Raw genomic sequence first — 115,343 nt, 5'->3', positions numbered from 1 at the left:
TAATTTGGCTATTGAAGATATGAGTCCAAAAGATTTGACAGCTTACAAAATTGTAGAAGGGGAAACAATTTGCTTAGAATTTGAAGGGAATATTATTGTAAAAGGTGAAATTATTACTGGTTCTCGTAATTTACACGGCGAAATAATTTTGATTAGTTTTAAAAACTGTTCGGTTACACAAGGAGAAACACTTTTATTTGAACCCACTTGGGGAACCTACGATATGGCAGTCGGTAAAAAAGTTATTTCGGCTTTTTCTGGACCTGCGGACACTGAAAGTTTCGACATGATTTCTCACGTTCCTTCCAGTAAAACGATAAAAGCTAAAGAATCGGACACTCGCAATGATTTAGAAACCTTATACGGAAGCGTTCGCACGATACGCGAAAATAATGATACGCAATCTTCATTGAAAAGTATTTTTAATAAAGTAAAAGAAAACCATGCTAGCGATTGGCTTTTACCATTAGAGATAGCCGAATTAGCGTATTTAAGAAATGACATTTCTTTTGCCATAGAAATTGAAGAATACCTGGAAACGATTAAATTAAGACGACCAGTTGTAGCACATTTAATTGTTGGAGGTTTAGAATTAATTTTTAATAATTTGTAGAATATATATTAGTTTCTGATTTTTTAGCCACGAATTAAATTTTTCTTATCAATTTAATTTGTGGCTATTTTTATTCTTTAATCTATTGCAGCTTTCTAGATCTTTAGTACAGTTTGATTGTATTGACTCGACTTTCTAAAAATGAGTCTCGTCTCTATATTTATAGAATCATATTGTAACATCTCCTGTTTCTATTCCCTCTTTTTTCAGTTTTAATTTTTTATCTTAAGTGAAATCACCACTATTTGTTTTTATTCCAAAACATTGAAATTATACAACCACTTCGTAAATATTCATAAAATTAGACATGTACCTCGCTATTACTTTTGTACTCGAAGTTAGACCCTCTAAATTTACTATTATGATTATTAGAATAAACGAATTACCTACAAATATGATTGGCTTTAAAGCTGTTGGAGACTTATTAAAAGCAGACTTCGACGTTATTATTGAAGAATTAAAACACTATATAAACACAAATAAAAACGCCAATTATTTATTGGTTTTTGAAAAAGCACCAACGGATTTTACTTTAGGAGCTTGGTTGCACGAAGGATTGCTTCGTATGAGAAATACGGTAGATTGGTCGCGTGGAGCTTTAGTTACAGACTCAGAACGAATGATGAGTTATGCTTCGGAGTTTAATAAAACAATTTCGGGTGAATTTAAAACCTTTATCAAAGCAGACTATTTAACCGCTGTAGATTGGACAGCCGAGCGCATCAATTAAAATCAAAACTTAATTTTCAACTTGAATAGGTTGCAAGAATTTTTAGAAAGCATTGACTTGTATTTGTAAATTTTCACAATCTATTCAAGATGATTTTTTATATAAAAATACCCCCAAAAGACAAATGCTTTTGGGGGTTTTTCAATGGTAATGGTTTGGTTTGGGTTATTTATTTTTAGTAATAGGTAAAACGTCTTACTTTGGCAATATATTTAGCTAAACGAACTACTTGATGGCTGTAGCCAAATTCATTATCATACCAAATATACAACACGATATTTTTACCATCTTTGGAAACAATGGTAGCATTGCTGTCGTAAATCGCTGGGGCAGAAGTTCCTACAATATCCGAAGAAACCAATTCGTTGTTTAGCGAATATTTAATTTGTTCCACCAATTCGCCTTCCAAAGCGTATTTTTTCATTATTTTATTAAGACCTGCAACGGACGTGGTTTTATTAACTTCAAGACTTAACACTACCAATGAACCGTTTGGTACAGGAACACGAATCGCATTCGACGTTAGTTTTCCTTCCAATGAAGGTAATGCTTTAGCAACAGCACTTCCGGCTCCAGTTTCTGTAATAACCATGTTGAGAGCAGCAGCTCTACCACGGCGGTATTTCTTATGCATATTGTCGACCAAATTTTGATCGTTGGTATAAGCATGAATTGTTTCTAAGTGTCCTTTTACAACACCCAAAGTATCTTCAACTGCTTTTAAAATGGGCGTAATAGCATTGGTAGTGCACGAAGCTGCAGAGAAAATATCAATTTCATCTGGATTGTATTCGTTATGATTTACACCATGAACAATATTTGGAACGCCTTTTCCGGGTGCAGTTAATAAAACTTTGGACGCCCCTTTGGATACTAAATGACGTTTTAGCGCTTCTTCTGTAGTAAAGGCACCTGTATTATCAATAATTAATGCATCGTTGATTCCGTAAGTCGTATAATCAATTTCTTCGGGACTTTGGGCGGTTATGATATGAACGGTTGTTCCGTTAATGATTAAAGCATTATTTTTTGCATCTGCAACTACAGATCCAGGAAAGTCACCATGAATGGAATCATAGCGCAATAAAGAGGCTCTTTTTTCTAAAGTTACCACGTCGTTTTTATCACGAGTTACAATGGCTCTTAAACGCAATTGGTTTCCTTTTCCTGTTTTTGACATTAACTCGCGAGCTAACAATCGACCAATTCGTCCAAAACCGTACAAAACCACATCTTTGGGCTGAATTTCTTCAGATGATTTTGCGTGTTTTAATTTATCTAAAACAAAATAACGGGCATCTGGATATTTCTCTTCTTCTAAACTAAATTCATACGCTAGTTTTCCAATGTCTAGTTTGGAAGGAGGTAAGTCTAAAGAAAGAATAACTTTTGCAATTTCGACCGAATTAAAAACAGTAATTGGCTTGCCTACAAATTCACCAGCATATTGATGTAAATTTATAATATCACTTACATTTTTGTCTAGTAACTGATTTTTGAATAGCACCATTTCGATTGATTTGTCGTACCATAAATCGCTAATGATTTTAATAAGTTCAACTCCTGCTTTTCGTCTGTCGACTTGCAATGAAACTTCTTTTTGATACAAAGGTATTTTGCCCATAGTTGTAAAAATTGAAAAAAAAATAAGTAGTTGTGTTTTTTAAATTTGCGGCAAAAATACGATTTCAATCGATTTCGTAAGCTATTTTATCATTTTTTTTAACAAAAAAAAGCTGCCTAGTGAAATACAGAGCAGCTAAAAATTTAATGTTAAAATAGATTTAGATAATAATTCGCAGTACTTCTCCATTTTTATTTATCATTTCAATACGAATACTTTGATTTTCATCCTTATTATTTAAAAGTTTAGAAACCGTTTCTACATCCGTGGCTTTAGCGTTGTCTACGCTCAGAATGATGTTTCCGATCAATTCCTCTGCATATTGTGCCAAATTATCGTTTGTAATTGACTTAATTTTCACGCCGTAATTTAAACGAAACTTCTTTTTATCAGAATCGGTAATATTTTCTAATTGAATTCCTTTAAATTCTGCCGAATAAAATTCATTTTTACTCAAAGTTACCGCCGACAATTTAGTTTTTCCATCACGCAAATAAGTTACTTGAACCACATCATCTGGACGCTTTGTATTAATGTAACCCGACAAATCTGCAAAAGTATTCACTTTCTGTTCGTCCAGTTTGATAATAATATCTCCTTTTTTCAAGCCTGCTCTTTCCGCTCCAGATTTAGCAGATACCGAATTGATATAAAACCCTTCCGTTTGATTGATTCCCAATTCTTTTGAAGCATTCGAGTTCAATTCCCCACCTTGAACACCTAGAATTCCGCGTTGTACATTACCGTATTCCATAATGTCCTCAATAATTTTTCTAGCATTATTGGAAGGTACTGCAAACGAATAGCCAGTATAACTTCCGGTTGGAGACGAGATCATAGTGTTAATTCCAATTAATTCTCCTCTGGTATTTACCAAAGCACCGCCACTATTTCCAGGATTTACAGCAGCATCAGTTTGAATAAAAGATTGAATTCCGTTACCGCCGATACTTCTGGCCTTTGCAGAAACAATTCCAGCTGTAACAGTCGAAGTTAAATTGTACGGATTTCCAACAGCCAAAACCCATTCGCCTACTTTTACATTATCAGAATTAGCAAACGTGGTGTAAGGCAACTTGTCTTTTGCATCAATTTTTAAAAGTGCGATATCCATTTTAGAATCCGTACCAATTAATTTTGCTTTGTATGATTTGTTATTGTTCAACGTAATTTCAATTTCAGAGGCATCTTTAATCACATGATTGTTAGTGACAATATAACCATCTTCAGAAATTATAACACCAGAACCAGTTCCTACTTGTTCCTGTTGCTGCTGCCCGCCGTACCCGTAAAAATATTCCAACATAGGGTTAGACACTGTTCTTCTCGTAACATTTTTTACGTGGACTACAGTATGAATCGTTTCGTTGGCTGCTTCTGTAAAATCAACCGCTTCGGCTGCCAGACCAACTGTTTTTGTAAAAGAATCGGATGCGACCGTTACTCCAGACTTTTTATCGCTAAAGAAAGAATCACTGTTTTCAAATAATAACTTGTAAGCACCGAGCGTCATAGTTCCACTTAAAAGCGACACTAAGAATAAGGTAGAAAATCGTTTCATAGTTTGTTCATGTTTAAGTTATTTCATAGTAAAATTAAAGCAAAATTTTATTTCATAATTATGCTTTAACGCACTTTAACTATGATTAACATATCATTAATAGTTTGTACTTTTGTGAGTTCAACTCGATAAAAAAAATGCAGATAGATTTTTATAAATACCAAGGAACCGGAAATGATTTTGTAATGATCGATAACCGTGCCGATTTTTTTCCAAAAGACAATGTAAAAGTTATTGAACGTTTGTGTGACAGACGTTTCGGTATTGGCGCAGACGGCTTAATTTTACTGGAAAAGGATGCGAATACCGATTTTAAAATGGTGTACTATAACGCCGATGGAAATGAAAGTTCGATGTGTGGTAATGGCGGTCGTTGTTTGGTAGCTTTTGCCAAAAAGTTGGGTATTATTGCCAGTAAAACTATTTTTATTGCAACCGATGGCTTGCACCATGCGTCTGTAGGTGATGATAATCTAGTTGCTTTGCAAATGATCGATGTAGAAACGATTACTGCTTTTGATACGCATACATTTTTAAACACTGGTTCTCCACACCATGTTGAGCTAGTTGATGATTTAGAAACCTATAAGGTAAAAGAAAATGGGGCTCGATTGCGATATAGCGAATTGTATGGTGAAAAAGGAAGTAACATTAATTTTGTAAAGAAGATTGACGATACTACCTTCTCTTTGCGAACATATGAACGTGGAGTAGAAGATGAAACCTTGGCTTGCGGAACAGGAGCAACGGCTGTTGCTATAGCTATGAACGCTACTGGGCAAACAAACGAAACCAACTTAAATTTGAACGTAGAAGGAGGGAAGCTGCAAGTAAATTTTGAAAAAAGAGATCATTTATATACTAATATTTTCTTGAAAGGTCCGGCGGAGTTTGTTTTTAAAGGAACTATAGTAATTTAGAGCTTTTAGTATTTAAATCAGAATCTTATATTTTTGAATCAAAGATGAAAACATTAAAAGGAGATACTATTTATATTCGCGCATTAGAACCTAATGATTTGGAGTTTATTTATGCTATAGAAAATGATATGAGTATTTGGGAAGTGAGCAATACCCAAACTCCTTACAGTCGTTTTTTAATCAAACAGTATCTGGAGAATGCACATCAAGATATTTACGAAGCCAAACAATTGCGCTTAGCAATTTGCCAAGATCAAGATTATCCAGCAGTAGGATTAATAGATTTGTTTGATTTTGATCCTAAAAATAATCGAGCAGGAATTGGTATCGTTATTCATAAAGAAGCAAATAGAAATCAAAACATTGGTACAGAGGCCTTAGAGTTGTTAATTGCTTATGGGTTTAATCAATTAAATTTGCATCAATTATATGCAAATATTGGCACACATAATAAAGCAAGTATCGCACTTTTTACTAAATTTGGATTCGAAAATATAGGTATAAAAAAAGATTGGATCTTAGTAAACGGCACCTATCACGACGAAGCTATTTTTCAATTAATCAATAAAAAATAAAATTAGATCATTTTGACTATAAAGAAAATAATTTCCATCGCTTCTATTGTTGTTATCTCAGGTTTACTGATTTATGGCTTTATCTTAATACAGCAAATTTTTAGCAGCAATACGCAATTCGAAAAAAATGAGACTTATGTTTATGTACCGACGGGTTCTAATTATGATGATATTAAAGTCATTTTAAAACCTTACGTGAAAAACATGGATCGTTTTGAGATGGTAGCCAATAAGCGTGATTATCCACAAAATGTGAAAGCAGGTCGTTTTCTACTTAAAAAAGGAATGAACAACATCGACTTAGTTCGTGCAATGCGATCTAATAATGCAGTAAAATTAGCATTCAACAACCAAGAACGGTTGGAAAGTTTTGCAGGCAGAATTGGTTCTGAAATAGAGGCCGACAGTACAGCTTTAATGGCAGCGATAACTGATTCTGTTTTTATGAAAGAAAACGGATTCACTAAAGAAAACGTCTTTGCCATGTTTATTCCGAACACTTATGAAATTTATTGGAATACCTCTGCAGATAAGTTTCGAGATAAAATGATCAAAGAGTATCGTGTTTTTTGGACAGACGAACGTGTAGCTAAAGCAAAGGCACAAGGTATGACGCCAGTTGAAGCTACTATTTTAGCCTCAATCGTACACAAAGAGTCTGTTAAAAAAGACGAAAGACCTAGAATTGCTGGAGTTTACTTAAACCGAATTCGTTTGGGAATGCCACTTCAAGCTGACCCTACAGTAATCTATGCGATCAAGAAAAAATCAGATGATTTTGAGCAAGTTATTAAACGAGTTTTTTATAAGGACTTAACGATGTCGTCTCCCTATAATACATACGTCAATATTGGTTTGCCTCCAGGTCCCATTGCAATGCCCGATATTACTGCTTTAGATGCTGTTTTAAATCCAGAAAAAAATGATTTCATCTATTTCTGTGCGAGTATAGATCGCTTTGGTTATCATGAATTTGCTTCCACTTACGAAGAACATACTGTAAATGCTAGGAAATATTCAGAATGGATCAATGCGCAAGGAGTAAATAGATAGGTTTGCTACTACGGAAGATTTCTATTTTTACTTTTATACTGCTAAGCCAATTATCTTTTGCGCAAAGTAAATTTGATCGTTTCCTAACGCCATCAGATACTTTAAATCTAAAAAGAAAAAATACGGTCTATAGTACTGAAGCTGCCTTAGCTTCGGTCACTTTAATTGGTTTAAATCAACTTTGGTACGCTGACTACCCGAAAACTAATTTTCACTTTATAAATGATAACAGTGATTGGTTGCAAATGGATAAAGTAGGCCATTTATATTCCGCCTATCACTTAGGACGTGTTGGAGCAGAAATGCTACAATGGACTGGAGGAAGTGAGAGGTCACAATTGATCTATGGAGCGACGCTCGGTTTTGCATTTTTAACCGCTGTTGAAGTTTTAGATGGATTTTCATCTGAATGGGGAGCTTCATCAGGAGATTTGATTGCTAATGCTTCTGGAACGGCTTTATTCGTTTCACAAGAACTTCTGTGGAAAGAACAACGTATTACACCTAAATTTTCTTTTCACACGACTCATTACGCAGCACTAAGACCAAATGTTTTAGGAACTAATTTTCAAAAACAATTATTGAAGGACTATAATGGACAGACCTATTGGTTGTCTGCGAATTTATATTCTTTTGCAAAAACAACAACTATTCCAAAATGGATTAATGTTGCGTTAGGATATGGAGCTGAAGAAATGATTGCTGGTTCTTCCAAAAACAGTGCAAATTTATCACATGGAAATGCGAAAAGACATCGTCAATTTTACCTTAGTGTAGACGTTGACTTGACAAAAATTGAAACAAAATCGCATTTTTTGAAAACAATTTTCTCCGTTTTCAACACCATAAAAATTCCAGCTCCCACTCTCGAATATTCTCCTAACGAGGGAGTTACCGGTCACTTTTTTTACTTTTAGATAAGTTTAACAGCTTGATTTTCAGTTTTATAATTTTAATTGTATCTTTGCTGGCAGAAATTTTTGAAAGTGACAGTTTCAAAAGAAAACCAATTTATGATAAAGAAATGGCATTTTTATTCGAGTTTGACAGTTATTGTCGCGTTTTTAAGCGTAGGTTTTAAACCCTTTACATTAGAAATAAGTCCATGGTTTTTAACGGACAAAAACACAGAGGAAGTTTATTTATTTCCATCAGAAAAACAAGAAGATTACGTCAGTTTAAACATTCCTTTTACAGGAAAAAGATTAAACGGCTTCAAAGAAGCACTCGCTTTAAAAGAATCTCAAGGACACTATCGAAAAGTAAATTCGTTAGGTTATATGGGAAAATACCAGTTCGGTTCTGAAACCTTAAGAACTGTAGGAGTTAAAAATGATTCCAAATTTTTACAAAATCCGGCATTACAAGAAAAAGCATTTATTGCACTACTGTCACAAAACAAATGGTTGCTTCGTAAAGAAATAGCAAAGTACGAGGGCAAAATGATTGGTGATGTTATGGTAACAGAATCTGGTATTTTAGCAGCAGCACATTTAGGCGGTCCCGGATCAGTAAAGCGTTTTTTTAGAAACGGAGGAAAGAGAAATTTTAGAGATGCTTATGGAACTTCAATAAGCAGCTACATGCGAAAATTTGGAGGATATGACATTTCATTTATCGAAGCGGATAGTAAGGCTACGGTAAGTAAAATATAAAAAAAAATAGCTGCTCAATTGAGTAGCTATTTTTTTTTACTTTTATTAAATTCTTATTAGAAAAGTAGCTTAAAACAAAGTTTTTCTATTTTAAAGTTACTTGTATATTTGAAAGTTTTGCATGTAATTTTCTGCAAAGCTAATCGATCAAAATTTCTAAAATGGTAATAGCAGCTTCACTAATTTTTGTTCCAGGTCCGAAAATAGCAACGGCACCGGCATCAAATAAAAACTGATAATCTTGTTTAGGAATTACGCCACCAACAATGACCATAATATCTTCTCGTCCGTGTTTTTTTAATTCTTCAATTACTTGTGGCACCAGTGTTTTATGACCCGCAGCCAAAGAAGAAATGCCTAAAATATGTACGTCATTTTCAACCGCTTGTTTAGCTGCTTCTGCTGGAGTTTGAAAAAGCGGACCAATATCTACATCAAAACCTACATCGGCATAGCCAGTTGCCACTACTTTTGCACCTCGATCGTGTCCGTCTTGTCCCATTTTTGCAATCATAATTCTCGGACGTCGTCCCTCTTGTTTGGCAAAAATATCAGCTAATTGCTTGGCTTTTTCAAAACTTTCGTCATTTTTAATTGCTTTACTATACACTCCGCTAAAAGATTTTATTTGTGCTTTAAATCGGCCAAATACGGTTTCTAAGGCATCACTAATTTCACCAAGAGTTGCTCTATTTCTAGCCGCTTCTATAGCAATTTCTAATAAATTTCCTTTTCCTGATTTAGCACATTCTATTAATTGATTTAAGTTTTCTTGTACTTTTTGAGCATCACGACTCGACTTAATTTGCTCCAAACGTTCAATTTGTTGTTTGCGCACCAATTGATTGTCGATGTCTAGAATTTGCAAAGGATCTTCTTTGTCTAGTCGGTACTTATTCACCCCGACAATAATATCTTGTCCACTGTCAATACGCGCTTGTTTTCTAGCAGCTGCTTCTTCGATTCTCAATTTTGGAATACCAGCTTCAATCGCTTTGGTCATTCCGCCAAGTTCTTCAACTTCTTGTATTAATTTCCAAGCATTTTCAGCCAGTTCATTAGTTAAGCTTTCGACATAATAACTGCCTGCCCAAGGATCCACCGTTTTAGTGATCTTCGTTTCTTGCTGTAAATAGAGTTGTGTATTTCTAGCGATTCGAGCTGAAAAATCGGTAGGTAGAGCAATGGCTTCATCTAAAGCGTTGGTGTGTAGGGATTGTGTTCCTCCAAAAGCTGCTGCTGCTGCTTCAATTGTTGTTCGAGCTACATTGTTAAACGGATCTTGCTCGGTTAAGCTCCAACCGCTAGTTTGACAATGTGTTCGTAAGGCCAACGATTTGTCACTTTTTGGGTTAAACTGCTGAATGAGCTTGGCCCAAATCATTCTGCCTGCTCTCATTTTGGCAACTTCCATAAAATGATTCATTCCGATTGCCCAGAAAAAAGACAGACGCGGCGCAAAATCATCAATATTCATTCCGGTAGATAAACCGGTGCGTATGTATTCTAAGCCGTCAGCCAACGTGTAAGCCAGCTCAATATCTGCGGTAGCTCCCGCTTCTTGCATGTGATAACCAGAGATAGAGATAGAATTGAATTTAGGCATTTTCTTACTCGTAAATTTAAAGATATCAGCAATGATTTTCATCGAAGGTGTCGGTGGGTAAATATAGGTGTTGCGGACCATGAATTCTTTGAGAATATCATTTTGAATGGTTCCTGAAAGTTTTTCGGTCGCTACTCCTTGTTCTTCGGCGGCCACAATATAAAAAGCCATAATGGGTAAAACAGCTCCGTTCATGGTCATAGAAACCGACATCTCGTCTAATGGAATCTGATCAAACAACACTTTCATGTCTTCAACAGAATCAATGGCAACTCCTGCTTTACCTACGTCTCCAACCACGCGCTCGTGATCTGAATCGTATCCTCTATGTGTTGGTAAATCGAATGCGATCGATAAACCTTTTTGACCTGCAGCTAAATTGCGACGGTAAAAAGCATTACTTTCTTCAGCAGTAGAAAACCCTGCATATTGGCGAACTGTCCACGGTTTTCGTACGTACATCGAGGCATAGGGACCTCTTAAATAAGGGGCAAAACCAGCACCAAAATCGAGATGATGCAAGTCTTTAATATCTGCTGACGAATAGTTTGGTTTGATCAAAATATCTTCAGCAGTAAGAAAATTATTTTCAATAGCTTCAGCACTAGTATTTTTAACTGTTGAAGAATCTAAAGAGATATGTTGGAGGTTTTTTCTTGTCATTGCTACTTTTTTGGGTAGTGAATTAAGTACATCTACAAACTAAACTTCGGTTGCTAAACGTTCTTGTTCTACTTTTTCGGCCAATCTTTTTTCGATAATTGGCGTAATTAATGTCTTTCGTGGCTTGATTTTTACAAATGGAAACAATTCTAAATCGTGTTTCATTCGGTCAGTCTCATTTGTATACTTATTGGTTCCTACCAAAACGGCACTTTTACGATCAAACAATTCTTGCTCTTTATCGGCACTTTCTTGAATTTTTCTTTTGATAAGTCCGTCGTTAAGTTGCTTTAAGAACCCACCGTTGGATTCAATGTCTTTAAAAAGAGTTAGTGCTTTTTCTGCCAATTGCATCGTCAAACTTTCAATATAATAACTTCCATCTGCAGGATTATCTACTTTGTCAAAATAGCTTTCTTCTTTTAAAATAAGCAGTTGGTTGCGTGCAATACGATCGCCAAACTCATTGTCTTTATGGTACAAAGCATCGTATGGTAAGTTGGCAATGGCGTCTGCACCACCAATAATAGCCGACATGCACTCGGTGGTGGTGCGTAACATATTGACGTTGTAATCGTAGATTGTTTTATTGCGTTTGGATGGCGTTACTAACAGATGAAACTTTAAATCGGCATGATATTCTATGGCAATACGATCAAATACGATTCGTAAAGCTCGAAGTTTCGCAATTTCAAAAAAGTAATTTCCTCCAACCGCCATTTCAAAGACGATAGTGTTACGATACGAGGGTACTCGGTTTAAATATTCGTTAGCTTGTGCTAAACTGTAGGCAATTTGCTGAACCATGTTGGCACCAGCATTTTGGTACAAGTTCCCATTTACCGCTAGTAAATTAGAATTTCTATGTTGTTTTGAAAGATTTTCGAGTGTTTCAAAATTATTTTTATCAGTGGTCGCAAACCAATTTCCGTCTTTTGCGAGTTGTCCGATCGGGTCATTAAGAATATAAAAAACAGCTTTTTTATCGCTCGCAATTTCTTCTAATTTAGAAACGAAATCGATTGAGATAAAATTCAAATTAAAGTATACGATTTTATTTTCTAAAGGAATTGGACTAAGTAATTTTTGGAGGTCGCAGTCGCTGTTTTCAATTGTAAAACGAAGACTTTGTGCGCCACGATTTAAAGATTCAATAGCTCTTAATGTTGATTTTTCAATATCATAAACGAAAATATTTTGACAAATTTTAAAATCAGAAGCTTTCGTAGCAATCGGTAATGGATTTTTAAAATCGTCGCTGTGGTAAAAAGGTTTTACCTGAATGTCTTCGGGTGAATTCCATATTACAGTTTCGTTGTAGTCGGCACCGTTCAACTCAAATTGAATTTTTTGTTTCCATTGTTTGGACGAAACCGGATTAAAAGTATCAAAAAGAGATGCAGCCATATTGTTTTCTTTTAAGGTTTAATTATCGGTTTTAGTGGAATCACTTTCAAATTCGATAATGTAAATATCTTCGTTGTCTTTTTTCATGAAATATTTTTCACGAGCGTATTTTTCTATTTGCTCCGGATTTTGCAAATCTTTAATCTGTTTTTGATCTTTTTTTATTTCTTCTTGATAATACGCCTTATTGTCTTCTAGTTCTTCAATTTGGTCGTCTAGGAACCGATGATCAAAATAGGAATAATTGTCTAAAAAGCCCATCCAAACCAGAAAAAACAATAGTACCCAAACATATTTGTTGCTTAGGAATTTAAACCAAGGTTTTTCTCTGTACGGGTTTTTCATTGTGGTTTTTTTAGCCCCGGTAGCAGCGGCATCCTTTTGTTGGCTTCTTTAGCCAGCAAAAGATACAGCGGATGACGGGAAATAGCTCCTTAAATTATGGTCCTAAATTACAATAAATTTATAAGATACGTTGATTAATAACGGCGCGAACTACATCAATTGCTACGGTATTGTAACGGTCGTTTGGAATAATGATATCGGCAAATGCTTTGGATGGCTCGATAAATTGGTCATGCATTGGTTTTAGCGTATTTTGGTACCGCGTTAAAACTTCGTCTAAGTCACGACCACGCTCGGCTATGTCTCTTTTTAAACGACGAATTAAACGCTCGTCTGAGTCGGCATGAACGTAAATTTTGATGTCGAATAAGTCACGAAGTTCAGGATTGGTTAAGATTAAAATACCTTCAACGATCATTACTTTTCGTGGATGTGTACTTACCGTATCTTCGGTTCTGTTGTGTTTTATGAAGGAGTATACCGGTTGTTCGATCGTTTTTCCTTCTTTAAGTTCTTTAAGATGAGCTACTAATAATTCGAAATCAATCGCTCGTGGATGATCAAAATTTATTAATGCGCGTTCATCGTAAGAGAGCGTGTCATTTCTTTTATAGTATGCATCTTGAGATATAATTCCCACTTCGGTCTCGGGTAACTCATTAAGTATTTGATTAACCACGGTCGTTTTTCCGCATCCTGTTCCACCTGCAAGTCCGATGATAAGCATAAGTATGTTTGTTTATTTGATGTTGCAAAAATAAGAATTTAAACTAGTTTTTGTTGGATTTTTTTTGCTAAACTTTTCGCGTAAAGTGATGTTTAAGAAACAAAAAAAAGGTCTCAATTACAATGTAATTAAGACCTTTGTGCATTCAGAATTTTGAATAACTGAATTTAGTAAGCACTTATTTTATTTGTTTTTCTTTGCTTTAATCATCATTTCAAGCTGATCCCATAATTCTTCTGGAATGGCCTCTAATAAGTTGAATTGTCCAGCACCTTTTAACCATTCTCCACCATCAATAGTAATTACATCACCGTTTATGTATGCAGAGAAATCAGAAACCAAATAAGCAGCCAAATTGGCTAGCTCTTGGTGATCACCCACACGTTTTAATGGTACTTTTTTAGCCATGTCAAATTTTTCGGCTAAATCACCTGGTAACAATCGATCCCATGCGCCTTTAGTAGGAAATGGACCTGGAGCAATCGCATTACTGCGAATACCATATTTTGCCCATTCTACAGCCAAACTTCTGGTCATGGCTAAAACTCCCGCTTTTGCAGTAGCACTTGGTACTACGTAAGCAGAACCTGTCCAAGCGTAAGTCGTTACGATATTTAAAATGGTAGATGTTTTTTGTTTGCTGTCAATCCAGTGCTTACCAAAAGCCAACGTACAGTTTTTTGATCCTTTTAAAACGATATCAATTACAGTATCAAATGCATTAGCTGAAAGTCTTTCGGTTGGCGAAATAAAATTTCCTGCCGCGTTATTTAAAAGAACGTCAACTTGACCAAATTCTTTTAAAACTGCTTGTAACATATTTTCAACTTCTTCATAATGACGAACATCGCATTGTACAGGTAAACAAGTTCCACCTGTTGCTGTTTCTAGTTCTGAAGCTGTATTTTTTAATTTGTCTAAATCTCTAGAAGTTATAGCCACTTTCGCGCCTAATTCCATGAAATATTTGGTCATTGCTTTTCCAAGTCCACTTCCGCCACCAGTAACTACAATTACTTTTCCTTTTAAGGCGTCGTCTCTTAACATTTTATCGGTATAACTCATATGATTCGTTTTAAAAGAGTAAAAATACACATATTTTATTATGCATGCATAATAAATTGTGTTAATTTTTAACAAATTGAGTCACCAATCAGAGTTTTACCACAAATGAAATGGATCACAAAGAAGGGCAAGGTGATGTTTAAATTTTGAGAAGATGTATTTTAATATTGGAGATATAAGATGAAGTTACATTTTATGGATAATAAAAATGGTTGGGCGGTTGTGTAAGTCGACTTTCAGTTTTTTCCATTCTGAAGCACGCAAGGTTTTGATGAATTCAGACGACAAAGTAATGTCGGTTGCAATGCACAAATGAGTGGAAGGTTGGATTGCTTGCAAAATGTCTTCTAACATTTTATTGTTGCGATAAGGCGTTTCAATAAAAAGCTGTGACTGATTTTTGTCGTGTGACAATTTTTCTAAGTTCTTTAAAGCCGTTTTCTTGTCGTCTTTATCGATTGGTAAATACCCGTTAAATGTAAAACTTTGTCCGTTCATTCCAGACGCCATCATGGCTAATAAGATAGACGAAGGACCAACCAAAGGAATCACTTGAATGCCTTTTTCGTGCGCTAATTTTACGATTACAGCTCCAGGATCTGCTACACCAGGACATCCAGCTTCGCTTAATAATCCCATGTTTTGGCCTTCAAGCAAGGGCTTTATAAATTCTAAATGTTCGTGAACTTCGGTGTGTTTGTTCAATACAAAAAGTTTGAGCTCCGACTGTTTTTTTTCGGGACTAACCGCTTTAATAGAACGACGTCCTGTTTTGTCGTTTTCTACAACATAATAATCAATACAATCAATGGCTCTCTTTATAGTTTGTGGCAAAACATCCATAGGGTCACAGTCGCCCATAGTAGTTGGAATTAAATATAATTTGCCTAAAAGTGGAGTTGATTGAATCATATTGAAATTTTATTAGTGCGCCTCTTGCTTGTTATTGTCTACCTAAAGCAAACCATAAGATAAGAAGGCGAAGTAGTATTTTTTAATTCGTTTCAAAAAACGACGGTACTAAATAAATACTTTTTATACTTAGTTATTTGTATTTTTCGATAAGTTTTGCGGCAATGTTTGCTGTAGCGTCGTCAAGCATTTCGTATACGGTTTCGAAACCATTTGCTAACCCGTAAAAAGGATCGGGTACATCAACGTTTTCTCCAGGAAAAATTTCGTCTAAAATTAATTGTACTTTGCTTTTTTGATTTTCATTAGTAGCCAAGGCAATGACATTGTCGTAATTGGAACTGTCCATTACATAAATATAATCGAAAGTGTCAAAATCGATAGCCGTAAACTGTCTTCCTTTTTGATTGGAAATATTTAGACCATTTTTTTTAGCAATTGCAATAGAACGTTTGTCAGGCCCGTGACCAACGTGCCAATCACCTGTTCCTGCTGAATCTACTGTAAATTTTTCTTTGGGTAGTTTGGCTGCTAGAATTCCTTCTGCCAATGGTGATCGGCAAATATTTCCTAAACAAACCATTAAAATTTTTACGGACATGCTGCGTTTATAGCGTTAGTTTTTTATTAATGTCTTCGACAAATTTTTTGAATTGTTTGTCTGTAGAAACTAAGTTGTCTACTGTTTTACAAGCGTGTAGTACAGTAGCATGATCGCGATCTCCAATTTGAGAACCAATATTTGCCAACGAAGCTTTAGTGAATTTTTTCGCAAAAAACATAGCCAGCTGTCTCGCTTGTACCACGTGCCTCTTTCTCGTTTTTGATTGCAAAGTTTCAATATCTAACTGGAAATAATCGGACACTATTTTTTGAATATAATCGATCGAAATTTCTCGTTTAACATTTTTTACAAATTTTTCAACGACACTTTTAGCGAGGTCAATAGTAACTTCTTTTTTATTGAAAGAAGATTGTGCGATCAAAGAAATAATTGCTCCTTCAAGTTCACGAACATTGCTTTTAATATTGCGCGCCACATATTCAATAATATCATCTGGTATTTCAACACCATCACGATATAAAATATTTTTTAAAATAGAAATACGAGTTTCGTAATCCGGTTGATGCAATTCAGCAGACAATCCCCATTTGAAACGAGATAACAAACGTTGTTCGATATCTTGCATGTCAACAGGCGCTTTGTCTGATGTTAAAATTACTTGTTTTCCATTTTGGTGTAAGTAATTAAATATATGAAAGAAAACATCTTGTGTTCCTGATTTCCCAGATAAAAACTGTACATCATCAATGATTAGAACATCGATTAATTGATAAAAGTGAATAAAATCATTTCGATTGTTTTTCTTCACCGAATCAATATATTGTTGGGTAAAAATTTCTGCAGAAATGTATAAAACCGTCTTTTCTGGAAACTTCTCTTTTACTTCAACACCAATAGCATGCGCTAAATGCGTTTTTCCTAATCCAACTCCACCAAAAATTAATAGCGGATTAAATGAAGTTCCTCCAGGTTTGTTCGCAACTGCCATACCAGCAGAACGGGCCAAACGGTTCGAGTCTCCTTCTAAGAAATTATCAAAACTATAATTAGAATTTAATTGCGATTCGATTTTTAAATTACGAATTCCAGGTATTACAAAAGGATTCTTTAATTCTGGGTTTAAATTTTTAAAAGGTGCATCTACTTCTTGCGGTCTTACTGGAGCTCTATTTGAACTTGGCAATTGCTCCGTAAAAGGTTGTTTATTGCCATAAGTGTTCTCCATTTTAATTTTATAGAGTAACTTTGCATTTTTCCCAAGTTCTTTAGTAAGGGCAACTTTTAATAATTTAACATAATGCTCTTCTAGCCATTCGTAGAAAAATTTACTTGGAACTTGAATGTATAATGCGTTGTCGGTTAGTTCAACTGATTTGATTGGTTCAAACCAAGTTTTGTATGCCTGATCTTGAATGTTGTCTTTTATGAAAGACAAACAATTTTCCCACACCGATTGAGCAGTTTTGTTCATAAGATTCAAATAATTTTATGTTTTTATAATAGTTCTCTTGCTAAAAGAGACTGAATTTTTGTTGTTATTCAGAAGAACAAATATGTGAACAAAAATCGTTAAAAAAAAATATTTAGGGTTGGATTTTTACGAAATATTGTTGTAAGGACTTAATCCTGTGATAAAAAAATAATAAAAATAAAATAATGAAAAATCACCAAGTAGAAGTACGTGTTCGCTATTCAGAAACAGACCAAATGGGAGTCGTTTATCATGGCAATTATGTGCCTTATTTTGAGATAGGAAGAGTGGAATGGCTTAAAAATCAAGGAGTTTCGTATAAAGAGATGGAGCAAAGTGGTATTGCGCTTCCCATCGTTTCTATGACCATTAATTATAAAAAATCGGCACGCTATGATGAACTACTTACGGTTCATACAAACTTTAAAAGTCAAACTTCTGTTAAGATTGAATTTGATTGCGCGATTTATAACGAAGCGAATGAGTTATTAACAACTGCCTACTTTTTACTGGTATTTGTGTCGTTAAAAACGGGTCGTCCGATTGCTCCGCCAGATTATATTTTGGATATTGTGAAAAAGCTCCAATAATTGCAAAACGAGATTGCTTTTTTAGTAAAAATTAAAGCTGTTCTATGTTAATTTCGAATATTGAATTAAAGGTGTCGAAAATCATTTCGGCGCTTTTTTTTCTAATTTTTATCTCAATTTTGCCAATCGGATTTCCGGTAGCTTCATCCATTTCCATTTCTTGTGAAACAATAGCAAGATTTTTTTCCTTAATTACACGCATCACTTTGTTCATGTTTATATAATCAAATGAGATTATAAAATGTACATCAATTGTTTTTTCAATAATTTCACAAACTTGGAGACTCATTTGCGCAGTAGTTCGATAGGCCGAAATTAAACCACCTACTCCTAATTTTACGCCTCCAAAAATGCGAACAACTACGATTAGCAAGTTTGTTACATTAAACGACTGAATTTGGCCGTAAATCGGCAGTCCAGCAGTGTTGCTTGGCTCGCCATCGTCATTTGCGCGATAACTTATTGTTGGTGCCGTTCCAAGTTGATAGGCATAACAATAATGAACTGCGTTTGGATGTAGCTTTTTTAAGGTCTCAATAATGGGTTTAACTTCTTCTTCGGTAGCAAGAGGGAACGAATAGCCGAAAAACTTGCTGCCTTTTTCTTTGTATAAAATCTCGTCTGATGCCGAAGCAATTGTATGGTACGTGTCTAAGTAATCCAAGAAAATAGGTTTAAATAAAATTTTTATCAAATAAGTCGATAACATCTTCTGTTCCGACTTTTAAGTTCCAAACATGAATTCCTAGCGCTTTTGCAGCGTCGGTATTGTCTGCGCGATCGTCTACAAACAAAGTTCTTTTTGGAGAAAGCTCATGAATTTTAATTAGTTGACTGTAAATTTCAGGATTTGGTTTTCGCATGCCCATTTCGAAGGAAAAATATACTTTTTCAAAACATTGATAAAAATCACTGTAAAATGAAGCGCCTACTTTTTTCTCAAAAGTTGCAATATGAATTGAATCGGTATTGCTTAATAGAAACAGACGGTATTTTTTAGAGAGCAATTGTAAAAACTCCAAACGATATAAGGGAAAATCAAGTAGCACAGAATTCCAAGCTTTTAAAATTGCTTTTTCTGAAGCATCTGGAATTTGTTTTTGAAAACCAGCTAAGAATTCTTCACGCGAAATTTTACCGGTTTCAAATTGAATATTTAGTTCATCCAGTTCCGAATTCCATTCGTTAAGGCCTAGTTTTTTAAATTTAATAACAGGAGCTTGCTTGTCGAGATTGATAAAAATATCACCAAAATCAAAAATTATTGTATCAATCATGGTTATTAATTTGAATTAATTGGTCGTCGTTCAGCTGCTGAATTAGTTTTCTGTTTCCGCTAATTGTTGGTGCCCTTATGCCCTCTACAAAAGAATTAGCACCGATAAAAATTCGAGCTTCATCCCAAAGGTTACTTTCGATAAAAGACTGTAAAGTGTGCAAACCACCTTCGATTATTACCGATTGAATTTGATGTTCGTATAATTTTGTAATGATTTGCGGAACAATATTTTTATTAAAATCAATACATTCAAAGATAATGTTTTCAAGAGAATGCTTTAGAGGTTTTGCGCTAAATACAATTGTTTTTATTTGATTATCAAAGATATAGCTTTCTTTAGTAATGCGTTGGTTTTTATCAAGCACAATTCGAACTGGATTGTTTCCTGACCAATCGCGTGCATTTAATTTCGGATTATCTGCAACAACAGTTTGTGTTCCAACCAAAATTGCTTGCTCCTCTGTTCTCCATTTATGAACCAATTGGCGCGAATAGACATTGGTAATCCAAACGGGAGCGCGCTCCGAATGGGCAGCTGTTGGTGCTAAAAAACCATCGGCAGTTTCGGCCCATTTTAAAATAATATACGGACGTTGTTTGTTGTGAAAAGTGAAAAAACGTTTGTTAAGTAGGTTGCATTCTGTTTCTAAAATACCAATTGTCACATTTTTCCCCGCTTCAATTAATTTTTTAATTCCACGACCGGCTACTTTTTCGTTGGGGTCAACCGTTCCAATAACTACATTCGGAATTCCCGTGGCAATAATTAAATCGCAGCAAGGTGGTGTTTTACCAAAATGACTGCAGGGTTCTAAACTAACGTAAATAGTCGCTTTTTTTAGTAGCGATTTATCTTTGACACTATTTATTGCGTGTACTTCGGCATGCGGTTCTCCTGCTTTTTTATGCCAACCTTCTCCAATAATTCGGTCGTTGTAAACAATTACGCTTCCAACCATAGGGTTGGGATAGGTAGTTCCTAATCCGTTTTTGGCAAGTTCGATGCAGCGGCTGATGTGTTTTTGATGCTTTTTCACCTTACAAAAATAGTCAATTTAGATTGGTTCATTTCGTTTTGAAAGACATGAATAACGGAAAAGTATTTTTACTTTTGTTGAAAATTAAAACTTTTGTAAGACAATGGAAAATTGGGTAATTCGAAAAATGACGCACGAAGACAATGCAGCAGTTGCGGAACTAATTCGCTCGGTTTTTGAGGAGTTGGAAATTCCAAAAGTAGGAACCGCTTATGCTGATCCGCATTTGGATGAAATGTTCGAGGAATACAATAAGCCAAAATCGGCATACTATGTTGTAGAATTTAATACGAAAGTGGTAGGATGTTGCGGAATTGGCCCCTTAGTAAATGAGTCTGAGGATATTTGTGAATTGCAAAAAATGTATTTTTTACCCGAGACAAGAGGCAGCGGCATTGGTTCTGCGATGATGGATATATGTTTGATGGATGCTCGAAATTTTGGCTTTAAAAAATGCTATCTCGAAACCATGTCTTTTATGGAATCAGCGCAAAAATTATATCGAAAAGCAGGTTTTAATTATTTAGACCAACCAATGGGAAATACAGGTCACAGTTCCTGTCCCGTTTGGATGCTGAAAGAATTGTAAGTAGATTTTGAGACAAAACTCATTTGTTTTGTTTTTTAATTGTACTTTTTGACGGTAAAATAAAAAATGTAAGACTTTATGTAAGAAATTGTTGTAAAATTAAAAGCAGCTACTTTGTTGCAATTACAGTTGATGCACTTTTTAGTTACTTGCATTTTTCTTTGTTCAAATAAAGAAAAGAAATAAACTCCCCAAGATTTTAATTATTTCAAAATTCTTTCAAATTTAATACCTACGTTATGCGAATTAAATCTTACCGAACTCATTTTATTCAAGAACTTTTAGCTTTGTACGATGCGTTAGAATCAGAGAGTTTTTTTTATTTGATATTGGAAGAAAAGCATCAATTGAAACAAATTCATTTGGCTTTGAATCCTGAATTAGAATTTAATGTAGACGAAATTCAAGTTTGGAATTCATTTTTAGCACAATTAAAAAAAGAAATCCCGATTCAGTATTTATTAGGAAAAACAAGTTTTTATGGATTGGATTTTGAAGTGAATTCGAATGTATTGATTCCGCGTCCCGAAACGGAAGAATTAGTGCAATGGATTGTTGATGTGGTCAAGTTTAAATTTCCAGAAAATAAAAAAGTCAATATTTTAGACATAGGTACTGGTAGTGGATGCATCGCTATTTCATTGGCTAAAAATCTGCCAAATGCTAAAGTCTGCGCGATTGATGTTTCGAGAGAAGCATTGGAAACGGCGCGAAAAAACGCAAAAAATAACGGAGTCAAAGTTCATTTCCTGCATAAAAATATTTTGGAGACCAATGAGTTACAGGAGCAATATGATATTATTGTGTCTAACCCGCCGTACGTGCGTAATTTAGAAAAGCAAGAAATAAAAAATAATGTACTGCACAATGAGCCGCATTTGGCTTTGTTTGTAGAAGATGAAGATGCCTTAATTTTTTATAAAAAAATTGCCGATTTAGCGCAGCAAAACCTCGCTGCTGACGGTAAATTATTCTTCGAAATCAATCAATATTTAGGACAAGAAACAAAAGCCTTATTAGAAACTAAATCATTTAAAAATATTGAACTTCGCAAAGATATTTACGAAAATGACCGAATGATTGGTTGTGAAGTTTTAAAAGCGTAACGCATTCACTTTTAATATAGTATTAGAAGGTCTTAGAATCGTTAATAGAAAGGAATTAGTTATTTACGATTTGCAAGAATGATAAAGAATGTAAATTACTTCACTCTTAAAGCGTTAACCAACTTTCTGTTGCGCTTGTCAGCTCTTGCATTTTGCAAAGAAAGAACTGCCCAAATGGCTGCAGGAATCCAACCAATTAAAGTTATTTGTAAAAATAAACATAATATGGATGTAAGTATTTTTCCTCTCAAGAAAAAAGAAATACACGGAAAGAAAATTGCAATTAATGTCATCATGGAATATAGTGGTTTAAAGTGTATTTTAAAAAATGACTACTCGTATCTTAATGCCTCGATAGGATCTAAGGTAGAAGCTTTAATTGCAGGATATAGACCAGAAATCACGGCAACCATAAAGCTAGTCGCAAAAGCAGCAAAAATAGCAGTCCAAGGCACCACAAAAACAAAACTCATGGCAGTAGAAATTCCGTAACCAATTAAAATTCCTAAAATAATTCCAACCAATCCGCCCAATTGGCCAATAATCATAGTTTCTATAAAAAATTGAGTCGCAATAGTCACTTTTTTAGCGCCTAAAGCTTTTCGTACGCCAATTTCGCGGGTTCTTTCGGTAACCGAAACAATCATAATATTCATTAAGGCAATCGAAGAACCTAAAATAGTAATAATACTGATAAGCCATGACGCCATACCGAGATATTGGGTAATTCCCAAAATACGATTAATCAAGTCATCACTGCGTACAATTCCAAAATTATTATCACGAACTGGACTTAGTTTTCGAACTCTGCGCATCGTGCTTGTTGCGTTATCAATGGCTTCATCTAATAATTCTTTTTTGCTAACCATTATACTCACCGTGTAATTGATACTTGGTGCTGTAAATAATGAACGTGCCACTTGAATAGGAATTAGCACACGTAAATCTTGACTGTTCCCGAACGTGGAGCCTTTCTCCTTTAAAACTCCGATAACTCTAAAACGAGCGCCACGAATTGAAATTATTTTGTCAATTGGATTGATGTCTTTAAAAAGACCTTTTTCAAAATCAGAACCAACGATACAATTGTACGTGTTGTTTTCAACGTCAAAGCGATTGAAATTACGACCCAAAGTAGTTTCTAAACCAGAGTTCGTCAAAAAGTATTCGTCGATACCAACCACGCTAATTTCTGGATCTGTTTTTTCTCCCAGATATTTTACTTCGGCAGAAGATGTGGCAGTAAATGAAAGTGAGGTTTCGGCAAACGGAAAGTTATATTTGTTCTTAAATTCAACCGCTTCAGGATACGAAATAATTGGATTGATTATTTCTCGCTCGTTTCCTCCACGCTGTTTTACTTCATTCTCGTACTGATTGATGTTGAATGTATTGGCGCCCATAGAAGCGAAATCTGTAGAAATGGTATTTTCTAAAGCCGAAACTACCGTTAAAATTCCCACCAAAGCAGTAATTCCAATAGCAATAATTAATACGGTCAAAATGGTTCGTAAAATTTGCGTTCGGATGGAACCAAAAGCAATTCGGATATTTTCTTTAAATAGTTTTAGCATCGTACCAATTTGTCACGAAAATACAATTTTTGTTACAAGTTTGTTTTAGAAGCGCTGTAAAATATTTTAAAAAGTAAGATATTTGCAGTCGCTTAAATCAATATTACACAGTAGAAAAAAATTAAACACATACATTCATAGTTGTATTATTTTTGAAATTTTATTAAAAGCTATGTTTTCTACCCAAAATAGAAAGTCTTTTTTAAATAAAGAAAATTCCATGTTACTATGCGTTTAAGAAGTCTTTAAGTCTTTAGTTTTCTCTAAGATATATTGTATTGAGAGTTTCAGAATTACGAAATCGACACTCAAGAATTTAAAATTAAAAATTGAAATGGCATCAAAACCAAGTATTCCCAAAGGCACGAGAGATTTTTCACCAACTGAAGTGGCAAAACGTCAGTATATCATTCAAATTATCAAAAGTAATTTCGAAAAGTTTGGTTTTCAGCCAATCGAAACGCCTTCTTTTGAAAATTCGGATACTTTAATGGGGAAATATGGAGAAGAAGGAGATCGTTTGATTTTTAAAATTTTAAACTCAGGCGATTATTTATCCAAAGCAAATTCTACTCATCTAGAGTCTAAAGACAGTACCAAATTAACCGCTAGTATTTCAGAAAAAGCCTTGCGTTATGATTTAACTGTTCCTTTTGCGAGATACGTTGTGCAACATCAAAATGAAATTGAATTTCCATTTAAAAGATATCAAATTCAACCGGTTTGGAGAGCTGATCGTCCACAAAAAGGACGTTTTAGAGAATTTTTTCAGTGCGACGCCGATGTAGTTGGTTCAAAATCATTGTGGCAAGAAGTCGAATTGGTACAACTATATGATACCGTTTTTAGTGCATTAGGGTTGGAAGGCGTCACGATTAAAATTAACAATCGTAAAATTTTATCGGGCATTGCCGAAGTTATCGGAGCATCTGATAAATTGATTGATTTTACCGTTGCCTTAGATAAATTGGATAAAATTGGTGAAGAAGGCGTTAAAAAAGAAATGATTGAAAAAGGAATATCTGCTGAAGCCTTGGTAAAAGTGCAACCTCTTTTTTCTTTTTCCGGAAGTATTTCAGATAAAGTAAACCAACTTTCAGAATTGTTAGCTTCTTCGGAAGAAGGAATGAAAGGAGTAGAAGAGTTGCGTTTTATTTGCGATAATGTCTCTAAGTTAGGATTAACTAGTGCCATTTTAGATTTGGATGTAACATTGGCTCGTGGTTTAAATTATTACACCGGTGCTATTTTTGAAGTAGCAGCTCCAAAAACGGTCGCAATGGGTTCTATTGGTGGCGGCGGAAGATACGACGATTTGACGGGTATTTTTGGTTTAAAAAACATGAGTGGTGTTGGAATTTCTTTCGGTTTAGATCGAATTTATTTGGTTATCGAAGAGTTGCAATTGTTTCCTGAAACGGTAGCTGCTTCTTCTAGAGCATTGTTTATTAATTATGGAGACAAAGAGGCTTTCTATGCCTTGCAAGCCATTCAGAAATTAAGACACGAAAATATAAAAGTAGAACTGTATCCTGATGATACCAAGGTTGCCAAACAATTTCAACACGCAGACAAACGCGCTATTCCGTTTGCAGTTATTGTTGGTGAAGAAGAAATGGTGTCGCATAAATATTCACTTAAGAACTTAGTTTCAGGCGAGCAAATTTCGGTTGATTTTGAAGGATTAAAAAACGCTTTGAAAGACTAAATTATAAGGGATTAAAAACAAAAAAAGCTTCGTCGGTAATAGTGACGAAGCTTTTTTTAATATAAGGTAAAGTGAATTAATAATTATTAAAAAGCCGAAGCTAACCTTAAATTAGAATGGATTGTGATGCAGTTTTAAATCACTGCGCTTCAAATTTATTCAATACAACCTTTAAAACTCTTAAAATTATCCTAAAATTTATTTTTAATAAGCAATTGTTAGCTACCAAAAAACGATATTGTTAGTCCAACATCGACCGAATGACAATTTGACATTTTAAAAGGTTTGGCAGAACTTTTGCAATCCAACCGAAAGTAAATAAAATGAAGTTTAAAAATATATTTAAAAATAAAGCTGATATGACTACGGAGAATACAGAAATCGATCAAGAATTAGATGATGTAACTATTGAGAACAACGCTAATGGTGAGCAACTAGTTGCTGAAGAGTTAAGTGTTGAAGAACAGTTAACGCAAGATTTAGCTAAAGAAAAAGATAAATTTTTACGCTTATTTGCTGAGTTTGAAAATTACAAAAAACGAACTTCAAAAGAGCGTATCGAATTATTTAAGACAGCTAATCAAGATGTTTTATATGCAATGTTACCTGTTTTAGATGATTTCGATAGAGGTTTAATCGAAATTACAAAATCAGAAGATAAAAGTCTAATTGAAGGTGTGGTTTTGATTTATGAAAAATTAAAAAGCACATTGGTATCTAAAGGTTTAGAGCAAGTTGAAGTACGAGCAGGTGATGCATTTAATGCTGATTATGCCGAAGCGATTACTCAAATTCCTGCACCATCTGATGATTTAAAAGGAAAAATTGTTGATGTAATTGAAAAAGGATACAAATTAGGAGACAAAATTATTCGTTTTCCTAAAGTAGTTATTGGAAACTAACATAACAAATTAGAAATTCTGAACGAGTAATTCGTTAGGATTTTAGAATTTGCACTTGAGCGCTAGTGAATTGGCGGAGCAATTTATACTATTATGAAGAAAGATTTTTACGAAATATTAGGCATTTCAAAAAGTGCTGACGCTACCGAGATAAAAAAAGCATACCGAAAATGTGCGATTAAATATCACCCTGATAAAAATCCGGGCGACAAAGAGGCAGAAGAGAACTTTAAGAAAGCTGCTGAAGCTTATGAAATTTTAAGCGATCCGCAGAAAAAAGCTAAATACGATCAATACGGACATCAGGCATTTGATGGTTCAGGTGGTTTTGGCGGTGGTGGTCATGGTGGAATGAATATGGATGACATATTCAGTCAGTTTGGCGACATTTTTGGTGGTGGTGGTTTTGGTGGTTTCGGCGGAGGCGGAGGCGGAGGTCCTCGTCGCGCTAAAGGAAGTAATCTTCGAATTAAAGTGAAATTGACTTTAGAGGAAATTGCCAATGGAGTGGAGAAAAAAGTAAAAGTAAAACGTAAAGTTCAAGCCAAAGGAGTTTCGTATAAAACCTGTACAACTTGTAACGGTCAAGGCCAAGTAATGCGTGTTACTAATACTATTTTGGGTCGCATGCAATCGGCTTCTACGTGTCCAGCTTGTGGTGGTTCGGGTCAGATTTTAGACAAAAAACCAGCGGAAGCAGACAACCAAGGAATGGTTTTGGAGGATGAAACAGTATCAATTAAAATTCCTGCTGGTGTTGTGGATGGTATGCAATTGAAGGTTTCTAATAAAGGAAATGACGCACCAGGAAACAGTATTCCGGGTGATTTAATTGTTGCTATCGAAGAATTAGAGCACGAATTTTTGAAACGTGAAGGTGAGAATTTACATTATGATTTATATGTTAGTTTTCCTGAAGCAGTCTTAGGTGTTTCGAAAGACATTGAGGCAGTAAACGGAAAAGTTAGAATTAAATTAGAAGAAGGAATTCAGTCGGGTAAAATCCTTAGATTGAAAGGAAAAGGAATTCCAAGTATAAATGGATACGGAAATGGTGATTTATTGGTTCATGTTAATGTATGGACTCCTAAAACATTAAGTAAAGATCAAAAACAGTTCTTTGAAAATGCTTTAAATGATGAGCATTTTGATCCAAATCCTGAAAAATCAGACAAATCATTTTTTGATAAAGTAAAAGACATGTTCTCTTAAAGAGCTACTTTTTCGGAAATTAGTATAAAAACCCATCTTGAAAAAATAGTTCAGATGGGTTTTTTCTTTATTATACCCAGCAACGGTTTTATTTTAAATACGAATCTCCATACTTATGCTGTGAATTCTTTACTTTTACAGTCCAAAGTTTAAAAAGTCTGCGGACTTCCGAAAAAATCAAAAAACAATATGACCAACTTACTCGAAGTACATAAAGTTGTAAAGCAATACGGCAATTATGTGGCGCTTAACGAAGTTTCGTTAAACGTTCCTAAAGGCAGTATTTACGGATTATTAGGTCCAAATGGAGCAGGAAAAACATCTCTTATCCGCATTATCAATCAAATTACTTTACCAGACAGCGGTACTATTATTTTAGACGGCGAGCCGTTGCAGGCCAAACACATTCGTAATATTGGGTATTTACCAGAAGAACGTGGCTTGTACAATTCAATGAAAGTAGGCGAGCAATGTTTGTATTTGGCACAAATGAAAGGTTTGACTAAAGCAGAAGCTAAAACACAATTGGATTATTGGTTTGACCGATTAGAGATACAGGGTTGGTGGAATAAAAAAGTACAAGAACTTTCTAAAGGAATGGCGCAGAAAATTCAGTTTGTGGTCTGCGTGTTGCACCAACCTAAATTGTTGATTTTCGATGAGCCTTTTTCTGGATTTGATCCGGTAAATGCCAATATTATTAAAGACGAAATTTTAGCTTTAAAAGAAAAAGGGTCGACTATTATTTTTTCGACGCATCGAATGGAAAGTGTCGAAGAATTATGTGATGATATTGCTTTAATTCACGAATCTAATAAATTAATCGAAGGGAAATTAAACGATGTTAAACGTCAATTTAGATCCAATACTTTTGAAGTAGGTATTTTAACTTCAAATGTCGAAGGCTTAATGTATGATATTACGCAAAAATTCACTGTTGCCCCGGCACATTTTAAATCATTGAATGAAGAATTAAAGCTCGAAATTCAGATCGGGAATTCAACTTCAAATGAACTTCTAAATGTTTTAACACAACGCGGACAAGTGACTCATTTTGTAGAAAAAATACCAAGTGTGAATGATATTTTTATTCAAACGGTAACGGCAAAGAAAAAATAATTACTAAAAAATAAATTTTAATTTCAATACTTCATTTTTGAGTTTTGAAATTGAGATCGAAATTTCTTGAGAATGAGTATAGTATCCTTAATTATAAAAAGAGAATTTATCTCGAAAGTGCGCAATAAATCATTTATAGTAATGACTTTTTTAAGTCCGTTACTTTTTGTCGGTATTGCGGGTTTTATTGGCTATTTGAGTTCCATGAAAGCCGATACCAAGCGCATTGCTATTCATGACGAAATGGGTTTGTTTGCGACTTCTTTTACCAAACAAAATTCAGAAAATAACGAATTCAAATATATTGATTTAACTACAATTCCACTCGAATCTTTAAAAGACAGTATAGCGAAAGAAAGCTTTCAAGGTGTTCTGGTAATTCCTAAATCGAATACTGTAAAAGAATTAGAAAATAAAATCGATTATATTTCGAACAACAGTCCCAGTATTGTTTTTATTGAAAATACGCAGCGAACCATCGCTAAAGAAATAACAAAGTTAAATTTTGAAACCGCAAAATTGGATACGGTAGCGATAAAAAGCGCACAAAGTAGCGTAACAATTAACCTTAGTAAAGCTTCGGGAGAAAGCAGTGTGAAAGGATTAAATGAAATTAAAATTGCAATTGGTGGCGCTTTTGGATATTTAATTATGATGTTTATCGTTATCTATGGAAATATGGTAATGCGAAGTGTAATTGAAGAAAAAACAAGTCGAATTATCGAAATAATTATCTCCTCAGTGAAACCCTTTCAATTAATGATGGGAAAAATTATTGGTACTTCCTTAGCTGGATTATTGCAGTTTTTAATATGGGCTATAATTGGACTTAGTTTAATGTTTGCCGCATCTGCTTTTTTTGGAGTAAATGTGAGCCCAACTTCAAATGTTCCACCAGAAGTCTTAGCGTCGGCACAGCAGGAATTTGCTGGAACCGCACAAATGTACTTAGGTGAATTGTGGAATTTGCCAATTGCAAGTATTTTGTTTGGCTTTGTAGTTTATTTTATAGGAGGTTATTTTTTATACAGTTCTTTTTATGCTGCAATTGGAGCGGCTGTAGACAATCAAACCGATTCGCAACAATTTCTATTGCCAATCATTATGCCATTAATTTTAAGTGTTTATATTGGCTTTTTTACGGTGATTAACGATCCGCACGGAACCGTAGCTACTGTTTTTTCAATTATACCTTTAACCTCACCTATTGTTATGTTGATGCGAATTCCTTTTGGAGTTCCTTGGTATCAAATAGCAATTTCAGTAACTTTACTATTCGCGACCTTTTTGGGTGTAGTTTGGTTTGCGGCCAAAATTTATCGTGTCGGAATATTAATGTATGGTAAGAAGCCATCGTGGAAAGAACTATATAAATGGCTTAAATACTAAACTATGTGGCAACAAATTATTGATTTTATTTCGTACGATATTATAAATAGTGAGAACATTAAGATTTCTACTTTAGATGTTTTGTTGTTTGTAATTGTCTTAATGGGTACATCAATAACTCTAAAATTAATTCAAAAACTATTTAGCAGAAGATTACCTAAAAACGACAAAAAACGATTCAGTAGCGTTTTTCAAGTGTTCAAGTACATTGTATTCTTATTTGTATTTGTAATTATGTTAAATGCTACTGGAGTTAACGTCAATGTGTTCTTGACTGCTTCGGCAGCTTTGTTTGTAGGTTTGGGTTTTGCACTTCAAACATTTTTTCAGGATATTATTTCTGGAATTTTAATTATACTCGATCAGTCGCTACACGTTGGTGATATTATTGAAGTAGATGGTAGAGTAGGAGAAGTGCAAGAGATTAAGTTGAGAACTACGATAATGTTTACTCGTAACGACCGTGTTATGGTGATTCCGAATCACAAATTCATGGAGGATAATTTGCTAAATTGGACGCAAAATAATTCGAGCAATCGCGAAAAAGTTTCTGTCGGCGTGGCTTATGGTACAGATGCTCGTTTGGTAGAAAAATTACTTTTAGAATCGGTAGAGTCAATTGACGGAATTGTTACCGATGCCAGAATCAATGTTACTTTTGATGAATTTGACGATTCTTCCATACTTTTTTCGGTCCATTTTTATGTGTACCACGGAATGAAAACACCAGGAATTCAGAGTCAGATTCGATTTAAAATATACGATTTGTTTGGTCAGAATAATGTATCCATATGTCTTCCGCAATTAGATGTTCACTTGGTTAGTGTGCCTTCGACTTTAGAAAAAAATGTAGAGAAAGAATAAATGGGTAGTTTTAAATATAAAAACAACGATGAGTAAAATATTAGTGATAGAAGATGAAGCAGCAATTCGCAGGGTGCTGTCGAAAATCTTATCTGAAGAAAATGATTCGTACGAGGTGGAAGAAGCCGAGAACGGACTTATTGGACTCGACAAAATAAAAAATAACGACTACGACTTAGTTTTGTGTGATATTAAAATGCCAAAAATGGACGGAGTAGAAGTTTTAGAAGCGGTTAAAAAAATTAAACCAGAGATTCCGATGGTGATGATTTCGGGTCACGGTGATATGGAAACTGCGATTCAAACGATGAGAATGGGAGCTTTTGACTACATTTCTAAGCCACCTGATTTGAATCGGTTGTTGAATACTGTTCGCAATGCTTTGGATAAAAAACAACTTGTAGTTGAAAATAAAATTTTAAAGAAGAAGGTCAGTAAAAATTACGAAATGATTGGAGACAGCGAACCAATTAATCACATCAAGCTGATGATTGATAAGGTTGCTCCAACAGAAGCACGTGTACTAATTACGGGGCCAAACGGAACCGGAAAGGAGTTGGTCGCACATCAATTACATGAAAAGAGCGAACGCGCCGCATTTCCGTTAATCGAAGTGAATTGTGCTGCAATTCCGAGTGAATTGATTGAAAGTGAATTGTTCGGACACGTAAAAGGAGCATTTACCTCGGCTATAAAAGACCGAGCAGGTAAGTTCGAAGCGGCTGATAAAGGCACTATTTTTTTAGATGAAATTGGCGACATGAGTCTTTCGGCTCAAGCGAAAGTGCTGCGTGCTCTACAAGAAAGCATGATCACGCGTGTGGGAGCTGATAAAGACATAAAAGTCGATGTTCGTGTTGTGGCAGCAACCAATAAAGATCTGAAAGTAGAAATTGCAGAAGGACGTTTTCGCGAAGATTTATACCATCGTTTGGCGGTTATTTTGATTAAAGTTCCTCCGTTGAACGAAAGACGAGACGATATCCCTGTATTGGTGCAGCATTTCAGTGAAAAAATTGCTTCAGAGCAAGGAACTGCAATAAAGTTTTTTTCGGCTAAAGCCTTACAATTATTGCAAGAATACGACTGGACAGGGAATATAAGAGAACTTAGAAACGTAGTCGAACGTCTAATTATTTTGGGAGGTGCTGAAATCTCTGAAAATGATGTGAAGCTGTTTGCTTCAAAGTAAATTAATTTAATGGTTTAAAAATTGGAACATTTAAAAATTCGGTACCCGCTAAATTTTTCAATTTTGCAATTTTTCAATCTTTCAATCATAATAAATGAAACTAAAGAAAATAAACGAAATCCTGCAGCAAAATTTAGTTGCTGATGGTTTAACAAAAGCGAACACGCTACAAAAAGAAACTTTTTCTACTATAAAAAGTGGAGCAGATTGTGTAATTGTTGCTGCTGAAGGAACGGGCAGATCCACTACTATTGCACTGAATGTAATTCAGCAGTTGGCGCGTGAAACTGAAGAGTCACCGCGTGCTTTGATATTTGTAGAAAGCAAAGAAAAGGTGTTGGAAATGGAGGCTTTATTTGATAAATATGCCAAAGGAACCAATCTTGAAATTTACGGAATTCATGATAAAGGCGATACCGATTATGATAAAAATTACATTTCGACAGGAGTCGATGTTTTAATTGGCACTCCGAACAAATTGAATGACATGCTGAGTACGGCGGGTTACAACGTAAATCGTTTAAAAATGTTCATTATTGACGATGCAAATAGTTTGTTGAAATTGCGTCATGAAACAAAAATGATGAGAATTTCAAATAGTATTGCCAAAACACAACGCATCCTTTTTACAGAAAAATTGACTGAACGCGTGGAGATATTAATCGATAAGTTAATGCTGGAGCCTTATTATTTTGACATTGAAGAGGAAGAAACTGAAGAAGAGGAGAGCGATGCTGAGGAGAAAGACTTAGGAGCAGAAAATGAAGATGAGGAAGAGGATGAAAGAAAAGAAGAAAAAGAAGAGAATTAGTTTTTTACAGATAATTTAAAAATATATATTATGGGATTAATGAAAGTATTTTCGGGAAGTGAAATTTTAGCACAAGCCTTACAGTTGAGATTAAATGAAGTGGGTGTAGAAACTGTTCTTAAAAATAATTTACAATCGGCACGCTTAGGTGGATTTGGAAATTCTGATTTAGCTGTAGAAGTATTTATTGAAGAGACAGAATTTGCAAAAGCGAATCAAATAATTGAAGATTTTAGATTAAGCATCTAGCTTACAAACAAAACAAAATGCAATACAAAATGTTGGTCTTAGATATGGATGATACCTTATTGACAGACGACCATAAAATATCAGACCTGAATAAAGCAATGCTTTTTAAGGCAAAAGAAAAAGGAGTACATCTTATTTTGGCTTCAGGAAGACCAACTGCGGCAATGTTGTCGTATGCCAAGGAGTTAGAATTGGATACCTTAGATTCGTATATGATTTCGTTTAACGGAGCTGTGATTACCAATCTAAAGGATAATTCGGTTTTCTTTGAACAAATGCTCACCCAGGAACAAATTCATGAATTGTACGATTATAGTTTAAAGAACAAAACGCATATTATTACTTACTTAAATGGAGCAATTATTAGCGAAACTGATTCTGAATTCATAGATATAGAAAAAGTAATTACGGGTTTACCACACCATAAAGTGGCTAGTTTTAAAGATCATGTTTCTTCTCCGGCTGTAAAATGTATTTTATTGGAAGAGCCTGAGTATTTAAAGCAGCTCGAGATTGATCTAAAATTGGCGATGCCACATTTAAGCGTTTCTATGTCTAAACCATTTTTCTTGGAAGTGGCTCAAAACGGAATTGATAAAGGCGCTAGTTTGAAATTGTTAGCTAAAAAATTGAACATCAAACAAAGTGAAATCATAGCTGTTGGAAATGCCGGAAACGATTTGTCTATGATTGAATATGCAGGACTTGGTGTTTGGGTAGACAATGTTACTCCTGACCTAAGAGACAAAGCAGATGTTATTGTTGCATCGAATAATGATGACGGTGTTGCCGAGGTAATTCAGCGTTTTATTCTCAATTAAGGAAACTGTTTTTTAAATAACAATGGTTCTAAAAGTTAAGTTTATTCTTGGTTTTAGGACCATTTTTGTTGGTGGTAAGCGATGCAACCAGTTCGTTTGCGTCGTTCCTTTCATTACCAATAAACTACCATGTGCTAAAACAATCGAAATCGTTTCTTTAGTCCCTTTATGCTTAAAAGCAAACTTACGTTCGGCTCCAAAACTTAACGAGCCTATAGCACCATTTTTTTTCAAATCTTTTTCGGCATCACTGTGCCAAGCCATGCCTTCGCTACCATCATGATACAAATTTAGTAAACATGAATTATAAGTTTCCCCTGTTTTCTCTTCGGTTCTTTTTTTGAGTTCTAACAATTCTGAGGTCCATGGCAAAGCTTTTTTAGTTGTGTTAGAATAGGAGTATTCAAAAGGAATGTCGCCGTACCAAGCCACTTTGCGTTTGGTAATGATCCGTTTTCCAAACATAACTGCTTCATCATTTCTCCATTCGATAGAATCAAATAAAATTTGGTAATAGTGATTGGCTTGTGATTTAGAAAATACCGTTCCATAGTAATTGACCATGCCATCTTGTGGTAATACATTGTAAGATTCTGTCGGTTCGGTGGCAAATAAGTCCATTGATTTTGCAAGTTTTTGGACCTTAAAAGTAGCTAATATTTTTCAAAAAAAAAGCCTCCCAATCATTTCTTAATTCCTTTTTAAAACCATTAGCATCTAGTAGGTAAGCTGTTGTTGGTATTTGGAGAGCAAGATTTGGGAGACTTTATAGAAAACTTAATGTGTCTGGGTAAAATTGGGGAATTTTACTTTTTGGCTACCGAAATAAAATATTTATTTCCATCACCCATTGTTAACTTAACGCGTTCGTCGCATAAGTCAATCGCATATTCTGCACTTTCGTAACAGCTGCAAGTTGTACTTTTATCTTTTGCCATTGGCGTTGAGCAATTTTGACGTTTGTAAGAAGCCAGTTGCGGAGAATAAAAACTAACCAAGTCCGTTGAGGCAGTTACTAAAGAAATAACGCTTGCAGAGTTGGTATTGGTAATTCGATACACAATCCGATCCGTATAGGAAATGTTGTTTACAACTACTTTACGAATATAAGTGTAAGCAGTCGAGGCATCATCACCTTCTTTTTCTTCAAATTTAAATCCTAATAAACCACGAACTGCAAGATCAAATTTAGTTTGAGAGTTGTAGCTCGCCCATTCTGTTAAAGTAGCTACCGTAGGAAACGGATTGGTTGTAGTGTCTGCTTTATTCTGTGCATTAATGCCAAAAATAGCGACAAAAAATAATAAAATAGTAGGGTAAAACAGTTTCATAAATAATTGTTTCGTTTTAGTCATGCCTACTCTATATGGTTTTCGGCTTTCCCAATTGTGTTTTTAATTTTCTTACTCTGTTTAACGACAGTAGAGATAAAATGTTGTTTTTTTTCGTTTTTAATTGCTTCAAAAAAGCTAAAAAATGACCCAAAAAGATAATACTGTCTTATTTATAGAAAAAAAAGTAACTAGGTCTAAATTGCTATCAACTGATAATCAGTAGTGATTGGTGCCGAAAGATTCAATTAACACTCTTTAATTTCTGGATTTTTCTAGAGGTGAATTTAGTGCTAATTTTTAGGACATAAAAGGCAATTGTTATAAAAATTTAATTTTTTAAGATCTCACGGATATGATAAAATTTTTTGGTTAAAATCGCAACGTTTATTACAAATCCGGGGGATTTAATCAACAAAAGAACTTTATTTTTTAATTTATGTGTTTAGCATTAGTTCGAAAAATCGTACACAATCTTTTTTATAGCGGCTGTAAATGGTAGTGCAATGCAAAATATTGAATAGTAGTGAATTAATGATTTTATTTTGAGGAATATTGTATGTAAATTTGCAAAATCTCTAAAAAAGAAGAATTTATAATTAAATACTACTTAAAACGTAGTTCCTTCCTATGGAAAATAAAAAGAAAGTTGCCTTTTATACGCTTGGATGCAAACTTAATTTCTCAGAAACATCGACGATTGCTCGAAACTTTCAGGACGAAGGCTTTGATCGTGTTGATTTTGAGCAAATTGCAGATATTTATGTAATCAACACCTGTTCAGTTACTGATAATGCTGATAAGCAGTTCAAGCAGATAGTCAAGAAGACAATGAAATTAAACGATAAAGCTTTCGTCGCGGCTGTTGGTTGCTATGCACAATTAAAACCTGAAGAATTAGCTTCCGTAGATGGAGTAGATCTAGTATTGGGAGCAACTGAAAAATTCAAAATCACCGACTATCTTAATGATTTGAGTAAAAATGATATGGGGGAAGTGCATTCGTGCGAAATCTCAGAAGCTGATTTTTACGTCGGAAGTTACTCGATTGGTGACCGTACTCGCGCTTTTTTAAAAGTACAAGACGGTTGTGATTACAAATGTACCTATTGTACCATTCCGTTAGCGCGTGGAATTTCTCGTAGTGATGAATTAGAAAACGTAGTACACAACGCCAAAGAAATTTCTAGTCAAAATATTAAGGAAATTGTTTTAACGGGTGTAAATATTGGAGATTACGGTAAAGGAGAATTTGGTAATAAAAAGCACGAACACACTTTTCTAGATTTGGTTAAGGCTTTGGATGAAGTGGAAGGAATCGAGCGTTTGCGAATTTCTTCGATTGAGCCGAATTTACTTAAAAATGAAACCATTGAATTTGTTGCTAATAGCCGCACTTTTGTACCACATTTCCATATTCCATTGCAATCAGGAAGTAATGACATATTAAAATTAATGAAGCGTCGTTATTTGCGCGAAGTATATACGGATCGCGTAAATAAAATTCGTCAAGTAATGCCAAATGCCTGCATAGGTGTAGATGTTATTGTTGGATTTCCTGGAGAAACTGACGAACATTTTTTAGAAACCTATCATTTTTTGAATGAAATGGATATTTCTTACTTACATGTTTTTACATATTCAGAAAGAGACAATACAGAAGCTGTGGAAATGGATGGAGTCATTCCAGCAAACGTTCGTTCTAAAAGAAGTAAAATGTTGCGCGGTTTATCAGTAAAAAAACGACGTGCTTTTTATGAAAGTCAATTAGGAAGTACAAGAACTGCACTTTTTGAAAGTGAAAATAAAGAAGGATACATTCACGGTTTTACAGAAAATTACGTAAAAGTCAAAACACCGTGGAATCCAGAATTGGTAAATACACTGCACGAAATTACCTTGACAAAAATTGATGAAGACGGAAGTGTTCGCCTATATTTTGTAAAGGAACTGGTTTAGCAATCGCTTTTTTGCACTAAAATAGAAAACCCCTTTTACGAGGGGTTTTTGTCATTTAATCAAATATGTAATTTAATACTTTATAAATTTAAATTATGGATTGGTAGACCAAATACCAGATTCTTTAATAAAAACTCTGCGGTTTAGCTTCAATTGCAGTACGATCAATTCGGCTATATCTTCAGCTTGCATTACTTTTTCAGGATTTCCATCGGTCAACTTTAAGTCAATTGCCATGTCCGTTGCTGCAGTGCTTGGTGTTAAAGCTGTTACCCGAATGTTGTGTTTACGCACTTCTTGCATTAGTGCTTCCGTCAAACCTAAAACTGCAAATTTAGATGCACTGTAAGCGCTTGTTAATGCGTTTCCTTTTTGTCCAGCAGTTGACGATATGTTAATAATATCTCCCGTTTGTCTTTCAATCATATTAGGTAAAACAGCACGAGTTACATAATAGGTTCCCATTAAGTTTACTTGGATGATTTTTTCCCAAGCTTTTGGTTCCATTTCCAAAAATTTTCCAAAACCTGCGATTCCAGCATTATTGATTAAGATATCAATAGTGTCAAATGCATCTAATGCTTTAGCTACCGCACTATTCACAGACTCCATGTCTGAAACATCAGCCGTAACCGCAAAAGTTTTCACTCCAAAGGATTTAATTTCTTCGGCAACTTCATTAAGGTCAGCTTGAGTTCGGGCGATCAATATTATGTTAACACCTTCTTTTGCTAATGCAAGAGCAGTTGCTTTTCCGATTCCTTTACCTGCGCCAGTGATTAGGGCATTTTTATTTTTTAAATCTATCATTTTCTTTATTTTTTAGTCCAACAAAGTTAAAGCTTTACAGAACCGTACACGATTTCTAGATGTGAAAAAATTGATAAATCTCAGTAAAATTGAAATTTGATAACGATTCTTAAAAATTGTATAACAGGCAACGTTAGTCTTTGGCGCATCTTTGCACTATAAATTTTTACAATAATACCATGAAAAGAGGAACTTTACTTTTAACATTATTTGTTTTTACAGCATTCATTTCTTGCAAAAACTCAACTGATACAAAAGATACCAATATAACTACTGAAGAAGCGGCAGATACTATAAAAATTGTGCACCGTGATAAAGTAAAAGATTTAAAATATACTTTAGAATCATCAAAGTCTTGGTTAAAAGCCAACGAAAACGATGCGGCTAAAATGGATATTGTTTTGGCTATTAATAGAACTGATAAAGCAAGCATTTCAAAAATAGATTCAATTGTAGTACCAACTGCTTTTGATGGAAAAAAAGAAGATTTTTTACCGTTTCCATTGCAAGTAGAAGAGATGAAACAAATTTCTAAGATCATTGTTTTTTCGTATCCAACACAAACTTTTGCCGCTTACAAAAACGGAACTTTAGTGTATACTGGGCCAACAAATATGGGTAGAGAGAAAGATTTAACACCAACCGGTCTTTTTTACACCAATTGGAAGGCAGAAGAAACTACTAGTACATTTAATGACGAATGGGACTTAAAATGGAATTTTAATATTGAGAACAAATTAGGAGTTGGTTTTCACGAATATATTTTGCCAGGTTATCCAGCTTCACATTCTTGTTTGCGTTTGCAAGAAAAGGACGCACGCTATTTATACGATTGGGCAGAGCAATGGGTTTTACAAGATAAAGAAAACGTAAAAGCTAAAGGAACTCCAGTTTTAGTATATGGAAGTTATGATTTTAAAGGAAAAAAGCCTTGGACACAATTGGTTGACAAACCAGAAGCTTTAGAAATTTCTGAAGATCAAATGGCAGATTTGATACAACCACATTTAAAGGAGATACTGAAAGAACAGAAAATCAGTGAAAATACTAGATTGCAATTGTAGGTTTTTGCAATACTATTTTTTGGGGCGGTTCCACTAAACATGAACAATTCGGTTGCGGTTTAGTGGAACTTTTGTTTTTTCTCAATTATAAAGCGGTATTCAGTAGTTTTACCTGCTCTTATATTTTAGTTGAGCAATTTCTCTGCAGTAACTAATCGTATAAACTCTGCTTTGTAACCATCAGGATCGTTTGATAATCCTTGTTTCGCAAGCGCAGCAATCTCATCTGAGGATTTTTTTACTATTAAATTTGAGCCTCTCAACTTTAACCCAAACCAAGCTACAGCTGCACTAAATTTAAAGTTTTCTGTGGCACTTTCCAGAGAAATAGCTTTGCTTGGAATAACGTGTACCATTTCGATACTCTTATCTCCGTCAGGTTTTTTGTATCGAAATTTTATCGTTGCCAATTCATCTGAAAAATTTACACTGTTATCCTTTACCTTAGTGTATTTTAACACATCGGGCTCAATACCAATATAATTACTTTTAGTTCCAACAGGAATAATTTCATATAAAGCAGTCACAGTGTGATTACTGCCTAATTCACCCGCATCAATGGCATCATTTTTAAAATCTTCTGGTCGAAGCTTTCTGTTTTCGTAGCCAATTAGTCGGTAAGCTTTCACCTGTTTAGGATTAAATTCGATCTGAATTTTGACGTCTTTAGCGATTGCAAACATTGAACCTTTAAACTCTTTACCTAAAAAGCGGTTTGCTTCTTGAATGTTGTCGATGTAAGCGTAATTGCCATTTCCTTTATCTGCCAAAGTTTCCATTTTGCTGTCTTTATAATTGCCCATTCCGTAACCCAAACAGGTTAAAAACACGCCTGTTTTTCGCTTTTGTTCAATTAGAGTTTCCATGTCAGCATCGGAGGAAAGTCCCACATTAAAATCTCCATCTGTTGCTATAATCACTCTGTTGTTTCCGTTTTTTATAAAATTTTCGGTCGCTATTTTATAAGCCAATTCAATTCCAGCTCCGCCAGCCGTGCTTCCGCCAGCGCTTAAATTTTCGAAAGCATCAATTATAGTTTTTTTCTCATCTCCCGCTGTTGGCGGTAAAACTAAACCAGCAGCACTCGCATAAACTACTATAGCGACTTTGTCTTTAGAACGAAGTTCATTTACCAATATTTTCATGCTTTGTTTCAAAAGTGGTAATTTATTTGCAGTACTCATCGAGCCAGAGACATCAATTAAAAAGACAAGGTTAGAGGCTGGTAAATCGGTGGTTGGAATGTCTTTTCCCTGCAAACCAATTTTTAAAATTTGATTTTTTGTATTCCAAGGAGAATCACTTAATTCGGTAGTGATCGAAAAGGGATCTTTGTTTTTTGGTTGTGTATAATTGTATTTAAAAAAATTGACCATTTCCTCTACACGAACGGCATCTTTAGGTACTTTCTGTCCGTTGTTTATAAAACGTCTAATGTTCGTGTAGGAAGCATTATCGACATCTATAGAAAAAGTTGATAACGGTGTAAAATTCGGACTTTCAAATGCGTTTTCTACAAAAGAATCATACTCTTCGTTATTTAAATCTTCAGAAGAAATAAGAGCTGATTTATTCAGCAATGCAGTAATCTCTTTTTCAGTACGATTTTTATAAATTTCATTTTTCGTAGACAAAAGAATAACTCCGTTTACTGCTTTACTTCCATAAAGTGCCGTTGCGTTTCCATCTTTTATAACTTTTACATCTTTAATATCATTCGGATTAATTTTTGCAAATTGTTGCGATTTAAACAGAACTCCATCTACAATATACAAAGGTTCCTTTTGAGAAGTTAACGCTTGTTGTCCGTTAATGATACGATTTTCAGAGGGCGAATAGCCAGCACTATTCTGAACTTGAATACCTTGTACTCTTCCCTGAAGTGCTTGAGCGCTGGTCAGCTTTGCTTCTTTCTATCGGAGCGAACATAGTTATTTTTCACATAGCCTGAAGTACTCCCATAGCCTACAACTACCACTTCTTGCAAAGTTTGTGAGTTGTCGACCATCTTAATATTAATGACATTTTTGTCTTTTACAACGGCAGTTTGCGTCATGCAGCCAATAAAACTAAAAACTAGTTCATCTCCCTTTGTTGCTTGTATGCTGTATTTTCCATCAAAGTTAGTAGTAGTTATTTTTGTTGATTTTTTGACGCTGATGTTTACACCAGGAAGCGGCCCGTTTGCATCTGAAACGGTTCCTGTAATTGTTCTTTCTTGCGCCAAGGTTACGAAACATAAAAGCATAGTAATGGCTGATGAAATAAGTTTTAAACTTTTCATGATAGTAAATTTTAAGATTGGTATTTTAGGTCACAGCTATTTTTGTAGTGCTGGTTTCCCGGTTTTGGTAGTAATTAACACCACGCCTTTTTTGCCTTTATCGCCATATTTTGAGGTGGCTTCGAGATCTTGCAGAATGGTTATTATTTTAATTTCTTGCTTATTTAAAGGTGCATATGGACTTGTTGGATTGCTTCCGAATAAATCATTTTCCGAATAATAGATGCCGTCAATAATGTACAAAGGTTCGTCTAAAACTACTAGCGATTCTACATTCTCTGGACTCAAATTGGGTAATTCTCGCTGCATCATTTTATCTCGTTTATCATCTTTTGTATGTGCGATTGCTTTTCCATTCATGATAAGTAAAGGAGTACTTTTTTTAGCCAGTATCGTTTCTTTTTCAGCCTGTGTACTTGTATACGATTCGCCTTGAATTGATTTTGTCTTGTAAGGAGAACTAAAGGCTTTGTTTTGCAAAATAGGTTCCGAATCGTGATTGTCGGAATAGTCGACAGCCGTTGATGCAGGAGCAGACTGAGTTTCCTCGGAAACAACAACCGCCGAATTTTCATAGCTATTTTGATCAGCAATAGTTTTTAATTCGTGTAAAGCAAGTGGTTCTTTTTGGTTGATTTGATCGTTTAGTATTTTTTCAACCTCAGCTTTAGGCACTACTTGATAATTTTCAGAGACTTTCATCTCATTTCCTTCTAAAGTAGAATTCTCGACTGGACTTTTCTTGCTTTGGGTTGTTACTATTTTATCTGTGTTTGGAATAGTTGTTATTTGGTCTGTTTTTAAAAATTGAAAACCTAAAGAAAGTACTAATAGCAAAGAAGCAGCAACTGCAATCTTTTTCCATAGCGAAATGGTTTTTTTATCTTCCTTATTATCTAACCTTTCTTCAAGGCGAGACCACACTTTTTCCATTGCCAAAAAGTCTTTTTCTTCTGCATTTTTGGAAGCAGCTTTAATTTTATCGAATATTTTATCTTGGTTATCCATGACTATTTTGCTTTTTGATAATACAATTTATTTACTAATTCCTTCAACTTTGTTTTGGCGGCATTCAATTGTGATTTTGATGTTCCTTCCGAAATATTGAGCATAGTGGCTATTTCTCTGTGTGCGTACCCTTCGATAACAAAAAGGTTAAAAACAGTTTTACAGCCTTCTGGAATATGGTTTAGTAAATTGAGTAAATCTTCTTCTTCTAAATGATCAACAGCGTCTGTAAAAGGTTGTGAAAGCAATTTGACATCATCCAAATACATATTAAAGTTCGTGTTTTTTTTGATTCTTGCTAAACAGTGATTTACCATTATCTTTCGCGCCCAACCTTCAAAAGCGTTAAATTCTTTAAGCTGGTCTATTTTTATAAAAATGGTATAAAATGCATCTGCCAACGCTTCTTCTACTTCTTCCTCCTTTTTTAAGTATCGTTTGCAAACACGATATAATTTGGGCGCCATAGCTTCATAAACTTGACGCTGTGCCTCGCGGTTCATTTTTTTGCAATTGGCTATTTGAGTTTCGTTTATCACAATTGGGTTCTTTATACTAAAGAGAGCTGAAAAGGTAAAAAGGTTGGGATAGCAATGAAAAATAAATTAAAATACAGAAGATAATTATATAAGACGCTGATTTAGTGAGTTTTATTTAAAGTTAAATTTTCGATAAAACTTTTGAAGCCTTTTGCTTTTCAATCATTAAGTTGATCTTTATTGCAGAATAAAAATTCTAAAAGTTAAAAGACGCTAATTGTAATACTGAAAAAAAGTGCTTTTAGTACTTCTAAAAATAAATTTATTTACTATTTTAAGTATTATATAGTAAAACGCGGAAAAAATATTTTAGTGGTTCCACGCTAATGATAAATTATTTAGATAATGGTAAAGACAGTTTAAAAATGCTGGTTTCTTGTGATTCGGTATCATTGTCTTCGCAGAGTAAAAAAGTAATTTGGCTTTTAGTTTTCTCGTACAATGTAATTCCTTCAAATTTATTGGTATCGGTGATTTTTTGAGTAAAGTCAATTTTCATGGTTTTTACATCCATTCTACCCACAAAACTTCCCAGAACTTCGCCATCTTCGTAGGTCGATTTGGTGTCTTCGACGGTGGCCAAAAAGTAAATTTTATCATCGACCAAAACGGCATCGGTAAAGCTGGAGCGAACACCTTTGATTTTTGGGAGTTTATAATTGGTAGCGACTAAAGCAAATTCTTGCCCTAAATTTTTGGCGTGAATGGTAAAGATGGTGTTTTTGTTTGAACTGCCATTGCCACGATTGAATAAGTACCAGTTCTCGCCTTCAAAAATAGCACCTTCTACATTAAAATCTTCAGGTCTAATGTCTGCAAAATTTTGAATCACTGCATATAAATCGACTAAGTCGTTTGCTTTTGTCTTAGTTTTAGACTGTATGTTAAATTCAATCATTTTGTTGCGATTAGCTGTTGAACCTGAACCAAAAACGTATAACGTATCTCCGAAATGAGCTATTGATTCAAAATCAGATTTGTCTTTTTTAGGTGTATTTTCGGTTGCATTTTCCACTAATGGGTGTTTATTCAATAATTTAGAATCCATGTTATACTCGTACAAATAACCGCTGTTGTCTCCGATTACATACAATGAATTATTTTGATAAATAAGTCCCGATGCAGAACCAATGCCAATGATGTGAAATAAAATTTCGAGGGTAAATTTTTCCATGTTTATTGGTTTACTTTTTAACGAAGATAAGCTTTATAATAAAATTTAAAATATTATTATTTGATGAAATTTAGAAGTAGACTGAAATTATACTGTTCCTTCAAGCACTATGCAGCCCCGATTGTCATGAAAATAGTTGAAGTGAATTTGTGTTTTTATGGAAGTAGCAGAGCGACCAAAGGAAGCTCCTGAAACGACCTAATAAAAAACGAAAGCAAGAACAACTATTGCAGTAGAAAGCGGGAATTTGCTGCCAAAAATTTGTATATTAGAACTATTAAAAAGAATAAAGTATGAAAAAGATAGATCCAGATGATTTTAGAGTTACCACAAAAATAAAACTAAAAGATTTACCCACTTTACTCGATGTAAAGGCGGATGAAGATGAAAAAGAAGATAAGCTGGATGGCGTACGCGAGAAATTGAGTGAGTTGCAAGATGTGATGTATGCGCACAACCGATACGGTGTTTTAATTTGTTTGCAAGGAATGGACACGTCGGGTAAAGACAGTTTAATTCGCGAAGTTTTTAAAGAATTTAACTCGCGTGGAGTAGTGGTTCAGAGTTTTAAGACCCCGAATTCGGCCGAGTTGGAGCATGATTTTTTGTGGCGCCATTATTTGGCTTTGCCAGAAAAAGGAAAGTTTGCTATTTTTAATCGCACGCATTATGAGAATATTTTGGTGACACGCGTGCATCCTGAATATATATTAGACGAAAATTTACCAGGAATTGAAGAAGTAGGTGATATTCCGACGGGTTTTTGGAAAAAAAGAATCAAGCAAATTGTAAATTTTGAAAAGCATTTATCGCAAAACGGAACAATAGTTTTAAAGTTTTATTTGAACTTGAGTAAAAAAGAACAAGGAGAGCGTTTGTTGCGTCGTTTGGAAGAACCCAAACACAATTGGAAATTCTCGCCTGGAGATCTAAAAGAGCGGGAGCATTGGGATGAATACATGAAGTATTATGAGAAAGCGATAAGCAAAACGTCGAAAAAGAATGCGCCTTGGTTTGTGGTTCCTGCCGATGATAAAGATATGGCGCGCTATATTGTGGCTGAAATTATTTGGAATGAATTGCAAAGGTATTCGGATATTAAGATTCCGGAATTAGATGATGCTATTAAAGCCAATTTTGCAGATTATAGAAAGCAATTAGAGCAAGACTAGTTATAGTAATTTAAAAGAAAAGAGGCTGATTTCGAACGAGAAACAGCCTCTTTTTTTTATGATAATATGATTCTATCGTCTGGTAACATTGGTCAAATTGTCTGGGAAATAAGAATTGGAAAGTTGCGCAAATTCATCGCCTCTCATAAAAATATTAATATCTACATCAGCGAAACTCGTCTTTCCCGCTGCGGCTAACAATTCGTTGGCAGCGTGCAAGGTATTTTTATGAAAATGATAGACGCGATCTGATTTATCAGTCACTACCAAACCTTTCATTAACATTTTATCTTGAGTTGCAACTCCCGTTGGACAGGTGTTGTTGTGGCATCGCAACGCTTGAATACAACCTAAAGAGAACATAAAGCCTCTAGCACTGCTACACATATCTGCTCCAAGGGCGATCGCGTGCAAAATAGAATAACCAGAAACAATTTTTCCGCTGCCAATAACTCGTATTTTATCACGAATATTTAAGTCGACTAGCGTTTTGTTTACAAATATCAAGGAAGGTTCAAATGGCATTCCGACACCGTCTGAGAATTCGAGCGGAGCTGCACCGGTTCCACCTTCAGCACCATCTATTGTTATAAAATCAGGATAGCAATCTTCGGCTATCATTTCATGACAAATATCTTCAAACTCGGCAGTATTACCAATGCAAAGTTTAAAACCAATTGGTTTTCCGTTGGACAATTCGCGCAATTTTTTGATAAAATGAATTAGACCTTTGGAATTGGAAAAAGCACTATGATTTGGTGGTGACAAAATTATTGTATGCGGAACAACTCCACGAATACGGGCAATTTGTTCGGTGTTTTTTGCAGCAGGAAGTACGCCACCATGACCTGGTTTTGCACCTTGAGACAATTTAATTTCGATCATTTTTACCGAAGGAAGATTGGCTTTTTCTGAAAATTTTTCGGCATCAAAATTTCCTTCAGCAGTACGGCAACCAAAATATCCAGTTCCGATTTGCCACGTAATATCTCCGCCTTGTAAATGGAAATCGGTCAAACCACCTTCACCTGTATTGTGGTAAAAGCCACCTTTTTGTGCGCCGATATTTAGAGCACGAATGGCATTTTCGCTTAGCGAACCAAAACTCATTGCTGAAATATTAAAAATCGATGCCAAGTACGGCTGTTTACAATCTTTACCACCTACTACAATGCGTGGGAGTTCTTCGTTTACTTTGGCAGGGAAAATAGAATGTTTAATACCTTCGTAACTGGCTTGATTTAAATTTTGTTGTGTACCAAAAGGGGTATTCGAATCGATGTTTTTTGCTCTTTGATACACCAAAGAACGCTGATTGCGAGAGAACGGTTTTCCGTCAGTGGATCGTTCAATAAAATATTGTTGAATTTCGGGAGCAATCATTTCAAACAAATATCTGAAATATCCCAAAACAGGGAAATTTCTTAGAATAGCGTGTTTTTTTTGTAAAGAATTATATACTCCTACTACCAATAAAATAGGCAGTACTATAAGCAATAAAAAACCAACTTTGAAGTAATAGTAAGCAATTACCACTAGTACAAAAAGTAAAAAACAGTATATGAAGAATTTTTTTCTCATGTTAAAATAATCTAATTTTTAATTTTTTGGTATTAATTTTAGTTGAAACGCAAACGAACGTACACGTGTTTAATACCTTTTTTGTCGGACTCTCTTTCGTCTATTTCTAAGATATCTGTAAGAGATTTAAGCATTGGTGTTAATTTAGAGAAACCATAATTTCGAGGATCAAACTCTGGTTTTTTCTTAACAATAAGGTTTCCAACATCACCCAAAAATGCCCAACCATCGTCATCTTCAATATCTTCGATAGTGGCTTCTATTAATTCGATGGTATCTAAATCAATTTTGTTAAGCGGTTTTGCAATTGCTTTTTCGACTACTTTCTTTGAATCTTTTAAATCGGATGGCGAAGGTTTTGGTTTCTTTTTTTGTTTGGCACCATCTAAAACCTCGATGTAAATAAAACGATCACAAGCAACTATAAAAGAATTTGGCGTTTTCTTTTCTCCAATTCCAATTACTTTCATTCCAGATTCACGCAAACGAATAGCTAAACGTGTAAAGTCACTATCGCTAGAAACAATACAAAAACCATCTAGTTTATCCGAATATAATAAATCCATTGCATCGATAATCAAGGCAGAATCGGAGGAGTTTTTTCCAACGGTATAACTGTATTGTTGTATGGGCGTGATGGCGTGCTCTAGCAAAACACCTTTCCATCCGTTGGAGTTTGGTTTGGTCCAGTCTGCATAAATACGCTTGGTTGTAGGGGTACCAAATTTGGCAATTTCTTCCATCATTCCTTTTACATTACTGTAGGGGACATTATCGGCATCTATGAGTACGGCTAGTTTGAGTTCTTTAGCGTTTTCTGACATCTATATGACTGTTTAAAGTGTATTTTAATTTTTTGAGTAACAATTTCGACCTTTAAAAGTACTAAAAATATCAGCAATTGAAAAACGATTAGTTGAATTTATGGCTTTTGTTTCTAAAGATTTAAAAAAGCAATTAGTTATATGATTTTATGAACAATAATTTGTTAATATTTAAACGGCAACAATAAAAGATATAATTGTCTTTTATTGCTAATTTTAAATATATTTGCAATTCACTCTTGCTCTTTTTGTGAAGAAAATATAGTTTAAATGAGTTTAGATTTTGTTTTAATGGTGTTGATGGAGCAGTATAGTAAATTATGCATTGTAAATTAAAATAGCAGTATGAAAGAAAAAATTTCGGCATTAAAGAAAGCCAAAAACGCCATTATTCTCGCGCATTACTATCAAGAAGAAGACATTCAAGAAGTCGCTGATTTTGTGGGAGATAGTTTGGAGTTGGCAAAAAAAGCGGCACAAACAGATGCGGATATTATTGTTTTTGCAGGAGTCTATTTTATGGCTGAAACGGCAAAAATTCTAAATCCGACTAAAAAAGTGGTGTTGCCCGATTTAAATGCGGGTTGTTCTCTAGCAGATGGATGTCTGCCTGAAGATTTTATAAAATTTAAAGCGCAATATCCCGATCATAAAGTGGTCACGTACATTAATTGTTCGGCCGAAATAAAAACAATGAGTGATTGGGTGTGCACGTCTTCCAATGCAAAAAAAATAATAGAATCGATACCTAAGGATCAGCCTTTAATTTTTGCTCCTGATCGAAATTTAGGTAATTATCTAATCAAAGAAACCGGTCGAGATATGGTTCTATGGGATGGTTCTTGCGTGGTACATGAAGCTTTTTCTTTAGAAAAATTGATTGATGTGTATCAAAAATACCCCGATGCAAAAATTGCTGCGCATCCCGAATCAGAAACCCAAATTTTAAAAGTCGCTAATTATGTAGGATCGACGTCGGGAATAATTAACTATATAAAGAATGACAAAGCCGATACTTTTATTGTGGCAACCGAGGCCGGAATTTTACATCAATTGCAAAAAGAGGCGCCTCATAAAACGTTAATTCCAGCACCATCTAAAGAAGATAATAGCTGCGCTTGCAGCGAATGCGCTTTTATGAAAATGAATACGTTGGAAAAATTATACCTGTGTTTACTAAACGAGAACCCAAGCATTGAGCTAGATCAAGTAATTGCTAAAAAAGCCATAATTCCAATAAATAGAATGTTGAATTTATCTTAATGTGTTATGAAACAAACGGATGTTTTAGTGATTGGATCAGGTGTAGCAGGTTTATCCTTTGCGGTAAACCTCGCTAAAAATAATGCAAATTTAAAGATTACAATTGTAACAAAATCTAGTGCCGAAGAAACAAATACACGTTACGCTCAAGGCGGAATTGCGGCAGTGATGAATTTGGAATCAGATAATTTTGAACAACATATTACTGACACAATCAATGCGGGCGGTGGACTTTGCGATCCAGCTGTAGTCGAAATGGTGGTGAGACAAGCGCCAGATCGCATTCGAGAAATTATTGAAATGGGAGCCAACTTTGATACGAATTCATCGGGTAAATATGATTTGGGTTTGGAAGGAGGTCATTCTAGAAACCGAATCTTGCATCATAAAGACTGTACTGGAAAAGAATTAGAATCCGTTTTACTGAAAGCGGTGAGTCAATATACAAATATTACAATTGCTACTCACTATACTATAATCGATCTAATTGTTGAAAAGCGAGAAACTAGTACAGTTTGTGTTGGTGCCTATTATCTGAATTTTAAAAGCAAACATATTGATGCCATACAATCAAAAGTAACAATGATTTGTTCGGGTGGATCGGGTCAGATTTTTAAAAACACAACAAATCCAGAAATTGCGACAGGAGATGGTGTCGCTATTGCAAATAGAGTCGGTGCTACAATAAAGGAGTTAAATTATTATCAGTTTCATCCAACGGCTTTATACGAGCCCAAAAGAAACCCTTCTTTTTTAATTTCGGAGGCTGTTCGCGGTTATGGCGCCTACATTGTTAACCATCAAGAAGAACGTTTTGTATTCGAATATGATTCTAGAGGCGAACTGGCAACAAGAGATATTGTTTCTCATGCCATAGGTTCAGAATTGATTAAATCGGGAAGAGCAAATGTGTTTTTAGATTGTCGCCACTTGGATGAAAATCAGTTTTTAAAACATTTCCCTTCTATTACAAATTATTGTAAAACAATTGGTTTGGATCCTGCAAAAGATTTATTACCAATTGTGCCAGCTGCTCATTATCAATGTGGCGGAATCACCGTCGATAAAGACGGTAAAACGAGTATTGAAAATTTATATGCCAACGGCGAATGTGCGCGAACTGGCTTGCACGGTAAAAACAGATTGGCGTCTAACTCGTTGCTCGAGGCACTCGTTTATGCGAAGCAAGCTGCTACTGATGTTGCTGCTAAAATAGCTTCAATTGACTACCTACCAACACTTGCTAACTCCTATTATCATTATGATGAAGTAGATACAGCAGTAATAAATAGCTTAAAAACCCAATTGCAAAACATCATGAATACTTTTTATTGGAACCAGGATCTTTACAAGCAAAACACGATCGACGAACTAAAAAAATTACACGATCAATTTGTGAGGGACTTTACGATGCATGCAGTTAGCACTCCAGTAATAGAATATAAAAACATGTTATTGGTAGCGCAGCTAATGCTTAAGCAAGCTGTTTAAATAAAAGAAGAAAGCGAAGTAAAAGTGCGTTACAATAAAGGATAATTTTATCTTTTATTTAAAGGGCATTAAAGTTTTAAGACTATAAAATGAATAAATTCTGCCTTTTGGTCAGAAAAAGGAAATCATTAAATACCGATACTATGGAAAAGTTGATTATTAAAAGAAATGGGAAATATGTTCTTTTTGAGGATTATAAGATAAAAGTAGCGATTAAAAAAAGTTTTGATAGTGTCGGAATACCATTTGATATCAGTGTTTTTGAGAACGTAATCGTCTCATTTGACTCCAAAGAAATTTGTGCGGTCGAAGATATTCAGGACTGTATTTATCAAACCTTATTGGATAAGGGTTATTTTGATGTAATGCGATCCTTTATGCTGTACCGACATACCCGAAAGATGCAACGCGAACATGTGGGCGGATTAAATGATGACACGACGTATGTAGATAGTACACAAACCATAGAAGAGTATATTAACCAGACCGACTGGCGCATCAATGCCAATGCCAATACCTCCTATTCAAATGCTGGCTTGGTGAATAATGTAGCTGGAAAAATTATAGCCAATTACTGGTTGGATAAAGTATATAGTAAAGAAGAAGGCTACGCACATCGCAACGGTGATCTGCACGTACACGATTTAGATTGTCTGACAGGATATTGCGCAGGTTGGAGTCTTCGCGTACTTTTAAACGATGGTTTCAATGGCGTTCGTGGTCGAGTAGAAAGCAGAGCACCTTCTCATTTTAGAGAAGCGCTCGGACAAATGGCAAATTTTCTAGGAATTTTGCAAAGCGAATGGGCGGGAGCGCAGGCATTCAGTTCGTTTGATACCTATTTGGCTCCCTATGTTTTTAAAGACAACCTCTCTTTTGATGCCGTTTTAAAAGCAGTGCGAGGTTTTGTTTATAATTTGAATGTTCCCGCACGCTGGGGACAATCCCCATTTACCAATATCACTTTAGATTGGGTGGTTCCCGAGGATTTAAAAGAACAGATTCCAACAAAAAAAGACCAACATTTGTTTTTACATAGCAATGACGAAATCACTTTATCTAAAGCTAAAGAACGCGGCGTTTCCTCGTTGATCGAAATGCGATACGAGCATTTTCAAGAAGAAATGAACTTGATTAATAAAGCCTATTACACAGTAATGACCGAAGGAGATGCGAACGGCCAACCGTTTACTTTTCCGATCCCGACGGTAAATATCACTGAAGATTTTGACTGGGATGGCGAAAATACCGACTTGCTTTTTGAAAATACCGCTAAAATTGGATCGTCTTATTTTCAAAACTTTATAGGAAGTCAGTATTTGACAGACGGGAGCGGAAATAAAGTGGAGAACCCCAATGCGTACAAACCCAATGCAGTGCGCAGTATGTGTTGTCGACTGCAACTGGATTTGCGAGAATTATTAAAGAGAGGAAATGGTCTTTTTGGAAGTGCCGAAATGACGGGTAGCATTGGTGTAGTAACCATTAATATGGCCAGATTGGGATATCTTTTTAAAGGAGATAAAGAAGCGCTATACCAGCAACTAGACAAGTTAATGGACTTGGCGCAGTCGACTTTAGAGAAAAAACGCGTATTTATTCAAGAAATGTACGACCGTGGTTTGTATCCTTATACCAAAAGATATTTGCCTCATTTCAAAAACCATTTTTCTACTATTGGTGTTAACGGCATGAACGAAATGATTCGCAATTTCACGAATGATTCTCAAGATATTACTTCCGATTTTGGAACCGATTTTTCGATGGAAATTCTCGAATACATTCGAACTAGAATGAAAGAATACCAAGAAGAAACAGGTAATTTATACAATCTAGAAGCCACACCAGCCGAAGGAACTACGTACCGCTTTGCTAAAGAAGACAAAAAAAGATATCCAGAGATATTACAAGCTGGCCAGGGAGAGAATATTTATTACACCAACAGCTCTCAAATTCCAGTCAATTTTACCGAAGATCCTTTTGAAGCTTTATTAATGCAGGATAAATTACAATGTCTTTATACTGGCGGAACTGTTTTGCATTTATATATGAATGAAAAAATAAGTTCCTCAGAAGCGTGCAAGCAATTTGTTAAAAAAGTATTGACCAATTTCAAGTTGCCTTACATCACCGTAACGCCTGTTTTTAGTGTTTGTCCAGTGCATGGTTATTTAAATGGCGAACATGAATATTGTCCAAAGTGCGATGATATCGTAATACAAAACGTTAAAAATGAAACATATGAATTACACAATTGAGATTTTAGAAAAAAACCAAAGTTTGAGAACTAAATGTTTGGTTTACACAAGAGTAATGGGCTATCACAGACCGGTTGAAAGTTTTAATATTGGAAAAAAAGGTGAACACAAACAACGCACACATTTCACAGAAAGAAAATGCAGCTAAAGCAATCTTTAGCATTACGCCTTTTACTTTATTAGACTATCCGCATAAATCAGCTTGCATTCTTTGGTTTGCAGGCTGTAATATGCGATGCTTGTATTGCTACAATCCCGAAATTGTATTGGGAAAAGGCAAAATTTCTTTTGATACCGCCTTGTCTTTTTTAGAAAAAAGAAAAGGATTACTCGATGCAGTCGTTTTAAGCGGAGGCGAATGCAGTTTGCATAAAAACTTGATTCCTTTTATCAAACAAATAAAAGACTTAGGATTTGCTGTAAAAATCGACACCAACGGCTCTAATCCAAAAGTGCTTCGGCAATTAATCAATGAAAAATTAATTGATTACGTTGCTTTGGATTTTAAAGCTTTAGCAGAAAAATTTCAGAAGGTGACACAATCTGACCTCTTTGCTGTTTTCGAAGAATCTTTTCGTTTATTGTTGTGTAGTACCATTCAATTTGAAGTCCGAACCACTTTACACTCAGATTTAATTGATGAAGTAGAATTAGCGCTAATGCTCGATTATGTAGAAAAAAATCAATATGAAGGTACATTTTACATTCAGCATTTTGTTAATAATGTCGCTACCTTGGGTAATTTGCCACTTTCGATTCGGACTGATGTGACTAAAAACTGGAACCGAGAAAAAATCAAAGTGGAATTTAGAGGGACGTAGTTCCTGAACTTCATTTGGAAGCTACTTAGGTGTTCAAATCATTTAAAAGATGATTTTATTTATCTGTCGTGTACGTTAAATCTCAGTTTTATAATTCTAAAAGCATTTAAGCAGCTAACAAATTGAACTATAAAGCTAAAGTATCCTCAGCTAATGGCGGTTTTTTAGGATTTTTCTAAATAAAAGTAAGAGCCAATCTGTATTTTTAGATAATAATCCTTAATTTTGCACGCTGTTAAAACATAACAATACACCACAAATTATGGTAAAAGATTTATTCGAAAGAATCCAAAACAATAAAGGTCCTTTAGGAAAATGGGCTTCTCAAGCAGAAGGTTATTTTGTTTTTCCAAAATTAGAAGGGGAATTAGGTCCGAGAATGAAATTTCAAGGAAAAGAAGTTTTAAACTGGAGTTTGAATGACTATTTGGGTCTTGCAAACCATCCAGAAGTGCGTAAAATAGATGCAGAAGCAGCATTAGAATACGGAGCAGCTGCCCCAATGGGAGCGCGCATGATGAGTGGACATACTAAATACCATGAACAATTAGAAAATGAGCTGGCTCAGTTTGTACAAAAAGAAGCGGCTTACTTATTGAACTTCGGTTACCAAGGAATGGTATCTATTATTGATGCTTTGGTGACTAAAAATGACGTAATTGTATATGATGTTGATGGTCATGCTTGTATTATTGATGGGGTTCGTTTGCACATGGGGAAACGTTTTACCTATCGTCATAACGATATCGAGAGCATGGAGAAAAACTTGCAACGTGCCACTAAAATAGCTACAGAAACTGGAGGAGGAATTTTATTCATTACTGAAGGTGTTTTTGGAATGCGTGGTCAACAAGGAAAGTTGAAAGAGATTGTTGCCATGAAAGAGAAATACAATTTCCGTTTGTTGGTAGACGATGCGCACGGCTTTGGTACACTAGGTAAAACAGGAGCTGGAGCAGGTGAGGAGCAAGGTTGCCAAGATGGAATAGATGTTTACTTTTCTACATTTGCAAAATCGATGGCAAATATCGGCGCATTTGTAGCGGCAGATCAAGATATAATTGATTATTTAAAGTACAATTTACGTTCTCAAATGTTTGCAAAAGCATTACCAATGATTCAAACTATTGGGTCGTTAAAACGTTTACAACTCTTACGTGACAACCCAGGATTGAAAGATAAATTATGGGAAAATGTAAACGCACTGCAATCTGGATTGAGAAGTAAAGGCTTTAATATTGGAGATACAAACACCTGTGTTACGCCAGTATATCTTGAAGGAAGTGTGCCAGAAGCAATGGTTATGGTAAACGATTTAAGAGAGAACTACGGTATCTTCTTATCGATTGTAATTTATCCAGTTATTCCAAAAGGAATGATTTTATTACGTGTTATTCCAACTGCGCCGCATACGTTGGCTGATATTGATCAGACATTAACTGCTTTTGAAGCGATTCGTGAAAAATTAGAAAACGGAACGTACAAAGAAATTGCAAGTAAAACTAAAGTAGATTTGGACGCATAGTTCAATAAAGCACTAAATTCTCATTATGGGAATTATATAAGAAAATCCATTCGTTATATGAATGGATTTTTTTTGTTTTAAAATAACTTTACACGATATAAACCAGTAAAACCAGAATTATGAAATCAATCTATATCTTAAGTAATATCCTTTTAATTGCCGTACTTTCTTCGTGTGTAAAAAACAATAAAGACCAAGTTGTTGTTCCACCTTTGGAAGTAGAAGCGCCAATGGAGACGCCTGTTAAAGAATGTTATCAAGCTATAGTTGATAAGGATACCATTACACTAACTGTAGATGTAAATAGTATAAATGAATTTAAGGGAGAATTAAATTACTCTTATTATCAAAAAGATAAAAGCTTTGGTACGATCTTAGGAAATGTAAAGGGAGATACGATTTTTGCAGAGTACAATTATCAATCAGAAGGAAAAACTTCGGTTAGAGAATTAGCTTTTCTTAAAAAGGATGCTACCACGTATATTGAAGGATATGGTGATGTTGTAGAAGCGAATGATAAAGTAGTTTTTAAAGATAAAAGCAAAATTAAATTTGACGGAAATGTTATTTACAATAAAATTGATTGTAAAGAATAAATTAAGAAACCATAAAAAAAATCCAATCGTAACTGATTGGATTTTTTTTTATAATTATAATTCTTTTCGATAGGTTTTTCTTTCGCAATGTAATCGCGGATCAAAATTTTTCCATAACAAATGAATGGCATTATTCTCAAGTAATTCGGGCGTTCTAATACAAGTCTCAATTCCTTTTTCTGTAAAAGTTTTGTAATACTCTTCAAATATTAAAGCAGTAACACCTTTATTTTGGTATTCTGGTGCAACTCCGATAAGATAAAAAAGAACATCTTTACTGTGTTTTTTAGCACGTAACAAATGTATAAAACCAAAAGGGAATAATTTACCATTGGCTTTCTTTAAGGCTTGAGACAGACTTGGCATTACAATACTAAAAGCGACTAATTTCTCATTTTTATCTACAACAAATTTAATGTATTCGGGATTAATTAAATTGATGTATTTTTTCTTGAAATAAGCCTTTTGCGTATCAGAGACAGCAACGAACGAAGCTAATTTCTCGTAAGATGTATTAAAAAGATCAAACATTTCATCAACACGTTCCATAACTTCTTTAGTTGAAGTAAAACTGATCGATCGCAAGCCAAAGCGTTCTTTAATAATGCGAGTCGCTTTCATAAAAAATTCTGGTTTTACATTCGAAAAAGGAAATGTACTTTCGATAAACTCTTTTTCAACAGCAAAACCCAATTGTTCTAAATGAGTAACATAATAAGGAAAATTATACCACGTAATCATGGTTCCAATTTCATCAAAACCTTTGGTCAGCAAACCAACTTTGTCCAAATTTGAAAATCCCATCGGACCTTCAACATGGTCCATATTGTTTTTTTGTCCCAACTCATATACTTTTTCAAGCAATGCTTTAGTCACTTCAATATCGTCGATGACATCAAACCATCCAAAACGGACTTTATTCTTACCTTGGTTTTTGACTTCAGACCAGTTAATAATGGCCGTTATTCTTCCTGCCATCTTTCCATCCTTATAAGCGACATAAAAATAAGCTTCTGCATTTTCAAATGCCGGATTTTTTGTTTTATCAAAACCTTCCAATTCATCTGCAATAAGAGGTGGAATCCAATAAGGATTGTTCTTGTACAACTCAAAACTAAATTTGATTGATTCGGTAAGTTCTTTCTTGGTTTTAGCCTCTTTTATTGTAATCATACAACTTTTTATTTGGTATTTTTTGAAGATTATTATCGTGCAAGTTCAGTAAATAATAGTAAAAATCAATTAATTATTATTCGTATTTTCCTTTACGTACGCGTTCAACTTCTTGGGAATCGACTTCTTTTTTTCCTTTTTTACTTTTCTTTATACTTTCTTTTTCAAAAGTCATGGTGTGTACTTCTTCATATCTTCCATCGTAACGCCATGAAAAACCAATTCCGCCGTACAAAACAGAAGGAGTGTTTTTAAAGTTAGTAGTTAAAGAAGCATCGATTTGCATATTCTTTCCAATCAAATAAGCTGCACCACCACGAAGAAGAGCGTCGCTGTAAAAATCACTTTTGTAACCTTGATTTTCAACAAAACCCGACCATTTGTCATTAAATCCGCGCGTTAAAGTAAGTACGTATCCATAACTTGGATAATCGGTAGTTATATAGTCGGCAATAACGTTTGTAACAAATACCCATTTACCACCAAAATGATGTTGAGTAATTAGCATGGCTTTAGGAGAAATGCTTGTTTTTGGAGTAAAAGCATATGGATTTCCTTTAAAAACAAAATTAGCACCTGCAAACACTGAAACCGCGGGAATTAATTGATGCCAATTAAATCCTTGATTCGCATCCCAACTATAAATATTGGTCTTTTTGTCGTAATTTTTAAATGGATCGTAAAGCAAATACTTAGCGCCTAAGTTAGTTTGTTTGAAGTCATTTTTTTCGTAAGTAGTGTAAGGAGCAGTTACGTTTTGCATTTGATACTGCAAATCTACAATGAACTCTAGTTTTTCTAAAAATGCGCCATAACGCAAGGTTAAATCCATACCAAAACCCGATGCATCCGTATGCAGTAAATCGTGTTTTTCTTGAATACCATAAATTCCGGTTTCTGCCTGAATTACTGTTTTTCCAACTGCAAATGCAGACATGGTTTCGCCCGGGCGATTTGAGTTGATTACATCAGTATATTGAGCGAAAAAAAGTTGAGGTAAAAGTAAAATTCCGGTAGAGAAAACCTGTTTAATTAAATTCATATTTTTTTTTATTTGGATAAAGCTATAACGTATTTCAAATGTACTTATTTTATTATTTATTTAAGATGGATTTGTTAATTTTAACCAACGGATTCACTAATTTTGAAAAAATTTTATAGTTATGCAAGAAGCATCTTTTTCAGGACTTATACGATCAATTTTTTACATTGTGGCTTTTTATTACATCTTTAAATTTGTTTTTAAATTGCTTTTTCCCATTGTTATGAAAAAAGTCGTTAACAAAGCCACGGAGAATTTTCAACAACAGCAACAACAGTATTCTCAGCAATACCGTCAGGACAATTCATGGCAAAAAAAACAAAGTAGTAAAGACGAAGTTATTTCTAAAACAGCCAATTCTAAATACCCGCACGAAACCAAAAAAGTCGGTGAATATGTTGATTACGAAGAAATAGATTAGATTTGCTTTTTATAAGCGAAAAATCATCTTAAAACCAAACCCAACTACTTTGAAAATAGTAAATAAATTTTATCCGCACGCCCTAGTAATAGTAGGTTTTGTGCTTGTTTCTTTAATATATTTTTATCCTGTTTTACAAGGAAAACAAATTTTTCAGTCGGATATTGCTCAATATGTCGGAATGGCTAAGGAGCAAAACGATTTTAGGGCTCAAGAGCATACGGAACCTTATTGGACAAACTCAGCTTTTGGCGGAATGCCAACTTACCAATTGGGCGCGAAATATCCACACGATTACATTGGTCATTTAGACGACGCTTTGCGTTTTTTACCACGACCTGCTGACTATTTATTTCTTTATTTCTTAGGTTTTTATGGTTTGCTATTAGTGCTAAAAGTAGATCCATTAAAGGGATTTATTGGTGCCTTGGCTTTTGGGTTTTCTACTTATTTAATTATTATACTGGGTGTTGGGCATAATGCCAAAGCGCACGCTATTGCCTACATGCCACTTGTGGTTGCCGGTTGTATTATGGTTTATCAACGCAGATTTATTGTCGGTGGTTTGCTAACGATGTTTGCCGCAGCCTTAGAAATAAACGCCAACCACTTTCAGATGACCTATTATTTACTGATCTTTTTAATCGTTCTTTCTATTTATTTTATTTACGGAAGAATTAAAGAAAAAGACTTAAAATCATTAGGTTTTGCTTTTGGAACTTTTGCAATAGCTGCTGTTTTTGCCATAGGCTCTAATGCTACCAATTTAATGGCAACTTCAGAATATGCAGCATTTAGTACTCGTGGAAAAGGGGAGTTAAAAATTAATCCTGACGGCTCAAGAATTACTGAAAATAGCGCCTTAAGTCGCGACTATATAACTGAATACAGTTACGGAATTACGGAAAGTTTAAACCTTATCGCGCCGCGTATTTTTGGTGGATCGAATCATGAAAATGTGGGAACCGATAGTAAAATGTACGAGTTTATGGTGCAGCAAGGTGTACCATCAAATCAAGCACAGGATTTCGTTTCTGGCGTGCCTTCGTACTGGGGAGATCAGCCGATTGTCGCTGCTCCAGCTTATATCGGAGTTGTAGTTTTCTTTCTCGCTGTTTTAGCTCTTTTTCTTGACGATCGAAAAATTAAATATGTATTCTTGTCGGGAGCAGTAATTTCACTATTACTTTCTTGGGGTAAAAACTTTGCGTTTTTAACCGACTTCTTTATTGATTTTGTTCCAATGTATGATAAATTTAGAGCCGTTTCTTCAATTCAGGTTTTACTTGAATTGTGCGTGCCTGTTTTAGCTATTATGGGATTGCAATCTTTTTTCAATTTTAAAGAAATCAATTCGAAAAAAGCGCAAAAAGGTTTGCTAGAAACCGCTGCGGTATCGTTCGGAATCTTATTGATTTTACTAGTTTCTAAAAGTATGTTTAATTTTGCAGGAGCGAGCGACGGTTATTATTTACAAAGTTACGGCCCTGGGTTTGTCGATGCTTTAAAAGAAGATCGAAAGACAATGTATTCTGCCGATTTGCTTCGTTCAGGATTTTTTATTCTTGTAGTTTTTGCCGCATTTTGGTTTTTTCTTAAAGGTAAATTAAGTCAAAAAACAACGCTTATAATTGTAAGTATTTTTATGATTTTTGATTTGTTCTTTGTAGATAAAAAATATGTTTCTGCTAAAGACTTCGTTTCTGCACGCGAAATTGAAAATCCTTTTCAAGAAACACAGTCTGATGTTCAAATTTTGCAAGATCCTTCGCATTACAGAGTATTTGAAGTAAATGGTAATTTTTCGAGTGCGCGCGCTTCATTTTTCCATAAATCTATTGGAGGATATCATGCCGCAAAACCTAGAAAAATGCAACAATTATTTGACTACCAAATTGCTCAAAACAATATGGAAGTGTTGGATATGTTGAATGTAAAGTATATTATTCAAACGGATAAAGAAGGAAAAGAGTTTCCAACTGTAAATCCGGACGCAAATGGTAACGCTTGGTTCGTTGAGAGCATTAAAATAGTTACATCTCCAGATGACGAAATGCAACAATTGCGAAATATAGATACAAAAACTATTGCTGTATTTAATGTGCAAGATTATGGTGCTAAGTTTACCGATGCCCGTTTACGTAAAAAGTGGGATACACGAGGAACAATTACGTTACAAGATTACAAACCGAATTACTTAAAATATCAATCAGATAATTTGAATGATGGTATTGCTGTTTTTTCTGAAATATATTATGAGAATGGATGGAACGCCTATGTTGATGGAACATTAACCGAACATTTCCCTGTGGATTACGTGTTAAGAGCAATGGAAGTTCCGGGAGGAAAGCATACGATCGAATTTAAATTTGAACCTCAAGTCATAAAAACGGGAGGAACAATTGCATTAATTAGTTCAATCGGTATGTTACTGTTATTAGTAGGAGGAATATATTGGAATAGAAAAAAAGGTTTAAAATCTTAAATTTGGAACCTAAAAAACTTTTAATAATTACGTATTATTTTCCGCCTGCAGGTGGACCAGGTGTTCAGCGCTGGCTGAAATTTGTAAAATATTTACCTGATTTTGGTATTCAGCCAATTGTTTACGTTCCTGAAAATCCTACTTATCCAATTATAGATGAAGGTTTAGTTGACGAAATTTCAGATAAAGCAATTGTCTTAAAAAATAAAATACTGGAGCCTTACCAATTGGCTTCAGTATTCTCAAAAAATAAAACAAAAAAGATAGCTTCTGGAATTATTCCGAATCAAAAAAAGCAATCTTTTTTAGATAAAACATTTCTCTGGATTCGTGGCAATATTTTTATTCCAGATGCGCGTGTTTTATGGGTGAAGCCATCGGTTAAATACCTAGAAAAGTACATTATAGAAAACGAAATTGATACGATTGTGACTTCGGGACCACCGCATAGTTTACATTTAATTGGCTTAGAATTAAAGCAAAAATTAGGAGTAAAGTGGCTCGCAGATTTTCGTGATCCTTGGACTACGATCGGCTATCATAAATCACTTCGACTCTCTAATTATGCTTCAAAAAAGCATAAAAAATTAGAACATCAAGTTTTAAATAGTGCTGATAGTATTATAGTAACTAGTAAAACGACAAAAACAGAGTTTGAAAAACTTACAGCTAAGCCTATTAAAGTAATTACAAATGGTTATGACAATGAGAACGTGGCGACACAAATTTTAGACACCAAATTTTCTTTAGCGCATATTGGTTCTTTTTTATCAGAAAGAAATCCGAAATTATTATGGGAAAGTGTATCTGAATTGCTTCACGAAATCGAAGAGTTTAAAAATCATTTGGAACTGAAATTAATTGGTGCAGTCAGCCAAGAAGTTTTAGAGACTATATCTCACTATAATTTAGATGTGTATTTGAATAATCTTGGGTACGTTTCGCACAATGAAGCCATCGCACATCAAAAAAGATCACAAGTTTTACTACTCATCGAAATTGACTCTGAAGATACCAAAAGCATCATTCCCGGTAAATTATTTGAGTATATGGTTTCGAATCGTCCGATAATAGCCATTGGACCGATCGGTTCTGACTTTGCCGAAATTATTACTACAACGAACACTGGCGTATTTTTTAATTATTCCGAAAAAGAACGATTAAAAGGTTTGATTTTATCGCACTACAACCAGTTCTTAGAAGGGAAATTACAGTCGTATGGAGTCGGTTTACAACAATATTCTCGTAAAAATTTAACCAAGAAATTAGCGGATTTAATACTATAAATACCGTTTTAAATTTATAAATCACAATTCTTTCCATGGGAATCGTACTCAATCAGTCTTTTAAAAATACAATAATTACATACATTGGGTTTGCTATTGGTGGCATTAATACGTTGTATTTATATCCTGTTTTTTTGGGAGCTACTTACTACGCAGTTACCAATTATATACTTTCGGCAGCAAACGTAATTATGCCTTTGTTTGCGATTGGGATGCAAAATACATTAGTAAAATTTTACACTCAATACAAGACCGAACACGAAAGAAACCAGTTTTTGTCATTTACCGTTTTGTTTCCATTACTGCTTTGTATTCCCTTATTAATTATTGGTTTTCTTTTTTACGATGACATTACTGTTTTTGTAACCAAAAAGAATCCAGTCGTTCAAGAGTTTATCTTATTAATTCCGTTTACGGGATTGTGCATGGCTTATTTCGAAATTTTTTACGCCTGGGCGCGCGTGCACATGCATTCGGTTTTTGGTAATTTTATTAAAGAAGTGGGCTTGCGTTTTTTGTCTTCCATTGCCTTAGTTGGTTTATATTTAAACTGGATTACGTTAGTGCAATTTGTATATGTAACGGCTGGTATTTATTTCGTAGCATTTATTTTGACTATGGTGTATGCTTTTTATGTAAAAAGACCGCATTTTCAATTTTCGATTCCTAAAAATGTAAAAGATGTTTTAGTGTATACTTTCTTTATTATTCTTTCGGGTAGTGTTGCCAACTTACTTTTGGATGGAGATAAATTAATGCTGAATCAATATATGGTGATCGAAAATATCGCTTATTATTCGGTTGCCACTTATATTGCCTTGGTTATTTCGGTGCCTAGTCGTGCTATGCATCAAATTGTATATCCTATTACGGCTAAATTAATGCATGATGATAAATACGACGAATTGAATAATTTGTACAAAAAAACATCTATAAACCTGCAAATGGTAGGAGGCTTTGTGATGCTGTGTATTTTTGTAAATATTGATCAGCTGTACGAGTTGGTTCCTAAAGAATACAGTGGTGGAATATCAGTGGTTTTTATGATTGGACTGTCAAAGTATTTTGATTTGATATTAGGTAACAACAATGCCATTATTTTCAATTCCAAGTATTATCGCATGGTTTTATTTTTAGGTTTAGCGCTGGTCGTGACTACCTTTGTATTAAATATGATCTTTATACCACGCTACGGAATATTCGGCGCGGCATTTGCGACCTTAATCTCGATTACTTTGTATAGTTTAGCTAAGTTAATTTTCGTGGTCAAACGCATGCATTTATACCCTTTCACTAAACAAACAGTCGAATCGCTTGTACTCACAGCAGCGTTGTTTTTGGCTTTTTATTTTTGGGAATTTCCCGTACATCCCATTATCGGCATTTGCTTAAAATCGGCTTTGGTGACTGTCGCTTATGTCTATCTGAACTATCGGTTTGTAATTTCAATCGAAATTAATCAAGTAATTGATAATTTAATAAAAAAGATACTTCCTAAAGCACGTTAATTATTTCAAGTCAAATAATATACTTTTTGCTACTGGTTTCCTCTTTATAAAATTATAATGATTTAATATCTATTGAATCATAGCGTAATTTAATGGTTTGGTTGTTACTCTAAGTCTTGGGAATTTTTAAAATTCCAAATTTATTTTTTACAAGCAGATTTTGAATATATTTGCGTTCAACCTGAAAATAACTATTGATAATGAAAAGTAAAATTATTTTTTTTTTACTATTAGTACCATTTTTGCTTTCTCAAAATAGCTTTGCTCAAAAGGCCTCAACTAAGTCGAAAGTTGATGCGCTTGTAAAACTTAAACAAGATTCAATTGAGAATACTGTTTTAAGAGGTTTTCCGGTTGCTCCGTTTAGGGATACGCTTTTTTATATCAATCACAGGGTAGGTTCTTTTTCTGCTGAGAATCGAGCTAAATTAATTTCCGAAAAAATTAAATTGTTATACGATGACGATTATTTTGTTGCCGATTCGATAAAAATAGCCAATTCAGAATTTGGAGAAGATATTGTTTATAAAAGCAATACTGTTCTTATGTCTGTTTTAAGTGTAGATACGATCAATGCAGATGCGACCGTAGCGAAAATTGCGCAGCGAAATCTTAAAATAATCTCGAAAGCCGTAGTTAAAGAAAAACTAAATCACTCAACATTAGTCATTTTAAAGCGCATCGGACTTACTTTTTTGGTCTTGTTTTTAATTTTATTACTGCTGTATCTTACCAATAAAATATTCGGTAAACTCAAGAATTTTTTATTAGTAAAAAACGCCAAATATTTCTCAGGACTTCGTTTCAAAACAATTGAAATTTTGTCTCCTGAAAGACAACAATTTGTAGTTATTCGAATTGTAAGTGTGATTAAAGTACTTGTTTTTATACTAATCGTTTATTTATCACTCCCTTTATTATTTAGCTTTTTTCCTGCTACCGAAGGTTATGCTGATACGTTATTAAATTGGATTTTTACTCCAGCTAAATCTGTCTTTATGGGATTTGTTGGGTTTCTTCCTAACTTGTTTTCCATTATTGTTATTGTTGTAATATTTAAATATGCTATTAAGGTTTTAAAGTTTTTTGTGGATGAAATAAAACGCGAGAACATACACATTGATGGTTTTTATAGTGATTGGGCTGCACCTACATTTAATATTGTGAAACTATTATTGTACGCCTTTATGGTAGTACTTATTTTTCCGAAATTGCCGGGTTCAGATTCGAATATTTTTAAAGGAGTTTCGGTATTTGTTGGTATTTTATTTTCTTTAGGATCTTCAAATGCTATCGCAAATATGGTAGCAGGTTTAGTGATCACTTACATGCGACCTTTCAAAATTGGAGACTTTATTAAAATCGGAGATGTCAGTGGAGAAGTAATTGAAAAGACGGCCCTGGTTACTCGAGTACGAACCGGTAAAATGGAAGATATAACGATACCCAATGCGACGGTTTTATCTAGTACATCAACTAATTATTCGGCCAATACACATGCTAATGCACCTGGATTGGTCGTGCACACTACTGTTACAATTGGTTATGACGTACCTTGGAAAGAGGTGCATAAAGCGCTTATTGAAGCCGCTTCACGAACCGATTTTATTCAAAAGACACCGCTTCCGTACGTTTTGCAAACTGCGTTAGATGACTTTTATGTTGGCTATCAAATTAATGCCTTTACGAAAGAACCAAACAAGCAACCTTTAATATATTCATCGCTGCATCAAAATATTCAAGATTGTTGCAACGAAGCTGGAATTGAAATTATGTCGCCGCATTATCTGGCGAGTCGTGACGGAAGTGCAAGTACAATTCCCGGTAGTTATATGGGTAAGATCAAATAAAGGGCAGAAAAGTTCCTGTATGTTTGCATAACTTACTGTAGAATATTTATTAAGATAAGTTTTTTTAGCTTTATGAACTAATGATTTTTTTTTTTTGAGTTAGCTTTAAAAATATTGAGTCAAAATATCACCAAAAGTGGGTATTGATATATGTAGGACTTTGGCGTATTTTTGCTGTGTTGAATTTTTAATGCTTTTTAAAATTTTGACAACTAAAAAACGTCGAATATGCAAAGCCACCAATTTACACAAGAACATGACTTACAGTTGTTTTCTAATTTAATTTCTAACAAAATTAATAAAGGTTTTATTTTAGAGGAACGCAATGACGAATTACTTTTTGCAGTTCTTTCTAAAGGAGGAAGAGTAATTGATCACAGTTTTAATTTCATTATTTTTATCTTCACTTTAGGTCTTTGGTCAGTTGCTTGGTTGTATCTCACCTTAGAATATTCTAAACCAAAAAAGATTTTAGTAGCGATTGACGAAGAAGGTATTCCTTTTGAAGATAAATGTTTTGTCGCTTAGAGCAACAAAACACTTTTTTTTATAACTTCTCTTTCAAATATTTTGCTGTAACTGATTTTTTTACTTTAACTATTTCTTCTGGCGTTCCAGAAGCTAATAAGTACCCTCCATTTTCACCGCCTTCTGGACCTAAATCCAAAATGTAATCGGCACATTTTATCAAGTCCAAATTGTGTTCTATCACAATTACCGAATGTCCTTTTTCGATCAGAGCATCAAATGATTTTAATAATTTTTTAATATCATGAAAATGTAATCCTGTCGTTGGTTCGTCAAACACAAATAATGCTTTTTCTTTTGTAGCTCCTTTGACTAAAAATGATGCCAATTTTATGCGTTGTGCCTCACCACCAGAAAGTGTAGACGACGATTGACCCAATTGTACATAGCCCAAACCAACATCTTGTAAAGGTTGTAATTTTTGAGTAATCTTAGCTTGATTGTTTGTTTTGAAGAAAGCAATGGCATCATCAATAGTCATCGTTAAAATGTCATTGATGTTTTTGCCCTCAAAAGCAACTTCTAAAATTTCTTTTTTGAAACGTTTGCCATTACAAGTTTCACATGGCAATTGTACGTCGGCCATAAAAACCATTTCAACATTAATCGTTCCTTCACCTTTGCAGGTCTCGCAACGACCGCCGTCTACGTTAAAAGAAAAATGTTTAGGTAAATAACCCCGAATCTTAGAAAGCTTTTCTTTAGAATATAAATCTCTAATATCATCGTAAGCTTTAATATACGTTACAGGATTGGAACGAGAACTGCGGCCAATCGGATTTTGATCGACGTATTCAATATGCTTGATGTGCGAAAAAGAACCTTTTATTTCAGAAAATTGGCCTGGTTTTTCCGAAGCCAATTCTAGTTTCTTTTGTACCGCTGGAAATAAAATTCGTTTGATCAACGTACTTTTTCCACTACCAGAAACGCCTGTAACAACCGTTAATACATCCAACGGAAAAATGACGTCTATGTTTTTAAGATTGTTTTCTCTTGCGCCAACAATTTCGATAAAGTTTTTAAATGATCTGCGTTTTTTAGGAACTGCAATTTCTAACGCACCATTCAAATATTTGGCTGTTAATGAATCTGATTTTAATATTTCCTTATAAGTGCCTTGTGCGACCAAATGACCGCCCAATGTTCCTGCTTCTGGACCAATATCAATAATCATATCGGCAGCCTTCATAATGTCTTCGTCATGTTCAACGACAATAACGGTGTTTCCTAAATCCCGTAAAGACAGCAAAACTTTTATCAATCGTTCAGAATCTTTGGGATGCAAACCAATACTTGGCTCATCTAAAATGTACATCGATCCAACCAAACTACTTCCTAGAGAAGTGGCTAAGTTTATACGCTGCGATTCTCCACCAGAAAGTGTTGAAGAATTTCTATTTAAAGTCAAATAATCTAAACCAACTTCAGTCAAAAAAGACAAACGATTGTTGATTTCGAGCAGTAAGCGTTTGGCAATTTGCTTTTCGTATTCGTCTAAATTGATGTTTTTAAAGAAATCTGCCAAATGACGTATTGGTAAATCAACTAAGTCAGAAACAGTTTTTTCATTTATTTTCACATATGAAGCTTCCACGCGAAGTCGTTTTCCTTTGCATACGTGACATTTTGTTTTACCGCGATAGCGAGAAAGCATCACACGATTTTGAATTTTGTAATTTTTGGCCTCCAGTTCTCTGAAGAAATCATTTAAACCTTCAAAATATTGATTTCCAGTCCAAATTAATTCTTTTTGACTGTCCGTTAATTCAAAAAACGGTTTGTGAATGGGAAAATCAAATTTATATGCGTTGTTCACCAACTGATCGCGATAATAGCCCATACTTTCGCCGCGCCATGTATAAATTGCGTTTTCAAAAATCGATAAAGAAGTATTAGGTACAACCAAATCGGCATCAATTCCGATAATATTTCCATAACCTTCGCAACTTGGACAAGCTCCGTACGGATTATTAAAACTAAACAAATGAACATTTGGTTCTAAGAAAGTAATTCCGTCAAGCTCAAAATTATTTGAATAGGAAAGTCTGTGCGCACCATTCAATTCTTGCAAATAGCAAATTCCTTTTCCCTCAAAAAAAGCAGTTTGTACCGCATCCGCCAATCTATTAAAAAATTCCTCCTCGTTTTTAACAACGATTCGATCTACTATTAATAACAGCTCTTGATTTTTTTTAATTTTTGGATTGGCTAAAAAATCATCCAAGCGAATGGTTTCATTGTCAATTAAAATTCGGGCAAAACCTTGCTGCAACAAAACTTTTAATTTTTCGTCTAATTTTCGCCCTTTCTCGACATGAATAGGAGCAAGCAGCAACCATTTACTATCAAGTTCAAATTTTGAAACGTCATTAACCACATCAGTTACTGTATTCTTCTTTACCTCTTTACCAGAAACTGGCGAAAAAGTGCGTCCAATTCGAGCAAAAAGTAACTTGACGTAATCGTAAATTTCTGTTGATGTTCCAACTGTAGAACGCGCGTTGGTCGTATTTACTTTTTGTTCAATCGCAATTGCAGGAGCAATTCCTTTTATATATTCGACTTTTGGCTTGTCTAAACGACCCAAAAACTGACGTGCATACGAGGATAAACTTTCTACATAACGACGTTGTCCTTCGGCATATAAAGTATCAAATGCCAAACTCGATTTTCCGGAGCCCGAAAGACCAGTAATAACCACCAGTTTATTTCGAGGTATGGCGACATCCACATTTTTTAGATTATGTACTTCCGCTCCTTTTATTATTATATTTTGCTTGGGATCTAGTTTAGAAAAGTCAACTTTCATAAAATTCTTCAATTTATGTAAAAGTAAGCAATTTTAGGCTGATTTTTCGGTCTCTAGAAGTGTACAATTATTAAAATAAACTTAAAATGCTCGTGAAAAAGCAACACAATTATACTTAAAATTTAAGATCTCTCTTTCACTTGTTTAGAGTTAGCTAGAATAGGTTTATTTTAAAAAACCAAAATCAAACCTTTTTAAATTTAAATTTACCAGCTTTTTATCGATTAGATAAAAAGATTAAGTTGTTTAAAAATTAACTCTATACTACAATATTAGATAGAATGATATGCGGAAGGAAATAAAAATTGGCAAGTTTACTAGAAATATTTTCCGATTTTTTTTGTTAAATTTTAATGTTTAAGAGTTTTCTAATCGGGTAAATCTCCGATATATTGTATCTGACTGCTTTTTTTTTTAATTTTAATACTTTTATAAGTGTATTAATTTGCGTTTTAAAATATAATTGTGTTAAATTTGAGCACTTAATAATTAAAAAATCACGAGCCTATATCATAAAATTACTTTTTTAGAAATATCCCCAAATTTAAACAACTAAAAGGTAAGTATTATGGCTCAGTTGCACATTCCAGACGGTCTATTGGTCAAAAATTACGTCGACGGAGACGAAAATGCTTTAACAGCATTAATTAAAAGACACGAATCTAAGATTTTCGGTTTTATCTACTCAAAAGTAAATGATAGAGATGTTGCCAACGATATTTTTCAAGATACTTTCATCAAAGTAATCCGAACATTAAAGGGAAATTCTTATAATGAAGAAGGTAAGTTTTTACCTTGGGTTATGCGTATTTCATACAATTTGATCGTAGATCATTATCGCAAGAATAAAAAAATGCCTTTGTATCGCGAAACCGAAGAATTTTCAATTTTCTCCATTATGTCCGACGATTCGTTGACTATCGAAAATCAAATGATTTTAGATCAGGTCGAATTGGATTTAAAGAAACTCGTTGAAGAGTTACCAAAAGATCAAAAAGAGGTTTTGGTAATGCGTATGTATCAAGATATGAGCTTTAAGGAAATTTCAGAATTAACAGGAGTTAGTATCAATACTGCTTTAGGTCGAATGCGTTACGCATTAATGAATCTTAGAAAGATAATCGAAAAACATCAAATTATTTTGACCAACTAATACTAATACGCTTACTGTTACGTTATAATATAAATTAAACGTTTGTATAGCATGGCAAAAATTTACTCTAAAAAAACAGTAGTTAACAAAGATTTGAAGGCAAAAGAGGAAGTAATCTCTTTCTTGCTTAATTATTCAAAAGCATTGACAATTGTGAAAGTCGAAAGCAGAAATTTCGAGATCGTAGTGAACTAAAAATTCTCTAGAGTAGCTCGATTTTAAAGACATTTTAAGAAAACCAAAAGGTCGATTTGGTTGAAAAGGAACTTACTATTTGTATTACTAATACATACGGTAAGTTTTTTTTTGTATTAAGGTTTTTGTTATTGGATAATTATTTCTATTTTAGTTAAAAATATAACGAATACTTTAACAATTGTAAGATTTAAGTGAAAATTATTTAATTTTAATTTAATTTGGATTTTGCGTTAATTAATATCAATTACTCTTTTTATTAACTATTTAGATGATTTAATCGGAATTTAATTAATAATAGTGTACTATTAAATTACATTTTTATACAAAAGGCTATTTTTCTTTACAGTGATAGAATCATAAATAAATCTAAAATATAGCAATCGCGAATTGTCTTCTTAACACGAATGTTTAATGAACACCTTTTAGAAGAAAACCAAATATTATAACAACCAAACTCTCTTAGAAATGGAAAAAAACTTTACTCTACTATTACTTTTATTATTTATTGGTGTTGGTTTACATGCACAGAAAGATCAAATTAAAGAAGCGCAATCTCTTTACGATAAAGGAAATCTTAAAGAATCTTTGGCAATCGTAAAAAAGATTGATTACATGATTGTAAACGCTTCGCTTGAAGAAAAGTCTGATTTTTATTTTTTAAAGGGTAATATTTATAAAGATTTGGCGAGTAAAAATATAGATGCAGCTGAAAATTTCGCCTTGGCATCAGGAGCTTACCAAGACGTACTTTTGTACGAAAATGATTCTCGAAAATATAAATATGCTTTTAAGGCAAATATTGCACTGAAGGAGATGAAATCTACTTTAGTCGATGGTGCGATGTTAGATTACAAGCAGGGTAAATTTAATGAAAGCGCAGAGAAGAGTTACAAAGTTTATTTGTTTGATAAAAAGGATACATTGAATCTGTTAAACGCGGCAGGTGCAGCATTAACAGGTAAAGATTTTACTTCTGCAATTAAGTATTACGATGAGTTAAGAAAAATCAACTATACCGGAAAAGGTGTTCTTTTTTACGCAACTAATAAGAAAACAAAAGAAGAGAGTGCATTTATTTCGCTAGCCGCGAGAGAGTCCAATATTCTGGCGGGATTATATGAAAAACCTCGAAATGAATCTCCACCAAGCAAGCAAGCCGAAGTTACGTATAGCCTTGCTTACGCTTATCTGGAACGAAACGATTATCCTAAAGCACAAATGTATTATGATGAATCTATTCGATTGAATCCTAAATGCATTGACTGCTATATTAACATGGCCTACTCAAAATTACAACTGAAAAAAGTTTTGATGGATGAAATGGCTAATTTGGGTAATTCTCCAAAAGAAATGCAAGAATACGATGTATTAAATGCAAAGAAAGACGAATTGGTTAAAAGCACCATTCCTTACCTTAAAAAAGCATTAGTTATTGAGCCAAAAAACGAAGAGGTTACGAAATTTTTGCTAGGAGTATACCGATCACTAGACATGACAGCAGATTATAATACGCTGAAAGCAAGTTTGTAAAAAGCAAACTGAGCTACTTACTCTTATTTTTAGTAGCTTCTTTTAGAAACGATTTTTTACCAACTGTTGCCGTAATAATGTCTTTTTCTAAATTCCACGCTCGCGCGGGAGAATATTCACGTCCGTACCAAATAATTTGTAAATGCAAGTCATTCCAAATTTCTTTAGGAAACAGACGTTTGGCGTCTTTTTCGGTTTGCACTACATTTTTTCCGTTAGAAAGATTCCATCGGTGCATTAATCGGTGGATGTGCGTATCTACTGGAAAAGCAGGGATCCCAAAAGCTTGAGACATCACTACACCAGCTGTTTTATGTCCGACAGCCGGTAAAGCTTCAAGTGCTTCAAAACTTTGCGGCACTTGTCCGCCATGTTTGTCAATTAAAATATGAGAAAGGCCATGAATTCCTTTGGACTTCATTGGAGATAAACCACAAGGGCGAATAATTTCTTTAATTTCTTCGACCGACATTTTGATCATGTCGTACGGATTATCTGCTTTAGCAAATAGCAGCGGTGTAATCTTGTTCACGCGAACATCGGTGCACTGCGCAGAAAGTAAAACTGCAATCAATAAAGTATACGGATCTTTATGATCCAAAGGAACGGGTATTGTAGGATATAACTCTTTTAACGTATTTATAACAAATGATACCCGTTCTTCCTTATTCATTTCCGTAAATTTATGAGTGTAAAAATAGAATAAAATTTAGGATGTGCCTAATTCTGTAGCGACAAGCAGCAGTCGTATTGTCGATTAAAAAAAAAGCAATTATTATGACAACATTAAAAATAGGAGATAAAGCGCCCAATTTTGAGGGAATTGATCAAGATGGACTCGCACATACGCTTAGCGATTATGGCGGTAAAAAATTAATTGTTTTTTTCTATCCAAAAGCAAGTACGCCAGGTTGCACAGCAGAAGCTTGTGACTTAAGAGACAATTTTGAAAGATTTACGGATCAAAATTATCAACTGTTGGGCGTCAGCGCTGATTCGGCTAAAGCGCAAGCAAATTTTAAAACCAAGCAAAAACTGCCATATAATTTATTGGCTGATGAAAACAAGTCGGTTATTGAAGCCTTTGGAGTTTGGGGACCAAAAAAGTTTATGGGAAAAGAATATGATGGTATTCATAGAACGACTTTTGTAATCGATGAAAACGGAATTATAGAAGACATCATTACCAAGGTAAAAACTAAAGAACATAGTGCGCAGCTATTAAAATAAAAGATTGATTAAATTGAAAAAGCCAGATAAATAGTATATTTTATCTGGCTTTTTTTATATTTAAAAAAGAACTTATTGCAATACATTTGCGGGCTCGTAACCAAACAAGTGATGCTCTTTTATAATTTCTGCAATTCCTAAAGGAAGCATTGGTTCCCATCCTGGAGTACCTTGACTGATCATTTTTAAAACCTCACGAGAGAATACTGACAAGTTTTCTGGATCATAATCTACGACATCAATTACTTTACCGTTGAATTTAAAGAATTTATATAACTCTTTCATTCTTGGGTGCACTTTTAAGTTGTTTGAATCCATCAAAACGCCATTTTCGTCTAACATCGGGTATAAAAACACCTTCATATCACGATAAAATAATTTCCCGAAAGCTTCTAGAATTCCACCACTTAAATGACGGTAATATTTTTCGTCAAAAATATCAACTAAATTATTGACTCCCATGGCTAAGCCCATACGTGCTTTAGTATAGTTAGCAAAATATTCAACCACTTTATAATATTCCTGGAAATTCGATATCATAACCGTCTGTCCCAGCGAACATAAAAGTTCAGCTCTGTCCATAAAGTCACGCTCATCAATCTCTCCATCAGAACGAAGATTGGACAAGGTAATTTCAAAAATTACTAGAGTATTGTCTTTGTCAACTTTATTTTCTTTTTCAAACATGCGCAGTGATTTCTCATACATGTCCATGTTTACTTTAGTTACAGGTCTAAAACTACCTCGTAAAGCCAATATATTTTTTTTGTATAAGATAGCAGCTGGCAAGATGTTTTTTCCATCCGGATTAAACATTACCGCATCTGTCATTCCGTTTTTAACCAATTGCAAACTCATCAAGCGATTGTCTACGTCTGCAAAACGAGGTCCAGAAAAATTAATAGTATCAATTTCTAATTGATCTTTATCTAAATGATCATACAAATAACGCAACAAACGTTTCGGATCATTGTATTTGTAAAAAGCACCGTAAATTAAATTAACACCTAACGTACCCAAAGTCTCTTGTTGTAATTTGGCATCTGTTTCTTTAAAACGAATGTGCAGAATAATCTCGTTGTAGGCTTCATCGGGTTCAATTTGGTAACTAATTCCTACCCAGCCGTGTCCTTTATATTGCTTTGCAAAATCGATAGTTGCAACTGTATTAGCATAACTAAAAAACATTTTGTTGGGATGTTTTTCTCTGCTCAACCGTTGTTCAATTAAATTCACTTCATGCGAAAGCATTTTTTTTAATCGACTCTCTGTAACATAACGACCGTCTTTTTCGATGCCATAAACAGCATCACTAAAATCTTTATCGTAAGCTGACATTGCTTTTGCGATGGTACCAGAAGAACCTCCCGATCTAAAAAAGTGCCTAACAGTTTCCTGTCCCGCTCCAATTTCGGCAAAAGTTCCGTAAATGTGTTCATTTAAATTTATGCGAAGTGCTTTGTCTTTTATTGATGGTATCTTCTCGATGACTCTGTCACCTTTGAGTTTTATTTCTGTACCCATTTGTTCTAAATATGGCTAATTTGATGCAAAGTTAGTAAATTAGGGTTCTAATGAAAGAGAAATAATGCTATTTTTGTAAAAAACAAAGTAAGTTGAAGGTATATTTTTTAGGCACAGGAACTTCACAAGGTATTCCAATTATCGGGGTTGATCATCCTGTTTGTAAGAGTGCTGACTCCAAAGATAAACGACTCAGAGTCTCTATTTGCATTACTTGGGAAGACTATTCGTTTGTAATTGATTGTGGACCAGATTTTAGACAGCAAATGTTAGCCTGCGAATGCAAGCGCCTGGATGCGATTTTATTTACACACGAACATGCAGATCATACGGCAGGATTAGATGATATACGTCCGTTTAACTTCCGTCAAGGACCAATTCCTGTTTATGCACATCAGCGCGTAATTGATAACTTAAAGAAACGCTTTGATTACGTTTTCGAAACTGTCAACAGATATCCAGGAGCACCTGCTGTTGATACGATTGAAGTGGTAAATGATGCTCCATTTGTTGTGGGAAATAAAACAGCTATTCCGATAAATGTAATGCACGGCGATCTGCAGGTGTTTGGTTACCGAATTGACGATTTTGCCTATCTAACAGATGTAAAAACCATTGCAGTCGAAGAAATAAAGAAACTAAATAATTTAAAAGTGCTCGTTATAAATGCATTGCGCATTGAGCCACATAATACGCATTTTAATTTGCAAGAAGCGCTAGATTTTATAAATTTGGTGCAACCAGAAAAAGCATATTTGACGCATATTAGTCACCTATTAGGTTTTCATGAAGAAATAGCAAAGAAGCTTCCCGAAAATGTGTTTTTGGCCTACGACAATCTAGAAATTACTCTATAATTATTTTTACAATGAAAAAATCTTTAATGCTATATCTTTTTATAGTTGCACTTTTAATGAATGTTTTTACTTATATGTTCTTTAGTAAAGAAGTAAAATTTGAACAAGAACGGTATGAAAAGACGACCAAAAAATTACGTGATAGTATCAATTTAGTTGAAACGCAATTGATCGAAGCAAATTATTTTTCATTGGAAAAAAATGAAAACGCACAAAATTATTTCGAATCTGGAAAAGGAGATAAAATAATCGCTTACGAAAAATTGATTCCCTATGTAACAGAAAAATTACTGGATTACAACGCAGAAGCAAATGGAAATCCGTACACTGGACAAGATAAAATGGGACCAAATAAATTTATCATCAATAAGATAAAAATATTAAATCACCGTTGGATTATTGCAGAGTACAGTAATGGTGAGTTTTGGGGAGAAGTACTGTTGAAATATTTTGTAAATACTGATGAAACGATATCTTTTGAAGTAAATCAGACAATGTTGTATCAAAAATAAAATTTTTCTTATAATAGAAACTAACATATTAATAGAAAAAGTCCGTCTCAAAATTGCTTTGAGACGGACTTTTTTCTATTAATTAAAACGTATTATTTTGATAACCACTCCTTAAAGTCATAGAAATTTTGAGGTGCCACACCATGGCCAACAGGATATTCTTTATAGGTGATCGGGATGTTTAATTGCCCTAAAGCAGCAGGAGTTTTTCTTGCCCACTCCAAAGGTACTACTTGGTCAGAGGTTCCGTGTGAAGCGAATATTTTTAGGTTTTTAAAATCATTCTTTTCAAAACCTTCCGCAATAATATCAGCATTAAAGTAGCCACTCATGGCAACTACTTTCTGAATTTTTTCTGGATGAGAAAGTGCCACAGCATAACTTAAAATTGCGCCTTGACTGAAGCCAACTAAACTCACATTATGGGCATCAATTGGATAGTTAGCAATTAGTTCATCAATAAAATCAGCAATAGTATCACGAGACACTTTAGCTTGTTCATTATCAGAAAACTTATTTTGATCTGCATCAAAATTGATAGCGTACCAAGCATAACTTCCAAATTGCATGTCATAAGGCGCACGAGCAGAAACCACATAATAGGTGTCTGGTAGTTCTGTTGCAAACGAGAATAAATCTTCTTCATTGCTGCCGTAACCGTGTAATAAAACGATCAATGGATTTTTATCTAAAACTACTTTGGGAGCTTGTATTTTGTATTCTAAGGATAAATTCATGTTGTAAAATTCAGTGTTCAATTATTTGGTATTCATTTTTGATAACGCTACTGTTAAACAGTTATGAGAATTTGCGCTAGTTTAGTCTTAAATTTGCAACCGATTATCCAATTGTCTTAAACCATTTTTGAAAAATGTTTCCCAGCAATGGCACAGGAGTAGTCTCTCCCTTTATAGCGGTGATGATCCCGTAACCCCACAAAACGGATACACAAATCCACATCGGAAACGTGATCATGAAGCTGTCAAAATTACTAATAATCGCTCCAAAAGAAATAAAAGTCAGTGATAAACCTAAGGCTTGACGAATATGAAACGAAGCAAATTTATTTTTTTCGTCTGCATTCATAGACATTGCGATCAATACGCCTATTATTAAAATGTATGCTGTTATGGCAGCCGTTTTTCCGCTGTCGGTAGTTCTAGTCATTATTATTTATTTTAAAATCAATTGTTTTTGATTGTAAATACCGTAAACTGTTCCTTGTTGTTTGGTATTTAAAAAAGCAGAATTTTTAGATTTAGAAAGAATGTTTGCTTTAGAAAACGTACTTTCTACCTCTGGATTAAAAAGAGTAAAATTAGCTTTTGAACCTTTTTTGATCGAATTGTTTTCAATAGAGAAAATAGCTTTTCCCAAGGTTAATTTTTGAATTACTATTTCCAAAGGTAATACCGTTAGTAAAGCACCAAAAGCACTTTCTAAGCCAATAGTTCCATTTTTGGCGGTATCAAACTCCATTTTCTTATATTCAATGTCAACCGGATTATGATCAGACGTTATCAAATCAATAGTCCCGTCCAGAACGCCATCAATCAGTCCTTTTCTGTCCGTTTCCGTTCTTAATGGAGGAGATACTTTGTAACGCGTATCAAAACCTTCAAGTTTTTCATCAGTTAGAACCAAATGATGTACCGATGCGCTGCAGCTTACTCTCAAGCCTTTGGCTTTTGCTTTCCGAATTAGCTCTACTGACTTAGCAGTGGAAATAGTGGGAATGTGTAATTTTCCAGCCGTATATTCTAATAAAAATAAATTTCTGGCAACTTGTAATTCTTCTGCCAAATTTGGAATCCCTTTCAAACCTAAACGAGTAGAAACAATTCCCTCATTAACTACTCCATTTCCTTTGATGTCCGAATCTTGCGGATAAGTAATTACCAAAGCATCAAAATCTTGTACATATTGCAATGCAATTTTCAAGACATTGGCATTTTCGATACTTTTATTATAATCACCAAAAGCTACTGCTCCAGCATTTTTCATATCGTATAATTCGGCCATGTCTTTTCCTTCACTCGACTTGGTCAAAGCACCAATCGGGAACAATTCTGTAGCAAAACCCAATGCCTTATTGCGCACAAAATTGACTTGGGATTGATTGTCGATAATGGGGTACGAGTTGGGCTGCAAGGCAATGGAAGTGAAACCGCTTTTAGCAGCAACTTGCAAACCGTTTGTGATGGTTTCGCGGTCTTCAAAACCAGGTTCACCAAGCGAAACACTGCTGTCAAACCAACCTTGCGAAAGATGCAAATTCTCTAAATTTACTTCTTGAAATTTAGCCTCATTAGCAAGAGAAGTTCCTATTTGAGCAATACTACCATCTTCAATCAGTACATCGACTTTTTGGTGGTGAAATTCACTTGTAGAGTCGATAATTGTAGCTTCTCTGATGATTATATTCATAACGTCGCTTGTTTAATGTTGGGGTACGATTATTTTACCAATTTGATGATTGCCATTTCTGCGAACAAAAATAATAGAGCAAAGATAACAAACCATTTCCAAATTTGATTGTCGGTTCGATCGGTTTGTAAGGTATTAAATACCGTCGAAATGCTATCTGCAGTTTTGTATTTACGTAGCAATTTTTTATTTCGTTGACTCAAATCACTTTCAGTTCTTGGATAATTAAAACTTACGTTTTCAATCCATTCCTTTTTATCAAAAATACTATAATTACCAGCTTTTTCAGGAAAATCATCAAATGTTAATTTTACCTTATTATTTAAAATTTGCTGAATAGGAATAAACTGACCTTCCTTTCCTCTAACTTCTAAAAGAGCATCTTTAGTCAACTTTTTTTCTACAAAATACGGCTGATTGTCACCAATTTTCAATGCATTTAACCCTGATGTATTGGTGCTTTGTGCCAACTGATAAAAGACTGGAACAATAAGTGGCGATTGTTGAAAATTGGAGTTTTGCGTATTTAAAGCTGCCGCAAATACAGATACTGCCGAAGTAGGTTTTATAATAGAGGTTAAAAAAACAGATTGATCTTCATAACTTAAAACCGAAGCATAAGCACTTGAAGATGCAAATGAATTTTTAGTTTTTGGATATTGAAAGTTAGAAATTTTACTTTCGAAAACGCCAGAGAAAAGTGGATGATCGAAATTGATCTTTGTGATGAGTTTCTCGTTTGATTCAACATTTTTAAATACTACTTTTCCAAAAGTTGCTAGAAAAGAATTGAGTCCTGTAATAGTTGATTTTTGAGACGGAATAAGAACTAAATTGCCACCTTTTTCAACGAAAGATTTTAGAGTGGTTTGCAGTGCTTGCGGAATTTCGTCGAGTTCATTCAATAAGATAAGATCTTGATTTTCTATTGAATTGTAATTCAGACTTTCGATAGAGAAATTACTAAAATTAAATTCATTGGGAGTGTAAATTCGGCTTAGAAAATTACTTTTTTCTGGGCTTCCTATACTAATTACATCTATTTTCTTTCTTGTAGAAATACTAAAATACAGGCGATTATCATATGCTAAACCATTGTCTTCGATGCTCACATAACCATGAAAAGCTTCTTTCGGAATGGTAAAGTGAATGTTTTTTTTAGATGAATCGAATTTAGTCACTGTTTTAGCGCTCAATTTTTCATTATTGTATAGTGCGACCGAAACGGGTGAAATGTTTTCACCGTAAGCTGACAAATTAATACCTATTTCGTAAAAATTATCTAAAGTTTGAATAATGAAAACGCTATCGATAGCCACATTGTTTTTTTGTTCGGCTTCTGGAATTATAAAATAAGTCGCTTGTTGTAAGTTGCTGTTTTCTACTTGTTTTTGTGTCAATCCAACTGCATCCGTAATTACAATTATATCTTTATTAGTGCTAGTTTGATGGGCTTGTATTTTGGTAATCGTATTGTCTAATTGAAAAGATTCTGCACTGTATTTTAAACTTTGAAGTTCTTTGCGAACCGATTTAATATCGGTGTTCCAAAAACTTTCAGAGTTGGTAATCAGTGAGAAAGTTATGTTTTCAGGAGTGTTTTCTAATAACTCTTGTATGGCACGTTTTAGTAATTCACCCTTTTTTCCTTTGGATTGCATGCTAAATGAATTGTCTAAAATAATATACATTTCGTTTGATGCATTTTTGCTGTCTTTTGCTTCATAAAAAGGTTGAGCAAACGCTAAAATTAAAAAAAGGAGCAGCAACAACCGTGTTCCTAATAATAGCCACTTTTTTACTTTGGAGCTTTTACGAGTTTGTATAGAAAGTTGTTTTAGAAATCGAACGTTTGTAAAATAAGATTTTTTAAAACGTCGCAATTGAAATAAATGCACCAAAATAGGCACGAGCAACAGCAATAGAAAGTATAAAATTTGGGGATTCTTAAAGTGCATTTACTACCTATATTTAATTCATCATCATAAAATTTTAATGAATTTATAACCTCAAAAATACAAATTTGTTTACAGTTTTAAAGGAAGTTGTGATATTTTTTAAAATCGGCACGTATTTAAAAATTAACTCTTGGATATTGTTTATTTTAGCGGCTCTAAAAAACAAAAAAATGAAAAAATTACCCGCCTTAATGCTTGTTTTCGGACTTGCATTCTCTCTTCAAGCGCAGCAAAAATTAAACTTGTTAATTGGGACTTATACGACAACTTGCGAAAGCAACGGGATTTATACGTATGAATTTGATACGGAGTCTGGTTTATTCTCAAAAAAGAATGAAAGCGAGAAAACTGCTAATGCGAGTTATTTGACCGTTTCTCCCGATAATAAATTTGTGTACTCTGTAAACGAAATAGGAGATGAGAGCACCATTAGTGCTTTTGGGTACGATGCACAATCGGGCCAATTAAATTTTTTAAATAAAGAAAGTGCTAAAGGTGGTGATCCTTGCTACATTATTAACGACGGAAAAAACGTAATCGCTGCCAACTATTCTGGCGGAAATATTTCAGTCTTTAAAACAACGGCTAACGGAATTTCTGAGGCTAAACAAATAGTTCAGCACACTGGAAAAGGATCTATTGTAGGACGCCAAGATTCACCTCACGTTCATATGGTGCATTTTTCTCCCGATAAAAAATATGTTTTAGTGAATGATTTAGGTTTAGATAAAATATTCGTTTATAAATATAATCGCGATTCTGAATCAGAAATTTTAACTTTAAAAAGTGCTATTTCTGTAAAAGCGGGTACAGGACCAAGACACCTTACCTTTAGCGAGAATGGTAAAAATGTGTATTTAGTGAGCGAGATGGACGGAAGTTTAACGACTTTTTGTTATAAAAAAGGGTCCCTTAAACAACTGGACGTCACTACAATTTTGGATAAGAATGCAAGTCAAGAAGGCGCTTCTGCTGACATTCACACTTCTCCTGACGGTAAATTTTTATATGTAACCAATAGGGGAGAAGCAAATGACATTTCTGTTTTTAAAATAGGGAAAAAAGGAAAGTTAGCATTTGTTGAACGCATTAGCACAGGTGGTAAAGGACCTCGTAATTTTGCAATAGATCCAACAGGAAAATTTGTATTAGTTGGGCATCAATACACTAACAATGTAGTTATTTTTAAAAGGGATAGCGCCACTGGAAAACTAACAAATACTAACAATAATATAGACCTATGCTCACCAGTTTGCTTGGTTTTTACTAAGCAATAAAGTACTGCAACGTCTTATTGAAAAAAGGCTAAAATCATGTACGATTTTAGCCTTTTTTTTGTTGTGTGCTTTTAATACCCAATTGCATAATGTGAATATAATAGAAAATTAATTAAAAATAATATAATTTTTTAGTGTCGTATCCTCTTAATTTTGAGTATGTTAATTATTTTAAAACACACATATTATGAAAAATACAGAAAAGACCGCAGAAAAAAAGACAGAGAAAGACACTAAAAAAGCAGCAACTAAAACTGGTACAATAAAGGCGAAATCAGACGCAGCTTCTGGTTTAACAGAATTGTTTGAAGATGGGTTGAAAGATATTTATTGGGCAGAAAAAGCATTGACGAAAGCCATTCCAAAAATGATAAAAAATGCGACCAATAAGGATTTGATTTCTTCATTAGAAAAACATTTAACCGAAACGGAAGAACAAGTAACGCGTTTAGAAAAAGTTTTTGAACTGATGGATCAAAAGCCAACTGCAAAAAAATGTGATGCTATGGCTGGTTTGATCGAAGAGGGTAAAGGAATTATGGAGGAAACCGAACTGGGTGTTGTTCGTGACGCTGGCATCATTGCTGCGAGTCAAAAAATAGAGCACTATGAAATTGCTACTTACGGAACGTTACGACAATTTGCAGAAACTTTAGGTCATACTGAAGCGGCAAAACTGTTAGAAGAAACGCTGAAAGAAGAGAAGGCAGCTGATAAACAATTAACAATAGTTGCTGTAAAAGCAGTTAATGTAAAAGCAGCCAAAGAAGATTAATTTTAGCATACAGTAGCACGAAGTGTAGTTCTTAAAAAACTACACTTTTTTTTTATCTTAATAATTAAAAATATGCCAGAAGGTCCGTCCCTAGTTATTTTAAAAGAATTAGTCCACCATTTTGAAGGAAAAGAAATAATCTCTGTCGAAGGCAATTCGCCGGCGGACATCGAAAGGTTAGAAGGGCGAACGATTCTTTCTTTTCAAACCTGGGGGAAGCATTTTTTAATTTGTGTAGATGGCTTTACAGTCAAAATTCATTTATTGATGTTTGGTACCTACCGAATTAATGATAGAAAAGAGAGTGAGGCGCGAATGAGTTTAATTTTTAAAAGTGGTGAAATAAATTTTTACACGTGTTCAATTAAAATTTTAGAGGGCGACATCAATTCACATTACGATTGGAGAGAAGATGTGATGAGTGAAAGCTGGAATCCTACAAGAGCGAACGAAAGTCTAAACGCAATTCCTGATACCCAGATCTGCGACGCGCTTTTAGATCAAAATATATTTTCGGGAGTTGGAAATATTATTAAAAATGAAGTTTTATATCGGTGTAAAGTTCATCCCGAGTCGCTGATAGGTAAAATTCCTAAAAAACAGATTTCTTCCATTATTAAAGAAGCTAGAAAGTATAGCTTTGATTTTTTGAGGTGGAAGAATAATAATGAATTAAAAGAAAATTGGTTAGCCTACAGTCAAAAAGTTTGTTGTCGCTGTGATCTTTCATTCATAAAAAAAGATACAGGCAAAAAGAAACGTAAAAGTCATTTTTGTAGCAATTGCCAAAAGTTATACCAATGAAAAATCAAATCAACATAGGCTGTTCTAGCTACTACAATAGGTTGTGGAAAGGAATTTTTTATCCCGAAGATTTACCAAGCAAAGAATGGTTTACGTTTTATTGCGGACACTTTAATACGTATGAATTCAATGGAAGTTTTTATAAATTTCCGACTATAAGAATTTTTGAAAACTGGTATAAAAAAACACCAGACAAGTTTTTAATATCTGTAAAAGCACCCAAAGAAATTACACATGTTCGCAAATTCGTTGATTGCGAAAATTTACTTACCAATTTTTATAAAGTTGCCGAAACAGGATTGAAAGATAAGTTGGGAGCTGTTTTATTTCAATTTCCGCCAAGTTTTAAATTTAGTACTGAGAATCTTCAGCTAATTGTTAAAAATCTTAACTTGAGTTTTATAAATGTGGTCGAGTTTCGTCACGAAAGTTGGTGGAACCTTGAAGTGTGGGATGCTTTTTCAAGCAATAACATTACCTTTTGTAGTGTCAGTTATCCAAATTTGCCAGAAACGATTTCTGTAAATGGACCTTTAATTTACATGAGATTACATGGAAAACCGAAACTATTTTATTCGAGTTATACAGCAGAAGAGCTTAGAGCAATCAAATTTAAAATTGCCGAAAACGAAGCATTTGTATACTTTAACAATACTGCAAGTGCTGCAGGGATTACAAATGCTGTAGACTTTAAAGCTTTATAAAAAAAAGGCAATCACAAATTAAATTGTAATTGCCTCTTTAAAAATTTAGAAATTATTTTTACAACTTCAGTTTTCCTTCAATTCCGTCGTCCATTGTTTTTCCAGTGACAAAAGCTGCTGTCATTTTAGCAACTGCAACGACTCTATTGTGTTTGTTGTTCCAGTAATAACCTTCGCTAGGAACGACCTTAATCACGCTCAAATTGGGATCATCTTCACCTTCTGGCATCCAAACTTTTACGATTGGTGTATATAATTCTTTGATAACTGCACGATCATACGAAATACTTGCATTTCCATGAATTGTTAAAAATTGATCTTGCGGTTCTGCAAAGAAAAGTTCTACTTTAGAATTCGCTAAAATTTCCTGATTCTTGTCGCTGTGGCGGTCAGATAAAAACCAAAGAGTACCGTCCTGATCTACTTTTTGAGCAGTCATAGGTCTTGAATTTAGTTTATCACCGCTATAGGTGCAAAACATACATGTTTTAATATCTTCGGCAAGATCTTTAATTTTTTCTGCGGCCGAATCGTTTCTTAAATCTTTATGATCTCCCATAACTTTATATTTTTTTTGATTACTTAATTTATTAATTTAAAGAGGTATAAAGTTCTGTTATTAACTGCATTTGATCTTACAGAATTAGGTTATAACTTTATTAGATTTCAATTAAATAAAAAAGCCGCTTCATTTTAAAATGTAGCGGCTTATATTATATTGTTAGGAAGTGATTATTTCTTCTTTTTCTTCTTTTTCTGAGCTTGAATTTTCAGCATATTTCTATTGACAGAACCATGTGTTTTTTTCTTTGTTTTTGATGGACCACCTAAATTAACTTTAGTGTTTTTCTTTGCTCTATCATGAAACGCACCTTCACCATCCAAAGTTTGCTTCTTCATCAAAAATTTTATCGGTTGTCTGTCTTTTTCTGGCTCAATTAGTTTGGTTGAAATTTCAACTTCTTCAGGAAGTCCTTCAACTTTTAATTCAGTATTCATCAAAACTTCAATTTCAATTTTAAATTCTACTTCACGAGGTGCTACAAAACTTATTGCTGTTCCAGTCGCATCGGCACGACCCGTTCTACCAATTCGGTGCATGTATAACTCAGGCATTTCGGGCATTTCGAAATTAATTACATGCGAAATATTTGAGATATCTAAACCTCTCGCCATAATATCGGTGGTTATTAAGCCACGTAAATTTCCTTTCTGAAATTCGGCCATCGTACTTAAACGGTAATTTTGTGATTTATTCGAGTGAATAACCCCAAATTGACCTTCAAAATCTTCATCAATGCGGCTGTGCAACATATCCGAAATCTTTTTGTTATTTACGAAAATCAAAACACGTTCCATGCTTTCGTTGGTCTCTAATAAGTGTTTCAGTAGATTCACTTTGGTATTAAAGTTGGCAGCGTTATAAGTAACTTGTGTAATGTTTTCGAGAGGTGTCCCAGATGGAGACAAAGTTACTTCTTCTGGAAAATCAAAAAAGTCACTTAATACAGCATCGACTTCATCTGTCATCGTTGCCGAGAATAATATGTTTTGACGTTTGGCTTTCATCATCGCCAAAAGTGCGGTTAATTGCGTGCGGAAACCTAAGTTCAACATTTCGTCAAACTCATCAATTACAAGTTTTTGAGTCTCATCAAAACGCACAACTGCATCCAGAGCTAAGTCCATCATACGCCCGGGCGTTCCTACCAAAACATCAACTCCTTCGTTAATTAATTTTTTCTGTGTATTAATATTTACTCCACCAAAAATACCAAGAATGTTAACCGACATGTATTTGGTCAATTTTTCCAGTTCATCCACAACTTGAACTACTAGCTCACGTGTGGGAACTAGAATTACAATTTTTGGAGTATTAGTTGGTGTAAATTTGTATAGTTTTAACAAAGGCAAAAGATAAGCAAACGTTTTACCAGTACCAGTTTGGGCAATTCCCATCATATCTCGTCCAGACATAATTACAGAAAAAGATTTTTCCTGAATAGGAGTAGGTGTAACAAATCCTAATTCATCAATTGCTTTTTGTAATGATTTTGGGAGATTAAATTTTTCGAAAGTGCTCATTGCATTAAATTTTCTGCAAATATAGCATTAAAAACATCTAAATTCACTATTAAGTGCCACCAACATTGTCGTTATAGCAATTGTAGCGCTATGTTTTTATGCGAAATATAAATTGCGAAGCAGTATGAAGGCGTTGAATTTGAATAGTTTTAAAATAAAAGAGAATAATGTGGAGAATATAAAGAGATGCTAGTTGCATACTTATTTCCGCAGTATACCGAATAGTCAGATTTACCATGAATTTTAACGGAAGCTTTAAATGTAGAAAGTTGAGTACTAAAATGTTTAAGATTTTAGATTTTATTTAGAATAATTTCATCAATCATAATCATCGGCTTCTTGGTTTTTCTTTCGCGCCAAGCGGGCACTTTTGGTTGTTGTACTGCAATTAACTTCAACTTCTCATATTTTTTAAGTTCGTTACTATTGAAGGTATATTTTTGCAGATTGACCATGTAGTTCTCGGCTATTGGTTGCACCATAACTTCATCAATCAACGTCCATTTATTTTCAGAAAAACCTAAAACTTGAACTTTTGCAGGTAAAAAAATCCAATGCCTTTGATCTTCTAAACACTGAAATTCTATCGAATTAAAGTCTCTTGAACTACGATCAATTTCAACCTCAACATTTTCGCCGTACCATCCTGTCCAATTGATAGTAAAATCTTTATATCCTTTTATACCATCTTGTAGTCCCTTTTCTTTTTTCGCACTATATTCGTAAGATGGCTGCGTTAAAAACGACATCTTAGTATGTTCTCCCAAATGATCGACAACATTATTGTTGGCTATAAAAAGCCAATCTTGCAAATATGCATCAGGAGACAATCCACCTTCACTTAATTCGTAAATTCCGAATTCGTTGCAATATTTTGTAAAATCTACAACGCGCTGCTGCAAGTTAGGTACAACAATAAATTTGTTTCCAATTTTCTCATACATTCCATACTGCTCTTTTCCATAAAACTTTGCTTGTTCAAAAAACACATAGTCTAAGTCGAGCTTTAATTTTAAAATTCTTTTTTGTACTACTTCATCATTAGTAGAATTGTTTGCCTTGATCAATAAGTCTTCGTAATTATTCCTATTTTTTGGCGATAGAAACGTATGGCGTGCGGCAACTGGATCAGCATAAATGTCAAGATAGCTGTTCGACTGAATCTGATTTTCTTCTAATAAATTTAAATACTCTTGAATAAAAGGAGCTGCTTTTCCGTAGTATCCGTTCAAAAAATCAGCGGTAATTTCTGTAACAGTAGCGCTAGTGTTCCATAATAATTTGGCTAAAATGTACTGGCGTAGCTCGCTAAAACTTCCAGGAATATCAGCGTATCCTTGAGCAAAAACACCATGAACATTATTACTTTTGAAAAGATTATAATTAGCATCAAAAGTTTGAAAGTTAGGAAATGGCGAAAGATAATTGGAGAACTCAACCGTATAATCCCACACAATAACATTTTTTGAAAGTGCCGTCCAATTTGTTAGTGTGCTAGCAATGTTTTTATTTCGACCTTGATCTAGTGCTTCTGCACGGTTCGCTTCAATTGGACAAAACATGGGATATAAATTCGATTTTAATTTTAAATTTTTGGGTGGTTGATGGGTAAATAGATAAGCAAGAGATACAATTTTAGTATTGGAAAATTCTTTTGCAATTTGATTTAAAAAATAATAATGTGCTCCTTGGGGAGATCCATATTTAGCATTTAGTTTTTTACAATCAGTACATTCGCAGTTGATCACATCATCGTTTATGCTAACGGAAAAATAAGTTGCCTCTGGGTTTTCTGCAATCGATCGCTTTAGATTTTCTTTTAAAACTTTAAAAACAGTGTCATTAGAATAGCAAATTGACCCAGAATTGCGTTCGTGATTGTACAAAGCAAACATTTTTGGATTTTCTTTAAAGTAATGATTTTTAGGAATCAATTGGCTAAAGGTATGGCCCCAAAGACCGAAATCACCCACAGACCAATCTAACTTATGCCATTTCCTGAAGGCTTGGTCGTAAGCTCCTGGAAATAAAATGGCTCTAAAGTTAAAAGAAGGTTGTTCTCGAATAATTTTATCTATTGGATAGTGTAAAACTTTTTTTTCAGGATAATAAGTAAAATTGGGAGTCAGTTTTTTGATGTTCCATATTTCTAAAAGAGTCGTTACAGCGTATTCCAAATATAAAGGTGAGTTCGCTATAATTTTTATTTGCTTTTGATCTGAAATAATTTCATAATAATTATCTTTTTTATTCGAAGTGATTTTTAACTGAATGCCATTATTTTTTGATTTTTGATTTATGTCAAAAATTACATTACTTATTTTGTTTAAATTTTCTTGTAACAGTTTCGCTGCCGAAGAGCATTTTTCATCAGAATAGCCAATTTGAGCAATCGATTCTTTGAAAATTATGTCGCTTTGTGCCATTAGTTGAACATTTACAGCCATAAAAAGTAGCAATACTAAAATGCTTTTCTGCATGTTTAATGATTTATATTGAACCGACAAAGTTAGTTCATAATCTGTTGAATTATGTCTTTGGTGCATTGGAGATTGTGTTACCAATGAAAATTGGATTTGAGGCGTTTTAAATTGGGAAAGCTTCATTTTTTCAGAAGTAAAATGCAGTTGCTACTGTAAATCGATATAATTCTTAAGTCTTACCTTTGTGTCAAATAACTAATTAAAGCTATACTACATGCTTATTCCTGAAAACGAATTAAAAGATTTTCTTGATTCAAAAGTACTTCAATACAATACTGTAGATTTTATAGAACCTGATCCTATCAGTGTGCCGCATCGGTATTCTTTAAAAGAAGATATTGAAATTGCAGGATTTCTTGCGGCAACAATTGCGTGGGGAAACCGAAAAATGATTACTAAAAATGGACATCGCATGATGGATTTAATCGGTAATTCTCCCTACGATTTCGTGATGAATCACAGCGAGTATCAGTTAGAACAACTAGAAGGATTTGTACATCGAACGTTTAACGCAGCTGATTTTAAATATTTTATAAAAGCGTTGCAACATATATACACCAATCACAATGGCTTAGAAGCAATTTTTATAAAACATCAAACAGAGCACTCGCTGCAGCCCGCAATTCATGAGTTAAACCAAGCTTTTTTCGGAATTTCGCACCAAACTAGAACCAGAAAACACGTAGCCGATCCAAGCAAAGGATCAGTTGCAAAACGCATTAATATGTGTTTGCGCTGGTTTGTACGAAATGATAATTTGGGTGTAGATTTTGGAATTTGGAAACAGATTCCACCTTCAAAGCTTTCTTGTCCGCTAGACGTTCATTCGGGCAATGTGGCTCGAAAATTAGGACTTTTAGAACGCAAACAGAACGATAGTAAAGCGTTAGCGCAATTAGACACAAGTTTACGGCTGTTAGACCCGAATGATCCCGTAAAATACGACTTCGCTTTATTTGGTTTAGGAATATTTGAAGATTTTTAATTTAAATCTATCTTTTAAGACATATATATAATTTTTTTTGGCTCATTCGTGTTATTGACTAACCCATAAAATTGCGTCATCATACTTTTCTTTTGCAAAACCTTTAAATTCTCCTGGCATAATGTAACTAAAGGCATTTGTAAAGCTAATAATAGTAGACGAATCGATTACAATTGCTGCGCGGTGCCATTTTCCCAAATTTTTTAGCCCCAACATTGCATCTTCAAACCAAGCACCAGCAGTAAAATGAGCTATATCAGTATCCAAATACAGTAAAAAATTAATTTGATCTGTTCTTGCAATTAATCGTTCTATGGCAGGAATTACAACGGTTTGGTAATTTTCTTTAGTGACTGCTCCAGTTGCCTTAAAAGCGGGAATGTTTTTTGGAGCTTCGTTTATTAATGTAATCATAATTGAACTTTTTTAAATTTATTATACAGTTAAAGCTATAATTAGTAACGTTTAAAAACTTACAGGATTATTTTTCCTTGTTTTAAAATTTCAATCTGTCGCTAGGTAATTAAGAGAGATAGAAATTTTTTAGATAAAAGCTTGTTTTATTTACTTGTTTAAATAATAGAACTATAGATGTGAATTCTGTAAATCGACGCGGAGAATAAGTTCTAATTTTATACTTCAGATTTCAAGCAAATCTTTAGTAATTAATTTTTCTAGGAAAAATAAAAATAAAGAAAAAATTGAATTCTTTTTGGTCGGATTGTAAATTCGACTCGATAACAAATTGACCCAATGCCTTTTATAACGAAGAACACGGGTTGTCAGGTTGTTGACTTAGCTGTAATGGCGCATGCGCTTTCCACCCGTTCGTGCATGCATTAGTGCTTATGTCTTTGATTATTAAAAGATCAGTTAAACAACAACAGTAAAGGTGTGGGTCAATTTTTAAAAAAATAAAAAAATATGAATAGCAATAACTTATTAGCAGGTTTAGGTGGTGCAATAGTATTAACCTTGTTGAACGAATCGTTAAAAGGTGTAAATGATGATATGCCTCGCATTGATTTAGTTGGAGAAGAAGCAGTCCAAAAAACGGCAGCTTTTTTTGGACTGGAAATAGAAAATGCTGATGCCTTATTTGGTACAACGCTTGTAGGAGATATTATTAGTAACGGTACGTATTACAGCTTAATTGGTGGTGAAGGAAATGAACTGTGGAGCAACGCGGCTTCGGCAGGATTGCTTGCTGGTTTGGGAGCTGTAAATTTACCAAGCAAAATGAATTTGGACGATGCACCCGTTGCAAAATCATTTACAACTAAAGCCCTTACAGTTGGTTACTATTTGATGGGAGCATTAGCAACTGCAGCAATTGTTCGATTGATGGAGAAGAAATAGCTCGTAAAAAATACATTTGATAAAAAAGCCCTGTAAATTAGTAGTTTACGGGTTTTTTTTGTCATTATTTTTGGATAATAGTATATCGAATATTCTTTTTTTAATTCTGGCATTCTTCATTGCGTAAAATTGATGACAGCGTTTCCATCAAAGGTGAATAAATCCTTTTTTTTTGAGAATTATATGTTTGATAAAAATAAAAGAGGCTTTCCTTGCTTTAAATATTTTTCATTTTTTTTAATCATTACTGTACTGCTTTTCGGAGGCGCTTTAACGTTAGTAAGATTGCAAAGTGCTGTTATTGGTGATATTTTCTACATGAAAGGATGATTCCACACCACTCAATTGCCATTTTGGTCAGCAAAAGAGCATAGTTAAAAGATCCCGAAGTTCGTAAGCTTGCCGATGCAATTATTAAAGCTCAAGAAAAAGAAATAGCAGAAATGAAATCGTACATAAAACGCTTAGAAGCTGAACAGTAGTATGTTATTGACTCGTATTTATTATCGGCAAAGTTTCAAATAGAATCAGTTTATTTGAAACAAAAAAAATCCTCCAGAAGATGGAGGATTTTATATTTATCAATTGGCATTATAAGTAATTTTACTTAATACAAAGTATTTTTATTTTTTACAATCTATTTTTTCTAAAATTTATGTTATCGTAAAAATTATCATCTAATTCGTAATCAACCTCAGTTTCTGGACGATTGTATGAATTTAAGATTGCGACTTCATAATCGCGGTCAAACTGTGTTCCGCGTTCGATTCTTTTTGTTTCGGCAAAACGGTTGAAATCTACTTGTTCGGTGTACACAATTTTTCTTCCAAGATCAAGATGTGCCAATCCAATAGGTATTATGAGATGATTTTCTCCATCCTTATTAAGAAATTCATGCACTCCACCAGTTGTAGATTTACCGTACGGCGTATGATTTGTGGCAATTATATCAGTGTTTACTTCAACATCCAGATAAACCACTCTTTCTTGAGATTTGCTAACTAGTAAATTGTCTACTTTTCCGATTTTAATTTCATTTTTGTCTAAGACCTCCCATCCTATAACGTCTTTATCTTCATCTGCAACCTCATAATTAGACAGTTCATCGAGGTAGTATAAGTTTTTTTCTTTGTGTGTGCTCATCTTATTGTTGGTTCATGTTGGTTAATAATTCTCCTGCGCGTTTAAAAAAGTCTTTAACTGCTGCTTTTTGCTCTAGCGTTAAAGTTTCATTCTGTATCTTATTTACAGAACTTTTAACATCACTTAATTCGGTACTTAGATTTTCAAATTTTTGAGTCTGTACTTTTGTCAAAGCTTGTACAATAATTTCTCCAGCCGATTTAATTTTATTTGCATGATTTCCATCCATTGGATCTTTAGTAATATAATCGGCATCGGCTCGTGCTGTATCTAAGTCGGCATTAATATCTACGTTTACAGAATTAGCTACTGCTTCGGTTGCTGCAATTAGCTTAAGTAAAGCATTATTTGAAAATTCGTGATCCAGATCCATTTCACTATTATCAGCAATAAACTGATTATATTCTGCTACTTTTTCATCTGCAACAGTAGGCATTACAGTAGTGTCTTCCGTTACTAGTTCCTTCTTATCTACAATTGCATCATTTTCGTCATAGACAAAAAAGTAATAAAGTCCTGCTAGAATTCCTGCTAAAAGTAGCAACCAAGGCCAAATTGGCTGTTTTTTTTTGATTTTAATTTCTGCCATAATTTAATTTTTAGTTATTAATAATTGTTTCAACTCTTACGTATACAAATTTTTCAGCTTTTTCCAAAAGCAATTAATAATTAGAAAACAGTATGAATGCTTAGCAATAAATAGCTGTATACTAATTGTATCTGTAATTATAACAGCAAGTTACGTTAACTAAAATTGCAAAATGTTACATAAATCACACTAATTAGATCACTAAAAAAATGGTATTTCATAAATAAATTATTTCGATAGAGCAGCATGACGAGAATATAAACAACTTAAAAGAGTTCATGATTTGAAAAAATGAAAGCTCCTTCTCTGCAGAAAAGGAGCTTTTATTTATTCATTTATTTATTTTAAAAAGTACGGACTGACTTCACCTAGGGCAACAAATGCAGCGCCGCTATCGTCATACCCAGATTTTATAATCATTCTGAAATATCGGTACGTTTCTACGTCTTTGTATTCGGCTAGTTGAGGTGCAATAGTGTTTAGCAGATTAAATTCACCTAAAGTTCTCCAACTCTCATTGTTGTCACTCACCTCGTTTTCTATAAGTTTCACGCCGCGACTCCCGCTTTGACGCTGGGCAAACTCTATACCGTTAACTTTATTTAAAGTTTTCATGTCAACAGTTATAGTATGGGGATAACTTGATTGAGTGACAGAACAAGTAGACCAGCAAGAAAAACGATAGATCTAATTATTTCCAATCGAGTTCGTGGTCAAAGTACAACTAATTTACAGATGGAAAAACTCTTGATACCTTATTGGCAAGATAAACAAGAATATGCGAACTCATGACTACATTTTAAAATAACGAGCCGCGAAATTCACTAATTAGAATTAAAATAATTTAAAGTAAAGTGCTTAAAATTTGATCTGAACAAACGGTGTACTAAGAGAGAAGCATGAGCTAATGGAAGTTTTGAAAAAAAAAGGAAGGTATTTTTATACCTTCCTTTTTTGTGGAGTGAATGGGACTACAATCGAACATTTAATACCTGTTTTGACGTTTTTTAAAAGCTTAAAATAGTATAAATATAATAAAACAACGTCATTGCCTTCAGATGAAGTTGTTAGTCTTTCTATGGAATGTCATGGACAACATTCGAACATCTTAAACCAATTGTAACCTTTTTTAAATATCTAAAATAAGCTTCAAGTTATTAAACGAAGCAATTGCAGAATAATATTTATCCGTACGGCAAGTGCATTGCTAATTATATTATATTTACCATTTAAACTGAAGTTTACATGGATGATTTTTTAATAGGTATTGGAAAAAGACTAAAAGAAATTAGAAAGAAAAACTTGCTAACTATTCATGAAGTCGCCAATATGGCTGGTGTAAGTAATGGATTAATTTCAAGAATCGAAAACGGCAGAACCATTCCCTCATTACCTGTTTTAATTGAGCTAATACAATCCTTAAATACAGATGTAAGTTATTTTTTTGAAGGCGTTGAGAATACTAAAAACTCTAAATACCTTCATATTAAAAAAGAAGATTATCAAAAAATAGAAAAAGAAGACAAAGCCGAAACAAAAGGTTTTAACTATTATCATATTTTTAGCAAAAGTATCAATTCTATTGGTTTTGAAGCTGTTATTCTTGACGTTGAACCCAATTGTGAACGTGAAAAAGTTATTACAGATGCTTGGGAATTTAAGTATATTATCAAAGGAAGTGTAACTTACCTAATTGATGATGTTGAAGTAATTGTTAACGAAGGTGATTCATTATGTTTCAACGGAAGACACCCTCACGTTCCAGAAAATAGAACAACACAAAATTGCGTAATGTTGGTGCTCTATTTTTACTCAGAAAGTAATAGTTAAAAAGGTCACCTCCCAAACAGAGATAACCTTTTAAAAAACAAAAAAACAATTTAATTAATTCACTGCAGGAAGCCAAGAACGTCCATCGAGTAGCCAACCTGAATTGATTGGTACATTAAGCCATTGTAGAGACGAATAGGCTATATCAACCATTTTAGGAACAACACCAGTTGTCGTTCCACATTTTAAAGTTGTACTACTAGTAGTCCAAGTTGGAGTAGTGAGAAAAGTAATATTAACTTGTTTTGAACTTGAATCTATAAAGCTATTACCTGAACCATTATCACCTTTCCAGTATCCAATTAAATTTGAATAATCAGGATTAGAAGGTGTAATAGAAGAACAGGTATAATTACGAATCGATGCTTCTGGCAAAGCTTTATTCCATACACGGACTTCTGCAATATTTCCGTTTACATTTGCTGGATAAGTCAAAGTACCATCTTGCCCAATAGCAAGAGGTAAACCTGAAGTTAAACTTCCAAATGAGTCAACAATAGCGGCCTGACCAACAAAAGCCCCATCTTGATACGTTTTTACTAATTTTGAGGAGCGGTCTACCACTAAACTCAAATGGTGCCATTTACTATCAGTGATGGTTCCACCAGATATGTCGACACGATTTTGAGTATCTCCAATGTTCACTTTCCATTTTCCTCCAGTATTAGCAGAGATAACAAATCCACGGTTTTTACCACTTGCCCAGTTTTTATTAGAAACAAGTGAGGGATCACTAGAATAAGTTGACGTTTTTACTCTACACTCTACAGTAAAACTTGAAGTCCCAAAATTGTAAAGGGAATTATTTGTTGAAGCATATACGCTATTAGCATTAAAATTGGCGAATTTACCCGTAATCGGCGTTGTAGTATCAACTGGCTTTTCAATTTTGTTCGAAGTAAAATTCTTATTGTGAAAGATCGTAAAAATATTTCTCTCTTGGTATGATGATCCTCCATGAGAACCTGTTGAACCTGTAACTATACCACCATGGTCAGGTGCTATAATAACCAGCCAATCTTCATCTGCATAATTGGGTCTGTTTTTTAAAGCAGTCAAAATTTCCCCGATATAACCATCCGTTGTTTCAAGAGCAGATTTGTATTGTGGAACATTCATCGAGAATCCGTAACTGTGACCAGCATGATCTACATCATCAAAATGCATAAACAAAGCATCGGGATTATCGGAAGAAAGTGCTGTAATTACTTCATTTTTTACTTCCAAATCTGTTGCAAGTGTCTTTTCAACATCAATTCCGTCAACAATATAGGTGTTAATTGGTAGCCAATGTACTATTGACATTGTTTTTAATGCACTATTGTAGGTTTCAAGACGTTTAAGAAAACTTGGATAAGTTCCGAAATTTGGGTTTGAAAAGGAATTGTCTGTTACTCCATGTTTTAAATGGGTAACACCGCTTAGCATTGTTGACCATCCATTTCCGCTCCAAGTTGGAGATTCCGTCAAAGCATCAAAACTATAAACAGCGTTAAGAAGTAAAGCATGAACATTTGGTGTATTTGCGACCAACAAAGCATCTCCACGGCAACCATCAATACCTATAATCAAGACTTTTTTAATTCGATTGCTGACCGTTGCAGATCTAGCTGTTTTAGAGTTGTTTGCATTCTTAGTTACTGCTTGTTTATCAGTTACAAGTGCATCATCATTTGTACAAGAAGCTAGTAAAAGCAAACTTGCAAAAATTGTAACATAACTTAATCTAAAAAAAATTTTCATGAATTTAATTATTTAGGGGTTACTACTAAATTTACTTTTAAACGAACTTCTAAAGGGTTTTCTCAATGCATAATGCTATATAATAATGCCAGAGAATCTAAAATATAATCTGGTTTTGCTTCTTCTAATTGTTTTCTGGTTTGAGCTCCTGATAAAACACCAATTGTGACACCACATTTAGCATTTTTACCTTCTTCAATGTCTATGGCTGAATCACCCGCTTTCAAAACTTTTGAGGCATCTTCAATTGCAAATAATTGCATGGCTTTGTATATCATATCTGGATAAGGACGTCCAAATTCTACATCATCTGCTGTAATTAAAGCATCGTATTGAATGTCTTTTTTCCAGTTTAATTTCTCTAGTAATGTATGAGCAACATGACTACTATATCCTGTATTTAAAACTATTTTTATCCCGTCTTTTTTTAAGCTTTCGAGGACTTTTTCAACCCCTTCAATAGGTAAAACATTTGCAGTTAAGTATTCTTGATCTAATATTTCTTTAAAATATTCGAATATTAAATGTGCTTTTTCAACATCATTACTATTTAAGTGTTTCAAAATATCTTCTATAGCTTGAAACTTTTCCTTACCTGCTCCTAAAGACAAAACCACTTCCAAAGAAACAGCAATGCCAAATTTGTTAATGGATTTGTGTAAAGACTTGTAAACTATATTTTGCTCATTTATTGTTGTTCCTGCCATATCAAAAACAACCATTTCAATTTCATTAATTTTCATTTTGTGTATTTTTTTATAGACATGCAATGTGCATGTTGATAGTTTAAGGATGCTTTTTTAATTGCTTATTTCTAAACTTAAGTGTTGAATATTTTAGCAATATTATACTTCGCAAATCCTGCACTTCCTGTCATTCCTTTACCTCCAATTCCCGTAATAATGTGAATATTTTGATCAACAGTATATTCAAAAATATCTTTGTTTTTGCATTGTGAGTACATTCCAAACCACCTCTTTTGGATCTCATAATTAGGTAAATCAATTATTTTTTTTGCTTCCTCAATCATGAAATTGTCAATGTCCATATTCAAATCAAATCCTAAAGAATCTATCTCTTTTGCACTCGCATATTCGTGCGAATCTCCTAAAATTACCGATCCATCCATAGCTTGTTTGAATAAGATATGAACACCATATTTTTTCTCAAAACTCTTCGGATTTTCTTTGGCTTTGATGGATTGATAAGAAGGACATTCTTCAAAAGATTCATATCTTCTTATCGTTAATCCTGTTAGGATTGAACCATTCAATTTATAATTATTTTGTTGCGGTTTGGTTTGTAACATCTGAAGTTTAGAAACAATCAAATCACTGTTATTGTATATTTCAGGATATAAAATTTTGAAATCACTACCATTGCAAATAATTATTTTAGATGCTTTGTATGTTATCCCTGTCGAAGTTATAGCAACAACTTCACCAACGTTATTTTCCGTATTTACAACCGAAGTATTAGTGTATAAATCAAGTCCCAAATTTAAAATCATGAATTCATGTAATTTATGGATCATAGTATTTGGCTCGACAGTAACTTCCTGAGGAAAAAACAAACCTCCTTTGCAATAATCAGCCCGTAAACCATCATATTTTACAAGACATTGTTCTTTGGTCAACAAAGTAGACATATAATCATTCGACATATTAATCTGATGTAGTTCTTCTATCAATTGCATTTCTTCCTCGTTTGAGGCTAAATATATTGTTCCATTCTGACGTAGATTAATATCAAACTGCGATTGAATATTTTTATAAATATTTAAGCTTTCTTTGCCAAAGTTTTGCCATTTTCTGTCCATTCCAGATGGTACAACCTGTCCAAAATTTCTAACAGTTGCTCCTTCAGGTTTACCGTTTTTTTCTAAAATAGCAACTGACATTCCATTTAATAAAGCATGATAGGCATGAAACGTACCTAAAACTCCTGATCCAATTATGATTAAATCATATTTATCTTTCATATGTAAATTGTTTAAATTATTAAATTTTTTTCTTTATTCAAGTGTATAAAGGTGTTGTGGTAATCTTGATCGTTTTATTGAATTTTCGTTTAAAGTAATTATAGGACATTGCTGTAGTTATTATTCCTATAAAAGATAGCAGATAAATACAGGTGGTAAAGAAGCTTAATAAAGAAATATGTTTGGTACCAAAATTTTTAAAAAGTAATACCAAGACACTTCCTAAATAGCCAAAAGCATCGGCGATATAGATTAAAAATCCAGAATTTCCGTTTATTCGGTAAGTTGCAATCATTCGGTCAAAAAATAAACCGTTAAATGGAATATAACAAATGTACATGCCAAATCCAGAGATCATCATCCAAGGAAATGGAGATAATAAATGCTTTTGAAACAAGAAAGTAGTTATTGCAATAAGAACAGAACCGATAAATAAAACCAAATGATAATTTTTGAAAGCTTTGTAATTGTTTTTCATACTCCCTAAAAAACCTAAAATGACCAAGACGGAAATTGCAATAGGAATCTCGGAATACATATAAATAGATATGCTCTCTTTATATCCTAATGAATCCCATAATTCTCTAGCAAAATTATCTCTAAATTCTCTCATTGCCGTTAGCATAGCATAGAATATTATAATTGCAGTTAAAGGAAAAGCAAATTGTCTGAATAACGATGCACGCTCTTTTTTATCAAGAGGTTTCCTTTTTGAACGTAGAGCCAAATCTTCACAATCTGGATTGGGAATTTTTTCTAGAAACAATGAAAATAGTATTAGCGGGATAATGAAAATTAGACCAGAGACAAATGGCATCCAAAATTCTGAGCATCCCAGAATAGTCAATACAAATACCCCAACAGATTTTGCTGCTCCAGAGGAAACAATAAAACTTGAACATAAAATAACTCCCAATAATTCTGTTGTTTTCCTTCCTTCGATATACGAAAAAACAATTCCCCAAATCATGCCTAACGGCAGTCCGTTTATGAACAAAAACAAAATATTATATGGCGCGGGTGTTAAAGCAAAACCTAAAAGAGCCAGTTCTGAAATGACTATAAAACTAATTAGATATAAGATTCGCTTAGAAGATTTTAATTCTGATATAATTTTGATTCCCAAAAACTTTGATAGTGTATATCCTAAAACTTGTGCTAGAATCAACAATATTTTATAATCAATTCCCCAAAAAGACATCTGATCAAATGTTGCTACCGTAAAGGGTTTTCTAAAAGCATACATGCAAAAGTAAGTACCAAATGCCGCTATGGAGGTTTTTAATATAAATTTGAAATTAGATGTTTTTTTAGTCATTATTTCTTAAGAATTGAATATACGTTGTAGTTTAAATTTAGAAAAATTTTAACTACTTTTTATAAACCCATTGGATGTAATAGATTAAGAAAAATAAAATCAGCAAATGTCCAACGGGTTAATTTATAGATTTTTACAAATTATATTTTAAACCCAGATTAAACTTTGGTCCATAATACTCTACCTGCTTTGGTCTATCTGGTGTTGGTCCAAAATGATACATTAATGATTCGTTCAGGACATTAACAACATCGCTAAAAATTGTAAAATGATCTCCTATTCTATATGATATAGAAAAGTCTAGGGAATTGTATTTTCCATAATAAATATCATTTATATCAGTATTTTTTGCACTAGCATCAAAACTTATAGCATACGCTCCTTTGTGATTAAAAGCAGCTCTTACATTAAAGCCTCCTTTTTCATAGAACAATTGTAAGTTGTATAATTCTTTTGCCTGATAAGGGGTTGATACTTTTCTTCCGTTAGGATTATTAATGTTTTTACTAAGAGTCATTGCAGAATTCATAAGCGTAGCATTGATTTGGGTTCCAAAATATTTAAGAAATCCTGGTAAAAAGGTGAATCTTTTTGTTATTCCGAATTCAAGTCCTCCAATCCAAGCGCTTCCGCCGTTTGCAGGTGAGCTTATTTCAATATCAGGAATTCCATTTATCGTTCCTTGATAAGTATCATCAAATATTGGATCTGTAATGGATTTATAAAAAATCCCAGCATTGATGACTCCCACTTCATCTAGAAAATATTCCCCTAATAAATCAAAATTCCAAGAATAGGTTGGATTCAAGTTTGGGTTCCCTCCTGTATATTCACCATCAATAGTATTTAAAGATCCCGCTGGCGAAATGTCTCCGTAGTTTGGTCTTGCAAATGTTCTTGTTGTGGCAAAACGAAGGTTTAAATTCTCAATTGGAGAATATTTTACATGTAACATTGGAAGTACTGAAGTATAACTTTTTGTATTTTCAACATCTATTACTGCTTTATCCACTACAGTTTTACCTGTAACTTGTGTTATTGTATTAGTCACTCTAAGTCCTCCTAAAACAGTCCATTTATTTGATATCGAATACGTAGACATTGCGTAAGCAGAAGATGTTGTTTCTCCTACGTTAAAGTTTCTTCCCAAGCCTTTTCCTAATTCGGGAATTTGAGAATCTGCAGGATTTAAAACTAAATTTCCTTGACCTGAATTGTATAATTTATTCATTCCGTCAGTAGATAGAACTGGACCAAAACTACTTCCAATAGTAGTACCCATTTCCTTTCTCAGATAATCTGTGCCGCCTGGCTGGCTAACTAAATCTTGGCTATAATTTGATAAATAGGGCGTTGGTGATCCTGTCCAATTATAATATTCATCTCTAAAAGTGGCAATACGATCTTTATCAGTTAATTTTAAACCAAATTTCATTTTAAGATTATCATTAAAATTTTGCTCGTAGTTTACAGTAGCAATAATATTATCTCTTTCTACAATGCTAATTTTATACAATTCTAGAGTAGCAAATTTCATTTTTGTTGGATCTGTTTTGAAATTTGGATCTGAGTAAAAATCAAATATTGATTTAGGATTTTTAGGATCTAATAATCCCCCATCTGTAGCCCAATAAGCTCTTGGCCCACCAGCTCCTCCATTGCCTGCAGATTCATTTTAATGTATTCAGGCTTAACCCCAACTCCAGTTTCATTAAACTGAATTAAGAAATAGCTGTTATCTGTTGCATTTGGAATATTTCCATACTTAAACTTATTTTGATAAGAAGCTAAACTCCAATCTAGATTTCCATCTGTTAATTGATGCTTTCCTCCTAAATCAATACCACGAAATTGAGTCATTAATTCATTATGAATATTTTGTTGCTCTACAGTTAAAGCATTTGTTGTACTATTGAATTTATCAAACCTAATACGGTGTTTGTAGTGTGTTTCTAGATCAGAAAGTCCACCATAAGTTGCCTTGATAAAAATTTTATCTCTTGATGAAGGATTAAATTCCATTGCAGCATTTAAACCAGTTGTTTTTCTAACTCCAGTATAATCTCTTAATTCTAATCTGTAAACACCTTTGTCACCTTGTCTTCTGGCTTCATAATTATCCGTTGCCCAGTTTCTGCTCCAATACGTACCATTAACAATGTAACCGAATTTTCCGTTTTTACTTTTGTTCCCAATAGTAAGTGATCCGCTGTAAATTCCTTTATCTGATTTTTGATTGTAGCCACTAAAAATGCTAGCTTTAAATGTCTTTTTTGTTGGTGCTGTTTGTGTTGTGAAATTTACACTTCCGCCAATAGCATCTCCATCCATATCAGGTGTAATGGCTTTTGTGGCTTCAACATACGCAATAAGATCTGATGGAAAAAAGTCAAACGCAGTAGCTCTTGAAGTCGTTTCTTCTTCCGCCGTTGGAATCCTGTTACCGTTAATTGTTGTAGAAGACCAGAAAGGAGGTAATCCCCTTACTGAAACAAAACGCCCTTCGCCTTGATCACGTTCTATTGAAACTCCCGGCATACGTTGTACAGTTTCCGCAGCATTACGATCTGGTAATTTGCCAATACCATCTGCAGCAATTACGTTTACTATACTCATTGATTTTTTTTGCATGTTCAGCGCTCTTGCTTCACTATTTCTAAGACTCATTCCGCTTATTACAACTTCATTTAATTCTTTCGAATTTGGTTCTAATTTAATGATACCCAAATTAACTTGTTGATTATCATTAATTGCAATTTTGATAATCTTTGCTTCGTATCCTATATACGAGATTTTCATTTCTAAACTTCCAGATTTTATATCTTGTATTGTGAAATCTCCATTAAAATCTGTTGTAACTTTTTGGTTATTTGATAATGCAATAGTAGCTCCAGGAAGTGGAGATTGATTATCGCTAATATTTCCATTTATTGTCGCGTTTTGAGCATTTAGGTTTTGTACTAAAAATAGAGCTGAAAAAAAAACGGTGAACTTTAAAATTCTTTTCATAATTACTTGTTTACAAATATTAAATTTATTAACGCAAATTAATAGTAAAATTTATAAATAGTAAATAAATTAAGATTATCTAATTGTAAAAAAAATGCAAATTTTATTAACAAATTTTAAGGATCTGTAGATAACATATTCATCATGATGATTATTGATGTAAAAGTTTACTAGTGCATAAATTAAATAGAAGAGTACAAAAATAATACATCTGAAAAGTGCGAGTAATTAATATGGTAGTACAAAATTGGATTAAGTAACTTGAAGCTTCTTACATTGCAGTCCAAAAACATAAGGAGAATTAAATTAAAATTGCTAGCTTAATTTATGTGATATTATTTACATAACAGCAAAGGATATGAAGTTACGAAGTAAACCATGACCTGACAGTGCGGAGAATGAATGACGGATATTGCTGTATAAACAAAGAAAATGACTAGGAAGTATTCCCTTTTTATGTTTACTTTTAATTTCATCCAATAATAACGCTAATGCTTTCTGTTTAAATAATTACTACTCGATAGGTGTAAAGATTTCTGTGATGAGCAAAAAAAAATATAATTTTTTAATGGAATTTCTTTGTAGAATGTAAGCGATTAAAGTTTAGTTATTTATGGCTATTTTAACCCTTTTAAAGATTTAAAAAATAGTATAAATACAAAGACAAATAACGCCATTGTCTTACAATGCCGTTATTTGTCTTTGTGTGGAAGTGAATGTGAGCACAATCGAACAAATTGTTCCTATTTTAAATTTTATGAATGACTGCGTTTTAAATAATTAAGTATTTGATTATTAGTGTTTTGTATTTTTTATTCGATCTTTTTAAATTTTATTTAAAGTGTTAATTTTTATAGTGTTTTTTGTCAGGCTATTTTTTTAATAGAAAAGAATTTTAAAAAGAATAAAAGAATGGAGATATTAAATTTGAATTTAATCGAACACATAATCAATTTTAAGATTTTATATTCGATTTCTCTCCATTTTTTGATAGCGATTTTAAATGATTTCTTCAGGGAGAAAATAATTTTAAAAAACAGTAATTTTTCACAAAAAAGAAATTATTTTGTCAGAATATTTGGCAATTCCATATGTAAAAAAGAAGCTACTTTTCGATTGTAAAATTTAATTTAAAAACATACGAAAAATGGAATTAACTAACGACCAAAAAATTTTAGATGCAATTGTTAAAAAGGCATGGGAAGACCCTACTTTTAAAAGCAATTTAATTGCTACACCTCTAGCAACAATAGAAAACTTTTTAGGACACTCAGTTCTACTACCAAAAGGTGAAAAAATTACATTTGTTGATCAAACGGACTCTTCAATAATTTTTATAAATATTCCTGCTGAGCTCAATATGGATGATTTAGAATTGAATGAACAGCAACTTGATATTGTTGCTGGTGGAGATATAACGCCCCCTATAATTATTAGACCTACCAATTTCTCTGGTGATATCTTTAAATAAAAATTAACTTATTTATAATTTCAAAAACTAAAAACGTACCTATTCTAGATTTGACTAAGTACGTTTTAATATTTATTATAACACACATATTCATGAGAAGAATCATAAATGTTGTTTTTTCTGTCATTCTGTCGTTAAACGGGGCAACCTTTTTTGGACAGTCAGATACGGATGAAAGAGTTATGGAGATAAATAAAAATAGTAAGATGGCCGATTCCATTCTTAAGTTAGGTATGAAAAGTCAAGATACAGGTGACTATTCGCAATCATTATTGTCCTTCGATAAAAGTTTGTTGTTGTACAGCTCTTTAGATAAAAGTCAAAAAGTAGGTGATTGTTACAGTTACAAAGCTGTAACATATTATTATCAAGTAGATTACTCAAATGCTTTATTGTTTTTTAAGGAAAGTAATGAAGTATATAAAAGAATAAAATACAAAAAAGGAATTTCTTCGATCTTAAATAATATCGGAGGAGTTTATTATTATTTAGGCAATTATCTAGATGCTTTAAACTATTACAAGCAGGCTATTGTTGTTCAAGAAGAAATAAACGATACAGAAATGATTGCAGCTACTTCACAAAATATTGGAGGAATATATTCACAGGTAGGAGATTATCCAAATGCTTTGAAATACTATAATAAATCTTATTTAATTTATAAAAATTGATCTTTTTTGTCAAGCATGTCTAGATTTAAAGTAATTGTTTCAATAGCTGAATAAATTTTGATGGGGATATTTATAAGTCCGAAACTAATTGCTCCTGTCCAAATTGCTCTCATGATATTCTATTTAAATTATTAAATTTATTTAATTTATTTAATTGTGGATTTTTTCACAGATTCAAAATAGGTATAATATTTAAAGTCCGTTAAAGTGAAATAACTATTATTTAACTGGCTCTAATTCTAATTCCATAAATTTACCAGTAGCAATCGCGCCATCTTCATTTTCCCATTGCGTTATTACGTTTTCAATAAATTCAGGTTCAAATCCTATTATTTCCATAACCTGATCTCTAAGCTGTAGTTTAACCTTCTGGCCTACTTTATAATCTATGCGTTTCTTCAACAAATCCATACTTCAAATAATTATAGTTGATAATCAAAGTTAAAAATTGTTGCAAAATAAAATTTATATCTATAGCTGTAAATTTTATAGAATTATAAAGGAAAGTTAATTAAAAAAATTCTGAAAAATAAGCTAGAAATTATATAACATTCAAATATTAAAATATTTTTAAGTTTGTAAAGCAAACAAATTAAACACATTACATTATGAAAACTACTGAAAAAGATACTAAAACTAAAACAGCCACAAAAAGTACAAGTGAGAAAAAAACAGATGCAGACAAAAAATCTACAGCTGGAAAAGTAAAAGCAAAATCATCTGCCGCAGATGGATTACGCGAATTATTTGTTGATTCTTTAAAGGATATTTATTGGGCAGAAAAAGCGTTGACTAAAGCTTTACCAAAGATGCAGAAAAATGCAACTAATGAAAATCTAATTGCAGCAATTGAAGATCACTTAGATGTAACAAATACTCAAGTAGACCGTTTAGAACAAGTGTTTAAAATAATTGGAGAAAAAGCAGTTGCAAAAAAGTGTGATGCTATGGACGGTTTGATTAAAGAGGGAGCAAGCATAATGGAGGAAACAGAAATAGGTGCTGTACGTGATGCAGGTATAATAGCTGCATCTCAAAAAATTGAGCACTATGAAATTGCAACTTATGGTACTTTAGTAGCATTCGCTAAAACATTAGGAGAAGACGAAGCAGCTGAATTGTTAAGTGTTACACTTGCTGAAGAAAAAGAAGCTGATGTTACGCTAACAGAAGCAGCATACAATACAATTAATTTTGACGCAGCTGCGGAAGGCGAAGAAGAGTAAAGTATAACTGTTTTTAAATTTAAGAAGGCCCCCAACCATAATGGTTGAGGGCCTTCTTAATAAAGTACTTTTTCTTCGATTTATAGAGCAGTCGCAGTATATGTTACAGTCTGCTTATATGTTCCTCCAGGCTTACCAAGAAGAACAGTTTGTGCTTTAACAGCTGAGATAGAATAATCGATACTTAATGATTTTTGAGCTCCTAAAGTCGCATTACTTACTAATTTTTGATCAGTAGTAGATAAAGTGATAGTATTTAAAGTTCCTACCATACTCCCTCCAGTTACAGCTTGTATTTGCAATACGTCTACAGGAATTTTATTTGTACCGTTTGAAAAATCAGCACCTCCAGCTTTTACTTTAACATCGAAATTTTTAGATGAAGTTACAATTAAGCTATTTGCTACTGTTACATTTTTTGCTGCGTTATAATCAGCTGATGTAACATAATTAAAATCTACAATTCCATTACTAGCTACAGAACCAGCATCAATTGAAATAACGTCAGATAATATTAAATTAACTGTTGTGCTTGCCGCATTTGAAGTAGCTTGAGCTTGTGCGTCTGAAGTTCCAAAGATGAATGCTCCAAGAGCTAGTGCAGCGATAACGATTTGTTTTTTCATGATACTATATGTTTGATTTTTTGTGTCTTGTTTTTTGTTCCTTTTGAACACTGCAAATCTACGTTAGGTTTAAAAATCGCTTTGTAGTGAAACATGGAAATGCATGTAGTTTAATCACTGCACGATGTTTTCTTACAAATAAACATTAATTTATTTCTCAATTTATCTTCAGTTTTTAAGCAAGTTTTTTAAATAGTTATGGAGTGTAAATGGCACAGGATTATTTGGATAGTGATGGCGCATTTCACCGCAGATAAACGTGCGTTTTGATGCTTAATTTTTTCTTACTTTTGGAGTGAGTTTTATAAAATTTTTTATTACCCCAAAATTTCTGTTTAGAAATTCACTTGATATTCATACTTATGGAAAAATTATTACTTGCAGACGATGATATGGATGATCGTCTTTTTTTTCAAGATGCTGTTGAAGATTTATTTTCATTTACAACTTTATCAACCGTTAGTGACGGAGTTGAATTGATGGAGTTCTTGACAAATAATAGAGAGCAATTACCTGATGTTCTTTTCCTTGATTTAAATATGCCACGTAAATCAGGTTCTGAATGTCTACTAGAGATAAAATCTACTGAATCTTTAAAATTGTTACCAGTTGTAATTTTCTCTACTTCTTTGGATATTGATATGGTAAATAAACTATATGAAATTGGAGCCCATTATTATATTAGAAAGCCAGGTGACTTTAGCATATTAAAAAAGGCAATTTATCAGGTAACAGTATTATTAACTGTAGATAAAATTAATCAACCAGAAAGAAGTAAATTTATCATTCAGTGCTAATACATTTTTAATCCTATCAATTTGGACAATCCATATTATTTTCTAGAAGGTGGAGGCGAAATGGGACTTCAAATTCGCAACAAAGACTGGACACAAACTCCGCTAGGAAGTCCAGATATTTGGCCTCAAAACCTACAATCTGCTGTTTCTATCATACTCAATAATCCTTTTCCAATGTATATCGCATGGGGAAAGGAATATCGACAAATTTTTAATGATGCCTATGTGCCCATTTTAGGGCATCAAAAGGAGATAGATGCTTTGGGGAAAAGTACCTCTGAAACCTTTTCAGAGGTTTGGCATATTACTGAACCTATTTTTAAAGCTGTGGAACGAGGAGAATCTGTAGGGTTTTCAAACTTCATGTTTCCATTACTTAGAGAGGGCTCCATTCAAAACTGTTATTTTGATTTAGCATACAGTCCCATTTTTTTGCAGGATCGATCCATAGGAGGAATTTTAATTACCATTTTTGAGACTACTGCTAAGAACCTCGCAGATGAGGAACTAAATAAAAGCGAGAAGCGATTTAAAGCTATCGCTGATAATATTCCTAATCTGGCATGGATGGCAGACGAAAAAGGGGATCTATATTGGTATAACAAACAATGGTATGATTATACGGGAACCACTTTTGAAGAAATGAAAGGTTGGGGATGGAAGTCCGTTTATCGTGAAGATGAATTGGTAAATATATTGCAAGAATGGAACTTCTCTTTAGAAAAAGGGATACCATTGGAGATGAGCTATGCTATTAAAGGTGCGGATGGAAATTATCAAGAATTTTTAACTAGAGCTCTTCCTGTAAAAAATGAAGAGGGAGAAATTACAACTTGGTTTGGTACTAATACTAATATTACCTCTCAAAAAGCTGTAGAGCAGGCGCTCGACGATAGTAAAAAAGAATTAGAATTTGTAATTGAAGCTGCAGCTCTAGGAACATTTGATTATAATCCCATCACTAATAAATTTTCAGCTAATATCCGTTTAAAAGAATGGTTTGGTTTAAGTGCTGATCAGGAAGTAGACTTAAATGATGCTACAAAGGTTATTGTAGAAGAGCATCAGGAAAATGTTTTAAATGCTATTGCAAAAGCTTTGGATTTTTCTTCAGGAGGTTTTTATGATATCGCATACAATATCGTAAATCCTATTTCTAAAAATGAAATTACATTACATGCAAAAGGCAAGGTGCTATTTGATGACAATAAAATGCCATTCCGATTTAATGGCACAGTAGAGGACATCACGGCGCAAAATACTGCTCGTAAACAATTAGAGCAAAGTGAGAATAATCTAAAATCAATTATATTACAAGCGCCTATGGCTATTGCAATTTTGCGTGGACCAGAGTATGTTGTTGAAATAGCAAATGAAAGTGCATTAGACTTATGGGGTAAAACCTCACAAGACGTTACTAACATATCTGTTTTTGAGTCCATACCAGAATTGTCTTTGCAAGGAGTTAAAGAAATTTTAAATAATGTAAGAGCATCAGGAAAACATTTGGCAACCACTGAGTTACCATTAAAAATTATGCGATCTGGTACATTAGAAACTGTTTATATGAACTTCTCGTATGAACCTATTTACGATGACCACAGCAACAGTAATAAAATTATGGTTCTTGGCTATGATGTAACTCCCCAAGTTATTGCTAGAAAAGAAATTGAAAAAAGCGAGCAAAGCATTCGTAGTTTGGTGGAAAGTGCACCATTTCCCATCGCAGTATATACTGGCAGTGAGATGCGTATTACCCTTGCAAATCAATCTATGGTTGATGCATGGGGAAAGGGAAGTAATGTTATTGGGCAATTATATAGAAATCTTTTACCGGAATTAGAAAATCAAAATATTTATGAGCAGATAGAAACGGTATATAAAACTGGAATAGCATTTAATGCTAAAAATCAGCCCGTAGGTATTTTAAAAGATGGATTTTTAAAGGTTCATTATTTTAATTATAGTTTTACTCCACTAAGAGATTCAAGTGGTGCAATTTATGGTGTAATGAATACAGCTGCCGAAGTCACTGAATTAAATGAAGTAAAGGAAAAAATAGAAGAAAGTGAAAAGCGCTTTCGTGATGCGGTGCATCAAGCTCCAGTTGCTATGATAATTGTGCGAGGTCCAGAAAATATTGTTAGCATGGTTAATGCCCCTTATTTAGAATTAGTAGACAAATCCACAAGCGACTTATTATCAAGACCTATATTCGAAGTTTTACCTGATGCGGAAGAAAGTATAAGTCCTATTTTTAAAGAAATTTATAGAACGGGAGAAGCCTTTCATGGTTATGAATTCCCAGTGACTTTAACACGATTTGGTAAAAAGGAAAACTGCTATTTTAACTTTGTATACCATCCTTTATTAGATTTTAATACCGTAACAGGAGTTATGGTCGTTGCCACAGATGTAACGGCGAATGTTACAGCAAAGAAACTATTAGAAGAAAATGAGCAAAAATTCAGACTTTTAGCCGACTCAATGCCTCAGTTTGTGTGGACTGCTGATGAAAGAGGAAAATTTAATTATTTTAATCAAGCTGTGTTTGATTTCTCAGGTTATAATAAGGAAGAAATTGTTGAAAAAGGTTGGCTCTCAATTGTTCATGACGATGAAAAAGAAGACAACACTGAAAGATGGATGGACGCAATAGCAACCGAGAAAGATTTTATAATTGAGCATCGCTTTCGAAAAAGTGATGGAACATATCGTTGGCAATTAACTAGAGCTCTCCCGCAACGCGATAAAGAAGGAAAAATAACAATGTGGGTAGGTACTAGTACAGACATTCAAGATCAAAAAATGTTTACGACTGAGCTAGAACGAGAAGTTTTAGAACGCACAAAGGAGCTTTTTCAGAAGAATGATGACTTAGAAAAGATGAATAAGGAATTACAGTCCTTTGCTTATATATCTAGTCATGATTTACAAGAGCCTTTACGAAAAATTCAAACATTCGCGACTCAGCTTAGAGAGAGAGAGTATGACAATATATCTGAGGGAGGTAAAGATAAGTTTATAAGAATGCAAAGTGCTGCTGATCGCATGCAAACACTTATACAGGATTTACTTGCTTATTCTAGAACGAGCATTCAAGAACGTATATATGAGAAGGCAAATATTTCTACTATAGTGGAAGAGGTAAAAGAAAATTTAGAGTACGATTTTGAAGGAAGAAGCACTACTATAAACATTATAAATGACTGCCAAATTGATGTTATTCCAGTTCAATTTAGACAAGTAGTATTTAATTTAATTACCAATTCACTGAAGTTCAGTAAACCTGATTGCGATGCAAAAATTACTATTGACAGCTTAGTAGCTTTTGGATCAGAGTTAAACAATTTAAATTTAAAGCAAGATGTAGAATATTGCTATATAAAATTTAGCGATAATGGAATTGGATTTGAAGAGGAATACAGTGAGAAAATATTTCAAGTATTTCAGCGCTTGCATGGAAAGGAAAAGTTTCAGGGGACCGGTATTGGTTTAGCGATTGTGAAAAGGATAGTTGAAAATCATCGTGGAATAATAACTGCACATGGAATTTTAAATGAAGGTGCTACTTTCAAAATCTTTATCCCTACTTCCCATTAATATTTAAGAATTTTAATTTATAATCAAAAAAAATACTCGACATTATAATGCCGAGTATTTTTTTTAAAAATAGATAAGATTATCTGTAAATATCTTGACCTCTATTTGTTTTCCAATTTTGCTCTAAATAGTCAGCATCTTCGTCATTTCTTGGATGAACTCCCATTACAACATGACCGTTGTTAATACCGGACTCATACAATTTTGCACGATCTTCAGGTATTCCTGAACCAACTAATGCGCCAATAATTCCACCTGCAATTCCTCCTGCACCTGCTCCAGCTAATCCAGCTGCTAATGGTCCAGCAACTATTAGTCCTAAACCTGGAATTACTAAACTTGTACCTATAGCAGCAATTACTCCAACAATAGCTCCTACCGTTCCACCAATGGCAGAACCAGTACCTGCAGTTTCAGCCGCTTTAGTTCCTAATTCAGAATTATCATTCTCATCAGAATAGTATTTTTTTCGTGTCTCATCTGACATCACTAGATTAATGTCCTCTTTTGCATATCCGCGCTCATGTAATGCATTATATGCGCTTTCTGTACTTTCACGGTCAGAGAACATTCCTGTTAGCATTTGTCCTCTGTCATTGTTGTGGTTGTTGTGATTATTTTCCATAATATATTTGTTTAATTGGTGAATTACTTTTCTCCTTTTACAAAGTTGGCAAATGCACAAATAAAAAGTCTTACACTATTTTTTAGAATTTTTATGTAATTCAAAGTACTGATTGTGAGTGCTGTAAAAATCATTATTTTTACTCATTTCAAAACCTAAGTACATGTGCTACCACACCATACAAACGAAATTAGCTTTACAAATTGAAAAGCGGTTTAATGCCAAAATTAAGGACAAAAGTTCCTTTGCACCTGATGATCATATCAATGGATTTACGTTTCCTAAAACTCCAATAATTACAAATGAGGATATTACTATTATAGAGCACTTTAATTGGGGCTTAATCCCTGCGTGGTCAAAAAACGATGATATTAAGGTTATGACTTTAAATGCTAAAATTGAAACCGTTAAAGAAAAGCCATCTTTTAAAGATGTTGTCAATCAAAGGTGCTTGATCATAGCTAATGGGTTTTATGAATGGCAGTGGTTAGATTCTAAAGGGAAAAACAAAGTTAAATATGAAATAGGAATTGGCGATGACGAGTTATTTGCTTTTGCAGGATTATACTCCCGATGGAATGATATTCAATCTGGCCAATTAGTTAATACATATACAATGTTGATGACTCAAGCAAGTCCATTAATGGCTAAAATTCACAATATTAAAAAAAGAATGCCAGTAGTTTTAAATCCAGAAGATGAAAGTAAGTGGCTTAACTTAGCACCAATCGAAGATTTCGCATATCCTTACATGACCGATTTGGTGGCGAACCAAATTTCCAATGATCCACAACATCTATCTCTGTTTTAATATTCATAATAATTAAAATTTAAAATATGCAACACGTACTGATTTTAAGCACCAAAAGAATAAATATTCCTGAAGGAGATTTTATACCACTTATAATTTCTTTAATAGAGGAAAAAGAAATGGAGGTTGATTATTTTGGAATTGAGATTAATAATACTGAAGATTACTTTGACGAACAGATGAAATTAAAAATTAATAGTACTTCATTTATTACTATTCATTTTGCATGTGATCGAATTGACTACAATAGTTATACTGATAAAGATGTTTTAAACTTCACCATTGATCTTTTACATTATAAGGAAGAAAAAGAAATAAAAGCAGATGACAAGGATATACAAATTATCATTGATATTTCTTTAAAATTTTGCAATGAACTACTTCAAATTAACGGTCGTTAAAATGAAATTTGCACTAAATTATTTTCGGTGCGAATTTCAGCAATATATTGACTCAACTCAGTACATTATTAACGTTCATTTTTCAAAGTTCAGTTTAAATTACTTTTAACGTTAAAATGTACTTTTAACACTATTTGCTGTATTGAACATTATATAAGTCTCGATTTAATTTTCATTTCAATTTCAGAATTTTTTATTTGAGTTTTATTAATACTATGATTGTTCTTGCTTTAAGAACATTAATATTATATATACCATTTTATTAAATAGTATAATTGCATTTTAAAAGTAATATTCTTTTAATCAAAAAAAAACGACTGTCCTATTATTAGGTAGAGTTTGGTTAGTAAAAAAGTAAATCATTTTGTAAGTACATGAAAAATTAGCTCTTTATAAAGAAGTCTTCATCTTCTCAACAGCTGTCAGTATTTCTTTGGATAGAATTTTTGAGTTAGCTTCAGCGTTCTCATCATCATATCTTAGGTATTTCCAAGTATTTTTAGTGAAACTATCTTTAATTGCAAGTAAGTAAGAACTGCCTTTAATTCTTATTTTATTTGCATCCAATTTTTCAATTATGTTGTCTTTCATTTTTGCGTAAGTCAACATTTCTAGCAAACTAGAGTCTGCTGCTTCCATTATCATACTTTGATTGTATTTGCTCAGACAAATTGAGCTTTTTGATAAAGTTTTGACTGGTGTCATCTTAAGATTTAACGGAACTTGTTCATAAATCATTTTTATACCCATACCTGATAACATACCTTTTGCCATTGCACTCATCTGAGCTTTTGGAACTACAGTAAACAGTTGCGGATATGTCATGTTGAGCACATCATCAATCTTCATTTCAGAAGTGTATTTAATTATCGTTTGAAAATCACGCTTAATAATTTCCTGATCTTGTGCAAAAATTGCGCTCGCAGAGAAAATTAAAAAAAGAAGGAATAGGTTTTTCATAATTATAATTAATGTTTAAGTCAATATCATTTACTTATTTATTTAAAGCAGAGATGACAAGCGCGTTTTAAGAAGATAGTTTGATGTCGATCAAATATAATCAACAATTATCACTTACGGATTAAATAAATCTAAATAGTTTATCAGTTTTAATTCTTTAATTCTATTATTATTTACAATATTTGATTCTAAATAATCATAGAATTTATGTATGTATTATTAACTCCTCAAGATAGTTACTTTGTTGAATACTTGATTGGCACATTAGTTTTATCCAGTTCAATTTACGAAGCCATGATTTTTGAAGATTTAGATACTGCTCAAAATTGTTGATTTTATAGGTATATCAGATGGAATAGATACTTCTACAGCGATAGAAAAGTTAATGTTCCATTTGCTAGGAGCATTTGCAAAATTCGAAAGGAATTTAATCTCTGAAAGGACTATCGCTGGACTTGCAAGCGCTAGAGCTAGAGGTAGAATTGGTGGAAAACCAAAAGGTTTGTCAGTTGAATCAGAAAAAAAAAGCGATACGTGCAAAAGCACTATATGATGAGAAGCAGCTATTAGTTGAAGATATTTTTAAAGTGCTTGAGATTAAAAGTAAAACTACCTTTTATAAATATCTGAAATTTGAAACAGCTCGTCTAGAAGAGTTGAAAAAAATCACTTAAATTTCATGGTAGATTATTAAAATTGCTCTATTATCGTATAGATTTTGAATATATTAGCTTTTTAATATTTTACGACTTTAGTCGTACATACACAACAACTATTTGTTGTATATGTATTACTTTGTTAAACATATAAGTAAGTTATGCCTCATTGTAAGACACAGACACCGTAAAACATAGAAAAAACAGAAAATGATAAACAATTTACCAACATTTATTTCATTGACTTTCGGACTGACAACAATTGCGACTTTGCTACTTTTTATTTGGATAATTAGAAACTCAAATTCTGAAACGACAAGAAAAAAATCAACACCAATTTTAATCGGCTTGACAATTTGGTTGGTAATCCAAACAATTTTGACACTAAAAAATATTTACAGCACAGACACAAATTCATTTCCACCAAAAATTATGTTGTTCGGAATTTTACCGACTATTTTGACAATAATTTTGCTGTTTGCAACTCAAAAAGGGCGACAATTTATAGACAGTTTACCACTTAAAAACTTGACATATTTAAACATTGTAAGAATTCCAGTTGAAATAGTTTTATTTTGGCTTTTTCTGAATAAAGCAGTTCCCGAATTGATGACTTTTGAAGGACGAAACTTTGATATTATTGCAGGAATTACAGCACCGTTTATTGCCTATTTTGGACTGACAAAAACAAAACTAAGCCGACAGACAATTTTAATTTGGAATTTAATTTGTCTTGGACTTTTAATAAATATTGTAGTTAACGCATTATTTTCGGCACCTTCACCAATTCAGAAATTCGCTTTTGAACAACCGAACATTGCGATTTTAAATTTCCCATTTAGTTGGTTACCGACATTTATAGTTCCAATTGTATTATTTGGACATTTAACTTCAATCAGACAATTAATAAAACAAAAAAAGAACTAAAAAGAACAAACTAAAAAAACAACGAAGGCATAACAGCGGTTTGCATAAATGGCGAAATATGTGGTAAATTCACGTTTATCTTTCGCAAGAAATTTTATCTTAGCCGAAAATTCTCGGTTACGAAGTTCGCCACTTCTGCAAGCTGCGACACGTCAGGCTGTGAAAAAACTTCTTTTTCCTCTAATATGCCCTCACATTGCTATTACTACAATCCAAATAAAGCCTTTTAAGAAGCCTGTTTTTTTAGACTACAAATTGAAGTGGAAAGAAAACAAATCCTGATTTCGGCTTTAAATAGTCTGTTTTTAATAAAAACAAGACTTTGATCTTGTAGGGTGACTTCCAGTTCTTGATTT

Annotated in this window: 109 protein-coding genes and 2 pseudogenes (1 of these 111 running past the window's edge); 60 read left to right on the top strand and 51 right to left on the bottom strand. The window is 33.7% G+C overall.

The window, feature by feature from the left end; all coding sequences use genetic code 11:
* Both AP058_RS04410 and AP058_RS04405 read left to right on the top strand, forming a co-directional pair.
* Positions 1-613: the 3' end of an aromatic amino acid hydroxylase gene (locus AP058_RS04410; RefSeq protein WP_066307256.1), read on the top strand. 1,139 nt of this gene lie to the left of the window's left edge; 613 of the gene's 1,752 nt are visible here — the last part of the coding sequence; its start codon lies off the left edge, out of view; the stop codon is at positions 611-613.
* A gap of 361 nt (positions 614-974) precedes the next feature.
* Complete coding sequence (locus AP058_RS04405; protein WP_066307252.1) at positions 975-1,343, top strand: STAS/SEC14 domain-containing protein; 369 nt, start codon at positions 975-977, stop codon at positions 1,341-1,343.
* A 175-nt stretch (positions 1,344-1,518) separates the two neighbouring features.
* On the opposite strand, the gene AP058_RS04400 is transcribed toward AP058_RS04405, so the two are convergent.
* A complete protein-coding gene (locus AP058_RS04400) occupies positions 1,519-2,967 on the bottom strand; it encodes a glyceraldehyde-3-phosphate dehydrogenase (RefSeq protein WP_066307251.1) in 1,449 nt (482 codons plus the stop codon).
* A gap of 160 nt (positions 2,968-3,127) precedes the next feature.
* Entirely contained in the window at positions 3,128-4,528 is a 1,401-nt protein-coding gene (locus AP058_RS04395; protein WP_066307249.1) for a Do family serine endopeptidase, read from the bottom strand.
* 137 nt (positions 4,529-4,665) lie between these two features.
* Here AP058_RS04395 and dapF point away from each other — a divergent pair, with 137 nt between their 5' ends.
* From dapF to AP058_RS04370, 5 genes are all read left to right on the top strand, one after another.
* A complete protein-coding gene (dapF, locus tag AP058_RS04390) occupies positions 4,666-5,448 on the top strand; it encodes a diaminopimelate epimerase (RefSeq protein WP_066307247.1) in 783 nt (260 codons plus the stop codon).
* Positions 5,449-5,492: 44 nt separating this feature from the next.
* Positions 5,493-6,023: a GNAT family N-acetyltransferase gene (locus AP058_RS04385; protein ID WP_066307243.1), complete on the top strand. Its 531-nt coding sequence runs from the start codon at positions 5,493-5,495 to the stop codon at positions 6,021-6,023.
* 12 nt (positions 6,024-6,035) lie between these two features.
* A complete protein-coding gene (gene mltG, locus AP058_RS04380) occupies positions 6,036-7,076 on the top strand; it encodes an endolytic transglycosylase MltG (RefSeq protein WP_066307242.1) in 1,041 nt (346 codons plus the stop codon).
* A gap of 2 nt (positions 7,077-7,078) precedes the next feature.
* The gene (locus AP058_RS04375; protein WP_066307240.1) at positions 7,079-7,993 is read left to right on the top strand and encodes a DUF2279 domain-containing protein; all 915 of its coding nucleotides are present in this window, start codon (positions 7,079-7,081) and stop codon (positions 7,991-7,993) included.
* A 96-nt stretch (positions 7,994-8,089) separates the two neighbouring features.
* On the top strand, positions 8,090-8,731 hold the full coding sequence (locus AP058_RS04370; protein ID WP_066307342.1) for a peptidoglycan-binding protein LysM: 642 nt from the start codon (positions 8,090-8,092) through the stop codon (positions 8,729-8,731).
* A gap of 139 nt (positions 8,732-8,870) precedes the next feature.
* On the opposite strand, the gene scpA is transcribed toward AP058_RS04370, so the two are convergent.
* The 8 genes from scpA to dnaA all read right to left on the bottom strand — a co-directional run bounded on the left by scpA (position 8,871) and on the right by dnaA (position 17,492).
* On the bottom strand, positions 8,871-11,000 hold the full coding sequence (gene scpA, locus AP058_RS04365) for a methylmalonyl-CoA mutase (protein WP_066307239.1): 2,130 nt from the start codon (positions 10,998-11,000) through the stop codon (positions 8,871-8,873).
* A 39-nt stretch (positions 11,001-11,039) separates the two neighbouring features.
* On the bottom strand, positions 11,040-12,407 hold the full coding sequence (locus tag AP058_RS04360) for a methylmalonyl-CoA mutase subunit beta (RefSeq protein ID WP_066307238.1): 1,368 nt from the start codon (positions 12,405-12,407) through the stop codon (positions 11,040-11,042).
* An 18-nt stretch (positions 12,408-12,425) separates the two neighbouring features.
* Positions 12,426-12,752, bottom strand: coding sequence for a septum formation initiator family protein (locus tag AP058_RS04355; protein WP_066307234.1), 327 nt, complete (start codon positions 12,750-12,752; stop codon positions 12,426-12,428).
* A gap of 118 nt (positions 12,753-12,870) precedes the next feature.
* Entirely contained in the window at positions 12,871-13,479 is a 609-nt protein-coding gene (udk, locus tag AP058_RS04350; RefSeq protein ID WP_066307233.1) for a uridine kinase, read from the bottom strand.
* A gap of 183 nt (positions 13,480-13,662) precedes the next feature.
* Positions 13,663-14,544 carry an SDR family oxidoreductase gene (locus AP058_RS04345; RefSeq protein WP_066307232.1) on the bottom strand — a complete coding sequence of 294 codons (882 nt, stop codon included), beginning with the start codon at positions 14,542-14,544 and terminating at the stop codon, positions 13,663-13,665.
* A gap of 186 nt (positions 14,545-14,730) precedes the next feature.
* Entirely contained in the window at positions 14,731-15,456 is a 726-nt protein-coding gene (locus AP058_RS04340; protein WP_066307230.1) for an SAM-dependent methyltransferase, read from the bottom strand.
* 133 nt (positions 15,457-15,589) lie between these two features.
* Complete coding sequence (locus AP058_RS04335) at positions 15,590-16,057, bottom strand: low molecular weight protein-tyrosine-phosphatase (protein ID WP_066307228.1); 468 nt, start codon at positions 16,055-16,057, stop codon at positions 15,590-15,592.
* A gap of 7 nt (positions 16,058-16,064) precedes the next feature.
* Positions 16,065-17,492: a chromosomal replication initiator protein DnaA gene (gene dnaA / locus AP058_RS04330; RefSeq protein WP_066307226.1), complete on the bottom strand. Its 1,428-nt coding sequence runs from the start codon at positions 17,490-17,492 to the stop codon at positions 16,065-16,067.
* A gap of 185 nt (positions 17,493-17,677) precedes the next feature.
* Here dnaA and AP058_RS04325 point away from each other — a divergent pair, with 185 nt between their 5' ends.
* Complete coding sequence (locus tag AP058_RS04325; RefSeq protein WP_066307224.1) at positions 17,678-18,082, top strand: thioesterase family protein; 405 nt, start codon at positions 17,678-17,680, stop codon at positions 18,080-18,082.
* Between the two features lie 31 nt (positions 18,083-18,113).
* On the opposite strand, the gene AP058_RS04320 is transcribed toward AP058_RS04325, so the two are convergent.
* Genes AP058_RS04320 through ribD form a run of 3 tightly spaced genes read right to left on the bottom strand, consistent with a single transcriptional unit; the run spans position 18,114 to position 20,398 of the window.
* Complete coding sequence (locus AP058_RS04320) at positions 18,114-18,746, bottom strand: YigZ family protein (protein ID WP_066307341.1); 633 nt, start codon at positions 18,744-18,746, stop codon at positions 18,114-18,116.
* A 10-nt stretch (positions 18,747-18,756) separates the two neighbouring features.
* The gene (locus AP058_RS04315; protein ID WP_066307223.1) at positions 18,757-19,359 is read right to left on the bottom strand and encodes an HAD family phosphatase; all 603 of its coding nucleotides are present in this window, start codon (positions 19,357-19,359) and stop codon (positions 18,757-18,759) included.
* Positions 19,352-20,398, bottom strand: coding sequence for a bifunctional diaminohydroxyphosphoribosylaminopyrimidine deaminase/5-amino-6-(5-phosphoribosylamino)uracil reductase RibD (ribD, locus tag AP058_RS04310; protein WP_066307222.1), 1,047 nt, complete (start codon positions 20,396-20,398; stop codon positions 19,352-19,354). The genes AP058_RS04315 and ribD overlap by 8 nt, the downstream gene beginning before the upstream one ends.
* Before the next feature lie 103 nt (positions 20,399-20,501).
* Here ribD and AP058_RS04305 point away from each other — a divergent pair, with 103 nt between their 5' ends.
* Positions 20,502-20,987 (top strand): GNAT family N-acetyltransferase, encoded by a 486-nt coding sequence (locus AP058_RS04305; RefSeq protein WP_066307221.1) that lies wholly within the window; start codon positions 20,502-20,504, stop codon positions 20,985-20,987.
* A 239-nt stretch (positions 20,988-21,226) separates the two neighbouring features.
* A complete protein-coding gene (gene prmC, locus AP058_RS04300) occupies positions 21,227-22,093 on the top strand; it encodes a peptide chain release factor N(5)-glutamine methyltransferase (protein ID WP_066307219.1) in 867 nt (288 codons plus the stop codon).
* Positions 22,094-22,188: 95 nt separating this feature from the next.
* On the opposite strand, the gene AP058_RS04295 is transcribed toward prmC, so the two are convergent.
* Together AP058_RS04295 and AP058_RS04290 are read right to left on the bottom strand one after the other, a co-directional pair.
* Entirely contained in the window at positions 22,189-22,389 is a 201-nt protein-coding gene (locus tag AP058_RS04295; RefSeq protein ID WP_197413380.1) for a YqaE/Pmp3 family membrane protein, read from the bottom strand.
* 36 nt (positions 22,390-22,425) lie between these two features.
* On the bottom strand, positions 22,426-23,667 hold the full coding sequence (locus tag AP058_RS04290) for an ABC transporter permease (RefSeq protein ID WP_066307216.1): 1,242 nt from the start codon (positions 23,665-23,667) through the stop codon (positions 22,426-22,428).
* A 334-nt stretch (positions 23,668-24,001) separates the two neighbouring features.
* Between AP058_RS04290 and hisS the strand changes: the two genes are divergently transcribed.
* The 10 genes from hisS to AP058_RS04240 all read left to right on the top strand — a co-directional run bounded on the left by hisS (position 24,002) and on the right by AP058_RS04240 (position 33,934).
* A complete protein-coding gene (hisS, locus tag AP058_RS04285) occupies positions 24,002-25,375 on the top strand; it encodes a histidine--tRNA ligase (RefSeq protein WP_066307215.1) in 1,374 nt (457 codons plus the stop codon).
* A 323-nt stretch (positions 25,376-25,698) separates the two neighbouring features.
* Positions 25,699-26,277 (top strand): nucleotide exchange factor GrpE, encoded by a 579-nt coding sequence (locus tag AP058_RS04280; RefSeq protein WP_066307214.1) that lies wholly within the window; start codon positions 25,699-25,701, stop codon positions 26,275-26,277.
* Positions 26,278-26,370: 93 nt separating this feature from the next.
* The gene (dnaJ, locus tag AP058_RS04275; protein ID WP_066307212.1) at positions 26,371-27,489 is read left to right on the top strand and encodes a molecular chaperone DnaJ; all 1,119 of its coding nucleotides are present in this window, start codon (positions 26,371-26,373) and stop codon (positions 27,487-27,489) included.
* 189 nt (positions 27,490-27,678) lie between these two features.
* A complete protein-coding gene (locus tag AP058_RS04270) occupies positions 27,679-28,608 on the top strand; it encodes an ABC transporter ATP-binding protein (RefSeq protein ID WP_066307211.1) in 930 nt (309 codons plus the stop codon).
* 72 nt (positions 28,609-28,680) lie between these two features.
* Positions 28,681-29,997, top strand: coding sequence for an ABC transporter permease (locus AP058_RS04265; protein WP_066307209.1), 1,317 nt, complete (start codon positions 28,681-28,683; stop codon positions 29,995-29,997).
* A gap of 3 nt (positions 29,998-30,000) precedes the next feature.
* Entirely contained in the window at positions 30,001-30,861 is an 861-nt protein-coding gene (locus AP058_RS04260; RefSeq protein WP_066307208.1) for a mechanosensitive ion channel family protein, read from the top strand.
* 28 nt (positions 30,862-30,889) lie between these two features.
* On the top strand, positions 30,890-32,053 hold the full coding sequence (locus tag AP058_RS04255; protein ID WP_066307207.1) for a sigma-54 dependent transcriptional regulator: 1,164 nt from the start codon (positions 30,890-30,892) through the stop codon (positions 32,051-32,053).
* 94 nt (positions 32,054-32,147) lie between these two features.
* Positions 32,148-32,864, top strand: coding sequence for a DEAD/DEAH box helicase (locus AP058_RS04250; RefSeq protein WP_066307206.1), 717 nt, complete (start codon positions 32,148-32,150; stop codon positions 32,862-32,864).
* A gap of 30 nt (positions 32,865-32,894) precedes the next feature.
* Positions 32,895-33,113 (top strand): putative signal transducing protein, encoded by a 219-nt coding sequence (locus AP058_RS04245; RefSeq protein WP_066307204.1) that lies wholly within the window; start codon positions 32,895-32,897, stop codon positions 33,111-33,113.
* Between the two features lie 17 nt (positions 33,114-33,130).
* The gene (locus tag AP058_RS04240) at positions 33,131-33,934 is read left to right on the top strand and encodes a Cof-type HAD-IIB family hydrolase (protein ID WP_066307203.1); all 804 of its coding nucleotides are present in this window, start codon (positions 33,131-33,133) and stop codon (positions 33,932-33,934) included.
* Between the two features lie 12 nt (positions 33,935-33,946).
* On the opposite strand, the gene AP058_RS04235 is transcribed toward AP058_RS04240, so the two are convergent.
* Positions 33,947-34,555 carry an alpha-ketoglutarate-dependent dioxygenase AlkB gene (locus tag AP058_RS04235; protein WP_066307202.1) on the bottom strand — a complete coding sequence of 203 codons (609 nt, stop codon included), beginning with the start codon at positions 34,553-34,555 and terminating at the stop codon, positions 33,947-33,949.
* A gap of 185 nt (positions 34,556-34,740) precedes the next feature.
* Positions 34,741-35,265: a hypothetical protein gene (locus tag AP058_RS04230; protein ID WP_066307339.1), complete on the bottom strand. Its 525-nt coding sequence runs from the start codon at positions 35,263-35,265 to the stop codon at positions 34,741-34,743.
* 630 nt (positions 35,266-35,895) lie between these two features.
* On the opposite strand from AP058_RS04230, the gene mtaB reads away from it, so the two are divergent.
* Entirely contained in the window at positions 35,896-37,224 is a 1,329-nt protein-coding gene (mtaB, locus tag AP058_RS04225) for a tRNA (N(6)-L-threonylcarbamoyladenosine(37)-C(2))-methylthiotransferase MtaB (RefSeq protein ID WP_066307200.1), read from the top strand.
* Between the two features lie 93 nt (positions 37,225-37,317).
* On the opposite strand, the gene AP058_RS04220 is transcribed toward mtaB, so the two are convergent.
* The gene (locus tag AP058_RS04220) at positions 37,318-38,034 is read right to left on the bottom strand and encodes a 3-ketoacyl-ACP reductase (RefSeq protein WP_066307198.1); all 717 of its coding nucleotides are present in this window, start codon (positions 38,032-38,034) and stop codon (positions 37,318-37,320) included.
* A 179-nt stretch (positions 38,035-38,213) separates the two neighbouring features.
* On the opposite strand from AP058_RS04220, the gene AP058_RS04215 reads away from it, so the two are divergent.
* On the top strand, positions 38,214-39,098 hold the full coding sequence (locus AP058_RS04215; RefSeq protein ID WP_066307197.1) for a L,D-transpeptidase: 885 nt from the start codon (positions 38,214-38,216) through the stop codon (positions 39,096-39,098).
* A gap of 125 nt (positions 39,099-39,223) precedes the next feature.
* Here the strand turns inward: AP058_RS04215 and AP058_RS04210 are convergent, their stop codons facing one another.
* The 5 genes from AP058_RS04210 to AP058_RS04195 form a co-directional block, all read right to left on the bottom strand.
* A complete protein-coding gene (locus AP058_RS04210; protein ID WP_369815130.1) occupies positions 39,224-40,960 on the bottom strand; it encodes a von Willebrand factor type A domain-containing protein in 1,737 nt (578 codons plus the stop codon).
* A gap of 35 nt (positions 40,961-40,995) precedes the next feature.
* Positions 40,996-41,382, bottom strand: coding sequence for a carboxypeptidase-like regulatory domain-containing protein (locus tag AP058_RS17320; RefSeq protein ID WP_082706573.1), 387 nt, complete (start codon positions 41,380-41,382; stop codon positions 40,996-40,998).
* 36 nt (positions 41,383-41,418) lie between these two features.
* Complete coding sequence (locus AP058_RS04205) at positions 41,419-42,390, bottom strand: hypothetical protein (protein WP_066307196.1); 972 nt, start codon at positions 42,388-42,390, stop codon at positions 41,419-41,421.
* Between the two features lie 2 nt (positions 42,391-42,392).
* Entirely contained in the window at positions 42,393-42,893 is a 501-nt protein-coding gene (locus tag AP058_RS04200) for an RNA polymerase sigma factor (RefSeq protein WP_066307337.1), read from the bottom strand.
* Positions 42,894-43,263: 370 nt separating this feature from the next.
* Positions 43,264-44,103, bottom strand: a complete 840-nt coding sequence (locus AP058_RS04195) for a hypothetical protein (protein WP_066307195.1) — start codon at positions 44,101-44,103, stop codon at positions 43,264-43,266.
* 293 nt (positions 44,104-44,396) lie between these two features.
* On the opposite strand from AP058_RS04195, the gene AP058_RS04190 reads away from it, so the two are divergent.
* Positions 44,397-45,275, top strand: a complete 879-nt coding sequence (locus AP058_RS04190; RefSeq protein ID WP_066307193.1) for a PPK2 family polyphosphate kinase — start codon at positions 44,397-44,399, stop codon at positions 45,273-45,275.
* Between the two features lie 72 nt (positions 45,276-45,347).
* Here the strand turns inward: AP058_RS04190 and AP058_RS04185 are convergent, their stop codons facing one another.
* Positions 45,348-46,856 carry an FMN-binding glutamate synthase family protein gene (locus AP058_RS04185; RefSeq protein ID WP_066307192.1) on the bottom strand — a complete coding sequence of 503 codons (1,509 nt, stop codon included), beginning with the start codon at positions 46,854-46,856 and terminating at the stop codon, positions 45,348-45,350.
* Positions 46,857-46,894: 38 nt separating this feature from the next.
* Positions 46,895-47,680 carry an NYN domain-containing protein gene (locus AP058_RS04180; protein WP_066307191.1) on the bottom strand — a complete coding sequence of 262 codons (786 nt, stop codon included), beginning with the start codon at positions 47,678-47,680 and terminating at the stop codon, positions 46,895-46,897.
* A gap of 345 nt (positions 47,681-48,025) precedes the next feature.
* Between AP058_RS04180 and nadA the strand changes: the two genes are divergently transcribed.
* From nadA to AP058_RS04150, 7 genes are all read left to right on the top strand, one after another.
* Complete coding sequence (gene nadA / locus AP058_RS04175) at positions 48,026-48,943, top strand: quinolinate synthase NadA (RefSeq protein WP_066307189.1); 918 nt, start codon at positions 48,026-48,028, stop codon at positions 48,941-48,943.
* Positions 48,944-48,949: 6 nt separating this feature from the next.
* Positions 48,950-50,434 (top strand): L-aspartate oxidase, encoded by a 1,485-nt coding sequence (gene nadB, locus AP058_RS04170; protein WP_066307187.1) that lies wholly within the window; start codon positions 48,950-48,952, stop codon positions 50,432-50,434.
* A 143-nt stretch (positions 50,435-50,577) separates the two neighbouring features.
* A complete protein-coding gene (locus AP058_RS04165) occupies positions 50,578-52,692 on the top strand; it encodes a ribonucleoside triphosphate reductase (protein WP_066307184.1) in 2,115 nt (704 codons plus the stop codon).
* A complete protein-coding gene (gene nrdD / locus AP058_RS17315) occupies positions 52,667-52,840 on the top strand; it encodes an anaerobic ribonucleoside-triphosphate reductase (protein WP_157492604.1) in 174 nt (57 codons plus the stop codon). Before AP058_RS04165 ends, nrdD begins: the two co-directional genes overlap by 26 nt.
* Entirely contained in the window at positions 52,794-53,513 is a 720-nt protein-coding gene (locus AP058_RS04160; protein WP_066307335.1) for an anaerobic ribonucleoside-triphosphate reductase activating protein, read from the top strand. The genes nrdD and AP058_RS04160 overlap by 47 nt, the downstream gene beginning before the upstream one ends.
* Positions 53,514-53,775: 262 nt before the next feature.
* Positions 53,776-55,038, top strand: a complete 1,263-nt coding sequence (locus AP058_RS04155; protein ID WP_066307182.1) for an aminotransferase class I/II-fold pyridoxal phosphate-dependent enzyme — start codon at positions 53,776-53,778, stop codon at positions 55,036-55,038.
* Between the two features lie 119 nt (positions 55,039-55,157).
* On the top strand, positions 55,158-55,634 hold the full coding sequence (locus tag AP058_RS04150; protein WP_066307181.1) for a hypothetical protein: 477 nt from the start codon (positions 55,158-55,160) through the stop codon (positions 55,632-55,634).
* Between the two features lie 54 nt (positions 55,635-55,688).
* On the opposite strand, the gene AP058_RS04145 is transcribed toward AP058_RS04150, so the two are convergent.
* Positions 55,689-56,807, bottom strand: coding sequence for a GTP cyclohydrolase (locus AP058_RS04145; RefSeq protein WP_066307180.1), 1,119 nt, complete (start codon positions 56,805-56,807; stop codon positions 55,689-55,691).
* A 76-nt stretch (positions 56,808-56,883) separates the two neighbouring features.
* Positions 56,884-57,849: a transporter gene (locus AP058_RS04140; protein WP_066307177.1), complete on the bottom strand. Its 966-nt coding sequence runs from the start codon at positions 57,847-57,849 to the stop codon at positions 56,884-56,886.
* Between the two features lie 121 nt (positions 57,850-57,970).
* Here AP058_RS04140 and AP058_RS04135 point away from each other — a divergent pair, with 121 nt between their 5' ends.
* The 6 genes from AP058_RS04135 to AP058_RS04110 all read left to right on the top strand — a co-directional run bounded on the left by AP058_RS04135 (position 57,971) and on the right by AP058_RS04110 (position 65,927).
* The gene (locus AP058_RS04135) at positions 57,971-58,270 is read left to right on the top strand and encodes a DUF4834 family protein (protein WP_066307175.1); all 300 of its coding nucleotides are present in this window, start codon (positions 57,971-57,973) and stop codon (positions 58,268-58,270) included.
* Positions 58,271-58,319: 49 nt separating this feature from the next.
* Positions 58,320-60,755: a YfhO family protein gene (locus AP058_RS04130; protein ID WP_066307174.1), complete on the top strand. Its 2,436-nt coding sequence runs from the start codon at positions 58,320-58,322 to the stop codon at positions 60,753-60,755.
* A gap of 2 nt (positions 60,756-60,757) precedes the next feature.
* On the top strand, positions 60,758-62,041 hold the full coding sequence (locus AP058_RS04125) for a glycosyltransferase family 4 protein (RefSeq protein WP_066307173.1): 1,284 nt from the start codon (positions 60,758-60,760) through the stop codon (positions 62,039-62,041).
* 35 nt (positions 62,042-62,076) lie between these two features.
* A complete protein-coding gene (locus AP058_RS04120; protein WP_066307171.1) occupies positions 62,077-63,549 on the top strand; it encodes a polysaccharide biosynthesis C-terminal domain-containing protein in 1,473 nt (490 codons plus the stop codon).
* A gap of 200 nt (positions 63,550-63,749) precedes the next feature.
* A complete protein-coding gene (locus AP058_RS04115) occupies positions 63,750-65,399 on the top strand; it encodes a mechanosensitive ion channel family protein (RefSeq protein WP_066307169.1) in 1,650 nt (549 codons plus the stop codon).
* Positions 65,400-65,627: 228 nt separating this feature from the next.
* Positions 65,628-65,927, top strand: coding sequence for a hypothetical protein (locus AP058_RS04110; RefSeq protein WP_066307168.1), 300 nt, complete (start codon positions 65,628-65,630; stop codon positions 65,925-65,927).
* Between the two features lie 19 nt (positions 65,928-65,946).
* Here AP058_RS04110 and uvrA read toward each other — a convergent pair whose 3' ends face one another.
* Positions 65,947-68,739: an excinuclease ABC subunit UvrA gene (uvrA, locus tag AP058_RS04105; RefSeq protein WP_066307163.1), complete on the bottom strand. Its 2,793-nt coding sequence runs from the start codon at positions 68,737-68,739 to the stop codon at positions 65,947-65,949.
* Between the two features lie 568 nt (positions 68,740-69,307).
* Here uvrA and AP058_RS04100 point away from each other — a divergent pair.
* The 3 genes from AP058_RS04100 (at position 69,308) to AP058_RS04095 (ending at position 71,620) form a co-directional block, all read left to right on the top strand.
* Positions 69,308-69,892 (top strand): RNA polymerase sigma factor, encoded by a 585-nt coding sequence (locus AP058_RS04100; protein ID WP_066307161.1) that lies wholly within the window; start codon positions 69,308-69,310, stop codon positions 69,890-69,892.
* A gap of 51 nt (positions 69,893-69,943) precedes the next feature.
* Positions 69,944-70,087 (top strand): hypothetical protein, encoded by a 144-nt coding sequence (locus AP058_RS16975; protein ID WP_197413378.1) that lies wholly within the window; start codon positions 69,944-69,946, stop codon positions 70,085-70,087.
* A gap of 468 nt (positions 70,088-70,555) precedes the next feature.
* A complete protein-coding gene (locus AP058_RS04095) occupies positions 70,556-71,620 on the top strand; it encodes a lipopolysaccharide assembly protein LapB (protein WP_066307157.1) in 1,065 nt (354 codons plus the stop codon).
* Between the two features lie 13 nt (positions 71,621-71,633).
* Here the strand turns inward: AP058_RS04095 and nth are convergent, their stop codons facing one another.
* Positions 71,634-72,293: an endonuclease III gene (gene nth / locus AP058_RS04090; RefSeq protein WP_066307155.1), complete on the bottom strand. Its 660-nt coding sequence runs from the start codon at positions 72,291-72,293 to the stop codon at positions 71,634-71,636.
* 104 nt (positions 72,294-72,397) lie between these two features.
* On the opposite strand from nth, the gene bcp reads away from it, so the two are divergent.
* Entirely contained in the window at positions 72,398-72,850 is a 453-nt protein-coding gene (gene bcp / locus AP058_RS04085; protein ID WP_066307333.1) for a thioredoxin-dependent thiol peroxidase, read from the top strand.
* Positions 72,851-72,922: 72 nt separating this feature from the next.
* On the opposite strand, the gene AP058_RS04080 is transcribed toward bcp, so the two are convergent.
* Complete coding sequence (locus AP058_RS04080; RefSeq protein WP_066307153.1) at positions 72,923-74,374, bottom strand: TonB-dependent receptor; 1,452 nt, start codon at positions 74,372-74,374, stop codon at positions 72,923-72,925.
* 92 nt (positions 74,375-74,466) lie between these two features.
* Between AP058_RS04080 and AP058_RS04075 the strand changes: the two genes are divergently transcribed.
* Positions 74,467-75,231 (top strand): MBL fold metallo-hydrolase, encoded by a 765-nt coding sequence (locus tag AP058_RS04075; RefSeq protein ID WP_066307151.1) that lies wholly within the window; start codon positions 74,467-74,469, stop codon positions 75,229-75,231.
* Between the two features lie 11 nt (positions 75,232-75,242).
* The gene (locus AP058_RS04070) at positions 75,243-75,743 is read left to right on the top strand and encodes a hypothetical protein (protein WP_066307149.1); all 501 of its coding nucleotides are present in this window, start codon (positions 75,243-75,245) and stop codon (positions 75,741-75,743) included.
* Positions 75,744-75,835: 92 nt separating this feature from the next.
* Here the strand turns inward: AP058_RS04070 and AP058_RS04065 are convergent, their stop codons facing one another.
* The 4 genes from AP058_RS04065 to AP058_RS04050 all read right to left on the bottom strand — a co-directional run bounded on the left by AP058_RS04065 (position 75,836) and on the right by AP058_RS04050 (position 80,128).
* Positions 75,836-76,480 (bottom strand): alpha/beta hydrolase, encoded by a 645-nt coding sequence (locus AP058_RS04065; RefSeq protein WP_066307147.1) that lies wholly within the window; start codon positions 76,478-76,480, stop codon positions 75,836-75,838.
* Between the two features lie 103 nt (positions 76,481-76,583).
* Positions 76,584-76,910, bottom strand: a complete 327-nt coding sequence (locus tag AP058_RS04060; RefSeq protein WP_066307145.1) for a hypothetical protein — start codon at positions 76,908-76,910, stop codon at positions 76,584-76,586.
* 6 nt (positions 76,911-76,916) lie between these two features.
* Positions 76,917-78,170, bottom strand: coding sequence for a dihydroorotase family protein (locus AP058_RS04055; protein WP_066307143.1), 1,254 nt, complete (start codon positions 78,168-78,170; stop codon positions 76,917-76,919).
* 29 nt (positions 78,171-78,199) lie between these two features.
* Positions 78,200-80,128 (bottom strand): VWA domain-containing protein, encoded by a 1,929-nt coding sequence (locus tag AP058_RS04050; RefSeq protein WP_066307141.1) that lies wholly within the window; start codon positions 80,126-80,128, stop codon positions 78,200-78,202.
* A gap of 170 nt (positions 80,129-80,298) precedes the next feature.
* On the opposite strand from AP058_RS04050, the gene AP058_RS04045 reads away from it, so the two are divergent.
* The 4 genes from AP058_RS04045 (at position 80,299) to AP058_RS04030 (ending at position 83,688) form a co-directional block, all read left to right on the top strand.
* Positions 80,299-81,405, top strand: coding sequence for a lactonase family protein (locus tag AP058_RS04045; RefSeq protein WP_066307332.1), 1,107 nt, complete (start codon positions 80,299-80,301; stop codon positions 81,403-81,405).
* Between the two features lie 187 nt (positions 81,406-81,592).
* Positions 81,593-82,180: a ferritin-like domain-containing protein gene (locus AP058_RS04040; RefSeq protein WP_066307139.1), complete on the top strand. Its 588-nt coding sequence runs from the start codon at positions 81,593-81,595 to the stop codon at positions 82,178-82,180.
* A gap of 72 nt (positions 82,181-82,252) precedes the next feature.
* Positions 82,253-82,984: a DNA-formamidopyrimidine glycosylase family protein gene (locus AP058_RS04035; protein WP_066307138.1), complete on the top strand. Its 732-nt coding sequence runs from the start codon at positions 82,253-82,255 to the stop codon at positions 82,982-82,984.
* Positions 82,981-83,688 carry a DUF72 domain-containing protein gene (locus tag AP058_RS04030; protein ID WP_066307137.1) on the top strand — a complete coding sequence of 236 codons (708 nt, stop codon included), beginning with the start codon at positions 82,981-82,983 and terminating at the stop codon, positions 83,686-83,688. Before AP058_RS04035 ends, AP058_RS04030 begins: the two co-directional genes overlap by 4 nt.
* A 58-nt stretch (positions 83,689-83,746) precedes the next feature.
* Here AP058_RS04030 and AP058_RS04025 read toward each other — a convergent pair whose 3' ends face one another.
* From AP058_RS04025 to AP058_RS04015, 3 genes are all read right to left on the bottom strand, one after another.
* Entirely contained in the window at positions 83,747-84,247 is a 501-nt protein-coding gene (locus tag AP058_RS04025; RefSeq protein WP_082706572.1) for a pyridoxamine 5'-phosphate oxidase family protein, read from the bottom strand.
* 173 nt (positions 84,248-84,420) lie between these two features.
* Positions 84,421-85,773: a DEAD/DEAH box helicase gene (locus tag AP058_RS04020; protein WP_066307133.1), complete on the bottom strand. Its 1,353-nt coding sequence runs from the start codon at positions 85,771-85,773 to the stop codon at positions 84,421-84,423.
* Positions 85,774-86,066: 293 nt separating this feature from the next.
* Entirely contained in the window at positions 86,067-88,379 is a 2,313-nt protein-coding gene (locus AP058_RS04015; RefSeq protein WP_231739518.1) for a DUF4838 domain-containing protein, read from the bottom strand.
* Between the two features lie 97 nt (positions 88,380-88,476).
* Between AP058_RS04015 and AP058_RS04010 the strand changes: the two genes are divergently transcribed.
* Positions 88,477-89,241, top strand: a complete 765-nt coding sequence (locus AP058_RS04010) for a TIGR02757 family protein (protein WP_066307329.1) — start codon at positions 88,477-88,479, stop codon at positions 89,239-89,241.
* A 51-nt stretch (positions 89,242-89,292) separates the two neighbouring features.
* On the opposite strand, the gene AP058_RS04005 is transcribed toward AP058_RS04010, so the two are convergent.
* On the bottom strand, positions 89,293-89,655 hold the full coding sequence (locus tag AP058_RS04005) for an STAS/SEC14 domain-containing protein (RefSeq protein ID WP_066307132.1): 363 nt from the start codon (positions 89,653-89,655) through the stop codon (positions 89,293-89,295).
* A gap of 510 nt (positions 89,656-90,165) precedes the next feature.
* Between AP058_RS04005 and AP058_RS04000 the strand changes: the two genes are divergently transcribed.
* Both AP058_RS04000 and AP058_RS16610 read left to right on the top strand, forming a co-directional pair.
* Positions 90,166-90,600, top strand: coding sequence for a hypothetical protein (locus AP058_RS04000; protein WP_066307131.1), 435 nt, complete (start codon positions 90,166-90,168; stop codon positions 90,598-90,600).
* Between the two features lie 246 nt (positions 90,601-90,846).
* Positions 90,847-91,082 (top strand): annotated as a pseudogene (locus AP058_RS16610) (DUF305 domain-containing protein); the annotation flags it as partial.
* Positions 91,083-91,230: 148 nt separating this feature from the next.
* Here AP058_RS16610 and AP058_RS03990 read toward each other — a convergent pair.
* The 3 genes from AP058_RS03990 to AP058_RS03980 form a co-directional block, all read right to left on the bottom strand.
* Positions 91,231-91,743: a PRC-barrel domain-containing protein gene (locus tag AP058_RS03990; protein ID WP_066307126.1), complete on the bottom strand. Its 513-nt coding sequence runs from the start codon at positions 91,741-91,743 to the stop codon at positions 91,231-91,233.
* Position 91,744: 1 nt separating this feature from the next.
* A complete protein-coding gene (locus AP058_RS03985) occupies positions 91,745-92,332 on the bottom strand; it encodes a hypothetical protein (RefSeq protein ID WP_066307124.1) in 588 nt (195 codons plus the stop codon).
* A gap of 339 nt (positions 92,333-92,671) precedes the next feature.
* The gene (locus AP058_RS03980) at positions 92,672-93,019 is read right to left on the bottom strand and encodes a discoidin domain-containing protein (RefSeq protein WP_082706571.1); all 348 of its coding nucleotides are present in this window, start codon (positions 93,017-93,019) and stop codon (positions 92,672-92,674) included.
* 558 nt (positions 93,020-93,577) lie between these two features.
* Here AP058_RS03980 and AP058_RS03975 point away from each other — a divergent pair.
* A complete protein-coding gene (locus AP058_RS03975; protein ID WP_066307122.1) occupies positions 93,578-94,162 on the top strand; it encodes a helix-turn-helix domain-containing protein in 585 nt (194 codons plus the stop codon).
* Positions 94,163-94,216: 54 nt separating this feature from the next.
* Here the strand turns inward: AP058_RS03975 and AP058_RS03970 are convergent, their stop codons facing one another.
* The 6 genes from AP058_RS03970 to AP058_RS17065 form a co-directional block, all read right to left on the bottom strand.
* Positions 94,217-95,905: a DUF4983 domain-containing protein gene (locus AP058_RS03970; RefSeq protein WP_066307121.1), complete on the bottom strand. Its 1,689-nt coding sequence runs from the start codon at positions 95,903-95,905 to the stop codon at positions 94,217-94,219.
* Between the two features lie 62 nt (positions 95,906-95,967).
* Entirely contained in the window at positions 95,968-96,648 is a 681-nt protein-coding gene (locus AP058_RS03965; protein WP_066307119.1) for a phosphonatase-like hydrolase, read from the bottom strand.
* A 77-nt stretch (positions 96,649-96,725) separates the two neighbouring features.
* Entirely contained in the window at positions 96,726-97,886 is a 1,161-nt protein-coding gene (locus AP058_RS03960; RefSeq protein ID WP_066307118.1) for a TIGR03364 family FAD-dependent oxidoreductase, read from the bottom strand.
* Between the two features lie 37 nt (positions 97,887-97,923).
* Positions 97,924-99,204, bottom strand: a complete 1,281-nt coding sequence (locus tag AP058_RS03955) for a DUF5690 family protein (RefSeq protein ID WP_197413377.1) — start codon at positions 99,202-99,204, stop codon at positions 97,924-97,926.
* A gap of 133 nt (positions 99,205-99,337) precedes the next feature.
* A complete protein-coding gene (locus AP058_RS17070; protein ID WP_231739515.1) occupies positions 99,338-100,741 on the bottom strand; it encodes a TonB-dependent receptor domain-containing protein in 1,404 nt (467 codons plus the stop codon).
* A 68-nt stretch (positions 100,742-100,809) separates the two neighbouring features.
* On the bottom strand, positions 100,810-102,213 hold the full coding sequence (locus AP058_RS17065) for a TonB-dependent receptor (protein ID WP_231739512.1): 1,404 nt from the start codon (positions 102,211-102,213) through the stop codon (positions 100,810-100,812).
* A gap of 1,147 nt (positions 102,214-103,360) precedes the next feature.
* Between AP058_RS17065 and AP058_RS03945 the strand changes: the two genes are divergently transcribed.
* Together AP058_RS03945 and AP058_RS03940 are read left to right on the top strand one after the other, a co-directional pair.
* Positions 103,361-103,684: a hypothetical protein gene (locus AP058_RS03945; protein ID WP_066307117.1), complete on the top strand. Its 324-nt coding sequence runs from the start codon at positions 103,361-103,363 to the stop codon at positions 103,682-103,684.
* A 92-nt stretch (positions 103,685-103,776) separates the two neighbouring features.
* Positions 103,777-104,355 (top strand): tetratricopeptide repeat protein, encoded by a 579-nt coding sequence (locus AP058_RS03940; RefSeq protein ID WP_066307115.1) that lies wholly within the window; start codon positions 103,777-103,779, stop codon positions 104,353-104,355.
* Here the strand turns inward: AP058_RS03940 and AP058_RS16840 are convergent.
* Positions 104,355-104,468 (bottom strand): annotated as a pseudogene (locus tag AP058_RS16840) (Ku protein); the annotation flags it as partial. The gene AP058_RS03940 and the pseudogene AP058_RS16840 overlap by 1 nt on opposite strands.
* Positions 104,469-104,963: 495 nt before the next feature.
* Between AP058_RS16840 and AP058_RS03930 the strand changes: the two are divergent.
* A complete protein-coding gene (locus tag AP058_RS03930) occupies positions 104,964-105,581 on the top strand; it encodes a ferritin-like domain-containing protein (RefSeq protein WP_066307112.1) in 618 nt (205 codons plus the stop codon).
* 80 nt (positions 105,582-105,661) lie between these two features.
* Here the strand turns inward: AP058_RS03930 and AP058_RS03925 are convergent, their stop codons facing one another.
* The gene (locus AP058_RS03925; RefSeq protein ID WP_066307326.1) at positions 105,662-106,207 is read right to left on the bottom strand and encodes a peptidoglycan-binding protein LysM; all 546 of its coding nucleotides are present in this window, start codon (positions 106,205-106,207) and stop codon (positions 105,662-105,664) included.
* 362 nt (positions 106,208-106,569) lie between these two features.
* On the opposite strand from AP058_RS03925, the gene AP058_RS03920 reads away from it, so the two are divergent.
* Positions 106,570-107,004, top strand: a complete 435-nt coding sequence (locus AP058_RS03920) for a response regulator (protein ID WP_066307110.1) — start codon at positions 106,570-106,572, stop codon at positions 107,002-107,004.
* A gap of 21 nt (positions 107,005-107,025) precedes the next feature.
* A complete protein-coding gene (locus tag AP058_RS03915; protein WP_066307109.1) occupies positions 107,026-110,607 on the top strand; it encodes a PAS domain S-box protein in 3,582 nt (1,193 codons plus the stop codon).
* Positions 110,608-110,686: 79 nt separating this feature from the next.
* On the opposite strand, the gene AP058_RS03910 is transcribed toward AP058_RS03915, so the two are convergent.
* Positions 110,687-111,232 carry a hypothetical protein gene (locus AP058_RS03910; protein ID WP_066307108.1) on the bottom strand — a complete coding sequence of 182 codons (546 nt, stop codon included), beginning with the start codon at positions 111,230-111,232 and terminating at the stop codon, positions 110,687-110,689.
* A 163-nt stretch (positions 111,233-111,395) separates the two neighbouring features.
* On the opposite strand from AP058_RS03910, the gene AP058_RS03905 reads away from it, so the two are divergent.
* Both AP058_RS03905 and AP058_RS03900 read left to right on the top strand, forming a co-directional pair.
* Positions 111,396-112,043, top strand: a complete 648-nt coding sequence (locus tag AP058_RS03905) for an SOS response-associated peptidase (RefSeq protein ID WP_066307105.1) — start codon at positions 111,396-111,398, stop codon at positions 112,041-112,043.
* 26 nt (positions 112,044-112,069) lie between these two features.
* Complete coding sequence (locus AP058_RS03900) at positions 112,070-112,444, top strand: hypothetical protein (protein WP_066307104.1); 375 nt, start codon at positions 112,070-112,072, stop codon at positions 112,442-112,444.
* A 390-nt stretch (positions 112,445-112,834) separates the two neighbouring features.
* Here the strand turns inward: AP058_RS03900 and AP058_RS03895 are convergent, their stop codons facing one another.
* Positions 112,835-113,404 (bottom strand): hypothetical protein, encoded by a 570-nt coding sequence (locus tag AP058_RS03895; RefSeq protein WP_066307102.1) that lies wholly within the window; start codon positions 113,402-113,404, stop codon positions 112,835-112,837.
* Positions 113,405-113,717: 313 nt separating this feature from the next.
* Between AP058_RS03895 and AP058_RS16605 the strand changes: the two genes are divergently transcribed.
* From AP058_RS16605 to AP058_RS03885, 3 genes are all read left to right on the top strand, one after another.
* Positions 113,718-113,957, top strand: a complete 240-nt coding sequence (locus AP058_RS16605) for a recombinase family protein (RefSeq protein WP_082706570.1) — start codon at positions 113,718-113,720, stop codon at positions 113,955-113,957.
* The gene (locus AP058_RS16835) at positions 113,914-114,078 is read left to right on the top strand and encodes a hypothetical protein (protein ID WP_157492601.1); all 165 of its coding nucleotides are present in this window, start codon (positions 113,914-113,916) and stop codon (positions 114,076-114,078) included. Before AP058_RS16605 ends, AP058_RS16835 begins: the two co-directional genes overlap by 44 nt.
* Positions 114,079-114,270: 192 nt before the next feature.
* Entirely contained in the window at positions 114,271-114,987 is a 717-nt protein-coding gene (locus AP058_RS03885) for a hypothetical protein (protein WP_066307099.1), read from the top strand.
* The last annotated feature ends 356 nt before the right edge of the window (positions 114,988-115,343 follow it).

It is taken from the genome of Flavobacterium sp. TAB 87, from assembly GCF_001529295.1.
Classification (GTDB): Bacteria; Bacteroidota; Bacteroidia; order Flavobacteriales; family Flavobacteriaceae; genus Flavobacterium.
Note: the sequence above shows the minus strand (reverse complement) of the source record. Positions and strands in the feature narration are given on the sequence as shown.

Coding starts and splice junctions, on each gene's coding strand:
- AP058_RS04055 (WP_066307143.1), bottom strand. CDS start 78,170: ATGAATATAATCATCAGAGAAGCTACAATTATCGACTCTACAAGTGAA.
- dnaJ (WP_066307212.1), top strand. CDS start 26,371: ATGAAGAAAGATTTTTACGAAATATTAGGCATTTCAAAAAGTGCTGAC.
- AP058_RS04120 (WP_066307171.1), top strand. CDS start 62,077: ATGGGAATCGTACTCAATCAGTCTTTTAAAAATACAATAATTACATAC.
- AP058_RS04025 (WP_082706572.1), bottom strand. CDS start 84,247: ATGGGAGATCATAAAGATTTAAGAAACGATTCGGCCGCAGAAAAAATT.
- AP058_RS03885 (WP_066307099.1), top strand. CDS start 114,271: ATGATAAACAATTTACCAACATTTATTTCATTGACTTTCGGACTGACA.
- AP058_RS03910 (WP_066307108.1), bottom strand. CDS start 111,232: ATGGAAAATAATCACAACAACCACAACAATGACAGAGGACAAATGCTA.
- AP058_RS04040 (WP_066307139.1), top strand. CDS start 81,593: ATGAAAAATACAGAAAAGACCGCAGAAAAAAAGACAGAGAAAGACACT.
- udk (WP_066307233.1), bottom strand. CDS start 13,479: ATGCTTATCATCGGACTTGCAGGTGGAACAGGATGCGGAAAAACGACC.
- AP058_RS04150 (WP_066307181.1), top strand. CDS start 55,158: ATGAAATCAATCTATATCTTAAGTAATATCCTTTTAATTGCCGTACTT.
- AP058_RS03895 (WP_066307102.1), bottom strand. CDS start 113,404: ATGAAAAACCTATTCCTTCTTTTTTTAATTTTCTCTGCGAGCGCAATT.
- AP058_RS04325 (WP_066307224.1), top strand. CDS start 17,678: ATGAAAAATCACCAAGTAGAAGTACGTGTTCGCTATTCAGAAACAGAC.
- AP058_RS04135 (WP_066307175.1), top strand. CDS start 57,971: ATGCAAGAAGCATCTTTTTCAGGACTTATACGATCAATTTTTTACATT.
- AP058_RS03975 (WP_066307122.1), top strand. CDS start 93,578: ATGGATGATTTTTTAATAGGTATTGGAAAAAGACTAAAAGAAATTAGA.
- AP058_RS03905 (WP_066307105.1), top strand. CDS start 111,396: ATGTGCTACCACACCATACAAACGAAATTAGCTTTACAAATTGAAAAG.
- uvrA (WP_066307163.1), bottom strand. CDS start 68,739: ATGAAAGTTGACTTTTCTAAACTAGATCCCAAGCAAAATATAATAATA.
- AP058_RS17070 (WP_231739515.1), bottom strand. CDS start 100,741: ATGAAATTTGCTACTCTAGAATTGTATAAAATTAGCATTGTAGAAAGA.
- AP058_RS04095 (WP_066307157.1), top strand. CDS start 70,556: ATGGAAAAAAACTTTACTCTACTATTACTTTTATTATTTATTGGTGTT.
- AP058_RS04000 (WP_066307131.1), top strand. CDS start 90,166: ATGAATAGCAATAACTTATTAGCAGGTTTAGGTGGTGCAATAGTATTA.
- scpA (WP_066307239.1), bottom strand. CDS start 11,000: ATGACAAGAAAAAACCTCCAACATATCTCTTTAGATTCTTCAACAGTT.
- AP058_RS04220 (WP_066307198.1), bottom strand. CDS start 38,034: ATGATAGATTTAAAAAATAAAAATGCCCTAATCACTGGCGCAGGTAAA.
- AP058_RS03930 (WP_066307112.1), top strand. CDS start 104,964: ATGAAAACTACTGAAAAAGATACTAAAACTAAAACAGCCACAAAAAGT.
- AP058_RS04050 (WP_066307141.1), bottom strand. CDS start 80,128: ATGCACTTTAAGAATCCCCAAATTTTATACTTTCTATTGCTGTTGCTC.
- AP058_RS04045 (WP_066307332.1), top strand. CDS start 80,299: ATGAAAAAATTACCCGCCTTAATGCTTGTTTTCGGACTTGCATTCTCT.
- AP058_RS04035 (WP_066307138.1), top strand. CDS start 82,253: ATGCCAGAAGGTCCGTCCCTAGTTATTTTAAAAGAATTAGTCCACCAT.
- prmC (WP_066307219.1), top strand. CDS start 21,227: ATGCGAATTAAATCTTACCGAACTCATTTTATTCAAGAACTTTTAGCT.
- AP058_RS04145 (WP_066307180.1), bottom strand. CDS start 56,807: ATGATTACAATAAAAGAGGCTAAAACCAAGAAAGAACTTACCGAATCA.
- AP058_RS04195 (WP_066307195.1), bottom strand. CDS start 44,103: ATGGAAAAATTTACCCTCGAAATTTTATTTCACATCATTGGCATTGGT.
- AP058_RS03945 (WP_066307117.1), top strand. CDS start 103,361: ATGGAATTAACTAACGACCAAAAAATTTTAGATGCAATTGTTAAAAAG.
- AP058_RS04205 (WP_066307196.1), bottom strand. CDS start 42,390: ATGGATAACCAAGATAAAATATTCGATAAAATTAAAGCTGCTTCCAAA.
- AP058_RS04355 (WP_066307234.1), bottom strand. CDS start 12,752: ATGAAAAACCCGTACAGAGAAAAACCTTGGTTTAAATTCCTAAGCAAC.
- AP058_RS04020 (WP_066307133.1), bottom strand. CDS start 85,773: ATGAGCACTTTCGAAAAATTTAATCTCCCAAAATCATTACAAAAAGCA.
- AP058_RS04360 (WP_066307238.1), bottom strand. CDS start 12,407: ATGGCTGCATCTCTTTTTGATACTTTTAATCCGGTTTCGTCCAAACAA.
- AP058_RS03920 (WP_066307110.1), top strand. CDS start 106,570: ATGGAAAAATTATTACTTGCAGACGATGATATGGATGATCGTCTTTTT.
- bcp (WP_066307333.1), top strand. CDS start 72,398: ATGACAACATTAAAAATAGGAGATAAAGCGCCCAATTTTGAGGGAATT.
- AP058_RS03900 (WP_066307104.1), top strand. CDS start 112,070: ATGCAACACGTACTGATTTTAAGCACCAAAAGAATAAATATTCCTGAA.
- AP058_RS03965 (WP_066307119.1), bottom strand. CDS start 96,648: ATGAAAATTAATGAAATTGAAATGGTTGTTTTTGATATGGCAGGAACA.
- AP058_RS04115 (WP_066307169.1), top strand. CDS start 63,750: ATGAAAAGTAAAATTATTTTTTTTTTACTATTAGTACCATTTTTGCTT.
- AP058_RS04260 (WP_066307208.1), top strand. CDS start 30,001: ATGTGGCAACAAATTATTGATTTTATTTCGTACGATATTATAAATAGT.
- AP058_RS04305 (WP_066307221.1), top strand. CDS start 20,502: ATGGAAAATTGGGTAATTCGAAAAATGACGCACGAAGACAATGCAGCA.
- AP058_RS04335 (WP_066307228.1), bottom strand. CDS start 16,057: ATGTCCGTAAAAATTTTAATGGTTTGTTTAGGAAATATTTGCCGATCA.
- AP058_RS04385 (WP_066307243.1), top strand. CDS start 5,493: ATGAAAACATTAAAAGGAGATACTATTTATATTCGCGCATTAGAACCT.
- AP058_RS04405 (WP_066307252.1), top strand. CDS start 975: ATGATTATTAGAATAAACGAATTACCTACAAATATGATTGGCTTTAAA.
- AP058_RS04215 (WP_066307197.1), top strand. CDS start 38,214: ATGAAAAGAGGAACTTTACTTTTAACATTATTTGTTTTTACAGCATTC.
- AP058_RS03925 (WP_066307326.1), bottom strand. CDS start 106,207: ATGAAAAAACAAATCGTTATCGCTGCACTAGCTCTTGGAGCATTCATC.
- AP058_RS04190 (WP_066307193.1), top strand. CDS start 44,397: ATGAAAAAGATAGATCCAGATGATTTTAGAGTTACCACAAAAATAAAA.
- hisS (WP_066307215.1), top strand. CDS start 24,002: ATGGCATCAAAACCAAGTATTCCCAAAGGCACGAGAGATTTTTCACCA.
- AP058_RS03960 (WP_066307118.1), bottom strand. CDS start 97,886: ATGAAAGATAAATATGATTTAATCATAATTGGATCAGGAGTTTTAGGT.
- dnaA (WP_066307226.1), bottom strand. CDS start 17,492: ATGAACAAAACTGCTCAATCGGTGTGGGAAAATTGTTTGTCTTTCATA.
- AP058_RS03955 (WP_197413377.1), bottom strand. CDS start 99,204: ATGACTAAAAAAACATCTAATTTCAAATTTATATTAAAAACCTCCATA.
- AP058_RS04395 (WP_066307249.1), bottom strand. CDS start 4,528: ATGAAACGATTTTCTACCTTATTCTTAGTGTCGCTTTTAAGTGGAACT.
- AP058_RS04165 (WP_066307184.1), top strand. CDS start 50,578: ATGGAAAAGTTGATTATTAAAAGAAATGGGAAATATGTTCTTTTTGAG.
- AP058_RS04270 (WP_066307211.1), top strand. CDS start 27,679: ATGACCAACTTACTCGAAGTACATAAAGTTGTAAAGCAATACGGCAAT.
- nadB (WP_066307187.1), top strand. CDS start 48,950: ATGAAACAAACGGATGTTTTAGTGATTGGATCAGGTGTAGCAGGTTTA.
- AP058_RS04065 (WP_066307147.1), bottom strand. CDS start 76,480: ATGAATTTATCCTTAGAATACAAAATACAAGCTCCCAAAGTAGTTTTA.
- AP058_RS04100 (WP_066307161.1), top strand. CDS start 69,308: ATGGCTCAGTTGCACATTCCAGACGGTCTATTGGTCAAAAATTACGTC.
- AP058_RS03985 (WP_066307124.1), bottom strand. CDS start 92,332: ATGGCAGAAATTAAAATCAAAAAAAAACAGCCAATTTGGCCTTGGTTG.
- AP058_RS04265 (WP_066307209.1), top strand. CDS start 28,681: ATGAGTATAGTATCCTTAATTATAAAAAGAGAATTTATCTCGAAAGTG.
- mtaB (WP_066307200.1), top strand. CDS start 35,896: ATGGAAAATAAAAAGAAAGTTGCCTTTTATACGCTTGGATGCAAACTT.
- AP058_RS04340 (WP_066307230.1), bottom strand. CDS start 15,456: ATGATTCAATCAACTCCACTTTTAGGCAAATTATATTTAATTCCAACT.
- AP058_RS03940 (WP_066307115.1), top strand. CDS start 103,777: ATGAGAAGAATCATAAATGTTGTTTTTTCTGTCATTCTGTCGTTAAAC.
- AP058_RS04400 (WP_066307251.1), bottom strand. CDS start 2,967: ATGGGCAAAATACCTTTGTATCAAAAAGAAGTTTCATTGCAAGTCGAC.
- AP058_RS04110 (WP_066307168.1), top strand. CDS start 65,628: ATGCAAAGCCACCAATTTACACAAGAACATGACTTACAGTTGTTTTCT.
- AP058_RS04315 (WP_066307223.1), bottom strand. CDS start 19,359: ATGATTGATACAATAATTTTTGATTTTGGTGATATTTTTATCAATCTC.
- AP058_RS03970 (WP_066307121.1), bottom strand. CDS start 95,905: ATGAAAATTTTTTTTAGATTAAGTTATGTTACAATTTTTGCAAGTTTG.
- AP058_RS04290 (WP_066307216.1), bottom strand. CDS start 23,667: ATGCTAAAACTATTTAAAGAAAATATCCGAATTGCTTTTGGTTCCATC.
- AP058_RS04245 (WP_066307204.1), top strand. CDS start 32,895: ATGGGATTAATGAAAGTATTTTCGGGAAGTGAAATTTTAGCACAAGCC.
- nth (WP_066307155.1), bottom strand. CDS start 72,293: ATGAATAAGGAAGAACGGGTATCATTTGTTATAAATACGTTAAAAGAG.
- AP058_RS04005 (WP_066307132.1), bottom strand. CDS start 89,655: ATGATTACATTAATAAACGAAGCTCCAAAAAACATTCCCGCTTTTAAG.
- AP058_RS16975 (WP_197413378.1), top strand. CDS start 69,944: ATGGCAAAAATTTACTCTAAAAAAACAGTAGTTAACAAAGATTTGAAG.
- AP058_RS04015 (WP_231739518.1), bottom strand. CDS start 88,379: ATGAAGCTTTCCCAATTTAAAACGCCTCAAATCCAATTTTCATTGGTA.
- AP058_RS04370 (WP_066307342.1), top strand. CDS start 8,090: ATGATAAAGAAATGGCATTTTTATTCGAGTTTGACAGTTATTGTCGCG.
- nrdD (WP_157492604.1), top strand. CDS start 52,667: ATGAAACATATGAATTACACAATTGAGATTTTAGAAAAAAACCAAAGT.
- AP058_RS04155 (WP_066307182.1), top strand. CDS start 53,776: ATGGTAAAAGATTTATTCGAAAGAATCCAAAACAATAAAGGTCCTTTA.
- AP058_RS04235 (WP_066307202.1), bottom strand. CDS start 34,555: ATGGACTTATTTGCCACCGAACCGACAGAATCTTACAATGTATTACCA.
- AP058_RS17320 (WP_082706573.1), bottom strand. CDS start 41,382: ATGAAAAGTTTAAAACTTATTTCATCAGCCATTACTATGCTTTTATGT.
- nadA (WP_066307189.1), top strand. CDS start 48,026: ATGAAAGAAAAAATTTCGGCATTAAAGAAAGCCAAAAACGCCATTATT.
- AP058_RS04230 (WP_066307339.1), bottom strand. CDS start 35,265: ATGAAACTGTTTTACCCTACTATTTTATTATTTTTTGTCGCTATTTTT.
- AP058_RS04250 (WP_066307206.1), top strand. CDS start 32,148: ATGAAACTAAAGAAAATAAACGAAATCCTGCAGCAAAATTTAGTTGCT.
- AP058_RS04180 (WP_066307191.1), bottom strand. CDS start 47,680: ATGTCAGAAAACGCTAAAGAACTCAAACTAGCCGTACTCATAGATGCC.
- AP058_RS04185 (WP_066307192.1), bottom strand. CDS start 46,856: ATGAGAAAAAAATTCTTCATATACTGTTTTTTACTTTTTGTACTAGTG.
- AP058_RS04200 (WP_066307337.1), bottom strand. CDS start 42,893: ATGAACCGCGAGGCACAGCGTCAAGTTTATGAAGCTATGGCGCCCAAA.
- AP058_RS04140 (WP_066307177.1), bottom strand. CDS start 57,849: ATGAATTTAATTAAACAGGTTTTCTCTACCGGAATTTTACTTTTACCT.
- AP058_RS04240 (WP_066307203.1), top strand. CDS start 33,131: ATGCAATACAAAATGTTGGTCTTAGATATGGATGATACCTTATTGACA.
- AP058_RS17065 (WP_231739512.1), bottom strand. CDS start 102,213: ATGAAAAGAATTTTAAAGTTCACCGTTTTTTTTTCAGCTCTATTTTTA.
- AP058_RS04070 (WP_066307149.1), top strand. CDS start 75,243: ATGAAAAAATCTTTAATGCTATATCTTTTTATAGTTGCACTTTTAATG.
- AP058_RS04280 (WP_066307214.1), top strand. CDS start 25,699: ATGAAGTTTAAAAATATATTTAAAAATAAAGCTGATATGACTACGGAG.
- AP058_RS04295 (WP_197413380.1), bottom strand. CDS start 22,389: ATGATGACATTAATTGCAATTTTCTTTCCGTGTATTTCTTTTTTCTTG.
- AP058_RS03990 (WP_066307126.1), bottom strand. CDS start 91,743: ATGAGCACACACAAAGAAAAAAACTTATACTACCTCGATGAACTGTCT.
- AP058_RS04080 (WP_066307153.1), bottom strand. CDS start 74,374: ATGGGTACAGAAATAAAACTCAAAGGTGACAGAGTCATCGAGAAGATA.
- dapF (WP_066307247.1), top strand. CDS start 4,666: ATGCAGATAGATTTTTATAAATACCAAGGAACCGGAAATGATTTTGTA.
- AP058_RS04345 (WP_066307232.1), bottom strand. CDS start 14,544: ATGAGTTATACCGATAAAATGTTAAGAGACGACGCCTTAAAAGGAAAA.
- AP058_RS04030 (WP_066307137.1), top strand. CDS start 82,981: ATGAAAAATCAAATCAACATAGGCTGTTCTAGCTACTACAATAGGTTG.
- AP058_RS04060 (WP_066307145.1), bottom strand. CDS start 76,910: ATGACTAGAACTACCGACAGCGGAAAAACGGCTGCCATAACAGCATAC.
- AP058_RS04255 (WP_066307207.1), top strand. CDS start 30,890: ATGAGTAAAATATTAGTGATAGAAGATGAAGCAGCAATTCGCAGGGTG.